The organism is Hydrogenophaga laconesensis, assembly GCF_031457235.1.
Taxonomy (GTDB): domain Bacteria; phylum Pseudomonadota; class Gammaproteobacteria; order Burkholderiales; family Burkholderiaceae_C; genus Hydrogenophaga; species Hydrogenophaga laconesensis.
Genome location: NZ_JAVDWE010000001.1, coordinates 564,300 through 676,235 on the forward strand (window position 1 = coordinate 564,300; position 111,936 = coordinate 676,235).

107 protein-coding genes and 4 pseudogenes (2 of these 111 running past the window's edge) are annotated in these 111,936 nt (G+C 69.0%); 48 read left to right on the forward strand and 63 right to left on the reverse strand.

Translation table 11 applies throughout. The features are described from left to right. Window positions 1–349, reverse strand: partial view of an FAD-dependent monooxygenase gene (locus J2X09_RS02720; RefSeq protein WP_310307297.1) — the 5' end (the start) only. It extends 2,249 nt beyond the left edge of the window; the window shows 349 of its 2,598 coding nt (coding positions 1–349); the start codon lies at window positions 347–349; its stop codon lies beyond the left edge, outside the window. A gap of 65 nt (window positions 350–414) precedes the next feature. On the opposite strand from J2X09_RS02720, the gene J2X09_RS02725 reads away from it, so the two are divergent. Continuing rightward, window positions 415–1,206: an IclR family transcriptional regulator gene (locus tag J2X09_RS02725; RefSeq protein ID WP_204731806.1), complete on the forward strand. Its 792-nt coding sequence runs from the start codon at window positions 415–417 to the stop codon at window positions 1,204–1,206. A 5-nt stretch (window positions 1,207–1,211) separates the two neighbouring features. On the opposite strand, the gene J2X09_RS02730 is transcribed toward J2X09_RS02725, so the two are convergent. From J2X09_RS02730 to J2X09_RS02740, 3 genes are read right to left on the reverse strand one after another with little or no spacing between them, the layout of a single operon-like run. Beyond that, window positions 1,212–2,198: a Bug family tripartite tricarboxylate transporter substrate binding protein gene (locus tag J2X09_RS02730; RefSeq protein WP_204731807.1), complete on the reverse strand. Its 987-nt coding sequence runs from the start codon at window positions 2,196–2,198 to the stop codon at window positions 1,212–1,214. A gap of 36 nt (window positions 2,199–2,234) precedes the next feature. Next, window positions 2,235–3,056, reverse strand: a complete 822-nt coding sequence (locus tag J2X09_RS02735; RefSeq protein ID WP_204731808.1) for an SDR family NAD(P)-dependent oxidoreductase — start codon at window positions 3,054–3,056, stop codon at window positions 2,235–2,237. Next, the gene (locus tag J2X09_RS02740) at window positions 3,056–4,027 is read right to left on the reverse strand and encodes a Bug family tripartite tricarboxylate transporter substrate binding protein (RefSeq protein ID WP_204731809.1); all 972 of its coding nucleotides are present in this window, start codon (window positions 4,025–4,027) and stop codon (window positions 3,056–3,058) included. The genes J2X09_RS02735 and J2X09_RS02740 overlap by 1 nt, the downstream gene beginning before the upstream one ends. Window positions 4,028–4,274: 247 nt before the next feature. On the opposite strand from J2X09_RS02740, the pseudogene J2X09_RS02745 reads away from it, so the two are divergent. Next, a pseudogene (locus J2X09_RS02745) lies at window positions 4,275–4,770 on the forward strand (NAD(P)-dependent oxidoreductase); the annotation flags it as partial. A 12-nt stretch (window positions 4,771–4,782) separates the two neighbouring features. Here the strand turns inward: J2X09_RS02745 and J2X09_RS02750 are convergent. Then, on the reverse strand, window positions 4,783–5,442 hold the full coding sequence (locus J2X09_RS02750; RefSeq protein ID WP_204731810.1) for a DsbA family oxidoreductase: 660 nt from the start codon (window positions 5,440–5,442) through the stop codon (window positions 4,783–4,785). Between the two features lie 87 nt (window positions 5,443–5,529). Between J2X09_RS02750 and aroE the strand changes: the two genes are divergently transcribed. Genes aroE through J2X09_RS02765 form a run of 3 tightly spaced genes read left to right on the forward strand, consistent with a single transcriptional unit; the run spans window position 5,530 to window position 7,758 of the window. Continuing rightward, window positions 5,530–6,354 carry a shikimate dehydrogenase gene (aroE, locus tag J2X09_RS02755; protein WP_204731811.1) on the forward strand — a complete coding sequence of 275 codons (825 nt, stop codon included), beginning with the start codon at window positions 5,530–5,532 and terminating at the stop codon, window positions 6,352–6,354. Between the two features lie 45 nt (window positions 6,355–6,399). Further along, complete coding sequence (gene aroQ / locus J2X09_RS02760) at window positions 6,400–6,861, forward strand: type II 3-dehydroquinate dehydratase (protein WP_204731812.1); 462 nt, start codon at window positions 6,400–6,402, stop codon at window positions 6,859–6,861. Between the two features lie 6 nt (window positions 6,862–6,867). Further along, entirely contained in the window at window positions 6,868–7,758 is an 891-nt protein-coding gene (locus J2X09_RS02765) for a DMT family transporter (protein ID WP_204731813.1), read from the forward strand. Here J2X09_RS02765 and J2X09_RS02770 read toward each other — a convergent pair. Together J2X09_RS02770 and aroC are read right to left on the reverse strand one after the other, a co-directional pair. Further along, a complete protein-coding gene (locus J2X09_RS02770; RefSeq protein WP_204731814.1) occupies window positions 7,715–8,935 on the reverse strand; it encodes an MFS transporter in 1,221 nt (406 codons plus the stop codon). The genes J2X09_RS02765 and J2X09_RS02770 overlap by 44 nt on opposite strands. 7 nt (window positions 8,936–8,942) lie before the next feature. Then, window positions 8,943–10,046 (reverse strand): chorismate synthase, encoded by a 1,104-nt coding sequence (gene aroC, locus J2X09_RS02775; RefSeq protein ID WP_204731815.1) that lies wholly within the window; start codon window positions 10,044–10,046, stop codon window positions 8,943–8,945. A gap of 166 nt (window positions 10,047–10,212) precedes the next feature. On the opposite strand from aroC, the gene J2X09_RS02780 reads away from it, so the two are divergent. Continuing rightward, window positions 10,213–10,635: a cupin domain-containing protein gene (locus tag J2X09_RS02780; protein ID WP_204731816.1), complete on the forward strand. Its 423-nt coding sequence runs from the start codon at window positions 10,213–10,215 to the stop codon at window positions 10,633–10,635. A 304-nt stretch (window positions 10,636–10,939) separates the two neighbouring features. Here J2X09_RS02780 and J2X09_RS02785 read toward each other — a convergent pair whose 3' ends face one another. Next, window positions 10,940–11,596 (reverse strand): glutathione S-transferase, encoded by a 657-nt coding sequence (locus tag J2X09_RS02785; protein WP_204731817.1) that lies wholly within the window; start codon window positions 11,594–11,596, stop codon window positions 10,940–10,942. 137 nt (window positions 11,597–11,733) lie between these two features. On the opposite strand from J2X09_RS02785, the gene J2X09_RS02790 reads away from it, so the two are divergent. Next, on the forward strand, window positions 11,734–12,945 hold the full coding sequence (locus J2X09_RS02790) for a polyhydroxyalkanoate depolymerase (protein WP_204731818.1): 1,212 nt from the start codon (window positions 11,734–11,736) through the stop codon (window positions 12,943–12,945). A 52-nt stretch (window positions 12,946–12,997) separates the two neighbouring features. Here the strand turns inward: J2X09_RS02790 and J2X09_RS02795 are convergent, their stop codons facing one another. Next, window positions 12,998–13,465 (reverse strand): CBS domain-containing protein, encoded by a 468-nt coding sequence (locus J2X09_RS02795; protein WP_204731819.1) that lies wholly within the window; start codon window positions 13,463–13,465, stop codon window positions 12,998–13,000. A gap of 128 nt (window positions 13,466–13,593) precedes the next feature. Between J2X09_RS02795 and J2X09_RS02800 the strand changes: the two genes are divergently transcribed. The 3 genes from J2X09_RS02800 to J2X09_RS02810 are packed head-to-tail and all read left to right on the forward strand — an operon-like array spanning window position 13,594 to window position 17,019. Further along, window positions 13,594–14,904, forward strand: coding sequence for an O-acetylhomoserine aminocarboxypropyltransferase (locus tag J2X09_RS02800; protein ID WP_204731820.1), 1,311 nt, complete (start codon window positions 13,594–13,596; stop codon window positions 14,902–14,904). A 2-nt stretch (window positions 14,905–14,906) separates the two neighbouring features. Beyond that, a complete protein-coding gene (locus J2X09_RS02805) occupies window positions 14,907–15,725 on the forward strand; it encodes an alpha/beta fold hydrolase (protein WP_204731821.1) in 819 nt (272 codons plus the stop codon). 34 nt (window positions 15,726–15,759) lie between these two features. Next, complete coding sequence (locus J2X09_RS02810) at window positions 15,760–17,019, forward strand: cytochrome P450 (protein ID WP_204731949.1); 1,260 nt, start codon at window positions 15,760–15,762, stop codon at window positions 17,017–17,019. Between the two features lie 9 nt (window positions 17,020–17,028). On the opposite strand, the gene J2X09_RS02815 is transcribed toward J2X09_RS02810, so the two are convergent. Continuing rightward, entirely contained in the window at window positions 17,029–18,318 is a 1,290-nt protein-coding gene (locus tag J2X09_RS02815; protein ID WP_204731822.1) for a YihY family inner membrane protein, read from the reverse strand. Window positions 18,319–18,366: 48 nt separating this feature from the next. Here J2X09_RS02815 and J2X09_RS02820 point away from each other — a divergent pair, with 48 nt between their 5' ends. The 7 genes from J2X09_RS02820 to J2X09_RS02850 all read left to right on the forward strand — a co-directional run bounded on the left by J2X09_RS02820 (window position 18,367) and on the right by J2X09_RS02850 (window position 24,911). Next, window positions 18,367–18,822, forward strand: coding sequence for a DUF2069 domain-containing protein (locus tag J2X09_RS02820; RefSeq protein ID WP_204731823.1), 456 nt, complete (start codon window positions 18,367–18,369; stop codon window positions 18,820–18,822). Beyond that, window positions 18,819–20,249 (forward strand): FAD-binding oxidoreductase, encoded by a 1,431-nt coding sequence (locus tag J2X09_RS02825; protein ID WP_204731824.1) that lies wholly within the window; start codon window positions 18,819–18,821, stop codon window positions 20,247–20,249. The genes J2X09_RS02820 and J2X09_RS02825 overlap by 4 nt, the downstream gene beginning before the upstream one ends. Beyond that, window positions 20,246–21,154 carry a lytic transglycosylase domain-containing protein gene (locus J2X09_RS02830; RefSeq protein WP_204731825.1) on the forward strand — a complete coding sequence of 303 codons (909 nt, stop codon included), beginning with the start codon at window positions 20,246–20,248 and terminating at the stop codon, window positions 21,152–21,154. Before J2X09_RS02825 ends, J2X09_RS02830 begins: the two co-directional genes overlap by 4 nt. Continuing rightward, window positions 21,151–21,963, forward strand: a complete 813-nt coding sequence (locus J2X09_RS02835) for a thymidylate synthase (RefSeq protein ID WP_204731826.1) — start codon at window positions 21,151–21,153, stop codon at window positions 21,961–21,963. The genes J2X09_RS02830 and J2X09_RS02835 overlap by 4 nt, the downstream gene beginning before the upstream one ends. 19 nt (window positions 21,964–21,982) lie before the next feature. Then, window positions 21,983–22,885, forward strand: coding sequence for a DMT family transporter (locus J2X09_RS02840; protein ID WP_204731827.1), 903 nt, complete (start codon window positions 21,983–21,985; stop codon window positions 22,883–22,885). A gap of 5 nt (window positions 22,886–22,890) precedes the next feature. Next, on the forward strand, window positions 22,891–23,394 hold the full coding sequence (locus J2X09_RS02845) for a dihydrofolate reductase (RefSeq protein WP_204731828.1): 504 nt from the start codon (window positions 22,891–22,893) through the stop codon (window positions 23,392–23,394). Between the two features lie 260 nt (window positions 23,395–23,654). Beyond that, window positions 23,655–24,911, forward strand: coding sequence for a tyrosine-type recombinase/integrase (locus J2X09_RS02850; protein WP_059400437.1), 1,257 nt, complete (start codon window positions 23,655–23,657; stop codon window positions 24,909–24,911). A gap of 137 nt (window positions 24,912–25,048) precedes the next feature. Here J2X09_RS02850 and J2X09_RS02855 read toward each other — a convergent pair whose 3' ends face one another. The 7 genes from J2X09_RS02855 to J2X09_RS02885 form a co-directional block, all read right to left on the reverse strand. After that, the gene (locus J2X09_RS02855; protein WP_059400436.1) at window positions 25,049–25,576 is read right to left on the reverse strand and encodes a PD-(D/E)XK nuclease family protein; all 528 of its coding nucleotides are present in this window, start codon (window positions 25,574–25,576) and stop codon (window positions 25,049–25,051) included. Further along, window positions 25,566–26,018, reverse strand: a complete 453-nt coding sequence (locus J2X09_RS02860; protein WP_059400435.1) for a CFI-box extended C-terminal domain-containing protein — start codon at window positions 26,016–26,018, stop codon at window positions 25,566–25,568. Before J2X09_RS02860 ends, J2X09_RS02855 begins: the two co-directional genes overlap by 11 nt. Before the next feature lie 23 nt (window positions 26,019–26,041). After that, a complete protein-coding gene (locus J2X09_RS02865; RefSeq protein WP_059400434.1) occupies window positions 26,042–26,338 on the reverse strand; it encodes a hypothetical protein in 297 nt (98 codons plus the stop codon). Then, window positions 26,335–27,354: a PRTRC system protein D gene (locus J2X09_RS02870; protein ID WP_059400433.1), complete on the reverse strand. Its 1,020-nt coding sequence runs from the start codon at window positions 27,352–27,354 to the stop codon at window positions 26,335–26,337. Before J2X09_RS02870 ends, J2X09_RS02865 begins: the two co-directional genes overlap by 4 nt. 230 nt (window positions 27,355–27,584) lie before the next feature. Further along, on the reverse strand, window positions 27,585–27,899 hold the full coding sequence (locus tag J2X09_RS02875; RefSeq protein WP_059400432.1) for a hypothetical protein: 315 nt from the start codon (window positions 27,897–27,899) through the stop codon (window positions 27,585–27,587). Next, window positions 27,886–28,911: a PRTRC system protein D gene (locus J2X09_RS02880; protein WP_059400431.1), complete on the reverse strand. Its 1,026-nt coding sequence runs from the start codon at window positions 28,909–28,911 to the stop codon at window positions 27,886–27,888. Before J2X09_RS02880 ends, J2X09_RS02875 begins: the two co-directional genes overlap by 14 nt. A 727-nt stretch (window positions 28,912–29,638) precedes the next feature. After that, window positions 29,639–32,053: a copper-transporting P-type ATPase gene (locus tag J2X09_RS02885; RefSeq protein WP_092939584.1), complete on the reverse strand. Its 2,415-nt coding sequence runs from the start codon at window positions 32,051–32,053 to the stop codon at window positions 29,639–29,641. Between the two features lie 1,538 nt (window positions 32,054–33,591). Between J2X09_RS02885 and J2X09_RS02890 the strand changes: the two genes are divergently transcribed. Next, the gene (locus tag J2X09_RS02890; RefSeq protein WP_059400429.1) at window positions 33,592–34,812 is read left to right on the forward strand and encodes an integrase domain-containing protein; all 1,221 of its coding nucleotides are present in this window, start codon (window positions 33,592–33,594) and stop codon (window positions 34,810–34,812) included. A 149-nt stretch (window positions 34,813–34,961) separates the two neighbouring features. Here J2X09_RS02890 and J2X09_RS02895 read toward each other — a convergent pair whose 3' ends face one another. Continuing rightward, window positions 34,962–35,171 carry a hypothetical protein gene (locus tag J2X09_RS02895; protein ID WP_059400428.1) on the reverse strand — a complete coding sequence of 70 codons (210 nt, stop codon included), beginning with the start codon at window positions 35,169–35,171 and terminating at the stop codon, window positions 34,962–34,964. Window positions 35,172–35,270: 99 nt separating this feature from the next. Beyond that, window positions 35,271–37,427 carry a ParB/RepB/Spo0J family partition protein gene (locus J2X09_RS02900; protein WP_059400427.1) on the reverse strand — a complete coding sequence of 719 codons (2,157 nt, stop codon included), beginning with the start codon at window positions 37,425–37,427 and terminating at the stop codon, window positions 35,271–35,273. A gap of 240 nt (window positions 37,428–37,667) precedes the next feature. Here J2X09_RS02900 and J2X09_RS02905 point away from each other — a divergent pair, with 240 nt between their 5' ends. After that, window positions 37,668–38,105 carry an HU family DNA-binding protein gene (locus tag J2X09_RS02905; RefSeq protein WP_059400426.1) on the forward strand — a complete coding sequence of 146 codons (438 nt, stop codon included), beginning with the start codon at window positions 37,668–37,670 and terminating at the stop codon, window positions 38,103–38,105. Between the two features lie 424 nt (window positions 38,106–38,529). Continuing rightward, on the forward strand, window positions 38,530–38,853 hold the full coding sequence (locus J2X09_RS02910; protein ID WP_059400453.1) for a hypothetical protein: 324 nt from the start codon (window positions 38,530–38,532) through the stop codon (window positions 38,851–38,853). On the opposite strand, the gene J2X09_RS02915 is transcribed toward J2X09_RS02910, so the two are convergent. Next, a complete protein-coding gene (locus J2X09_RS02915; RefSeq protein WP_242455315.1) occupies window positions 38,838–39,551 on the reverse strand; it encodes a phosphoadenosine phosphosulfate reductase family protein in 714 nt (237 codons plus the stop codon). The genes J2X09_RS02910 and J2X09_RS02915 overlap by 16 nt on opposite strands. A gap of 249 nt (window positions 39,552–39,800) precedes the next feature. Between J2X09_RS02915 and J2X09_RS02920 the strand changes: the two genes are divergently transcribed. The 7 genes from J2X09_RS02920 to J2X09_RS02950 all read left to right on the forward strand — a co-directional run bounded on the left by J2X09_RS02920 (window position 39,801) and on the right by J2X09_RS02950 (window position 49,251). Then, a complete protein-coding gene (locus J2X09_RS02920; RefSeq protein ID WP_059400425.1) occupies window positions 39,801–40,979 on the forward strand; it encodes a tyrosine-type recombinase/integrase in 1,179 nt (392 codons plus the stop codon). Then, window positions 40,972–42,498, forward strand: a complete 1,527-nt coding sequence (locus tag J2X09_RS02925) for a site-specific integrase (RefSeq protein WP_139222813.1) — start codon at window positions 40,972–40,974, stop codon at window positions 42,496–42,498. Before J2X09_RS02920 ends, J2X09_RS02925 begins: the two co-directional genes overlap by 8 nt. Next, the gene (locus tag J2X09_RS02930; protein ID WP_047783153.1) at window positions 42,495–44,570 is read left to right on the forward strand and encodes a hypothetical protein; all 2,076 of its coding nucleotides are present in this window, start codon (window positions 42,495–42,497) and stop codon (window positions 44,568–44,570) included. Before J2X09_RS02925 ends, J2X09_RS02930 begins: the two co-directional genes overlap by 4 nt. Next, entirely contained in the window at window positions 44,567–45,025 is a 459-nt protein-coding gene (locus J2X09_RS02935; RefSeq protein WP_047783154.1) for a hypothetical protein, read from the forward strand. The genes J2X09_RS02930 and J2X09_RS02935 overlap by 4 nt, the downstream gene beginning before the upstream one ends. Window positions 45,026–45,152: 127 nt before the next feature. Continuing rightward, entirely contained in the window at window positions 45,153–45,683 is a 531-nt protein-coding gene (locus J2X09_RS02940) for a hypothetical protein (RefSeq protein ID WP_103738758.1), read from the forward strand. Between the two features lie 115 nt (window positions 45,684–45,798). After that, entirely contained in the window at window positions 45,799–48,525 is a 2,727-nt protein-coding gene (locus J2X09_RS02945; RefSeq protein ID WP_053063198.1) for an HsdM family class I SAM-dependent methyltransferase, read from the forward strand. A gap of 165 nt (window positions 48,526–48,690) precedes the next feature. Continuing rightward, on the forward strand, window positions 48,691–49,251 hold the full coding sequence (locus J2X09_RS02950) for a hypothetical protein (protein WP_139222812.1): 561 nt from the start codon (window positions 48,691–48,693) through the stop codon (window positions 49,249–49,251). A gap of 94 nt (window positions 49,252–49,345) precedes the next feature. Here J2X09_RS02950 and J2X09_RS02955 read toward each other — a convergent pair whose 3' ends face one another. The 11 genes and pseudogenes from J2X09_RS02955 to J2X09_RS03005 form a co-directional block, all read right to left on the reverse strand. Further along, window positions 49,346–49,879 (reverse strand): adenine nucleotide alpha hydrolase family protein, encoded by a 534-nt coding sequence (locus tag J2X09_RS02955; RefSeq protein ID WP_175518477.1) that lies wholly within the window; start codon window positions 49,877–49,879, stop codon window positions 49,346–49,348. Window positions 49,880–50,016: 137 nt separating this feature from the next. Beyond that, a pseudogene (locus J2X09_RS02960) lies at window positions 50,017–50,226 on the reverse strand (diflavin oxidoreductase); the annotation flags it as partial. Window positions 50,227–50,277: 51 nt separating this feature from the next. After that, window positions 50,278–50,361 (reverse strand): annotated as a pseudogene (locus J2X09_RS02965) (hypothetical protein); the annotation flags it as partial. A gap of 457 nt (window positions 50,362–50,818) precedes the next feature. Further along, the gene (locus J2X09_RS02970) at window positions 50,819–51,343 is read right to left on the reverse strand and encodes a hypothetical protein (protein WP_059400423.1); all 525 of its coding nucleotides are present in this window, start codon (window positions 51,341–51,343) and stop codon (window positions 50,819–50,821) included. A 41-nt stretch (window positions 51,344–51,384) separates the two neighbouring features. Next, entirely contained in the window at window positions 51,385–51,888 is a 504-nt protein-coding gene (locus J2X09_RS02975) for a DUF7694 domain-containing protein (protein WP_059400422.1), read from the reverse strand. 249 nt (window positions 51,889–52,137) lie between these two features. Next, the gene (locus J2X09_RS02980) at window positions 52,138–53,178 is read right to left on the reverse strand and encodes an N-6 DNA methylase (protein ID WP_059400421.1); all 1,041 of its coding nucleotides are present in this window, start codon (window positions 53,176–53,178) and stop codon (window positions 52,138–52,140) included. Between the two features lie 159 nt (window positions 53,179–53,337). Continuing rightward, window positions 53,338–55,140, reverse strand: coding sequence for a helix-turn-helix domain-containing protein (locus J2X09_RS02985; protein WP_059400420.1), 1,803 nt, complete (start codon window positions 55,138–55,140; stop codon window positions 53,338–53,340). Between the two features lie 144 nt (window positions 55,141–55,284). Beyond that, on the reverse strand, window positions 55,285–56,241 hold the full coding sequence (locus J2X09_RS02990; RefSeq protein WP_139222811.1) for a hypothetical protein: 957 nt from the start codon (window positions 56,239–56,241) through the stop codon (window positions 55,285–55,287). Further along, the gene (locus J2X09_RS02995) at window positions 56,238–56,972 is read right to left on the reverse strand and encodes a hypothetical protein (protein ID WP_139222810.1); all 735 of its coding nucleotides are present in this window, start codon (window positions 56,970–56,972) and stop codon (window positions 56,238–56,240) included. Before J2X09_RS02995 ends, J2X09_RS02990 begins: the two co-directional genes overlap by 4 nt. A gap of 117 nt (window positions 56,973–57,089) precedes the next feature. Continuing rightward, window positions 57,090–57,368, reverse strand: coding sequence for a hypothetical protein (locus J2X09_RS03000; protein ID WP_059400417.1), 279 nt, complete (start codon window positions 57,366–57,368; stop codon window positions 57,090–57,092). A 41-nt stretch (window positions 57,369–57,409) separates the two neighbouring features. Next, a complete protein-coding gene (locus J2X09_RS03005) occupies window positions 57,410–57,745 on the reverse strand; it encodes a hypothetical protein (RefSeq protein WP_059400416.1) in 336 nt (111 codons plus the stop codon). Window positions 57,746–57,877: 132 nt separating this feature from the next. On the opposite strand from J2X09_RS03005, the gene J2X09_RS03010 reads away from it, so the two are divergent. Together J2X09_RS03010 and J2X09_RS03015 are read left to right on the forward strand one after the other, a co-directional pair. After that, complete coding sequence (locus tag J2X09_RS03010) at window positions 57,878–58,147, forward strand: hypothetical protein (RefSeq protein WP_059400415.1); 270 nt, start codon at window positions 57,878–57,880, stop codon at window positions 58,145–58,147. Further along, window positions 58,144–58,569: a type II toxin-antitoxin system PemK/MazF family toxin gene (locus J2X09_RS03015; protein ID WP_059400414.1), complete on the forward strand. Its 426-nt coding sequence runs from the start codon at window positions 58,144–58,146 to the stop codon at window positions 58,567–58,569. Before J2X09_RS03010 ends, J2X09_RS03015 begins: the two co-directional genes overlap by 4 nt. A 51-nt stretch (window positions 58,570–58,620) precedes the next feature. Here the strand turns inward: J2X09_RS03015 and J2X09_RS03020 are convergent, their stop codons facing one another. From J2X09_RS03020 to J2X09_RS03045, 6 genes are all read right to left on the reverse strand, one after another. Next, the gene (locus J2X09_RS03020; protein ID WP_242455314.1) at window positions 58,621–59,130 is read right to left on the reverse strand and encodes a hypothetical protein; all 510 of its coding nucleotides are present in this window, start codon (window positions 59,128–59,130) and stop codon (window positions 58,621–58,623) included. 443 nt (window positions 59,131–59,573) lie between these two features. Next, window positions 59,574–60,473 (reverse strand): hypothetical protein, encoded by a 900-nt coding sequence (locus J2X09_RS03025; RefSeq protein ID WP_059400413.1) that lies wholly within the window; start codon window positions 60,471–60,473, stop codon window positions 59,574–59,576. 140 nt (window positions 60,474–60,613) lie between these two features. Beyond that, complete coding sequence (locus J2X09_RS03030; protein WP_242455313.1) at window positions 60,614–61,438, reverse strand: hypothetical protein; 825 nt, start codon at window positions 61,436–61,438, stop codon at window positions 60,614–60,616. 9 nt (window positions 61,439–61,447) lie between these two features. Continuing rightward, the gene (locus J2X09_RS03035; protein ID WP_059400412.1) at window positions 61,448–62,239 is read right to left on the reverse strand and encodes a hypothetical protein; all 792 of its coding nucleotides are present in this window, start codon (window positions 62,237–62,239) and stop codon (window positions 61,448–61,450) included. A 202-nt stretch (window positions 62,240–62,441) separates the two neighbouring features. Beyond that, the gene (locus J2X09_RS03040; protein WP_146052260.1) at window positions 62,442–63,698 is read right to left on the reverse strand and encodes a hypothetical protein; all 1,257 of its coding nucleotides are present in this window, start codon (window positions 63,696–63,698) and stop codon (window positions 62,442–62,444) included. A 334-nt stretch (window positions 63,699–64,032) separates the two neighbouring features. Continuing rightward, on the reverse strand, window positions 64,033–64,743 hold the full coding sequence (locus J2X09_RS03045) for a hypothetical protein (RefSeq protein WP_059400410.1): 711 nt from the start codon (window positions 64,741–64,743) through the stop codon (window positions 64,033–64,035). 481 nt (window positions 64,744–65,224) lie between these two features. On the opposite strand from J2X09_RS03045, the pseudogene J2X09_RS27155 reads away from it, so the two are divergent. From J2X09_RS27155 to J2X09_RS03115, 14 genes and pseudogenes are all read left to right on the forward strand, one after another. Then, window positions 65,225–65,641, forward strand: a pseudogene (locus tag J2X09_RS27155) (error-prone DNA polymerase); the annotation flags it as partial. A 260-nt stretch (window positions 65,642–65,901) separates the two neighbouring features. Next, window positions 65,902–66,183, forward strand: a complete 282-nt coding sequence (locus J2X09_RS03055; RefSeq protein WP_059400408.1) for a hypothetical protein — start codon at window positions 65,902–65,904, stop codon at window positions 66,181–66,183. 1 nt (window position 66,184) lies between these two features. Further along, window positions 66,185–66,646 (forward strand): hypothetical protein, encoded by a 462-nt coding sequence (locus J2X09_RS03060; protein ID WP_059400407.1) that lies wholly within the window; start codon window positions 66,185–66,187, stop codon window positions 66,644–66,646. A gap of 59 nt (window positions 66,647–66,705) precedes the next feature. After that, on the forward strand, window positions 66,706–67,050 hold the full coding sequence (locus tag J2X09_RS03065; protein ID WP_059400406.1) for a hypothetical protein: 345 nt from the start codon (window positions 66,706–66,708) through the stop codon (window positions 67,048–67,050). Window positions 67,051–67,598: 548 nt separating this feature from the next. After that, window positions 67,599–67,904: a DUF5983 family protein gene (locus J2X09_RS03070; RefSeq protein WP_059400405.1), complete on the forward strand. Its 306-nt coding sequence runs from the start codon at window positions 67,599–67,601 to the stop codon at window positions 67,902–67,904. Beyond that, window positions 67,901–68,230 (forward strand): hypothetical protein, encoded by a 330-nt coding sequence (locus J2X09_RS03075; RefSeq protein ID WP_059400404.1) that lies wholly within the window; start codon window positions 67,901–67,903, stop codon window positions 68,228–68,230. The genes J2X09_RS03070 and J2X09_RS03075 overlap by 4 nt, the downstream gene beginning before the upstream one ends. Window positions 68,231–68,666: 436 nt before the next feature. Continuing rightward, window positions 68,667–69,281: a hypothetical protein gene (locus J2X09_RS03080; protein WP_059400403.1), complete on the forward strand. Its 615-nt coding sequence runs from the start codon at window positions 68,667–68,669 to the stop codon at window positions 69,279–69,281. Between the two features lie 87 nt (window positions 69,282–69,368). Next, window positions 69,369–70,040, forward strand: a complete 672-nt coding sequence (locus tag J2X09_RS03085; protein ID WP_059400402.1) for a hypothetical protein — start codon at window positions 69,369–69,371, stop codon at window positions 70,038–70,040. A gap of 88 nt (window positions 70,041–70,128) precedes the next feature. Beyond that, window positions 70,129–70,587 (forward strand): hypothetical protein, encoded by a 459-nt coding sequence (locus J2X09_RS03090; RefSeq protein ID WP_059400401.1) that lies wholly within the window; start codon window positions 70,129–70,131, stop codon window positions 70,585–70,587. Continuing rightward, window positions 70,584–70,880 (forward strand): hypothetical protein, encoded by a 297-nt coding sequence (locus J2X09_RS03095; protein WP_059400400.1) that lies wholly within the window; start codon window positions 70,584–70,586, stop codon window positions 70,878–70,880. Before J2X09_RS03090 ends, J2X09_RS03095 begins: the two co-directional genes overlap by 4 nt. Window positions 70,881–71,080: 200 nt before the next feature. Further along, a complete protein-coding gene (locus J2X09_RS03100; RefSeq protein WP_059400399.1) occupies window positions 71,081–71,533 on the forward strand; it encodes a DUF6878 family protein in 453 nt (150 codons plus the stop codon). After that, entirely contained in the window at window positions 71,530–72,288 is a 759-nt protein-coding gene (locus J2X09_RS03105) for an apurinic/apyrimidinic endonuclease family protein (protein ID WP_059400398.1), read from the forward strand. The genes J2X09_RS03100 and J2X09_RS03105 overlap by 4 nt, the downstream gene beginning before the upstream one ends. Then, window positions 72,278–72,802, forward strand: coding sequence for a hypothetical protein (locus J2X09_RS03110; protein WP_059400397.1), 525 nt, complete (start codon window positions 72,278–72,280; stop codon window positions 72,800–72,802). The genes J2X09_RS03105 and J2X09_RS03110 overlap by 11 nt, the downstream gene beginning before the upstream one ends. A 154-nt stretch (window positions 72,803–72,956) precedes the next feature. Next, entirely contained in the window at window positions 72,957–73,418 is a 462-nt protein-coding gene (locus tag J2X09_RS03115) for a hypothetical protein (RefSeq protein WP_059400396.1), read from the forward strand. Between the two features lie 278 nt (window positions 73,419–73,696). Here J2X09_RS03115 and J2X09_RS03120 read toward each other — a convergent pair whose 3' ends face one another. The 8 genes from J2X09_RS03120 to dinG all read right to left on the reverse strand — a co-directional run bounded on the left by J2X09_RS03120 (window position 73,697) and on the right by dinG (window position 83,564). Beyond that, window positions 73,697–74,467, reverse strand: coding sequence for a citryl-CoA lyase (locus tag J2X09_RS03120; protein ID WP_059400395.1), 771 nt, complete (start codon window positions 74,465–74,467; stop codon window positions 73,697–73,699). Window positions 74,468–74,500: 33 nt separating this feature from the next. Next, window positions 74,501–75,475, reverse strand: coding sequence for a zinc-binding dehydrogenase (locus J2X09_RS03125; RefSeq protein WP_059400394.1), 975 nt, complete (start codon window positions 75,473–75,475; stop codon window positions 74,501–74,503). 33 nt (window positions 75,476–75,508) lie between these two features. Next, the gene (locus tag J2X09_RS03130) at window positions 75,509–76,636 is read right to left on the reverse strand and encodes a porin (protein ID WP_059400393.1); all 1,128 of its coding nucleotides are present in this window, start codon (window positions 76,634–76,636) and stop codon (window positions 75,509–75,511) included. Window positions 76,637–76,673: 37 nt separating this feature from the next. Beyond that, window positions 76,674–77,621: a tripartite tricarboxylate transporter substrate-binding protein gene (locus J2X09_RS03135; protein ID WP_063840196.1), complete on the reverse strand. Its 948-nt coding sequence runs from the start codon at window positions 77,619–77,621 to the stop codon at window positions 76,674–76,676. A gap of 125 nt (window positions 77,622–77,746) precedes the next feature. After that, entirely contained in the window at window positions 77,747–79,297 is a 1,551-nt protein-coding gene (locus J2X09_RS03140) for an AMP-binding protein (protein WP_059400391.1), read from the reverse strand. A gap of 107 nt (window positions 79,298–79,404) precedes the next feature. Further along, entirely contained in the window at window positions 79,405–80,232 is an 828-nt protein-coding gene (locus J2X09_RS03145; RefSeq protein WP_172739422.1) for an IclR family transcriptional regulator, read from the reverse strand. A gap of 236 nt (window positions 80,233–80,468) precedes the next feature. Continuing rightward, window positions 80,469–81,176: a hypothetical protein gene (locus tag J2X09_RS03150; protein ID WP_059400389.1), complete on the reverse strand. Its 708-nt coding sequence runs from the start codon at window positions 81,174–81,176 to the stop codon at window positions 80,469–80,471. Between the two features lie 162 nt (window positions 81,177–81,338). After that, a complete protein-coding gene (dinG, locus tag J2X09_RS03155; protein WP_082136774.1) occupies window positions 81,339–83,564 on the reverse strand; it encodes an ATP-dependent DNA helicase DinG in 2,226 nt (741 codons plus the stop codon). A 520-nt stretch (window positions 83,565–84,084) separates the two neighbouring features. On the opposite strand from dinG, the gene J2X09_RS03160 reads away from it, so the two are divergent. Next, window positions 84,085–84,759 carry a TetR/AcrR family transcriptional regulator gene (locus J2X09_RS03160; RefSeq protein ID WP_059400451.1) on the forward strand — a complete coding sequence of 225 codons (675 nt, stop codon included), beginning with the start codon at window positions 84,085–84,087 and terminating at the stop codon, window positions 84,757–84,759. 89 nt (window positions 84,760–84,848) lie between these two features. Here J2X09_RS03160 and J2X09_RS03165 read toward each other — a convergent pair whose 3' ends face one another. From J2X09_RS03165 to J2X09_RS03190, 6 genes are all read right to left on the reverse strand, one after another. Continuing rightward, entirely contained in the window at window positions 84,849–85,493 is a 645-nt protein-coding gene (locus J2X09_RS03165; protein WP_139222806.1) for a hypothetical protein, read from the reverse strand. A gap of 86 nt (window positions 85,494–85,579) precedes the next feature. Further along, complete coding sequence (locus J2X09_RS03170; protein WP_092939581.1) at window positions 85,580–86,182, reverse strand: acyl-homoserine-lactone synthase; 603 nt, start codon at window positions 86,180–86,182, stop codon at window positions 85,580–85,582. A 48-nt stretch (window positions 86,183–86,230) separates the two neighbouring features. Further along, the gene (locus J2X09_RS03175) at window positions 86,231–86,650 is read right to left on the reverse strand and encodes a DUF4902 domain-containing protein (protein ID WP_059400386.1); all 420 of its coding nucleotides are present in this window, start codon (window positions 86,648–86,650) and stop codon (window positions 86,231–86,233) included. A 99-nt stretch (window positions 86,651–86,749) separates the two neighbouring features. Further along, entirely contained in the window at window positions 86,750–87,463 is a 714-nt protein-coding gene (locus J2X09_RS03180; RefSeq protein WP_059400385.1) for an autoinducer binding domain-containing protein, read from the reverse strand. A gap of 303 nt (window positions 87,464–87,766) precedes the next feature. After that, window positions 87,767–88,714, reverse strand: coding sequence for a hypothetical protein (locus tag J2X09_RS03185; protein WP_139222805.1), 948 nt, complete (start codon window positions 88,712–88,714; stop codon window positions 87,767–87,769). A 309-nt stretch (window positions 88,715–89,023) separates the two neighbouring features. Further along, entirely contained in the window at window positions 89,024–90,001 is a 978-nt protein-coding gene (locus J2X09_RS03190; RefSeq protein WP_063840195.1) for a tripartite tricarboxylate transporter substrate-binding protein, read from the reverse strand. 229 nt (window positions 90,002–90,230) lie between these two features. On the opposite strand from J2X09_RS03190, the gene J2X09_RS03195 reads away from it, so the two are divergent. Both J2X09_RS03195 and J2X09_RS03200 read left to right on the forward strand, forming a co-directional pair. Then, window positions 90,231–92,453 (forward strand): endonuclease, encoded by a 2,223-nt coding sequence (locus J2X09_RS03195; RefSeq protein WP_139222804.1) that lies wholly within the window; start codon window positions 90,231–90,233, stop codon window positions 92,451–92,453. Window positions 92,454–92,565: 112 nt separating this feature from the next. After that, a complete protein-coding gene (locus J2X09_RS03200) occupies window positions 92,566–93,567 on the forward strand; it encodes a LysR family transcriptional regulator (protein ID WP_059400381.1) in 1,002 nt (333 codons plus the stop codon). A 120-nt stretch (window positions 93,568–93,687) separates the two neighbouring features. Here J2X09_RS03200 and J2X09_RS03205 read toward each other — a convergent pair whose 3' ends face one another. From J2X09_RS03205 to J2X09_RS03215, 3 genes are all read right to left on the reverse strand, one after another. After that, window positions 93,688–93,900 (reverse strand): hypothetical protein, encoded by a 213-nt coding sequence (locus tag J2X09_RS03205; protein ID WP_059400380.1) that lies wholly within the window; start codon window positions 93,898–93,900, stop codon window positions 93,688–93,690. Window positions 93,901–93,974: 74 nt separating this feature from the next. After that, a complete protein-coding gene (locus J2X09_RS03210) occupies window positions 93,975–94,949 on the reverse strand; it encodes an alpha/beta fold hydrolase (protein WP_082136771.1) in 975 nt (324 codons plus the stop codon). A gap of 7 nt (window positions 94,950–94,956) precedes the next feature. After that, window positions 94,957–95,928, reverse strand: a complete 972-nt coding sequence (locus tag J2X09_RS03215) for a Bug family tripartite tricarboxylate transporter substrate binding protein (RefSeq protein ID WP_059400378.1) — start codon at window positions 95,926–95,928, stop codon at window positions 94,957–94,959. Between the two features lie 115 nt (window positions 95,929–96,043). On the opposite strand from J2X09_RS03215, the gene J2X09_RS03220 reads away from it, so the two are divergent. Further along, the gene (locus J2X09_RS03220) at window positions 96,044–96,955 is read left to right on the forward strand and encodes a LysR family transcriptional regulator (RefSeq protein ID WP_059400377.1); all 912 of its coding nucleotides are present in this window, start codon (window positions 96,044–96,046) and stop codon (window positions 96,953–96,955) included. A 107-nt stretch (window positions 96,956–97,062) separates the two neighbouring features. Here J2X09_RS03220 and J2X09_RS03225 read toward each other — a convergent pair whose 3' ends face one another. The 8 genes from J2X09_RS03225 to J2X09_RS03260 form a co-directional block, all read right to left on the reverse strand. Further along, window positions 97,063–98,256 carry an ABC transporter substrate-binding protein gene (locus tag J2X09_RS03225; RefSeq protein ID WP_059400376.1) on the reverse strand — a complete coding sequence of 398 codons (1,194 nt, stop codon included), beginning with the start codon at window positions 98,254–98,256 and terminating at the stop codon, window positions 97,063–97,065. A 10-nt stretch (window positions 98,257–98,266) separates the two neighbouring features. Beyond that, on the reverse strand, window positions 98,267–99,994 hold the full coding sequence (locus tag J2X09_RS03230) for a putative bifunctional diguanylate cyclase/phosphodiesterase (RefSeq protein WP_063840194.1): 1,728 nt from the start codon (window positions 99,992–99,994) through the stop codon (window positions 98,267–98,269). A gap of 106 nt (window positions 99,995–100,100) precedes the next feature. After that, window positions 100,101–101,114: a tripartite tricarboxylate transporter substrate-binding protein gene (locus J2X09_RS03235; protein WP_059400375.1), complete on the reverse strand. Its 1,014-nt coding sequence runs from the start codon at window positions 101,112–101,114 to the stop codon at window positions 100,101–100,103. A gap of 94 nt (window positions 101,115–101,208) precedes the next feature. Continuing rightward, entirely contained in the window at window positions 101,209–104,667 is a 3,459-nt protein-coding gene (locus tag J2X09_RS03240; RefSeq protein WP_059400374.1) for an indolepyruvate ferredoxin oxidoreductase family protein, read from the reverse strand. Continuing rightward, window positions 104,664–106,766: a 3-hydroxyacyl-CoA dehydrogenase NAD-binding domain-containing protein gene (locus J2X09_RS03245; RefSeq protein WP_059400373.1), complete on the reverse strand. Its 2,103-nt coding sequence runs from the start codon at window positions 106,764–106,766 to the stop codon at window positions 104,664–104,666. Before J2X09_RS03245 ends, J2X09_RS03240 begins: the two co-directional genes overlap by 4 nt. Before the next feature lie 269 nt (window positions 106,767–107,035). Then, window positions 107,036–107,917 (reverse strand): SDR family oxidoreductase, encoded by an 882-nt coding sequence (locus tag J2X09_RS03250; RefSeq protein WP_059400372.1) that lies wholly within the window; start codon window positions 107,915–107,917, stop codon window positions 107,036–107,038. Next, on the reverse strand, window positions 107,914–109,101 hold the full coding sequence (locus J2X09_RS03255) for an acetyl-CoA C-acyltransferase (protein WP_059400371.1): 1,188 nt from the start codon (window positions 109,099–109,101) through the stop codon (window positions 107,914–107,916). Before J2X09_RS03255 ends, J2X09_RS03250 begins: the two co-directional genes overlap by 4 nt. 41 nt (window positions 109,102–109,142) lie before the next feature. Beyond that, window positions 109,143–110,942, reverse strand: a complete 1,800-nt coding sequence (locus J2X09_RS03260; protein ID WP_017404939.1) for an acyl-CoA dehydrogenase — start codon at window positions 110,940–110,942, stop codon at window positions 109,143–109,145. Between the two features lie 134 nt (window positions 110,943–111,076). Here J2X09_RS03260 and J2X09_RS03265 point away from each other — a divergent pair, with 134 nt between their 5' ends. Then, window positions 111,077–111,781 carry a TetR/AcrR family transcriptional regulator gene (locus J2X09_RS03265; protein ID WP_017404938.1) on the forward strand — a complete coding sequence of 235 codons (705 nt, stop codon included), beginning with the start codon at window positions 111,077–111,079 and terminating at the stop codon, window positions 111,779–111,781. A 93-nt stretch (window positions 111,782–111,874) separates the two neighbouring features. Here J2X09_RS03265 and J2X09_RS03270 read toward each other — a convergent pair whose 3' ends face one another. Continuing rightward, window positions 111,875–111,936: the final stretch of an NAD(P)/FAD-dependent oxidoreductase gene (locus J2X09_RS03270; protein ID WP_017404937.1), read on the reverse strand. Its footprint extends 1,141 nt past the window's final position; 62 of the gene's 1,203 nt are visible here — the last part of the coding sequence; its start codon lies beyond the right edge, outside the window; the stop codon is at window positions 111,875–111,877.

Genomic DNA, 111,936 nt, shown 5'->3' on the forward strand with positions numbered 1-111,936 from the left:
GCGGGCTCTCGGGTGGATACGGGTTCTCGCGCATGGACGGCATGGGCTGGCGACCCAGCTCGTAGCCGTTGAGCGAGGTGAGGTAGACGTTGTCCTGCGGGTAGTCGCGGTTGTAGGGCGCGGCTTCCACATCGCCCACGAGCCCCCAGCGGCGGCAGAATTCCATGGTGCGAATGCCCACCAGGTCCATCCGGGGCTGACCGATGACGCCATCGCCGCTGTCGATGAGCATGCAGCGGTGGCCACGCCAGCCCAGGTCGCCGGCCAGTGCCAGGCCCACGGGGCCTGCCCCCACCACCAGCACGTCGGTGTCCGGGCGGGGCGATGCAATCGTTTTGGGTGTTGACATGGGAAAAGAATCCTTTGATTCGCTATGCAATTTATTATTTCGCCTTGCAGATTTAAGGAGAAAAGATGAAAGAGGAAGACGCCGACACCGGCAAGGACCGGCAGTACGTGACGGCACTGGCACGGGGTCTGCAGATCCTGCGGTGCTTCGGTGCCGAGCACCCCAGCCTGGGCACCGCGGAAATCGCCCGCATGACCGGGCTCGCACAGGCCACGGTCTGGCGGTTGTGCCACACCCTGATCGCCGAGGGGTACCTGGTGCAGCTGGAGCGCAAGGACAAGCTGCGCCCCGGCATTCCGGTGCTCAGTCTGGGATATTCCGCCATTGCCTCGACGCCTCTGGCCGAACTCGCCCGCAACGACATGCAGGCCATTGCGGACCGGCACCGGGGTGCGGTCTCGCTCGGTTCGCGGGATGGCTTGAGCATGGTGTACCTGCAGCGCTGCCAGGGCTCTGAAATCATTCTTCGCGACATGGGTGTGGGCTCGCGCGTGCCGGTGCTCACGTCCGTCACCGGCTGGGCCTGGCTGGCCGGCCTGGACGCCGGGGAGCGAAAGGCGGCCCTGGCCGATCTCAAGCGGCTGGACGCCACGCGCTTCAAGGAGATGCAGCCCAGGATCATGAAAGCCCTGCAGGACTACGAACTGACGGGCTATCTGGTGAACAAGGCATCGCTGCATCCTCAGATCAATGCGGTGGGTGTTCCGGTGGTAGCGGCCGACGGCAGGACCGTGCTCGCGCTCAGCTCGGGCGGGATCAGCCAGGTGTTCAACGACGCCAGGCTGAAAGTGGTGGGTGCCGAGTTGAAGAAGCTGGCGGTCGATCTGTCGGCGGCGCTGACGGCGCAGCGCCGCTGACCGCTTCACTCCGGTTTGATATTGGCGGCCTTCACCATCTCGCCGATCGCGGCGCTGTCTTCACGCATGGCATTGGCGAGGTCCCGCGGGCTGCCGGCCAGGGGCGTCATGCCCTTGGACAGGATCTGCCGTTCCGCGAAGCTGGCGTCCTTGAGGATGGCGGCGATCTCCGCATTGAGCTTGTTCACGATGCCAGCCGGCGTGCCGGCCGGCGCGAACACGCCGTACCAGATGGACGACTGCAGATAAGGAAAGCCCAGCTCTGCCGTGGTGGGCACGTTGGGGAACTGGGGCATGCGCCTGGCACCGGTGATGGCCAGAGGCCGCACGCGCTCGCTGCGGATCATCTCGCCCATCACACCGGCGCTGGCCAGGCTCACGTCCACTTCCTTGGCGAGCACGGCGGTCACCACGGGCGTGATGCCTTTGTAGGGCACATGCAGGATCTCGATGCCTTCGCGCTTGTTCAAGGTGCCGAACGCCAGGTGGGGCTGGGTGCCGTTGCCGTAGGAGCCGAAGCTGAAGTTGCTCTCCTTCTTGCGGGCGGCGGCCACCAGGCCCTTGAGGTCCGTCACCGGCACCGAAGGGTGCGCCACGATGATGTTGTCGCCCTTGACCATCTGGATGACGGGCTCGAAGTCCTTGTCCGGGTCATAGGGCAGCTTGCTGAACAGATGGCGGTTGGCGGTGAAGGTGGGGTCGGTGGTGGCCAGCAGGGTGTAGCCATCGGGCGCGGCACGGGCCACCGCTTCCGCCCCGATGAAGGTGGCCGCGCCACCCCGGTTGTCGATCACGACCGGCTGCTTCCATTTGTCGGACAGTTCCTTGCCCACGGCGCGGATCAGGATGTCGATGCCGCCGCCCGGCGGGAAGGGAACGATGATGCGCACCGGCTTGTTCGGGTAGACATCGGCCTGTGCCGCAGCAGCGGTGGCGAGCGCCAGTGCGGCGGCGGCCACAACGGCCTTGAGGGAGAGGTTCACAAATGGCATGGTTGCTCCTGGGATGGGTTTGTTGGGAAGGATTTCTCAGCGCCTGGGTCGCGTACCCGGCGTGATGCCCGTGCGACCACCGTCGACGGGAATCACCACACCGTTCAGATAGGACGCTTCTTCGCTGCACAGGAAGCGCACCACGTTGGCGACCTCGGCAGGAAAGGCGGGACGCGGAATCGGCGTGTGCTCGATGAGGGCGAGGGACATGGGTGGCATCGTGCCGCCGGGCTCGGTCATCATTCCGCGCGCCACGCAGTTGGTTCGGATGCCGAAGCGGGCGAACTCTTCGGCCATGACATGGGTGAGCGGCACCAGACCGCCGCGCGCGGCGGAATACGACGGCATCTGCGGGTTGCCCAGCGTGCCGTCGATCGACCCGATGTGCACCACCGCCGCGCCTTGCGCCCCCTTGAGAAGGGGCAGGAAAGCCTTGGTGGCAAACACCGGGCCGAGCAGGTCGAAGCGCACCACGCGCTCCCACGACGCATACGACGAGTCTTCGATGGATGCCAGTTCGGTGTCGAAGTGGCCATTGACCAACGCGCGCAAGGGGAGGTTCAGTTCTGCGCAGCTGCGGGCGGCCGCTTCCAGCGCCTCGGGGTCGGCCGGGTCGGCCTTGCACACGGTGATGGCGCCGCCTTCGGACTCGACTTCCGCCTTGAGCCTGGCCAGCGCATCGGCGCTGCTGTCCACGGCGAACACGTGGGCGCCATGCCGGGCGAAGTCTTTTGCACAGGTGCGGCCGATGTGAGGCGTGTAGCTCACGTGCTCGCGCGTCACGGGGTTGTCGGTCTGGACGGCGATGCTGACGATGGCCACCACCGAGCCCTGGAAAACCGGTTGCATGAGGCTCATCAGTCCACCTTGATCGGGGTGGTCGACAGCACCTTGGTGAAGGCCGAAACCTCCTGCGCAATCTGCTGGCGGAACGCTTCGGGCGAGGTGTCCGCGTCCTTCTCATCCACCGCCATGGCGTCCAGCCGGGCCTTGACGCCCGGCTCGCCCAGGATCGCGACGATCTTGCGGTTGAGCTGTTGCACCACGTCGGCGGGCGTGCCCGGCGGCGCGAACACACCATTCCACATGCGCAGGTTCAAACCCTTCAAGCCCAGCTCCTCCGTGGTGGGTGCTTCCGGCCAGGGTTGTGCGCGGCGTGCGGAAAGGGCGATGAGCGGCTTGAGCTTGCCCGCATCCACCAGGTTCCTGGCATCCGCGGCCTGCAACAGACCCCACTGCGCTTCGTCGACCGTCAACGATTGCAGCAGCGGAGCACCACCCTTGTAAGGCACGTGCTGGAACGACGTGCCCGCGGCCTGGTTCAGAGCCTCGCCCAGCACATGGGACAGCGCACCGTTGCCCGACGACCCGTACATGGGGGCACGGTCGGACTTGCCGGCGCTCAGCAACGCCTGCGCCGACTTGAAAGTCGAGGTGGTGGGCACCATCAGGAAAAAGGGTGCGCGAAACAGCACGGCCACGGGCACCAGGTCGCTGGCCTTGTAGCCCACATCCTTGTAAAGCAGCGGCGCGATGGACACCGCGCCCATGGGGGTGAACAGCAGCGTATGGCCATCTGCCGGGGCACGCAGCACCTCTTTCACGCCAATGGTGCCGCCGGCGCCTGCACGGTTGTCGACGATCACCGGTTGGCCCCAGTCCTCCGACAGCCGTTTGGCCACCACGCGGGTGACCACGTCGGTGGAGCCCCCCGCAGGAAATGGCACCACCAGACGAACCGGCTTGCCAGGGAAGCCCTGCGCATGGGCCGGGGACCACGTGGCCGCGACGACGGCGGCGAGCATGCAGAAACGGTGCAATCCAGACATCTCTTGTCTCCTGTTCCGGGCTGAGTATGGAAAATCTTTTAATTCGCTATGCGAATTTGCATTCTGATTAGCGAATTGAAGTCTAACCTCGAAGCGGGCGCTCAACAAGCGTGCAGTTGCGAAAGCCCCTGTTGGCAATGCCGCCAGGCCTGCTGATGTGCGTGTGGAATGCGTCTGCGCAAGCGTGCGGCCGAGGACGACATTGCCGCGCTGTGCAAGGAGCACGACCCGGTGGCCATCACAGGCGCGCAACGTGGAAGTGCGCGCTGCCGTGGACGCCAACGCCGCGGCGGTGGCCGAACAGGCGCTGGCCCTGCTGCGGGCCTGCGCGAAGTCGGTGCCGAAGATGTACGCGCGCATGCACGCCGGCTTCTGGGACAAGGCCACGCACAAGAGCGTGGAGCTGGCGGGCCGCACCATCGTGCCTGATCGGTCTGGGTGCGATCGGTCTGCGTTTCGCGCGCATGGCGCGCGCGCTGGACATGCGCGTGATCGGGTACGGCCCCTATGCGAAGCAGGTGCCCGCCGATGTAGAGCTGGTGGACCTGGGGACGCTCTGGCGCGAATCGGACGCCATCTCGCTGCATGGCCCGCTCAAGGAAGAAAACCGCCACCTGCTGAACGCGGACACGCTGGCGCTGTGCAAGCGCGGCGTGATGGTGGTGAACACCGCGCGCGGTGGCCTGATCGACGAGGATGCGCTGATGGACGCGGTGCGCTCGGGCCAGGTGGCCTGCGCCGGGTGAGGCGCGCGGTCAGCCCGCGGCGATCTGCCGCAGCGCCTGCTCGAACACCTCGGCCGGCTGGCCGCCGGAGATGAGGTGGCGGTCGTTGATGATGACCGCGGGCACCGAGCGGATGCCGTGGCCCTGGTAGAACGCCTCGCGTTCGCGCACGTCCTGCGCGAACTCGTCGCTGGCGAGGATGCTGCTCGCGCGGGCTTCGTTCAACCCGACCTCGCGCACGCAGGCGAGCAGCACGTCGTGGTGGCCCATGGCTTCGCTGCGGGTGTGGCAGGCGGCCATGAGCGCTTTCTTGAGCGCGTGTTGCTGGCCGGGTGCGCCCTCTTCGTCGGCCCAGTGCAGCAGGCGGTGAGCATCGAAGGTGTTCCAGATGCGGCCCCGGCCTTCGGGGTTGAAGGCGAAGCCGACTTCCGCGCCGCGCGCACGGATGGTGTTGCGGATTTGCGCCTGTTGTTCGGGCGTGGAGCCGTATTTTTCTGTGAGATGTTCACCAATGTCCTGACCTTCGGGGCCCATCTTCGGGTTGAGTTCGAAGGGCTGGAAATGCAGTTCGGCGGACACGCTGCCCTGCAGTTTCTGCAGGGCTTCCTCCAGCGCGCCCAGGCCCACGGCGCACCACGGGCAGGAGACGTCGGACACGAAATCGATCTTGAGGGGGGTGGGTGTGTTCATGGCTGGCATGGTAGGCCCTGGCCCCAAGCCCACAGGCGCGCCAGGGGCTTGCGCGACAATGTCGCCTTCCCCCCAGCAGCCTTGCCCATGACCGACCGCTACGCCGTTCTTGGCCATCCCATTGGCCACAGCAAATCGCCCCTGATCCACAGCCTGTTCGCCCAGGCCACGGGGCAGGACATCGGCTACACCGCCATCGAAACCCCGCTGGACGGCTTTGACGACACGGTGCTGGGTTTCCGGGCGAGCGGCGGGCGCGGGCTGAACGTGAGCCTGCCCTTCAAGCTGCAGGCGTTCCAGATCGCCACCGAACCGAGCGAACGCGCCCGGCTGGCGGGGGCGGCGAACTGCCTCAAGTTCGACGGGCCGGACCGCATCCTTGCGGACAACTTCGACGGCGTGGGTCTGGTGAACGACATCCAGCGCAACCTGGGTTTCCCGCTGGCGGGCAAGCGGGTGCTGCTGCTGGGCGCGGGCGGCGCCACGCGTGGCGCGCTGCTGCCGATCGCGGGTGAACGCCCCGCGCTGCTGGCGGTGGCGAACCGCACACCCGAGAAGGCGCACGCGCTGCGGCACGATTTCGCAGCCCACGTGCCGCTGCAGACCGGCGGCTACGACACGCTCGTGGGCCTGTCGTTCGACATGATCATCAACGCCACCTCCACCGGCCTCTCGCAAGAGGCGCTGCCGCTGCCGGACGGTCTGTTCGCCCCGGGCGCGCTGGCCTACGACATGGTCTACGGCAAAGGCCTCACGCCCTTCCTGAAGCAGGCGCAGGCTGCGGGCGTGTCGCGCGTGGCCGATGGCGTGGGCATGCTGGTGGAACAGGCCGCCGAGGCGTTCGAATGGTGGCGCGGCGTGCGGCCCGACACCAGGCCGGTGGTGAAGCAGCTCACCGTGCCGCTGGTTTAAGCTGTCGCCCACCCCCGTTCATCCATTCCAAAGAGACAGATTTCCATGCCCACCTTGCTGCTGCTCAACGGCCCCAACCTCAACCTGCTGGGCACACGCGAGCCCGGCGTGTACGGCGCCACCACCCTGGCCGACGTGGAAGCCCAGGCCCTTGCCACGGCGCAGCGCCTGGGTTTCGGGCTGGAGGCTTTCCAGAGCAACCACGAAGGCGCGCTGATCGACAAGATTCACGAAGCCGGCCGCCGCCACAAGACGGGCGAGATCGCCGGCGTGGTGTTCAACCCCGGCGCATTCACCCACACCTCGGTGGCGCTGTTCGATGCCATCAGTGGTGTGAAGCCGCTGCCGGTGATCGAGATCCACATCTCCAACGTGCACGCGCGCGAAGCCTTCCGCCACCACTCGTACATCTCGCCGGCGGCGGCGGGCATCGTGGTGGGTTTCGGTACCGACGGCTACACGCTGGCCATCGAAGGTCTGGTGCGCAAGATCGCGGCAACGGGCTGAGGCCCGGTGCAGGCCCGCCAGTTCGCGCAGATCGTGGGCCTGTCGGCCCTGTGGGGCGCTTCCTTCCTGTTCATACGGCTCGCGGCACCTGCCATGGGCCCCTGGGTGGTGGCCGGCCTGCGCGCGGCACTGGCGAGCATCACGCTGATCTTCATCATGAAGGCGCTGCGCGAGCGCTGGCCCTGGAAGCAATGGCAGGAGATGCTGCTGCTCGGCGCCACCTCGGTGGCGGCGCCTTTCATGCTGTTCGCGTGGGCCGGGCTGCACCTGCCTTCGGGCTACAGCGCGCTGCTCAACACCACGGCGGTGCTCTTCGGCACGCTGTCTGCCGCGTGGATGAAGGAAGACACCCTCACCCGCCGCAAGCTGCTGGGCTGCCTGCTCGGCCTGGTGGGCGTGGGCCTCATCGTGCGGCTGGGCCCGGTGCAGCCCACCGCGACCACGATACTGGCCGCGCTGGCCTGCGTGGCGGGCGCGGCCTGCTTCGGCCTGGCCACGCCGCTGATGAAGCGGGCCACCACGCGCACCTCGCCACTGGCGATCGCGGCGGCGATCCACCTCGCGGCCATGGTGCTGCTGCTGCCCACCACGCTGTGGAGCCTGCCGCAGGCGAGCTTCACGCCGGTGGCGCTGGGAGCGGTGGCGGTGATGGGTGTGATCACCTCGGGCCTGGCGTACTGGGTGCACCTGCGCATCGTGCGCCACGTGACGCCGGTGGCCGCGCTCAGCCCGATCTTTCTCATTCCGATCTTCGGTGTGACCTGGGGCCACCTGTTCCTGGGCGAGGCGCTGTCGCCCAGCATCTTCGTCGGCGGTGCGCTGGTGCTGGTGGCCACCGCGCTGGTGACCGGCTTCAACCCGCTGCGGCGCTGGCTGTCTGATACGCCCGCGCCCTGAGCGCGCACAGGCAGGCCACGGCGGCGCAAGCCGACGAGAGCCAGAACACGCTGGCCAGGCCGAAGGCCGAACTCAACAGGCCCCCCACCAGGCCACCGGCCACGCCGGGCAGGCCGTAACCCACCACGGTGTAGAGCGCCTGGCCGCGCCCGCGCAGGCGGCCCGGGAAGTGGTGCGAGAGCATGGCGATGCACACGGTGTGGTGCGCCGCGAAGGTGATGGCGTGCAAGGCCTGCGCGAGCAGCAGAACCGGCAGCACCAGCGGCAGCCCGGCGGTGAGCCCCATGCGAAGACTCATCAGCGCAGCCGCCAGCACCAGCCACCCTGAGAGCGAGAACAGCGGCAGCCATCGGCCCTGGGTGAAGAACCAGCCGATCTCGATCACCACCGACAGCGCCCACAGCAGGCCGATGACGGTCTTGCTGTAGCCGAGCGAATCCAGATAGAGCGAGAAGAAGATGTAGATGAAGATGTGCGCGAGCACGTGGAAGAACACGGCGGCGAAGAACCAGCGCACCGGCGGCTGGCGCAGCACGGGCCACACGCCGGGCTGGTTCGCTTCAGCGGCATGGGCGGGTTCGCGAAAGTCCGGCAACAGCCAGGCGCTGACGGCCACCGCCGCCAGTGTGCCGAGCGTCCAGGCCGGGAAGTGCACGAGCCCGTAGCGCTCGAACCAGAAACCGGCCGCCATCACGGTGACGAGAAAACCCAGCGAGCCCCACAGGCGGACGCGGCCATAACGCTTCGCATCGAAACTGCCGCCCTGGCTGACCAGGTGCGCCAGCGCGGCTTCGCTCATGGGCATCATGCCGCTGGTGTGGCTGAACATCAGCAGCAGCACGATGAAGAGCATCACCCCACCCGCATCGAACCAGAGGCCGAGCGAGAGCAGCAACGCAGCGCTGGAGCCGTAACGCAGCAGCCGCACGCGCTCGCCGGTGCGGTCGCTCAGCGAACCCCAGACGTAGGGCGTGAACAACCGCGTGGCCGACTGCACCGAGGTGAGCACGGCGATGGCGATCAACCCGAAGCCGAGCTCCTTGAGCCAGAGCGGCAGGTAGGGATTGAAGAAGCCGATGTGCGCGAAGTAACTCGCGGAGAGCGCGGCAAAAGGCAAGAGCTGGCGGGCCGATCCCCCCGGCTTGCCTGTCTGATCCGGCGGCGGATCGGTCGCCAAGTAAGACTCAGCCGTCGCGCGACTGGGCGGCGATATCGGGCGTGGGCAGTTGCACGTCGCCGCACTGGGCGCGGTGCAGCAGGGCGTGGTCCATCACCACCAGCGCGAGCAGGGCTTCGGCGATGGGCGTGGCGCGGATGCCGACGCAGGGGTCGTGGCGGCCCTTGGTGATGACTTCGGTGGGCTGGCCCGCCGTGTCGATGGTTTCGCGCGGAATCAGGATGGAGCTGGTCGGCTTGATGGCGATCTGCACCTCCAGGTCTTGCCCGGTGCTGATGCCACCGAGCACACCGCCCGCGTTGTTGCCCTTGAAGCCTTCGGGTGTGAGGCTGTCGCCATGGGTGCTGCCCCGGTGCGCCACGCTGGCAAAGCCGGCACCGATCTCCACGCCCTTGACGGCGTTGAGGCCCAGCATGGCGTAGGCGATGTCGGCGTCGAGCCGGTCGTACAGCGGCTGGCCGAGACCGACCGGCATGCCCTGCGCGGTGACACGCAGGCGCGCGCCGCACGAATCGCCGCTCTTGCGCAGCTCGTTCATGTAGGCCTCGATGGCGCTGGTGTCGGCCACAGGCGCGAAGAAGGGGTTGTGGGGCACGTGTTCCCAGCTCTCGAACGGAATGGCGAGTTCACCCACCTGCGTCATGTGGCCGCGGAAGGTGGTGCCGTAGCGCTCCTTGAGCCATTTCCTGGCAACGGCACCGGCGGCGACGGTGGGCGCGGTGAGGCGCGCGGAGCTGCGGCCGCCACCGCGCGGGTCGCGGATGCCGTATTTCTGCCAGTAGGTGTAGTCGGCGTGGCCAGGGCGGAAGGTCTGCAGGATGTTGCCGTAGTCCTTGCTGCGCTGGTCGGTGTTGCGGATGAGCAGGGCGATGGGGGTGCCGGTGGTCTTGCCTTCGTAGACACCGCTGAGGATCTCCACCGTGTCGGGTTCGTTGCGCTGCGTGACGAACTTGCTGGTGCCGGGGCGGCGGCGGTCCAGATCGGCCTGGATGTCAGCCTCGCTGAGTGCCATGCCCGGGGGGCAGCCGTCGATGACGCAGCCGATGGCCGGGCCGTGGGATTCACCGAAGTTGGTGACGCAAAACAGGGTGCCGAAGGTGTTGCCGCTCATAAGGGCGTGATTATCCCTGAGGCGTGGTGGTGCGCCGGCGAGCCAGTCTGGTGCATGGATCGGGACGGCCAGGCGCCGGGGCGGGCGTGGGGCGATGGGAACACTTCATGCTTGATGTTGCAGCGCAGCAGATTGATGGCTGCGATTCCCCAGAAAGGAGCGTCCCATGCTTGATCGAACCTCCACGCTGTTCTCCCATGTCAAGGCAGGTGAGGGTGACTATGTGAGTGGTGGCCTGCGCGATTTCTTCCTGTACCGCGACCTGGGGATTGCCCAGGCGACGCACGGCAAGGTGATCGCGCACCTGGTGAAGGCGAACATGCCGCCCGAGGAGGGCACGGGCTGGCACCGGCACGAGGCTGACTTCCAGATCGTGATCATGCTCAAGGGCTGGGCGCGGTTCATGTACGAGGACAAGGAGACCCTGGTGGAAGCCGGCGACTGTGTGCACCAGCGCCCAGGCATCAGCCACTATCTGTTCGACTACTCGCCCGACATGGAATACCTGGAGATCGTTTCGCCTGCCGATTTCAAGTCGATTGATGTGGAGCCGGTCTGCGAGATTCCGAAGCCTACGCCCTGGGTTTGAGTTTTTCTCGCGTCGGATTCTTCCGGGGCTGAGCCACCGGGTGGCCGGCTCCGCGGATGTCCTCCGGCGGCGGGAGGCCGCCTCCCCCTTTTATTCCGCTGCGCCGGCCACCCGGTGTCTCAGCCCTGCCCGCACACAGGTACGCCAACACTGGAGTGCCAACGTCCGCTCGGATCGGGCATCCGGGCGCTCTGCGCAGCGGCATAAAAGGAGGAGCCGGCACCAGCCGGCGGGGGACAGCCGCGGAGCAGAGCGCCCGGGTGCCCGATCCCGCGAGGTACAACGAGCGAAACGCAGCCAGCGCCTAAAACTCCGCGTCCAGCTCGTCGATGTCGTCAGGTTCGGCCTCCGCAGCCGCCACCCACTCTTTCATCGCCGGCAGCGCCATGATCGTGTCGCAATACGCCACACAGGCGGGGCTGATCGCCACCTCATAGGTGATGAACCGCGTCACCACCGGCGCGAACATCGCATCCGCCATGCACGGCTTCTCGCCGAACAGATAGGGCCCGCCATACGTCTCCAGACACTCGTTCCAGATCGCCTCGATGCGGTCGATGTCCGTCTGCGCACGCGACCACAGCTTGAAGCCCGGGAACGACGCCTTGATGTTCATCGGCAGCGACGACCGCATGGCCGAAAAGCCCGAATGCATCTCGCCGCAGATGGCACGGCAGTGCGCCCTCGCCGCCCGATCCGCCGGCAACAGGCCCGCCTTGGGCTTGATTTCATTCAGGTATTCGCCAATCGCCAGCGTGTCCCACACATAGATCCCGTCGTGATCCAGCGCCGGCACGCGCATGGAGGCGGACAGCAGCAGCATCTCGGCCTTCATCGCGGGGTCGTCTGGCGAGATCACGTTTTCCGTGAACTCCAGCTTCGCCATGCGCGCCATCAACCAGCCACGCAGGGCCCAGGCACCGTAGTTCTTGCTGCTGATCGTGAGTACCGCTTTGGACATGGAAGTGCTCCTCTTGGAGCACGCTCAGAGCAAGGGCTGTGCCATCTCTGTGCACCAGCCTCGCACCGGGCCGGTGCGGGACACCGCTGGCCCGCAACTTGCCTGCACCACGACACGTTGTCCCAGGAAAGAAAAACATGCTGTATCAGGCTTACCAACTCCAGTCCGACCTGATCTCGCCCTTGCGCCTGGCCGCCCAGCACCTGAGCGCCGCGCTCTGGGTGCGGGAAACGGAAGGCAGCGTGATGCGCAAGGTGGCTGCGGCCTGCGATGTCATCTCTCGCATGCGGCTGACCCATACGCGGCCTCCCTACCAGATCCACAGCGTGACAGTGGGCGAACGCGAATACCCGGTGGTGGAGGAAGCGGCGCTCACCCTGCCCTTTGGCACCCTGCTGCACTTCCGCAAGGAAGGCGCCGAACCCCAGCCCAAGGTGCTGCTGGTGGCACCGCTCTCAGGCCATTTCGCCACGCTGCTGCGCGAAACGGCGCGCACCCTGCTGCAGGACCACGACGTCTACATCACCGACTGGCACAACGCGCGCGATGTCTCGCTGCGCCACGGTGCGTTCGGGCTGGACGACTACATCACCTACATGATCCGCTTCACCGAGGCCGTGGGGCCCGGCACCCACATGGTGGCGGTGTGCCAGCCCTGCGTGGCCGCGCTGGCGGCCACGGCCATCATGGCCGAGGACGACAACCCCGCCCAGCCACGCAGCCTCACACTGATGGCCGGACCGGTGGATTGCCGCGTCAACCCGACCGAGGTGAACAAGCTGGCCACCAGCAAGCCGATTGACTGGTTCGAGAAGAACCTGATCAGCCACGTGCCCTTCCCGCACGCCGGCATGATGCGCCGCGTGTACCCCGGCTTCGTGCAGCTCACCGCGTTCATGAGCATGAACCCGGACCGACACAAGCAGTCCTTCCGCAACATCTACGACCACCTGGCGGCCGGACGCACGGAAGAGGCTGGCGTGATCCAGGCGTTCTACGAGGAATACCTGGCCGTGAACGACCTGCCGGCCGAGTTCTACCTGGAGACGGTGGAAAAGGTGTTCCAGACCTACGACCTGCCGCGCGGCGTACTGACCTGGAACGGCCGCACGGTGAACCCCGCCGCCATCCGCCGCACCGCGCTCATGACGGTGGAGGGCGAACGCGACGACATCTGCTCGGTGGGCCAGACCGTGGCCGCGCAGGACCTCTGCCGCAGCGTGCGCCCCTACATGAAGACCCACCACGTGCAGACCGGCGTCGGCCACTACGGTGTGTTCAGCGGGCGCAAGTGGAACCAGCAGATCTACCCGCGCCTGCGGGAGGTCATCCACGCGAGCGAAGGATGAAACGAAAACGCCCCGGCTTGCGGGGCGTTTTCTATTGGAAAGCTGGGGTCGATCAGGGAAAGTTCGGCTCGTTCTTGGTCGACTCTTCCTCGGGCCAGTCGCGGATGTAGGCCTTGAGCATCTTGTTCTCGAAGTTCTGGCTGTCCACCACCGCCTTGGCCACGTCGTAGAAGCTGATCACGCCCATGAGCATCTTGTTGTCCATGACGGGCATGTAGCGGGTGTGGCGCTCCAGCATCATGGGGCGCACCTGGTCCAGCTCGGTCTGGGGCGTGCAGGTCATGGGGTGATCGTCCATCACGCTGCGCACCGTCCTGCCACCCAAAGAACCGCCGTTGGCGGCCAGCGTGTGGATGACCTCGCGGAAGGTCAGCATGCCGACGAGATCGCCATGTTCGATCACGGCCAGTGAGCCGATGTCGAACTGAGACATGGTTGCGATGGCGCTCTCCAGGGATTCCTGGGGCTGGACGGTGTAGAGCGTGCCTCCCTTGACGCGCAGGATGTCGCTGACTTTCATGGCTGTGCTCCTCGATTCTGATGTGTCACCCATGGGGCTGGGGTGCTGACAATATAGCCCACAATAACCGGCAAGACCACCCTGCGCGCCACTGCAGCGGGGAACGACCGACACCCACTGGAGACATCATGTCCGGCTATTCCGACCCCGGCTTTGACACCCTCGCGCTGCACGCGGGGGCCGCGCCCGATCCCGCCACCGGCGCACGCGCCGTGCCCATCCACCTCACCACCTCGTTCGTCTTCGAATCCAGCGACCACGCGGCGGCGCTGTTCAACCTGGAGCGTGCTGGCCATGTGTACAGCCGCATCAGCAACCCGACCAACGCCGTCTTCGAACAGCGCATGGCGGCACTGGAGGGTGGCATCGGCGCCATCGCCACCGCCAGCGGGCAGGCCGCGCTGCACCTGGCGGTGGCCACGCTCATGGGCGCGGGCTCGCACATCGTGGCCAGCACGGCACTCTATGGGGGCAGCCAGAACCTGCTGCACTACACGATGCGGCGCTTCGGCATCGAGACCACGTTCGTCAAGCCCGGCGACATCGATGGCTGGCGCGCCGCGGTGCGGCCCAACACCAGGCTGTTCTTCGGCGAGACCGTGGGCAACCCCGGGCTGGACGTGCTGGACATTCCCACCGTCTCGCAGATCGCCCACGAGGCGGGTGCCCCCCTGCTGGTGGACTCGACCCTGACGACCCCCTACCTCATCAAACCTTTCGAACTGGGCGCGGACATCGTCTACCACTCGGCCACCAAATTCCTGAGCGGCCACGGCACCGTGATCGGCGGCGTGGTGGTGGACGCGGGCAGTTTCGACTGGGAGAAGTCCGGCAAATTCCCCGAGCTCACCGAAGCCTACGAAGGCTTCCACAACATGGTGTTCAGCGAGGAAAGCACGGTGGGCGCGTTCCTGCTGCGCGCGCGCCGCGAGGGCCTGCGCGACTTTGGCGCCTGCATGAGCCCGCACAGCGCCTGGCTGATCCTGCAGGGCATCGAGACGCTGTCGCTGCGCATGGAGCGCCACATGGGCAACACCGAGAAGGTGGTGCAGTTCCTCGCCAGCCACCCGCTGGTGGGCCGTGTGGGCCACCCGCTGCTGGAGACCCACCCCAGCCACGCACTGGCCGGCAAGCTGCTGCGCTTTGGTGCGAGGGGCGCGGGCTCGGTGTTCAGCTTCGACATCAAGGGCAGCCGCGCCCAGGGCAAGGCCTTCATCGAGGCGCTGAAGATCTTCAGCCACCTGGCCAACGTGGGCGACTGCCGCTCGCTGGTGATCCATCCCGCCAGCACCACGCACTTCCGCATGACGGATGAAGCGCTCGCCGCCGGTGGCATCGGCCCGGGCACGATCCGGCTGTCGATCGGCCTGGAAGACCCGGACGACCTGATCGACGACCTCAAGCGCGCGCTCAAGGCGGCAGAGAAGACAGGAGTCTGACCATGTACCTCCACGTCAACGGCGCCAACACCTACTGCTACACCGGCGGCAAGCCTTTCGACGCCGCCAAGCCCACAGTGGTCTTCATCCACGGCGTGGTCAACGACCACAGCGTGTGGATATTGCAGAGCCGCTACCTGGCCCACCACGGCTGGAACGTGCTGGCGGTGGACCTGCCGGGCCATTGCAAGAGCGAGGGAGAGGCGCCCTCCAGTGTCGAAGCAGCGGCCGATTTCGTGGCTGCCTTGCTCGACGCGGTGGGGGTGCAGCGCGCCGCATTGGTCGGCCACAGCTGGGGATCGCTCATCGCGCTGGAAGCCGCTTCTCGCCTGAAGGACCGCGTGAGCCACCTGGTGCTGGTGGGCACGGCTTACCCGATGAAGGTGTCACCGGCGTTGATCGAGGCCTCGCTCAACGACCCCGAGAAGGCGCTCGCGATGGTGAACGTGTTCAGCCGCAGCACGCTGGCCGCGCCACCGTCTGCCCTGGGCCCGGGCACCTGGGTGTATGGCTCGAGCCTGGCGCTGGGCCGGCGGGTGCTTCGGAGCAACGCCAAGGTCAATGTGTTCCACCGCGGCTTCGTGGCCTGCGACAGCTACGCCGGCGGCGAGGCGGCCATCGGCAAGATCACCTGCCCGGTGCTCTTTCTGCTGGGCGGCCAGGACCAGATGACGCATCCGAAGTCCGCGCAGGCCTTGATGCAGGCCGCCCGGTCGGCCGGCAAGGCGGTGAGCACGACCACGCTGCCGGTAGGCCACCACCAGATGACGGAAACGCCCGATGGCACGCTGTTCGCCATCCGCGACTTCCTGAACCGCTGACCGCGCCGTGGCCACGCCCCCGATCACGCCGCCCATGAGCGCGGCCCGCGCACAGGACATCGCCGCCAGCTTCGACCTGCGCGCCCTGCCCGCCGACTTCCTGGCCAACCCCTACCCCGTGTATGCCGCGCTGCGCGAGAGCCAGCCCGTGCGCCGCATGCCCGACGGTTCGGTGTTCCTCACCCGCTGCGCGGACCTGATGGCGGTGTACCGCGACGCTCAGGCCTTCAGCTCCGACAAGCACGTGGAGTTCACGCCCAAATACGGCGCGGGTTCGCCGCTGTTCGAGCACCACACCACCAGCCTCGTCTTCAACGACCCACCGCTGCACACCCGCGTGCGCCGCCTGATCATGGGCGCGCTCACGCGCCGCGCCATCGCGGGCATGGAGCCCGGCCTCGTGTTGCTGGTGGACGAGCTGCTTGATGAGATGGACGCGCGCGGCGGCGGCGATCTGATCGAGGACTTCGCTTCCGCGATTCCGGTGGAAATCATCGGCAACCTGCTGGACGTGCCACACGGCGACCGGGGCCCGCTGCGCGCCTGGTCGCTCGCCATCCTCGGCGCGCTGGAACCCACCCTCACGCCGCAGCAGCAGGCGGGCGGCAACCAGGCCGTGACGGAGATGACCGACTACCTGCGCACGCTGGTGGCGGCGCGCCGCCAGCGCCCTGGTGACCCCGAGCGCGATGTGCTCACGCGGCTGATCCAGGGCGAGGAACAGGGCGAACAGCTGAGCGAGGTGGAGCTGCTGCAGAACTGCATCTTCCTGCTCAACGCCGGCCACGAAACCACCACGAACCTGATCGGCAACGGGCTGATCGCACTGCAGGAATTTCCCGAGGCCCGGGCCAGTCTGCAGAAAGCGCTGAAGGACACGGCGGGCGACGAGGCCGCTGAGGAAGCGGTGCTTGGCCGTGCGGTGGACGAGTTCCTGCGCTTCGAGTCGTCCAACCAGCTCGGCAACCGCCGTGCGGTGCAGGACACGCACGTTGGCGGCGTCGAACTGCCGGCCGGCACGCTGGTGACCCTGTGCATTGGCGCGGCCAACCGAGACCCGGCCCAGTTCGCCGACCCCGAGGTGCTGAACCTCGCGCGCGAAGGCAACAAGCACCTGGCGTTCGGCTTCGGCATCCACCAGTGCGCGGGCCTGAGCCTGGCGCGTCTGGAGGGGCGCATCGCCATCGGCCGTTTCCTGCGGCGCTTTCCGGGTTACCAACTCACCGAAGCGCCGGTGCGCGGTGGTCGGGCGCGGTTCCGGGGCTTTTTGCGCGCGCCGTTCAGCACGAGCTGATCGGCGCGCTCAGCCGGATGCGATCGAGGGGCCGGCCTGGGCGTCTGGCGCGTCGGCGGACTGTTGGGCCGTGCCCGCCACGGCTTGCGCGACCGACATGTCCATCCAGCGGCTTTCCGACCAGAAGCGCGCGGTGTGCGGCTGGTGCGCCAGCAGCAGCCGTTCCACCAGCGGCGCCACGGGCGTGCGGGTCAGGTCGATCAGCAGCACGTAGCGCTCGCCCTCCTCGTCCAGCCGGCCCAGCCAGTCCAGACGCACCATCACGGCCACGGGCTCTTCCAGCTGGAGCGCGTCCACGCGCAGCACCTGCGCCAGCGCTTCCAGGCTCAGCCCCTTCGGCGAGGTCTCCCGCGCGGCCTGCAACTGGATGAGCAACTCCAGTGCGAGCTGGAAAGTCCAGCCCGGCGTGTCGCCACGGCGCGCGATACCGGCCCGCAGGCTGGGCAGGTAGGCGGCCACCACCGCCCCCAGCAGCACGATCACCCAGGCCACATAGATCCAGATCAGCAGGATGGGCACCGTGGCAAAGGTGCCGTAGACCACCGAGTACGTAGGCACCTGCGTCAGGTACCAGGCCAGCACCTTCTTGGCCAGCTCCAGGCCGATCCACACGAACAGGCCGCCGATCACCGCATCGGCCCAGCGCACCCGGGTGTTGGGGACATAGCGATAGAGCGCCGCGATGCCGCCGGTGAGCAGGGCGAACTGCACGGCATCCAGCAGGAACCGCACGCCGCCCGGCATGCTGGGCACCATGCCGCGCGAGGCCGTCACCGCGTAGGAAGTGGCCGTCAGGCTGCCGGCCAGCAGCAAGGGCCCGAGCGTGAGCACCGCCCAGTAGACCAGCACCCTCTGGGTGAGCGAGCGCGCCTGGCGCACGCGCCAGATGTCGTTGAGCTTGCGGTCGATGGTCAGGATGAGGGCGAGCGCCGTCACCAGCAGCACGAGCGCGCCGGCCCAGCCGATCTGCCCGGCCTTGCCCGCGAACTGGTTGAGGTAGCTGAAGACCTGCTTGGCAATGTCCGGCGGCACCAGGCTCTGCACCAGCCATCGCTGCAAGGTGACCTGCATGCGGTCGAACATGGGGAAGGCGCTGAAGATGGCCAGGGCGACGGTGAACAGCGGCACCAGCGAAATGGTCGTGGTGAAGGTGAGCGAACTGGCGGTGATGCCCAGTCGGTCTTCGCGGAAGCGCTCGCGCAGCGTGAGCGCCGTATTGCGCCACGGAAAGTTCAGCGCGTCACGCCACAGCGCACGCGCCGGGGTTTCAAGGGCCTTCAGCCGCTGTTTCAGGGTCATCCCGGTATCATGCCACCTGCCCTCCGCCCGCCTCCCCGCCTGTCCCCCATGCCTCTGACCGATTCGCCTGACGGCGCCCTAGATACGCCTTTCGCCGTGCGCGGCACACGCTGGCTCGCCGTCGGCAGCCTGATCGGGCTGATCGTGCTCGGCCTGGCCTGGGAACTCTGGCTGGCGCCACTGCGCGAAGGTGGATCGTGGTGGGCCATCAAGGTGCTGCCGCTGACCGTGCCGCTGGCCGGTCTCCTGAAGAACCGCATGTACACCTACCGCTGGGTCAGCCTGCTGGTGTGGCTGTATTTCACCGAGGGCGCGGTGCGTGCCACCAGCGAATCCGGCACGTCGATGTGGCTGGCCATCGTCCAGGTGCTGCTGTGCATCGCCCTCTTCCTGGCCTGCGCCCTGCATGTGCGCATGCGCCTGCGCGCAGCCGGCAAGGAAGCCGTGGCCGCCGACGTGGCCCAGGCGACGGCCCTGGCCGAGTCCCGGGTGGCCAAGCCATGAGCGCGGCACTCTTGCAGGCGTTGCGCGAGACAGTGGGCGCCGCCCAGGTGTTCACGCACGACGACCCCGGCGCAGACCTCTCCGCCTGGGAGCAGGACTGGCGCAAACGCGCGCGGGGCCGGGCGCTGGCCGTGGTGCGCCCTGGCAGCACGGCCGAAGTGGCGGCCGTGGTGCGTGCCTGCGCCGCGGCCGGGGCGTCCATCGTGCCGCAGGGCGGCAACACCGGGCTCGTGGTGGGCTCGGTGCCGGACGAATCGGGCACGCAGGTGGTGCTCAGCCTCACGCGGCTGAACGCGGTGCGGGCCATCGATCCCGCCAACCTCACCATGACGGTGGAGGCGGGCTGCGTGTTGCAGAACCTGCAGGAAGCGGCGGAGAAAGCGGGTTTTCTGCTTCCCTTGAGCCTGGCGGCCGAAGGCAGTTGCACGATCGGCGGCAACCTCGCCACCAACGCCGGCGGCACACAGGTGGTGCGCTATGGCAATGCGCGCGAACTGTGCCTGGGCCTCGAGGTGGTGACGGCGCAGGGCGAGGTGTGGCATGGGCTCACCGGCCTGCGCAAGGACAACACCGGCTACGACCTGCGCGACCTGTTCATCGGCAGTGAAGGCACGCTGGGTGTCATCACCGCCGCCACGCTCAAGCTCTATCCGCTGCCCGCCGCACGGCTCACGGCCTGGGCGGCGGTTCCCACACTGGACGCCGCCGTGAGTCTGCTGGGCCTGGCCCACCAGAACCTGGGTGCCGGGTTGACCGGCTTCGAGGTGATGGGCCAGTTCGCGCTGAGCCTGGTGGACAGGCACTGCCCCACACTGCGTGTGCCGCTGTGGACCGACAGCCCCTACTGCGTGCTGCTGGAAAACAGCGACAACGAGTCCGAGGCCCACGCACGCGGGCAGTTTGAACGCCTGCTGGAGACGGCCTTCGAACAAGGCCTGGTGAGCGATGCGGTGGTGGCCGAGAGCCTCGCGCAGGCGCACGGGCTGTGGCACATCCGCGAGAGCATTCCCCTGGCGCAGGCCGAGGAAGGCCTCAATATCAAGCATGACATCAGCATTCCGGTGTCGCGCATTCCGGCCTTCTGTGCGGAAACCGACGCTTTGCTGCAGCGCGAGATCCCGGGTGTGCGATTGGTGAATTTTGGCCACCTGGGTGATGGCAATCTGCACTACAACGTGCAGGCACCGGTCGGCGAAGATGCGAAAAAATTCCTCAAAGAGGAGGAGAGCCGCATCAACGGTCTGGTGTTCGACGCGGTGGCTCGATACGATGGATCGATCAGCGCCGAGCACGGCGTCGGCAGCCTGAAAGCCGACCACCTGCCCCATTACAAGGACCCGGTTGCGCTGGGCCTGATGCGCGCCATCAAACAGGCGCTGGACCCCCAACAGATCATGAACCCTGGCCGCGTTCTCGTCCGTCCATGAAAGTCCGCCTCCTTTTCTGCTGCCTGCTGGCGTGGACGCTCTGCGCCACGGCAACGGCACACGCCGCCGAGACCGCAGACCGCGACGCCTTGCGCGAGCAGGCCCGTGCGCTGGAACAGGGCCATGGCGCGACAAGTGACACCGGTGCCATCATCACGCTCTATTGCCGTGCTGCCATGGCCGGCGATCTCTTTTCCGCCTACAAGCTGGGCTGGATGTACGCCAACGGCAGCGGAATACCCCGCAACGACGGCTATGCCGCGCACTGGTTCGCCCGCGCGGCTCTGCTGGGCGACGCGCACGCGGAAAACATGGTCAAGCGCCTGGGGGTGCCGGCCGACAAGCCCGACTGCGTGCTCCAGGCCGAGCGCAACGAGCTGCAGCGTGTGGCACAGGCCGCCGAGCAGCAATCGCTGACCACCCGCTATCGGGAGCTGGTGAACACGCCGGAACAGCAGCGCATCATGAAGATCGTCTACAAGCTCGCGCCGCAGTTCGGCATCGAGCCCGGCCTGGCGTTCGCGGTGATCAAGGCCGAGTCCAACTTCAACGTGCACGCCCTGTCCGACAAGAACGCGCAAGGCCTGATGCAACTGATTCCAGACACCGCCACGCGCTTTCGGGTGAGCAAGCCGTTCGACCCCGAGCAGAACATCCGCGGCGGCCTCTCTTACCTGCAGTGGCTGCTGGCCTACTTCAAGGGCAATGTGCCGCTGGTGCTCGCGGCCTACAACGCCGGCGAAGGCACGGTCGACCGCTACCGGGGCGTGCCACCCTTTCCTGAAACACAGGGCTACATCAAGCGCATCCAGCAGATCTTCGCCCTGCAGCACCATCCTTTCGACGAGCGCATCACCGCGCCCTCGCCCGCTTTGCCCGGCATCCTCTCTGCCGCCACGCCATGACCGACCGTCCCATCCGCTCGCAATACGAAGACTTCATGCGCCACGTGTACACCACGGGCGTGCAGAAAACCGACCGCACCGGCACCGGCACCACCAGCGTGTTCGGCCACCAGATGCGTTTCGACCTCAAGGAAGGTTTTCCCCTGGTGACCACCAAGAAGGTGTTCACCAAGGCCATCATCGTCGAGCTGCTGTGGTTCCTGCGCGGGGACAGCAACGTGAAGTGGCTGCAGGAACGCGGCTGCACGATCTGGGACGAGTGGGCGCGCGAGGACGGCGACCTCGGCCCGGTGTACGGCGTGCAGTGGCGCAACTGGCCCGCACCCGATGGGCGGCACATCGACCAGATCAGCGAGGTCGTCAAGCAGCTCAAGTCCAACCCCGACTCGCGCCGCATCATCGTGAGCGCATGGAACGTGGCCGACCTGGACAAGATGGCGCTCATGCCCTGCCACGCCTTCTTCCAGTTCTATGTGGCAGACGGCAAGCTCAGTTGCCAGCTGTACCAGCGCAGCGCCGACATCTTTCTCGGTGTGCCGTTCAACATTGCCAGTTACGCCCTGCTCACGCACATGCTGGCGCAGCAGTGCGACCTCGACGTGGGTGAGTTCATCTGGACCGGCGGCGATTGCCACATCTACAGCAACCACCACGAACAGGTGGAGACGCAGCTCTCACGCGCACCGCACCCCTACCCCACTCTGCGCATCAAGCGGCGACCGGCATCGATCTTCGACTACGAGCTCGACGACTTCGAAATCCTCGACTACCAGCATCACCCCGCCATCAAGGCCCCGGTGGCGGTCTGAGCCAGCGCCGCACCGCCGCGTGATCACCCGACGCCAGCTCTGGGCGCTGCTCGCCCTCACGCTCATGTGGGGCGTGAACTGGCCCATGATGAAGCTCTCTCTGCAGGAGCTCACCCCCCTGTACTTCCGCGCCAGCACCATGCTGCTGGGCGCACTCTGGCTGTTCGCCTATGTCGCCCGTGGCGGCGAACGCATGCGCCCCAGCCGCACCGAGTGGATCACCATCGCCTGGCTGGGCCTGCCCAACGTGCTGGGCTGGCACACGCTCTCGATCTTCGGCGTGCAGGAGCTCGCTTCCGGCCGCGCGGCCATCCTGGGCTTCACCATGCCGATCTTCACCGTGTTGCTCGGCGCGGCTTTCTTCAACGAACGCATCACGCCGCGCGTGCGGGTGGCGGTGCTGTGCGCGGGCATCGCCATCGGGTTGCTGCTCTGGCACGAGCTGCAACGCCTGAGCGGACGTCCGGCCGGTATTGCCTGGATGCTGGGCGCAGCCTTCTGCTGGAGCGTGGGCACACTGCAATTCCGCCGCGCCCACCTCACCCTGTCGCCCATGGTGGTCACCGTCTGGATGCTGCTGCTGGGCAGCCTGGTGCTGTGGGTGCTGGCCCTCGCACTCGAACCCGTGCCCAGCCCCGGCTCGTTTTCCCTGCCGCTGTGGCTCAGCCTGGCCTACGGTGTGCTGATCAACTATGGCATGGCACAACTCATCTGGTTTGGCATGGCGCGCGACCTGCCGCCGGCCACCAGCGCGATGAGCGTGATGGCGATCCCTCTGGTCGGTACCCTGAGTGCGACCTTCATCGTGGGTGAAGTGCCGCACTGGCAGGACTGGGTGGCGATCGCCTTCGTGATGATGGCCATCGGCAGCGTGCTCTGGCCCTCCCGGGCCGCGACGCCCGCACCGACGGCGTCACAATAGGCCACATGCCACAGCCATCGACCCGCCTGCACCTCATCTTCGCGCGCGCCGCCAACGGCGTGATCGGCAAGGACAACGCCCTGCCCTGGCACCTGCCAGAGGACATGGCGCATTTCAAACGCACCACGCTCGGCCACCCGGTGATCATGGGTCGCAAGACCTGGGACTCGCTGCCGCCAAAGTTCCGCCCTCTGCCCGGCAGACTCAACATCGTCGTCTCGCGCGATGGGCAGTGGCACGCCGATGGCGCCTCGCGTGCCGGCTCGCTGCAGGAAGCGGTCGCCCTTTGCCCCGCAGGCTCGGACGTCTGGGTCATCGGCGGCGCCCAGATCTACGCAGCGGCCCTGCCGCTGGCTGACACCGCCGTGGTCACCGAGATCGCGCAGGACTTCGACGGCGATGCCTTCGCCCCGTCCTTCGGTCCCGAATGGAAAGTCACCGCGCGCGAAAGCCATGTCGCAGCGAGCGGCCTGCCCTTCGCCTTCGTCACCTACACCCGGGAGCACTGAACCATGCAACTCGCCACCTGGAATATCAACAGTGGCCCCACATCCTCCAACGACGTGTCAGCAAAGTATTAAATCTCCTTTGCTGACAATGAGTTATTGGATCATAGCGTCTCACGAGAGCGCATCCAAGCGCGTGATCTGCCGGTAGCTACGCTGGTAGCTAGGCGGATTCTCTAGGTCTAGCTACCAGTCCTGGAACGGCGTAGAGTGTCTCCAATATAGCCGCAGGTGAGGCCTTGCCTGGGGTGGGAGACGCAAACATGGGCAAGCAAGTTCATTTACTCGACGACATCCAGATCAAGCACTGGATGAAGCAGGGAGCGCCGGTCGCCAAGTCCGATGGCGACGGACTGACGTTCACGCTGTCCGCCTCGGGAACCGCGGCCTGGGTGCTCCGGTACAGCCTGCCAGGTAGTCGTCGGCGAGAGCTGACGATAGGCAACTACCCGGACGTTTCCCTTGCTAAGGCCAGGCAGATAGCGCGCGAGGAACGCGCAGCCATCGACCGAGGCGAAGACCCCGCGAACCGTAAGAAGGTCGTGAAGATGGAGTCCAAGATGTCTTGGACGGTCCGCGCGCTGATTGCAGACTTCAAGGAGAAGAAGCTCGGTCCGGACGATCTCGCCGTGGGCACCATCTACTACCGCAAGTGGGATCTGGAAAACGTGATCCTACCCAAGCTCGGCTCGATGCGCGTGGACAAGGTTTCGCCAGCCCACGTCGTGCATGTCATCGAATCCGCGGAACGCAGTTGGACCGTATCGAAGCGGATCCTGACCTCCTGCAAGCAGTTGTTCGCACACGCTTGTGGCAAGAAGCTGATCTATTCGAATCCGGCCCTGGGGATCGACATCACCTCCTTGATGGGACCGCGTCCACCCGTGCGCAAGCGGGTCATGCTCTCGGAAGACGAACTCTGCATCCTGCTGAAGGACATCGAGGACATCGGCTTCGAGAACGCCCTGGCCTTCCGGATCTTGCTGGCGACCTGCGTCCGCTCCGTCGAACTGTCGAAGGCCCGCTGGGAGCACGTGGATCTCGACAAGGGAGACTGGTGGGTGCCGGATACCGTGGTCAAGACACGGGCAGGCTTTCTCGTGCCCCTCACGCCCACGGTGGTCGGTTGGTTCAAGGAGCTCAAGGAACTGGCGGGCGACTCCGATTGGGTGCTGCCCTGCCGCGTGGAGCGCCGCAGGCGGCGCTTCGGCGGCGACATCCATGTGGGCGGCACGACCTTGTGGGCCGCCATCACGCGCGCTTTCGAGCGGGGCGACATCGAGATCCGGCGCTTCACGCCGCACGACACGCGCAGCACGGCCAAGGGCCACATGCGCAACATGGGCATCAGCCGGGAGATCTCAGAGATCGCGCTCAACCACGTGCTCAAGGGTGTGGAAGGCATCTACGACGTTCGCGAGGAAATACCCGAACGCCGCGTGGCGCTCGAACGCTGGGCCGAGTTCATCGCCAGATGCGAAGCTGCTGCGAACCGTCCCCAATGCGTGCTGGCCGCTTGACGGCCGCCCAAAGGAGACCGCAAAGCGCTCGCCGATTCCTCAATGGCGTAGAGCCATGCGGTCCGTCCGGCCCTGGCCCAACCGTCGACGTCCTCGCAGATACCTCGGAGCGGCAAGCGCTGCGTTCGATGGCCCGGCTATCGGCCACAGCGCTGGCTGTGAGCGCAGTCCCCGCACAGATGCGGAGCCCCGTTCGCACGTGGCTGAAGGGCTCCCCTCAGCAGTTGCCTGCGACGCCTGGCCAGCGCCACCACCTCTCGCGCGGGCAAGAGGCGCACGCGTCGGCAGCCTAGAAACCGCCCGTCCGGGGCCTGAATGAGCACGTACGCATGCGACGCGACGGGTTGCCCCGACTCGCTGCCCAGCGCCATCCGCTGCGCAGACAGCTCGATCACGTCCGAGGGATAGGCCCGCGCATGCGCGCGCGTCTTGAGCTCCAGCAGCACGAACACCCCATCCCGGCGCCGGTACGCACGGTCGACCTTCGCTGAAATCGCCTCTGGCTCCCCGACGCGGAAAGGCCGCTCGCTGTAGATGAGCTCGGCGCGCCGCAGCTCTCCGGGAAGGCGGGCCCAGCCGTTGGGGCGGCCCATGAGCCAACGCCGTGCGCTCCACAGCAGCAGGCCGACAGCAAGCCCGCATGCGACGACCACTTCAGCGGACATGATGCACCTCCATGCGCCGGCAGCGCCACCCTGCGTACCAGACCATCAGCGACAGGGCGTGGCGAAGCGGGATGCAGGCCCACGGATGGCGGCAAAGCCAGGCACAGACGAGCGGCGCTGCGCGGTAGTACCACACGATCAGGCGGCATCCCGGGCCGCTGGTGCGCAGCACGCCGTCCCGATAGCGTCGCAGGACCTCGGTTTGCGGGGCGGCACTTCCGAAGATGTGGGTCGCGATGAAGCACCGGCCCCGCCGGCCGGGCCGCTCCGCCGCGGCCTGCGCGTCGAATGCGGCGTGCAGGCGCAGGCCCCGCTGGAGCGCTTCGTGCTGCGCGGCGGAGACCTTCCGTCCGTGGCGGTGATCCAGAGCCACCCTGCGCTCGCACATGCCCATGGCGGCCAACTCGGATGCACTGACACCGCTGCTCTCGCCGCGATCCATCGTTCCATGTCCCATACCGCCCCCTATTCGCCCAGCGGCTCGGCGAACACCAGGTCGGTCACGGCACCGGACCCGAAGCCCGCGGGGGCAACTGCTTGCGGCGCCTCTGTGGCGGGACGGCCCGCGATCGCCTCCCCTGCGGGCGCCGGCGCCGGCAAGGTGACGGCGCGCAAGCCCTCATGTGCCAGCAGACGCAGCCGGTTCACCCGCTTCACGCCCTTGCCGAACCGGATCAGGTCGTCGTAGAGCGGCGGGTTGTCGTCCCGCGACATCTCGAACAGGAGCCGGATCGTGCCATCGTTGCGGCTTTCCTCGCTCATCGCACACCTCCGGCATCGGCGCCGCTGCGGCCGGCAAGGTAGTTCATCCCCGCGATCTGAAACCCGCGCACGTTGGCGAACATGCCGTCCCGGAGCACCAGCACCCGCTGGCGCGGAAACGCCGCCCGGACGGCGCCCTTGAACAGATGGACGCCGCCACCGGCCATCACGATGTTGTGGAAGCCCGTCGCATCTCCGATCCAGTGCAGCATCGACGAGATCGCCTGGCCGGTGATCTTCTCGACCATCGGCCGCATCCGTTGCAGGTCGTACGGCCGCTGGTAGATCGTGGGCGCCCTGCCCGCTCGCAGCGCCGCATCGACCGCATCGAGGTCTCTGTACTGAACGCCGATGTCCAAGGTGATCTCCGAGGCCAGTGCCTGAAGCACGTCCGCAACGCCTCGGGGCACGGAATGGCTGCGCTTCTGCACGAAGCGCACGCCCCGCGCGACCACCCAATCGAAGGTCCGGTATCCGGGGTCGAGCACGAGACTGTTCTCCCCCGCGATCCGGTCCATCTTGCCGGCGACGGACGCGAAGTAGACCAGGGCACCCTGCGGCTGCGCGACCGCCATGGTCTTGTGCACGACCACCCGACGGCCTCCGCCGACATCGTGCGTCCCCGTCATGGCCCGCTCGAGCTTTGCCTTGCGCGCCGCCAGCAGTGCCACGGGCAGACCGACGACGAGCAGGTGTATCTCCGACACCTTCATCATGCGAAGGGCACCCCTGAGCAGCGCCAGGTACTCCGGCGTCTCCGTGTAGCGGTCGTGCATCTGGGAAGGCCGGAAGGCATCGCCGGCGAGCACGACATCCGGCCCCACCTCGTAGAACAGGCCGCCAATGGGGATGCACATCGTCGCGCGGCTCTCGATCGCGGCGGCCTTGGAGGAATCCCTCGCCGCCGGATAGCACAGCGAAGGAAAGCTCGTGCACCGGATCTCGGTGCCGGCCACCCCCGTGACGAACTTGGTATGGCCGAACCCGACGTCTACGGCCCTGACCACTGGATTCATATGGTTCTCCTGAACTGTGTTGCGAAACGGGCGGCCATCGACGGCGCCCACGCGGACCGCGCCTGGGCATCCCATGATTCCGTTCGGGCGCGACTCCACCCCGACCACGGTCTCAGTTCGTCCCGCGCCGTCCCATACAGGCCGGGCGCTGCGCATTCCGTCTCACCACGGTCTCACGGGAGTCCCACGCGTCAAGGGGGCGTCTGGGATCGGAGGGCTCGGCCCGAGGCTCATTCCCTCAGGGGCGCTTCAAAGAGCCCGGAGGTCACGCTGGGGTCCAAGGCCGCGAGGTCTGCATGCTCGCCCCCGTCCTCGCTGCCGAGGGCGGGACCGGCTTGCGCCGGCGCTGGCGCGGCGGGACCCGACAGCTTCAGCTGGCTCGCCAGCAGACCGTCATGGGCCAGGGTGCGCAGCCGCGCGACGCGCCTGCGCCCCTTCTTCAACTGCACGAGTGCGTCGAACAGGAGAGGATCGTCGCTGCGGCTCAGCTCCAGGGTGACGCGGATGCGCAAGGCCTGCGACCGGCGTGTCTCATCGCTGTCCATCTCGGTCCTCGCCGGCAGTGCCCTGGGCCTTGAGGAGGTTGTCCCCCGCGATCTGGAAGCCCTTCACGTTGGCGAACATCGGCTCCTTCACCACGTAGATCTTGTGGTTCGGAAACGCCGCCTTGACCGCGTCCTTGAACATGAACGCGCCGCCACCGACGAGGATCACGTTCTGGATGCTGTAGTCCTCCGTGATCCACTCCATCATCGACGAGACGGCGCGGCGCGCGACCGCGCGCGCGGTCGGCAGGATCGGAGCGAGGTCGTAGGGCTTCTGGTAGATCATCAGCGGCTTGCCGGTGCGCAAGGCCGCATCGATGGCAGGCAGGTCGCTGTAGGGCCGGCCGATGTCGCTGCTGATCTCCTGGGCGATCGTCTTGAGGACATCGGACATGCCGCGGTTGACGGAGTTGCTGACCTTCAGGACCAGCCGCATGCCCCGCGACAGCAGCCAGTCGAAGGTGCGCGAGCCCGGATCGATGATGAGGCTCTGCTCGTGCTCGATGCTCTTTTGCTTGTGGTACGCTGCCGTGTAGTAGACGAGTGCGCCCTGCGGCTGGGCCACGGCGACGGCCTTCCTCACCTCCACCGTCTTGCCGCCGCCGAGATCGTGCACGCCCACCATCGCCTTCTCCAGATAGGCCTTGCGTGCCTGGAAGGACGACACCGGCAGCCCCACCACGAGCAGGTCGATCGCGCTGAGCTTCATGTAGGCCATCGCACCGCGCGCCAGCGCCATGTACTCGGGCGTCTCGACGTACTGGTCGTGCAACTGCGTCGCCCGGAAGGTGTCCGCCGCCAGGTGGACTTCCGGCCCGACCTCGTAGAAGGTTCCGTCGATCGGGATGGCCACCGTCCTGCGGCGCTCGGCTGCCGGCCTCGTCGCCGGGTCCTTGGCGCTGGTATAGGCCAGCGACGGGAAGGACGCGCACTTGATCTCCTGCTCCGTGTGCCCGACGACGAACTTCGTGTTGCCGAAGCCGACGTCGATGGCCCTGACGATCTTGCTCATTGCAGGCTCCTTGCCGTGGACACAAACATCCGAAAGGGTCGTCTACCGCGCTCCGGATGCGCAACGAGAAAGTCGAGCGTTTGTGAGCGGATTTCGCCGACAGCTCCACCGGACGGCCCGCGAGGCATGCCTTGGTGCCGGTGCGCGCCACGGCGGCGCCTGTGCGCAAGCCTGCGGCGGCGCAAGCCGAGGTCTGGCCGAAAGGCGTCTGCCCCGGTAGCGGGCTCCGCCGCCGACCGCCCGCGGCTTCGCCCGCTGGCCCGGCGCAGTGGCACCAGGTGCTTCAGGGCAGGTGCCGTCAGGCCGCTCTCGTCGACCGGTGCATGATGGGTCTGCACCGCGTCGAATTCCCGCGCGAGCCGGAAGGACGTCGCCGCTGCGCCAGCGCAGCCGATGCGACCGGCCTACCCAAGCGAGTTCCTGTCAACGGCCGAAGAGCGTGGGCTCTGGGCATCGTCGCCAGCCTGCCTTCGAAGTGGCGCGCGCCGGTGCGTGGCCTGAACTACCCCGGCAATCCGACATCAGCCATCCCACCGATCGGATGGAACCCTGCAGGCGGTACGCCACCCCGGGCTGGGCCCTTCCGCTTGAGCTCGATGCTCTCGCGGCTGGCGTGGCGGGTGTGGTCCTGCGCGATCGGTTCCAGCGCCTGGCGCCGCTTCGGCTGAAGTTGCGGCTACGGGTGCCGGGCTCAATGCCTGCAGCTTGCATTCGTCGCTGGCTGATCTCAATCCACCTTTGCAGTCCGCAGCCGTAGCGCATTGACAATGACACTGACGGACGACAGCGCCATGGCGGCGGCGGCCACCACGGGCGAGAGGAGCATCCCAAGGAAGGGATAGAGCGCGCCCGCGGCGAGCGGAATGCCCGCCACGTTGTAGACGAAGGTGAAGAAAAGGTTCTGCCGGATGTTCCGCATGGTGGCGTGCGACAGCTTCCGCGCACGGACGATTCCCGTCAGGTCGCCCTTGAGGAGGGTTACCCCGGCGCTTTCCATCGCCACATCCGTCCCGGTGCCCATCGCGATGCCGACCTCGGCCGCGGCAAGCGCCGGCGCGTCGTTGACACCGTCACCGGCCATGGCCACCACGCGGCCCTCGCCCCGAAGGCGCTGTACGATCTTTGCCTTGTCCTCGGGGAACACCTCCGCGACCACTTCGTCAATGTCAAGCTCTCTGGCAACGGCGTCCGCCGTGGTCCTGCCGTCGCCCGTGAGCATGACGATGCGCACGCCGGCTTCGCGCAGTCCTCGCAGGGCCTCCGGCGTGGTCTCCTTGATGGGGTCCGCGATCGCCACGAAGCCCGCCAGGCTGCCGCCCAGCGCAACAAAGATGACCGTCGCCGACCTGGCACGCTGCTTCTCCGCCGCCGCCTCCAAGGGCGAAACGTCGATGCCGCGCTCCTTCAGGAACTTGGCTGCCCCGCTGATCAGGTCCACACCGTCGACCCGTCCGACGACGCCCTTGCCCACGGGCGAGTCGAAGTTGCTCACTTCGGAAAACGGGAGCTTTCGTGCCTGGGCAGCCTGGACGACTGCCATCGCCAGCGGATGCTCGCTCGCCCGCTCCACGCTGGCCAGCTTCTGGAGCAGGTCGTCGCGTCCAAAGCCTTCGGCCGCCTCGATGTGCACGACCTTCGGCCGCCCCTCGGTCAAGGTCCCGGTCTTGTCCACGACCAGGGTGTCGACCTTCTCCATTCGTTCGAGGACCTGGGCATCACGGATCAGCACGCCCTGTTGGGCCCCTCGGCCGACGCCCACCATAATGGACATGGGCGTGGCCAGCCCCAGGGCGCAGGGGCAGGCGATGATGAGTACGGCAACCGAAGTGATGAGCGCGTAGGAGAGCGAGGGGTCGGGCCCCCACACCAGCCAGACGACGAAGGTCAGCAAGGCCACGGCGATGACGATCGGCACGAACCAGGCCGCCACTTCGTCGGCCATGCGCTGGATCGGCGCGCGGCTGCGCTGTGCGGCCGCCACCATGTGGACGATCTGGGAGAGCAGTGTGTCGGCACCGACCTTGTCCGCCCGCATCACGAAGCCGCCCGTCTGGTTAAGGGTGCCGGCGGTGACCTTGGAACCGGCAGCCTTGGGCACCGGCATGGGTTCACCCGTGACCATGGACTCATCGACCGTTCCCTTGCCCTCGATCAGTTCCCCGTCCACGGGCACCTTCTCGCCCGGCCGCACCCGCAGGCGCTCGCCGACCTGGATGGTGTCGATCTGGACCGTCTCGTCGCTGCCATCCGCCCGCACGCGCAGGGCCGTCTTCGGCGCCAGGTCGAGCAAGGCCTTGATGGCGCCCGACGTCTTCTCGCGCGCGCGCAGTTCCAGGACCTGACCGAGCAGCACCAGCACCGTGATGACAGCCGCTGCCTCGAAGTAGATTGGCACCGCGCCTTCATGGCCCCGCAGTTCGGCGGGAAACAGGTCGGGCGCAAGCGTGCCGACGATGCTGTAGAGCCAGGCGGCACCCGTTCCCAGCGCGACGAGCGTGAACATGTTGAGGCTGCGGTTCCGGATCGACGCCCAGCCGCGCGCAAAAAACGGCCAGCCTGCCCAGAGGACCACCGGCGTGGCAAGGAGCAACTGCAACCAGTTCGAGGTTTGCGCCGGAAGGAGATGCCAGCCCACGAGGTGACCGCCCATTTCCAGGACGAACACGGGCAGCGCCAGCGCCAGCCCGATCCAGAACCGGCGCGTCATGTCGCGCAGTTCGGCGCTTTCGCCCGTGGTGCCCGTCGCGATCACCGGCTCCAGCGCCATTCCGCAGATCGGGCAGTTCCCTGGTCCCCTCTGGCGGATCTGCGGGTGCATCGGGCACGTGTATTCCGCATCCTTGTCACCTTTGCCCGCCGCTGCAGGTGCAGCCAGCGGTGCCGCCGCGTGATGCCGATGATGGTCATGCCCGTGCTGCGCAGGTCCGGGTCCGCCGTGGCCGGGCGGGAGGCCGACCGGCTCCAGGAACATTCCGCACTTCGGACACTTCCCGGGCTCCGCCTGTCTCACCTCCGGATGCATCGGGCAGGCGTAGCCCGCGCGCGGCGCCGGAGCCATTGGCTCGGCGGCGCGAGATGGCCCCTCGTGCTCGTGATGGCTGTGAACATGTTTGGCGGAGGAGGAGGTCGCGTTCTTGTCCATGGCTTGTATGTCGCTCCCACCAGGTGCAGGCCAAAATTCACCCATGCGCCCGGCACAAAACTCTCGGAGATAAGCCGCAGCGGCAGCGGCGCTCTTGGCCCTGCCGTTCCGACCGCGGACCGCACCTGCGGACAACCCTGGATGCAGACCCTCTGTGCGATCGCCACCATCCCAGCCACGGCTACCGGGATCGACACCTGTTTCCCAGGGATGTCGGCCTTCGATCGCGGCAGGTCTTTCCCTGCCGGCTAAGGACCTTGCGATCGTACTGCCGCAGTGCCTGTGGCTCATGTCGAGGACTTTGAGACGACCCATCAGGAGTTCACGTCGAGGTTGATGGGGAGACTATCGACCTTGACACTGTGAGAGGGTCAAGCGTCTTCCGTAGCCGTCCAGGGTGGGGCTGTGGCTGGGCGAGGAGCTGCAAAGGGGCGTGCCGAGAGCCGTCTGGACAAAACTTCCGCTCGCCATGCGGTCAGACCGCCCTTCGCCGCTGCTTCAAGGACAGTTCAGGCGCCCGCACTTCGAAGCGCTCGCTCCGCGCCGTTGTTCGAGCATCCTTCAACTGCGGCCTTCGCCTCATCGCGTCTCACGCCGTATCGCCGGCGCCGCCTTCCAGGTCGGATTCACAACCAGAGTCATACCCCCTCTTTGTCAACCCCCTCTCGCGCGAGCGCCCCCCAGGGGGAATCCAGACATAGAGCGGCCTCGCAGGAAGCTGTGATCGCCACCCCGAAGCCCCGCGCATGGCCTTGACGACGCCGCAGCGCCGGTGTCCACTGAGGGCTCCCGAAGGCTCCTTGCCCTCGCTCCCATCGGTGGAGCGCAAAAAGGCGTAGCGGTCGTTACCCGCCCCTCATGTCCCGGCCCCGAGCCCGGACCGAGTCCTGCCACAGAGCAGCACTCCGAGGAATCCATTCGTAGTGAAAGCCCGCGACCTGCCAGCCCTTGCGGCTGGGCGTCCTCCAAGGACGCGTCGCGGTGCAGGTCAAACCGTTCGCCGGGCACCCGATGCCCAGGCACTGTTCCCGCCACCTTCCGAGCACGCGCATCGCGCGGCACACGGTCGTGCTTGCCCTGATGGGCTCCACGTGTGTCCCCGCTCGGACATCTGACGCTCTCCGGCCACGGTCAGGAGAGCGACCCAGCAGATGGGTGGCGCTACGAATCCAGCACTGATCCCGCAGACGTGCACCGGCCAGACCGGTGCGCGGCGCTCACGGACCTCCAAGGCCGTGAACCTCCAAGGTCATTGGCGCACCCCACCCTGTGTTTGCCGCGGAAACGCGCGCGCAGGACCGGATCAACCCGTGTTCATTTTTAAGAACGACCGCGCCGCCGCGCTGCCCCTGGCAGCCGTGCAGCGAAACCCTGGGTAGGTGCCGTGCGGCGTGGCCGCGCACGGCGCTCGACGCATCGGCCACCGTCCGCCGCTGGCACCGGAATTCCCCAGCGACGGCACGCAACACCCCCCGGATTTCCTTTCACACCCGATGGCACGCGCTCGGGACGCGGGCCGCACGACAGGAGAGAGACCGATGAATGCCCATGCCCCTTCGCCCACCCGGAACCGCAGGCGGCCCGCGCGGCCGAAGAACACATCCCGCCGCCACCCCGGGCGGCGCCACCGGGACTGGTCGGGCCTGAGCGCCGCCGACGTGCTGGCCCGCCATCCGCCGGGATCGACGCCGCCCGAGGAAGTACTGGAGATCCTGCTGAAGCTGTTCAACGAACAGCACACGGCCATGCTCAAGAGCGTGTCGCACAAGACGCGCCACGACCGGGCGGTGTTCCTGCGGCGCTTCCTGCGCGACCTCCAGGCCAAGGCGGGGTTCCCCACGATGCCCGACCCGCGCAACATCGGGGGGCGCCACATCCAGGCGATGGTGAGCCTGTGGCGCCAGGATAGGCTCGCGGCCGCGACCATCCAGACCTACCTCAGCTTCCTGCGGGGGCTGGCGCAATGGATCGGGAAGCCAGGGCTCGTGCGCAAGCCGGACGCCTATGGCCTGGACGTCACGGAATACCAGCGGCACGAAGTCGCGCAGCGCGACAGGACTTGGAGCGGTGCCGGGATCGACATCGAAGCCCTGATCGCGCAGGTGTGCGCCTACGACCGCCACGTGGGAGCGGCCCTGCGGCTGATTCGTGCCTTCGGGCTGCGCCGCAAGGAAGCCGTCATGATGCGGCCCCATGCCTGCGTGGTGCCCTTCTCGGCCACCAGGCTGCCGCCGGAGCGCCAGAAGGCCGAGAGCTACCTCTGGGTGTGCCAGGGCAGCAAGGGGGGCCGACCCCGTTTCGTGGCCATCGCCACGGCGCAGCAGCGGCAGGCCCTCGCGTATGCGAAGTCCGTGGCCGGTGCTGCCGACGCCCACTTGAGCAACCCGTCGCGCGACCTCAAACAGAACCTCAACCACTTCAGCTACGTGATGCGGCGCTTTGGCCTGTCCCTCAAGGAACGCGGCGCGACCGGCCACGGGCTTCGGCACGAGGTCTTCGTGGAGGTCTGGGTGAATGGCACCGGCACCCAGCCCCCGGTGCGGGGAGGCACGCTCCCGCCGAAGGATGTGCGGGAGGCCGCGCAGCAGGATATCGCCGAGATGGCGGGCCATGCCCGCAATCGCGCGGCCGGGGCGTACATCGGATCGGTCCGCGCGCTGCGTCCTACGGCACGGGCCACGGTGGACGGCCCGTCCCGCGGCCAGGGCACGGCCGGCGACGAAGGCGCTGCGAATCCCTCTGCCGTCAGGCAGCCATGAAGGGGAAGCCCGAGGGGTATTCGGCGGTCCATGCTGCTGCAGCGCCTGTGCTTCGCCGCAGCAACGGCCAGACTGCCCCGGCAACAAAAACGCCCCCGGCGTCCGCAATGGACCAACCGGGGGCGCAAGCTACATGGGCTTCGCGAGGCTCATGGCATCGGCAACACCTCGAAGTCCTCGTCGGGATAGATCCGGGCGCCGCGCCGCCGCGCCTCGCCCACGGTGATTTCCTCTTCGCTGACCCCGTACCGCCAGAGGGCAGCGCAGCGGGCAAGGGGTTCGTCCGTCTCGCTGACCTTACCGATGTCCACGGCAACGCCGTCGCGGACCACGAGAACCCGCCAGTCCTTCATGTTCATGCCTTGTACTCCTGTCGTCGATGTGCCCCGGACGGGGCGGTTGTGCTTGAGTAGGCCGCCCTCTCGGCCCTGCGCGGGCTGGGGGGGCTGGCCCGGGGATCAGGCACCCTCGGCCACGGCCTCTTTGGGCTGCGGATCAGCGGCGTCGGCGTCTGCATCGCCCTCGCCGGTCCCGGCCGCGCCCGGGGCGTCGTCTGCTGCGCCGGCCTGCGGCCCCGGCACGTCGTCGCTCTCGCCTTCGTCCTCGTCGGCGGGTGCCGCATCCGGCTGCGCCGCATCGTCCGGGGACGGCAGGCGCAGCATGGCGGGAAGCCATCCGGTCGCGGCGACCGCCTGCTCGGCACCGCTGGCCGCTGCGTCCTTCTTGAGCGCCTGCAGCGGGGCGGCGGCCTGGGCGCTGACCGCCTCGGTCACGACTTCGGCGATGCGGGCCTTGGACACGTGGTTGAAGTAGGACCCCGCCGTGGCCTTCCACCACTTGCTCATGTCCAGGCCCAGCGCCAGGGCAAGGCCATCGGTGCGCTGCTTTTTCGGCTCGGAGGGATAGACGCCGCTGACGGTGAGCGCGACCAGGAAGGTGAACAGGCGCGAGATGGCCGCCGCATCCAGGGTGAGCATCCAGGGCAGCACGGCATCCACCTTCTGCGGCAGCAGCGCCTGCCAGTGCTTGCGCTCGGCCTCCAGCGCCTGCCACGCCGCGCATGCCTTGATGTCGTCGGCGTCCTGGTGCAGGATCGCGTGGGTGTCGGAGACGCCCAGCGTGAGGGGATCGCCGCTGCTGTACAGGTGCTGGTAGCCGTCGATCAGCAGCTTGGTCGCCATCTGCGCAGTGGCCACCGCGACCGCCACGTCGGGACGGCCCAGCAGTTCCGCCTGGATCGCCGCGACACGGTGCGCGGTGAGGTTGCGCGTCAGGCGGTCGGAATGGACGGGCCGGGTCTTCGCGGCGGGCAGGGACACCAGCGCGGGATCGCCCTCGCCGGCCAGCGCGCTGCCGTTGCGCGTGGCCTGGGCCAGTTGCGCCATGTCGGCGCGGTCGTCCGGGCGGATCAGGCCGTAGCGCACGGCGGGCGCGGCATCGGTGCCCACGTAGACCACGCAGCCCGCCTGCGACATGAGTTCGGGCGGCCAGACCGACAGCGCCTCGGTGATCGCCTCCATCTTGGCGTTCAGGTCGTCGCACTCGGCTTCCAGGCGGCGGTACTCTTCCTCGGCGGCGCTGTCGTCTTCCTCCTGGTCGCAGATGTCGTCCATGCGCTGGGTGCGCTCGGCGACCTGCGCCTCCAGGTTGTCCAGTTCGGCGGCTTGCTCGGCGCTGGGCTCGCGCGCGGCCTTGCGCAACTCGCCATGCTTGGCGTATTCGTCGCTGACGTAGCGGGCGCGGACGTCCACCCACTTCCAGCCCTCGGCGCCGACCTGCTTGGCCTTGCGCTGCAGCTTGGCCACGGCCAACTGGTCGAGCAGCACCGGGTCGAGCAGGTAGACCTTCTTCTCGTCTTCGCTGAACAGGTCGCGCCGCGTGGGACCGCCCGCCTTCTCGTAGGCCTTGACCGTGACGTAGCGTGCCACGGGGTTGCGGTCGGACTCGATTTCTCCCTGCGTGAGGATGCGGCGCAGGTGGTCGGGGTGGCGGTTCCACGCATCGAGCCCGGCCCAGGCCTGTTCCTGGCGTTCGTGGTCGTCCACCGAGGCCAGCACCATGAGGCATTCGAGGTCGATCTTCTTCTCGCGGTACTGCGCCATGAGCTTGGGGGACACCGAGGCGAGCTTCATGCGGCGCTTGACCACCAGCGGCGTGACGCCGAACGCCGCCGCCACGTCCTCGACGGACCTGCCCATGCCGATGAGCTTGGCGAAGGCGAGGAACTCGTCGGCCGGGTGCATCGGCACGTGGTACGTGTTCTCCGTGAGGCTGGACAGCAGCCCCCGGTCGGCGGGCACGACCAGCACGGGCACGGGGTAGTTCTCCGGCAGGTCGCCTGCGGCCACCAGCAGCCCGATGGCCTGCAGGCGGCGGCCGCCCGCGCAGACCTCGTGCAGGTTGCGCGGGCCCTTGACCGCGATGAGGTTCTGCAGCACGCCGCATTCCTTGATGGAGGCGGCCAGCTCGGTGAGGCTCATCTGCGGCTTGCCGCCCGGCGCAGGGCTGGGCGTGCGTGCCTGGTAGTCGACGGAAAGGACCAGCTGGTTGAAGGGGATGTAGGTGCGCGGCGAGGCCTCGATGATGGCCTCGACTTCCGCTTTGGAAATCTTCATGGGTGCTCCTGATGGATGGACGCCGGACGCGGCGGGATGCCTCGTCCGTGAGTCCAGGTTCTCACCCGCCGGCGCTTCATCAAGGGCACGCGCGGCTGCCCCCCCGCAGCGGCGCGCGGGACCGGCTGGCGCGGCAACGGGAGCGCCCGACGAGCCCCCTCTAGAATTCCCGCTGTGCAGCTTCGATGCACGCGGGGGCATGCGCCCCCAGCCGCAAACGCAAAAGAAGGGAAACATTCCATGGCAACTGCGAAGACAACCGCCAAGGCCGCTGCGCCTGCGAAGAAGACCGCGAGGGCCTTTGCTCCCGCAAAGAAGACCGCCCGGGCCGATGCGCCTGCGGCGAAGGCCGCCGCGCCCATCAAGCCCATCAAGGACGCGCTCAACAAGACCGCGCTGGTCAATCACATCGCCGCGCAGGCCGACGTGGACGCCAAGTCGGTCAAGGCGGTCCTGGCCGCGCTCGAAACGGCCGTCCTCGGCTCGGTCGACAAGAAGGGCGTGGGCACCTTCACGCTGCCCGGCCTGCTCAAGCTGGACGTGGTGAAGGTGCCGGCCAAGAAGAAGCGCTTCGGCAAGGATCCGTTCACCGGCGAGGAGCGCTGGTTCCCGCCCAAGCCGGCATCGGTGAAGATCAAGGCCCGCGCGCTCAAGAAGCTCAAGGACGCCGCCCTCTGACCCCGTCCGGGTCCGGGCGCGCGTCCGGATCCGGAACCGGTTGCGGGTCCGCGCGGCTGCGCAACCGGGTCGCCGCGGTTGCGCAATCGCGCGAACCCTCGCGGCGACATCGGGCAGGGAGCCGGCGCCTGTTCGCATCGCCAGCAGCCTGTCTCCCGCTCCATCCATTGCCGGGGCACCCGGCAGTCCTTCCGCAACCACGCGGAAATTCGAGGTCTCATCCGAGCGCTGCCGCGTCGGAGGCGATGCCGCTGCAGGCGGATCGCACCGCAACGAGGCCCGTGACGTAGTCCATGGGTGGGAGCCTCGCCCGGCCCCGCACACCACTGGCACTTGCGTGCCCGGCGCACCTGCCGGCCCGTCCACATGCTGCCGCCACGAACCCGGGTCGGGGACAATACGCGCTTTGTCCGTCTTGCTTTCCGTGTCTGCTCCCGTCTCCTTCTCCGTTCTGTTGCTGCTAGATGCCCCCCATGGCAGCCTGGCCGAGATCGAGCTGACGCGCGCGGACCTGCCGGTCGGCACGCGCAGCCACTGGCTCTGGATCGAGGAGAGAACCGTCACGGAGCTGCAGGCCATCGGCACGGGAACGCCGTCAAGGAAGGCATTCGACCGTGCGGTCCTGGCCCTGGACGGCGAGCGGGCCGAACTAATCTGGCCGAGCGGCCTGTGCGACGCGCTCAAGGTCGACCCCGGGCGCATGCTGCGTCCCGAGTTCCTGCGGCTCGTGCATCAGCACGTGAACTGAGAAGCCCGCGCGCCCCGCTGCGCGCGCTGGCGCATCAGTTCGGCATAGCGAGCGCTGACGGCCGCGCCGTCGAGACAATCCACCGCGATACCGACCGCCCGCGCCACACGTCGGCGCACCGAGGCGAGGTGGCGGGCCTCGGCGGGCGTCGGCATGCACACCGGCCAGCCCGCTTCATAGAGCAGGTGCGGGGGAATCTCGGCTTCCGCGGCCTGCCGCGCCGCGGCCCGCTCCTTGGCCTCGGCGACCCCGGCCCACAGCGGCGCGTCGAGCAGGTCGGGGGCCACGTCGCCCAGCCAGCCGCCCGGCTGGAACGAGAACGTGCTGCGCGCCTCCAGCGCCACCAGTTCCCGGTAGACGGCGGCGTTGTCCCCGCAGCGCGATGCGGCGCCCAGGTCGCTGCGCGAGGCCAGCACGCAGAAGGCGCAGGACACGCGGCTGCTGCCGTAGATGCGGTAGGCCTCGTGCAGCACGCCGCCGTGCAGGCTGATGTAGTCGAGCACGTCGCGGCGCGGCCAATGGATGATGGCGTTCCAGGTCAGGCCCAGGCCGCGCGCGCGGGTCAGCGCCGCATCGCGCTTGGCGACCGGCTGGCGCGACCGCGCGGCGCTCTCCTCCCAGCGCAGCCCGAGCGCGGAGACTACGGGGCCGACAGGGTGCCGTGCGCGGATTGCCCTGGCGATGATCTGCGTCTTCATCTCCGAGGTATTAGGGCGACCGAATCTGCTTTGTGTGAACAACCTCCCTGAACCCCCTTGATCCAAGAGGGGCGCGGGGCTGTTGACACTCACAGAGCAGGACATGGTTGCCTGGCGTTATGGGGTACTTTGACCCATCTGTTAACTCCGAAAGCGATCACCTTGATTCCCAGATTCCGAGCATCCCCTTCAAGACAACTCCAATCCCACCATCGCATCCGCACCATCCTGTTCAGCACCGGCGAGCGCATGCCCGCGCTGGTGTCGGCGAACACCGGCATGCCGGTGTTCGCCGCCTGCGTCTATGCCATGACGGAGGTTCGCCCGCGCAGTGGCTCTCCCGCGACCATCGAACAGGCCCTGCGAGGGGTCCAGTTCCTCCTCGCGTTTGAAGACCTCCGCGGCATTGACCTGCAGAATCGTTTCGCCAACGCTCGGTTCCTCGACTTGCACGAGTTGGATGACCTCGCCGCGCTGGCGTATCTGCCACTTCGCAGTGGCGGAACCGATCGCAAAGAAGAGGCCCCTCTGGCGCGAGCAACGCCAGCCACGGTCGCCGTCAGCACGGCCGCCATCCGGCTGCAATACTGCCGCGCCTATCTGTCGTGGCTGGGTCAGGCCGCTGCCTCACAAACGTGCGCCACCCTCGAACAGCGGGCGAACTACATGGTGATGCTGCGCGAGTTCCTTGCGCGGCTGACCGCCCGCGCACCTTCGGCGCGCTCCAGCAGGCATCGGGTCGGCCTGGACGCGCAGGCCAGAGCACTTCTGCTCCATGCCATCGACCCCGCATCGGCGGAGAACCCTTGGTCGACCGCGTTCCTGCGCGACCGCAACCGGCTGCTGGCTCTCTGGGGTCTTGGCACCGGCCTGCGGCGTGGGGAACTGCTGGGCCTGCGGATACGCAGCATCGACTTTCGCCGCAACCTGGCCGACGTCGTGCGTCGGCCCGATGACAAGACCGATCCCCGGATGGCCCAGCCGAACACCAAGACGCGCGAGCGCAGCATCGGCATCAGCGAGGAACTGGCTTACCTGACGCACCAGCACATCGTGCAGCACCGCGCCAGGATCGCTGGCGCGCTCCGGCACGACTTCCTGTTCGTCACCGCCACAGGCGATCCGTTGTCGCTGTCTGCCGTGACAAAGATCTTCCAGGGGTTGCGACGGCACCATCCCCAGCTTGGTGATGCGTTCTCCTCCCATGTACTGCGGCACACCTGGAACGAGGATTTCTCTGAGATCGCCGACCGCGCCGGGATGACGCCGGGCGACGAGCGCCGGGCACGCAACCACGCCATGGGATGGTCCGAATCCTCGCGCAGCGCAGAAACCTACCTGCACCGCCGCACCCGCCGCCTGGCAGTGCAGGCCTCGGTGGAGATCCAGCGCAAGGTATTGGGCGAGGAGGTGTCTCGCGATGCCTGAACAACCCATCCGCACCTCGACCAGGTCCTGCAACCGCACGATGTCGCGGACGCTCGACGGCTACCTGTTCGATCCCGCCGACGACATCTGGAAGATTCCGACGGCCGGAGGAATCGCTTCCTTCAACTTCGACAACCTGCCCGGGGCGTCAACCCGGCTGCGGCAGTGCATCAAGGACGTGTGCGCCGCCTTGCTGGTCTCGATCTCACCATCGCGTGCCGCCCAGGCGCTGTCGGCATACCGGAGGCTGCTTCGCCACGCAGCGCCGCCACACCCCCTCGACGCCATCGCCTTGAACGACGTGGTTCGGTACGGTGAATCCCTCGAAGTACGACAGCGCTACCGGCTGCGCCGGCTCAAGGAACACCTGCTGCTGTGGGTGGAACTGGGAACCCCGGGGCTGGACGTCGACCTCCATCGTGCCTTGCCCCGGCTGGTCACGCAGACGCATGAGGTCGGCAATGCCGTGCGCATGATGGACGTGGACGCCGGCCCGCTGACCGACATCGAGTACGAGGGTGTCACCACGGCCATGCGGCGCGAGTTCGCTGCCGGCCACCTTGGCCTGGCCGACTACACCCTCCTGACCTTGGCCGTGACCCTGGGCACCCGGCCGTTGCAACTCGCAGCGATGAAGTGCAAGGATTTCAGCGCGACACAGCGGCAGGACGGCAGCAGCATCTTCATCCTGCAGGTCACCCGCCTCAAGCAAGGCAAGGGCATCCGTCCCCGAACGCTGTTCAGGCCGCGCGAGCTGTCCAGCGGCCTCGGCGCCCTGGTGCAGGCGCAATGCAAGGCAGCGGCGGACTGGGCACAGCGACACGGGCTGCCTGTGGGCGAGGCGCCCATCTTCCCCTCGGCGCAGTTCACCAGAACCCCGCATATGGCCGAGATCGGGCTGCTCGGCCACTTCACCGGCCGGGGCGTCAGCGACAAGCTCTGTCGGCTGTTCCAGAAACTGGAAGTGGTCTCCCATCGCACGGGGAAACCTCTGGTGATGTCGCCCATCCGCCTGAGACGCACGCTCGGCACCCGGGCGGCGGCCGAAGGATGCTCGGCGCCCGTCATCGCGGACCTGCTGGATCACAGTTGGTTCGATTCCAGCCTGGTCTATGTCGAAACGCGGTCGGCCATGATCGAGCGCATCGACAAGGCACTTGCGTTGCAGATCGCTCCGCTTGCCCAGGCCTTCGCCGGCACCCTGGCAGTGCGCGACGACAGTAGCGAGGGACGGCTCGTTCACCACGTGTCGGCCGAAGCGTTCGACGCGATCGGCCGGTGCGGCAAGCACGACTTCTGCCGTCTCGCTGCGCCACTGGCCTGCTACACCTGCTCGTACTTCCACCCCTGGATCGACGCCCCTCATGAGGCGCTGCTCGATGGCCTGCTCAGCGAGCGGTCGGCGCTGGCGACATCGACCGACCTTCGCGTCGCCTCCGTGAACGACCTGACGATCCTTGCGGTGGCCGAGGTGGTCCAGCGTTGCCGGGACTCTCAGCATGAACGGGAGGCCGCATGACCACCGTGACCCGACTGAAACCCAGGGCATTGCGCGATGCGCAGGCCAAGCTGGACGCCTTCATCGCCAACGCTCGGAACGAACTCACGGCCTTCGGGAAGGACCTGGAGTTCGATTCGGATTGCTGGGACGTGACCGAGCACTACCTGGCCCAGGGGGACCGGCGGGCCAAGCAGGCCCGCGTGCGCTTCTTCTTCATCAAGGTGCCCGGCGCCGGCGGGCAAACACTGTCGCCCAAGGTTCGCGCGCTGGCCAAGGCCTACGTGCGAAGCGAGCTGGCCCAGCGCTCGGCAAGCGCGGCGCTGCGGGCGGTGCAGGCGTTCCACGTACTCGGCATTGCCATGAGGAAGCAGCGGCTCGCCTCCGCAGCAGAGATCGACCGGACCACCTTCGACGCCGCCGTGACTGCCATGGACGACGGCCGCGGCGATGCATCCCTCGACGGGATCGGCTTCCGCCTCGGGCAGATCGCCCGGTTTCTGGAAGACCGGATGCTGTGCGCCCACACGACCGGCACCTGGCGCTACGCGATGCGCCGGGGCAGTACCTACGGTCGCATCGGCGAAGCCTTCGAGGCCCGCAAGCGCAGGCTGATGCCTGCCCCCGCAGCCCTGGACGCCCTGGCGCGCGCATTCCATCTGGCATCCGACCCGAGGGACGTGCTCATCACGTCCGTGGCGGCCATCCTGTGCGCCGCGCCGGAGCGCTTCAACGAGGTGCTGGCCTTGCCTGCGGACTGCGAGGTGGACGTTCCGGGCGATGGCGAGGTACGACATCTTGGCCTGCGCTGGGCGGGCTCCAAAGGCTACGACGGCCACGTCAAGCTGATCCTGCCCGGGATGGCGGACGTGGTGCGCGAGGCGTTGCGCAGGATTCGCGGCCTCACGGAACACGCCCGCCACCTCGCCCGATGGTACGAGGCGAACCCGACGCGGATCTACCTGCCGCCGGAATGGGAGCACCTGCGCACGCAGGAGTTCATCGACTTCGAGGACATCGCCGATCTCCTGGGACTCGGGGGTGTGAGCAAGCGGAACCACGCGCGCACCTGGGTGCAGAGCGCGGGGCTTCCCGTCACGATGGTGGTGCGCGTGGCGGGCCACATCCCAGCGATGGTGGTTCGATTCGCTGACTTCGAGCGCCACGTCGTCCACCAGTTGCCGCCGCACTTTCCCTATGCAGACGCCAGGACCGGACTGAAGTACGGTGAGGCGCTGCTGGTCATCCCCGCGAGGTTGTTCCGAACCGGTGTCGGCAGCTCGTGCATGCTGGAGCCGCTGAAGTACCACCATGTGGGCAATGGGCTCGGCCAGAACGCCAAGGCCGGCAGTGTCACCGTGTTCCAGCGCGTCGGGCTCGACCCGAATCGCACGCTGTCCATCAAGAGCCACCAGTTCCGGCACTGGCTCAATACCCTGGCCCAGGGCGCGAATCTGTCCCAGGTGGACATCGCCAAGTGGAGCGGCCGCAGGGACATCCGTCAGAACGCGGCCTACGACCACGTCTCCAGCCAGGAGATCGTGGCACACATCCGTTCTGTGGTGGGCGATCACGCGAAAGTCATCGGCCCGCTGGCGGAGATTCCGAAGCATCTACCGGTGTCGCGCGACGAATACGCGGCGATGGCCGTGCCGACAGCGCATACAACGTTGTACGGCTTCTGCATCCATGACTTCGCCTCGGCTCCGTGCGAGATGTTCCGCAACTGCCTGGACTGCCGGGAGCACGTCTGCATCAAGGGGATCGATGGCAAGACCGAACGCGTGGCCGCCGCGTTGGAGCAGGCGTCGGCGCAACTCAGGACCGCGCAGGCCGCCGCTGCCGAGGGGGTGTACGGCGCGGCGGACTGGGTTGCCACCCACCTAGCCACCGTGGAGCGGCTGGACCAGTTGCTGACCATCTTGCGGGACCCGGCGATCGAGGACGGCGCTGTGATCCAGCTCAGCACCGGCGGAGCCGATTCCCTCTCCGAGAGCGCCGCCCGTGATCGGCTGGCCGGCGTCGACGCTCTGCGGCTCGCAGCGCCGACCGGCGCAACTTCCACCCCCTCATCCAGGAAATCCCATTCATGACACGACGTTCCCCTAACCTCACGCCAGAGCGGGTAGAGGCCATCCTGACGATGGTCCGCGCCTGGGAGGGCCGGCTGACGTGGCCGGCGCTCATCCAGGCCGCCGAAAAACGGTTTGGCTGCGCCTACACACGGCAGGCCCTGTTCAAGCACGCTCCGATCCGCATCGCGTACGACGTCTGCCGCAACGCGACTCCAGCGTCGGTGAGAGTCAAGCCGGGCCGGCCTGTATCCGCTGCCTTGCAGGCCGCGATGGATCGGGTTCATCGCCTGCAACAGGAGAACGCGGAACTCCGCAGGCGCGAGATGCTGCTGCTCGAGCAGTTCCATCGGTGGGCCTACCACGCCAGCTCGCGCGGGCTGACCCAGCACTTCCTGGATCAGCCGCTGCCACCACTGAACCGCAGGGGCAATCGCACACCTCCCCACCAACCACATCACACTGGCTCGACGTAGCTCAAGAATGATTGGCACGCCTCGTGCTCTGAACGGAGATATCACTCCTCGCAGAACCGGACCGTTCTGCGCTGCAAATGCATAGAGCTGCGTTGATCATACGCATGTCTGCGTGTAAAATACGCAGATGCGATCCATAACCATCAGCGACCTGTGCGAACTCACGGGCTACTCGCGCGACCAGATGCGCGGGCTGCTGGCTGAATTGCCACGTTTCGCGCGTAGGCATGCTGAGGCGCGGGTGGCTCGCGTGTACTCAAACCATGATGTGATGTTGGTGGTGGTGCTCTGTCGGCTGGAGACGGTGTATGGTCTTAGGAGAAGCATCGTCTCTGCTCTCTGCGAATCGATCGCTGCGAGCTTGACGGCACCGCGCAAAGTCAGCAAGCAGGCCTGCTTGATCTTGCGGGCCCACGATGCAACATGCGAATACGTCGATACAGCACCTCTGATCGACGATGGCTTGGTTGTCGCGCTGGGACCTATTTTCCTGGCCATCGACTCCTATCTACTACCGACGCCGCTGGTACAGCGAGACGTGGGACTCTCCGCCACTGGCACGCAACACAACCCCGCCACCGCAAAGGCTGTCGGACGTCAAGGACGTGTCGCGCGTGAGATGGTGCCTCGACATCGAGAGCGGTCGAACCATGGGTAATCGTCCGCCTTGGTGGGATGCTTGGCTGCGACCAGACACCGGCGCACAAGTAAAGGGGCTTGTGCGGGTACTCGGCTACCTGCCCGATGGCCGTCCACCCGAAGAAGTCGCCACCATGGAGAAGGCAGCCGAGTACGGGGCTGACGCCGTGTTCTTCGAGATTGAACAGCACGGTAGACGTGCCTCGGCGCAAGCCTTCATCTATGGCGTCAACACGTTGGCTGATGATCGGGAGTTTGCCGAGCGTCACCGCATGCTCTGGAGTTGGGGTGGCGTGCCCTTGGTGTATCGGCGTACGCCAGGATTGCTGCAGTTGTTCCGTTGTGCGCATCGTCCCGACTTTCTCACTGATGACGGGCGCATCCAGTGCAACCCAATCAAGTATCTGGATCTGGCTACGGCAATAGAGCTCGATCCCTGGTGGGATGAGGACAGTATCCGTAGCGGAACACTGTGGACGGATCCTGCAACCTGTGACCTGCTTCTGTCGAACAGCAAGGCAGCACACAAAAGCCTGTTCGATGCGTTCAAGCGGCTGAGCAGCTATCTCGACGAGAAGAACATTCTTCCGAAGCGTTTGCGTCGCCGGTTGTTGATCCTGTCGTTGCTGATTGCCTACCTAGAACAACGAGGCGTTTTCGGCGAAGGTTTTTTTGCAGCTTTTCAGCCCGATGCACAACGCTTTTTCGAGGTTTTGGGTAACGGACCGGCTCTGGTCAAGTTGCTTGCAGCCTTGGAAGACCGGTTCAACGGCAACGTGTTCACACTGGAACCGTCGGAAGTGGACAAGCTTCTGAGCACCCAGCAGTTGGAGCGCTTCGCTCGAATGATCGAAGCACGTGAGAATCAGACGGGCCAGCTGTCGCTGTGGGATCTGTATTCGTTCCGGGACTTGCCGGTCGAGTTGATCAGCCAGATCTACCAGTTGTTTGTGGAGAACGAGGACAGCTCGGTCTACACCCCTCCATTCCTAGTGCGGTTCCTGGTGGAGGAAGCCCTGAACTGGGATGCACTTGACCACATCACTTCGCACAACCAAGTGGTGCTGGATCCGTCTTGCGGCTCCGGCGTGTTCCTGGTGGAGGCCTACAAGCGCCTAGTGTTGCACTGGCGCCTGCGTCATCAGTGGCGGCGCCCGGACAAGCATGTGCTGCAGAGCTTGCTGGCTTTCGTCCATGGGGTCGATCTTGAGGAGGACGCCGTCGAACTCGCCGGTTTCAGCCTGTGCTTGGCCATGTGCGACGCCTTGCAGCCGGCACAGATCCGGCGCAGCATCAAGCTGTTCCCGAACCTGCGTCAACAGACATTGCATCATGGCTGTTTCTTTGCAGCCAAAGAGGCCGGGCAGTTGCCGGCCCGAATTGGGGCCGTCCTGGGCAATCCACCGTTCGCGTCCACACTGCAGACACCGGCCACCCAACGGGCCTATGCACGGTATCAAACCGAGCATCACAAGAAACTCCCCGACAAGCAGGCGGGCTACCTCTTTCTGCACGAGGCCAGCGAGATCATGGAGGACGGTGCAACGATCTCCATGCTGCAGCAGTACAACTTTTTGTACAACCAGAATGCGCTCGCGTTTCGGCAGCAGTACCTGGAGCGCTACTGGGTGCGCGAGATCCTGGACTTCGTTTCGGTGCGTGGCCTTTTCCAGAAGGGCGATGCCGATACCAAAGTCATTGTTGTCGTGGCGCAAAAGCGAGTCCGTCCCGACACCGCCACTTTGCTCCATGCAACGTTCCGCCGAACCGGCCGCATTGACGCCGAGCAGGGACTGGATCTGGACTACTACGACCTGCACGTCGTGCCATATCGCGTTGCACAGACGAACGACCGCCTCTGGCGTGCAAACCTCCTGGGAGGCGGTCGAACCTTGTCGCTTGTGAACCGGTTAGCACAGATGCGCACGCTGCGCCAATATGCGGAACAGCGGGATTGGGACGTTGGCGAAGGCTTCATTGTTGGCAAAAAAGTCCAGCGTAAGCGCGCGCCCCATCTAACAGGACATCCCTATCTGCCCTCCAAGGCGTTGACGACAAGCGGCATCGACGAGTCCCAGATTCAGCCCCTGAAAGACGAGTTTTTCCGCTCGGCGTATACCGAGCGACGCTTCACCCCGCCAATGTTGCTGGTGCGTGAACAGATGCACCTCGCCCACGCAGTATGGCAAGGGCACTACCTAACGTATAGCCAGCGGATGGTTGGCTTCTGCGCGCCGCAGAAGGACTTGCCAAAGCTCAACGCCATTGATCGTTGGATGAGCGCCGAAAAGCGCACTCTGCGGGCCTATTTGGCTCTGACCAGCCCCGGGCTGTTCGCTCAAAAGGCGACTGCGCTGCAGGCCGACGATATCTACTCGATTCCATACCCTGCTGACGGATCGTTCGATCTGAGCGACAACGAGCGCATCGTGGTCGACGACATCGTGGACTACCAGTCGGATCTGATACGGCTGGGGGAATCGTCGATAGCGATGCGCCAGGTCGCCGATGAAGACCTCCAGGTGTACGCGGAGGTTCTGGCGAATCAGGTCAACGCACTATACGGGTCACCCAGCTTCGGGCTGCGTGGCCAGTTCAGTTGGTCGGGTGCGGTGTGCCAAGCCTACGCGTTTGGCGACGCTCAGATCGATTGGTCAGGGGCGGAAGAACTGCGAGACCGCATCTCGGCTTTGCTGCACGCACCATCGCACCAGCACCTGGCTCTCACGCGCATCTGCCGACTGTATGACCACCGTTTCCTGTTCATACTGAAACCTGACCGTTTGCGCTACTGGATGCGCTCCGTCGGACTGCGCGATGCCGATGACATCTTGGCAGATCTGCGGGCCCAGGGCTACTAGCGAGGCGCGATGCTGGCGGACGGATCTACCTCTCACGCATTGGGCCAATTGGCCTCGGGGTTTCTTGCCGAAGGCCAATCTCGTGCCGCCATCCTGGACTTTATTCTCGGACAGCTCCCCCGCTGGCGAGACCGGCCTGATCGACCTCTACGCACCAGCGAGACGATGCTTACGTCGCAACTGTGCGCCCACCTCAACAGTGCAGCACGCAAGACTCCAGGCTGGGATTGCCTGCAATTTCGTGTGGAGGAAGCTGATGAGACACATGTCTCGCGCAAGATCGATCTCGTGGCTGCGGCTGCAGGCGATGCGCTGATCGTGCAAGGTCGGAGCTACAGTGATTTCGAGACGATTTTGCCAATTGAATGCAAGCGACTGCCCATTCCCGTCGGCTCGGGACGAGACGAGCGCGAATACGTCGTGACACGCGTTGGAGTGGGTGGAGGTATCCAACGCTACAAGGAGGGCAAGCATGGTGCTGCGCATGTTCGTGCAGCCTTGATCGCGTACGTGCAGGAACAAAGCTTCGATCATTGGCTTGCTTTGATCAGTGGCTGGATTCATGACTTACACACCAGTGGTACTCCCGGCTGGTCGGTCGCCGATGCGCTGGTAACTCATGGTCAAGACCCCACGGCCGGCATTGCGGTACATGAGTCAGTGCATAGCCGGAACAGTCTGCCTTCAATCCACTTGCGCCACCTGTGGGTGAAGATGACGCTCTAGTGCGATGACCGGGCTGAAAGTTTGCAAAGCCGTGAACACCTGCTCCCACTGCTGAATCCAACAGATTCACGAGGTTCCAACACACACTCTCGTGTCAATTCACACTTCCTCTTCGCCTCCGACCGTAAGGTCGCAATCCAATTGCGTTTGCTGCTGCTCGAGGATGGCAGTTCGACATGGGGCATGCGCTATTTACAATGTCTCGTTCCCCATAACTGGTACAGAACCTGGAGGACGCCGAACTCCACGGCATGATGAGCTTGACGCACGACAGCGCTCGGTAACGCCGCACGTTGGTCTCCCAGCGCACCCCCCAGCGGTCCACCATGTCGCCGGCCGGCCTGCGGACGGTCACCAGTTCCCAGCCCAGCCTTTGCGCGAGGCGCTCGCACACCGGCGCCGAATCCTTCCACTCAATCCGGCCCAGGTCGCTGTGGATCAGGACCCGCTGCCCCATATGCCCGATGGCGTCGAGATGGCTGCACACGCGGTACGCGAGCGCCTGGCTGTCCTTGCCACCGCTCACCCCCACATAGGCCGGCGCGTGCTCCGCCAGTGCCGCGTCGATCATGGGATCGCGGGCGATGTCGAAGCGCGGTGCGGGAACGGAGCCAGGGCGGGTTGTCATGCTCCCAGCATCCCTGCGAACAGCGCGCATTCAAGGGCGGCCCCGCACGCGCGCCCTCCTCATTCGCCTCCAGCTTGCCGCCGGGGCTGCAGGGAGGCTGTCGTCCCGCGCGCTCTGAACAGCAGCGCACGTTCTCCTCAATAGACGTCGCGGGCATAGCGCCGGTCTCTCGACATACAGGCCAGGTAGTCCGTGGCGGCATCCGCCGTCATGGCGCCATGCTCCTGCACGATCTGCCGGAGCGCTGCATCCACGTCCCTGGCCATGCGGCCGGCATCGCCGCAAACATAGAAGTGCGCGCCCTCCTGCAACCAGGCCCACAGCAGCGCGCCCTGCTCCCGCAACCGTCCGAAGTTCGTGGGGTGGGTCTTGATGCCGGAGACTTTGACCACCTTGCCACCCTGCACGTCCAGGGCCATGCCGCAGCCCACCCCGCAATAGGGGCACACGGTCTTCACCGAGGTCGTGGTCGCCGAGTTCATCCCGTCCTCCCGGAGAGCCGCTGCGCGCGGCGCAGGGGGTCCTGCGGCGGTCGGCAACAGCAGCCTGTCGAATGCGCAAAAAAAACGCGTCCGCACCTTCCTGACCACCGCGCTGAAGCGATGAAGGAACGTGCGGACGCCGTTGTCCTGCCTGAATCACGCCCAACATCGGGCGAGGTCCATGGATCTGCCTAGATCATGGATCCGGTGTCGCAAGACTTGTGCCAGCGATATACCTCCACGGATATAGCGCCGGTACACCGACAAGCCTGCGCTTGCTGCACCAGAACGCAGCAGCCGACATGCGGCAGTGCCCGGCTTGGTGCGCTGCACCGGAATGCTGGCGGCGGCTACAGGCCGTCGGTGCGACCCTCCACGACCTGCAGCAGCATCAGCATCACCCGCCGCGAAAGCTGCTGCGGCGAGTGCACGCACAGGCTGAGGACCGGGGTCGGGGTCAGCCCGGCAACTCCAACGCCGCCACCAGCGCCTCGGTCATCGCTTCATTGAGCGCGCGCGGCACGTCGAAGGTCTCGTGCAACGTGTTCATCGCATGGAACAGGCGGTGCATCACGCGGCCCAGCTGTTCGGGCGCGCGCATCCGGTAGCTGACCGCGGCGCCCTGCCCGGGCTGCGGCTCCGCGTCCACCAGCATCAGCACGATCAGCTTCAACTGGTCGGGCAGGGGCAGCAGGAAGTGCAGCCAATAGCCCCACTGCGCATCGACCGCGCGGAAGAAGCGCACGCATTCGGGGATCAGCGGCAGCGGCCGGGGATCGTCGTCGTAGCCTTCGACCTGGATCACCATGCGGCCGGCGAAGCGCATCACCTGGTTCGCGTCATCGCTGAACAGCAGGAGCCGCTCGACCGTGCTGCCGACGCGGAAGGCCTCGATGTCGGCGCGGGTGATGACGACGATGGCCAGGTCCGCCTTCGGCGACAGGCGACCGAATCCGTCGGCATCCGTGATTCTGATTTCCATGGCAAATGCTCCTATGTGTGGTGGTGCGGCCTCGCGGCCGCTCAGTCCTCATCCTTGGCAGCGTGCGCGGGAGGGGCCGCGCCATCGAGCGGCCGCTGCCGGGCCCCCTGCGCCGCTGCGGCGCGCGCATCCATCACCTCGCGGGTGCGAAACCCGACCGGCAGCCGCACCTGGGGGTCGGCGAAGACCCACAGATGGAACTGGTTCGCCGTGTCCACGAGCCGCGACTCGGCCGGATAGACCTCGAAGCCCTCGTGCTCCTCGCCGACGATGGCGTTCTTGATCCGCTGCAGATCGCGCCAGTCGTGGATGGGCGCGCGGTCGCGGCGCTTGATCGACAGCCAGAGCATGTCGCTGGTGTCCGGCCCGAAGGGCGCCGCGATCCGCTGGACGTTGACCTGGTAGCGCTCGTTCACGTAGACGCGCTGGCGCCTAAGCGCCGCAGCCTGCGCGCGCGCCGCTTCCACGTCGATCCCGAAGCGCGCGGCCAGCACACGCGGATTGAACGCGCCATCGGGCAGGCGCGCGGCTTCGAAGGGGCCCATCGGCGGCAGGGGCGTCTCGAGCCGCTGCAGCGCGATGGCGCTGTTGTCCAGGCGGTGCGAGCGCCGCTGCCCACGCCTCCCGCTCGCCTGCGACCGTGGGGCCGACCTCGGCGCTAGCCATGCCCGGCCGCATCCAGGTGAACCAGCACGCGCCGGCCAGATCGGCGCCGTCCTCCGGCCGGCCACGGTGGACCTCGTAGCCATCGGCCTGCAGCAGGCGCCGCACTTCTTCGCAGAATCGGGTCGTGTTCATGATGAAGGGGGTGTTTCGTCGTCGGGGCGGCCGCTGTCGCCGCGTTGCCCAAGCTTCCCGCGCTTGCGCGCGGGTTCAACCCCGCCGGGCGGCGGCCGCGCCGTATCCTGGGTGCCGTCAGGCCCGAACAGCAGCCTCTGCACGTGCGCGCGTGGCAGGTGCGGCGCGGAGCCCGGCTCGCGGGCGGCGGCATGCGTGCGCGTCGCCGACGCCGAAGCCCCGTGGCCTCCATCGCCCCCATGCCGCGGCACCTCGCCGGTGCCGGCTCCGGCGGCCGGTTGCCCCTCGGGCGCGGATGCCTCCTCGCTGGCGAACCGGCGCTGCAGGCGGTATCGCCAGCCGCCGAGCACATGGGCCGGGGTATGCCACCGGCTCCAGACCTCTCCGCTCAGCGAGTTGCCATGCACCACGACGGCCGGGATGTGCAGCAGCGCGAGCTGCAGGAAACTCATGTGGACGCACCGCACGTCGATGTCGACGCACGTGGCGTGCAGGACCTGCTGGTAGTTCAGCCCCGCCGCATGCAGCGCGTCGGCCATCGCGATCACCATCCCCCCTGCCCCGCAGGCGGGCTCCATGACGTCGACGAAGCCATTGGCTTCGACCTCGCCCCTGGCGGCGGCCGCGTCCCCCACGAGGACCCGCGCCATGAGCTGCGAGACGTGGAACGGCGTGAACACCTGGCCCGCCCTGTCGTTGCCCAGGTCCAGCGTCATGTACAGGCTGCCGAGCAGGTCCTCGAACTCGCCTTGCGCGCAGCACTGTTCCATCGCGAGGGAGAGGTACCCCAGCATGCGCGGAAAGCGCTCAAAGTCCTCGCGCGGGTACTTCTTCACGATGTCGTGGTAGCGGGCCTCCCGCTGGTCGAACTGGGCCTTGTCCACCGCGTTGCTGATCGACAGGCACGACAGCTCGATGAAGTCGGCGAACACGTCGCGAACGCTCCAGCGCGGCGCCATGCCCTGCAGCAGCGCGACAAGCTCGCGCCGTGGATCCTCGATTCCCCGGCCTTCCCGGCCGGAAGGGTGTTGCTTCATCACGTTCTCCTTCGTCCTCGCGATGGCGAGGCGTCGGAGACAGGTTCGAAGGCAAAGCAGGCGGATCAACCCCGCGTCCGGCGGGGCCCGGCCAGGGCCGTGGCCTGGACGCCGGCGCATCGGACAGCGCCGATGGCGGCTCCAGGCCGGCGCTGCCGCTCAGGGGGTCGGGGACGGGTCCTGCGCGCACTCGAGCCACGCCGGCCGCCGGGCGCGGTGGAACCGGCAGGTGGCCCAGTGGCGCCGGGCCCGTGCGCGCAAGGCCTCCTGGTGGTAGCGCCGCTGGCCCGGCGTGCCCCGGTACGCCAGCTCCCCTGCGTTCACCCAGTGCTGGATGGTTGTGGCGCTCACCCCGGCCTCGCGCGCGGCGGCGCCCAGGCTCAGCCATTCGGGGGCCTGCGGCTCGCGCACTGCCTGGGGATGCCGCAGCGCTTCACGCAGCCGCTCCACCATCGGCCCGGTGAGGTACTGGCGGCGCCGGTCCCAGCGCGCCTGCGCCACGCGGACGGTGCCGTCGCGCTTGCGCGCCTTCACCCAGGCCAGCGGCACGTCCAGCAGTGCCGCCGCCTCTTCCAGCGTGTGGCCCTCCTGGGATTCCCGCCGCTTGATGGCCGCCTGCACCGTCACCAGCGGGATGCCCCGGGCCGTCCGCCACGTGAGCCCGTCGAGCAGCACGCGCAGGCGCTCGATGGAGACGCCCACGCGGCGCGCGGCCTCCGCTTCGCTGAACCCCAGCCGCTCGCGCAACTGCGCGCACTGCTGGCGCAGCACGTAGTCCCTGCCGCGCATCGCGCCCTCCGTGCCGTGTTTGGAGCCCAGGGTGCCCGCCGCGATGTGCTGGCGCAGTTCGCGCGGCGTGAACAGGTACTGGCGACAGGCCGTCTCCAGCGCGATCCAGGACCGTTCTCCCTCGCCGCTGGGGCAGCGGCGAGCGATCCACCGCGTGGCGTCGGTGCGGGTCACGTAGAGCGTGCCGTTGCAGGACGCGGCCGCCAGGACGCCGCTGGCGATGGCGCGGCGCACGTGGCTCTGCGGGCAGCAGGCCGCCGCGGCCACCTCCGCCACCGTGCTTCCGGGCGTCCAGGGCCGCGTCAGGTGGCGCTTGGCGCCCTGGGCCAGGCCCGGGTAGCGCGCCGCGAAGTCGTCGAAGTCCTTCGGCGCCCCCTGCACGCCCCAGATGTCCCGGCAGGTCGCGCAGTCCTCGGGGTGGCGCCGCTGCTGCCACCGGCGCCAGGTGGCCCGCAGGTTGTCGGCCAGGGGCTTGCCATGCCAGGGCATGGGCCGGCCCGCGCGCCGGTCCGCGATGAGCTGGCGCGCCATGTCGGCCGCGATGTGCCAGGTGCCGAACTGCGTGGACGGCCCGGGCACCCCGAAGGGGTTGCAGCGCAGGGCCGTCGGCACATGGCCCATGCGCGCGAACTCGGACAGTTTGTCGCTGCGGATGCCCAGGGGTTCGCGCAGGGATGCAAGGCGCACGAAGCCCTCGGGTGGCGCGGCGCGCTGCGCCTTCCAGGCGGCCCAGGCCGCGTGCGGTATCACGAGCCGGCGGCCGACCTTGTGCGCGGCGAGCGCGCCGCTGCGGATGGCCTGGTGGATCAGCGCCGTCGAGCCAACCTCGCGCCCGGCCTCGGTGGTCGTGATGCCGCCGAGCACGTCGCCCGACTGCAGGCCGATCAGATGGACGCGCCCCTGCACGGCCACGGCGGTGCGCTCGGCGGCCGCATCGCCCGTGCGTTCGCGCAGGCGCGCCGTGAGCACCTGCGCGATTTCTTCCGTCCCGAGCTGGCCCACCAGCCCAGCCAGCAGAGCGACCTCCGGCGCCTGCCACTCGTAGCCGCCCCGCCCCGTCCTGCGCGGCGCGGGCCATTCCTCCTCGGCCGGAGCGCGGCCGTGCCGCAGGGCGAACAGTTCGGCGAAGTCGAGCGGCCTGTCCCGCCTCTCGCAGGCGCCCGTCCGCCGCACCGACGCGACCGCCTCGGGCGACCCCGAGCACGGTGGCCAGATGGTGCACGGCCGCGCGCCAGCCGTGCGCGAGCACGAAGTCCACCCAGCGCGGTTCCTCGTCCGCGCCGCCCGGAACAAGCGCGGCAGCATCGTGCCGTTCCATCATCGCGTCTCCAGTTCGTCCTGCAGCGCGGCAGCGCCGGCCAGCATCTGCTGGGTGGACAGCCCCGCGATGGCGCCCAGCAGGCCCACCACCGGATCGGTCAAGGCCTGCAGGCGCCCGGTCGGGATGCCCCGCATGGCGCGGTCCCATTGGCTGAAGGTGGCCGGCAGGGTCCGGCGCACGGGCCGGGCCTTGGGCGCCACCCTGGCCAACGCCTGCGCCATCGGCATGCGCACCTTCTCGACGCCGCGGCGCGAGAGACAGAAGAATTCGCCCGGCGCCAGCGCATTGAGGTCCGTGAACTCGATGCGCGATGCCCGGAACTGCGGCGCCAGTGCCGCCCAGGCAGTCGCGTCCTCCTGGCAGCCGATCAAGGTCAGGTTCTTGTTCGCGAAGAGCGTGCGGTGCAGCGTGCCGGTGTACCGCAAGGCAGTGATGAACAGGTCGAGGGCGCGCTTGCGGCCCCGGCCGGCGAACTCGTTGATGATGCCGGCGGCCTCGCCCGCATCTTCGGCGCATTTCTTGGCGGTGCTGAACAACTGTCCCTCGTCCACCACGACGAACAGCGGCTTTCGGATGCGCTCGGCCGCGTCGAGGATGGCGCGGCCATAGGGCAGGAACGCGGTGGCATCGCGCGCGCTGACCACGACGATGGACTGCGCGCGGCTTTGCAGCAGCGCGGCCAGATGCTCCGCGTCGCGCACCGCCGCGCCGTAGAGCGACTCCATCTCGCTTTCAGGGTCGATCAGCACGCTGACCCAGCCCTGGGCCGACAGCTGCTCGGCCATCAGCAGGCCGGCATTGGTCTTGCCCATGCCGCGCGGGCCAACCGCGACCGCCAGCAGGCCCGTGGTGGCGTACTCGGCCAGGTCGATCGGCGCGCCGCCGAGGTCCAGGTGCGCGGTCAGCATCTCTTCGCGCCGGATGACGGCGTGGGGGACCATAGGGTGGTTCATTGCCCGTCCTCCGGCTGCAGCAGCGTGTCGCGCAGGCAGAGCACCTGCTTGGGGTTCAGCGAGAACACCACGGCGAAGTCGTCGATGACCTGCTCCGTGATGGCGGCCAGCAGCCCCGAGCGGCGCGCCTGGGCGATCAGCTTGCGCTGGGCCGCCCAGCCGTGGCCGCCCGCAGGGGCTGCCGCCGTGAAGGTGCCGATCTGCGCATGCAGCTGGTCCATGCCGTACGGCGTGGCATCGGGGCCGAGGTCGCAGGCGAGCCGCTCGTTGAGCAGCGCGAGCAACTGCTGGGCCGGCATGAAGCCGTGCACCTTGCGGATCAGCGCGCGCTCGGCTTCGGTGAACTCGCGCGCAGGCGCCGACGGCGCGCGCGCGGCCAGGGCCGCGGGCGCCGTGGGCGGCGAGGCGCCGGGCTGGCCCAGCCCCAGGCGGCGCGCCTCGGGCCGGCGCTTGCAGGCGCCGCACAGCGCCAGCGAGGGGTCGTCGTCCTCCTCCGCACCGAGGATGCAGGTGCACAGGCGGCAGCGCAGGGACGCTTGCGCGGCGGCCGGCGGGACGACCCCGTCCTCACGCGGGTGCGGGTGCGCCTGCTTGGCCGACAACGCCCCGGGGTGCGCGCAGGGTGCGGACGGCGCCGATGAGGGCGTCTGTCTGCGCGTCGTGCAGTCGGGCCAGGGCGGGCGCTTGGCCGGCGCGTCGCGCGATGGAAGATCGAGAAGGGAAGATGGCATGGCGAGGCTCCTGTGTGTTTCCAGGCTATCGCCTCGCCTTGCGCCTTCAAGGGCGCATGCGGCCGGTTCCCGCGCGCCGGCCTCTTTCCCGATGCGGTGGGCGCTCCGCAGCCGCCCTCAGACCTGCAGGGCCGGGTTGAGCAGGTCGATGCCGGCGCCCTTGCACTTGATCCATGGACCGCAAGGATGGTCCTCGCCGTCCCACGCGCCCAGCGCCGCGAGCGCGTCCTGTCCGTGCCCGTAGCAATAGCGGCGCTCGTAGCCTTCCCAGGTGAGGCCGACCACAAGGCCGAAGGTGAAGTTGAAGCGACGGACGCCGCAGACCACGCCGCCGATCCGCCGCAACTGGCGGTAGCCCTGGTTCTGCAGCCAGGCGTCGAGCGCGCCAGCGTTCACGGCCCCGGCCTCGGCCGACCACCCCGCTCGGCACCTCTCACCTAGTCACGTTCGAACGAGAACGCCCCCGGCCGCGCCGCCCAGCGCGCTTTGGGATGGGCATCGAAGTCGGGATCGATCTGGCGGGCGAGCGCATCGACCTCGCGCTGCAGGCCACCGGTGTCAAGGCCGAGGACATGGGCGGCCGCACAGATGCCGCCGCCGAACTTGTCGAACAGGGCGGCGGCGACGGCCGGCGATTCGGCGCCCCGCTGCACGTCGGACGTGCGCCCCTCGGCCGCGCTGCGCACCTCGCGCCGGAGCTCGTCCAGCCATCGTTGCGCCTGCGCCTCTTCCTGCGTCGAGGCGTCCGGCCCACTGGTATCCGCCATCTTCATACCCCTTGTTTCACTGGAAAGATCATAGCCCTGGCCCCTGTCCGCGCTCGACGTCCCCCGGTGGCGGGCGGTTTGCAGGATGCCCTAAAAATATATATCCTATGCATATACCGAAATGACAAGGATCGTGCGATGCCCACCACCACCGGCCAGCAGCCGCTGAAGCTGAACTTCAAGGACGACACCCTCACGACGGTGTCGCGCGACGCGTTGAAGGCCATTGCCAGGAAACTGGGTTTCAACGAGACCCAGACGGTTCTCTACGCGCTCGCCAGGCTCAGGGACGAGGTGCTTGTCGAGCAGGACACGGAGAAGCTCCTGCCGCTCACCCGGACCCAGCACCAGGCGATCGCGAAGGCCGAGCCCAAGGGCAAAGGCAGGGTCATCGGTTCGCTGCTGTGAGCGCGACCTACTGGACACCCCGCCCGAAGCCCGGCGACATCGTCGAATGCCGCTTTCCCCAGCAAGTGGGCGTGCCGGGCCCCAAGGACCGGCCGGCCCTGGTGCTTCAGGTCGAGGAAGCGGCCGACGATCCCGCGGGTTCCGTCGTCGTGGTGGCGTACGCCACTTCGCAGAACACGACGGCGGTGTATCCGGGCGAGTTCGTGATCGATGCCAGCGCCAAGACAGGCCTGACCAAGGCCACCAAGTTCGACCTGGTCAACCACCACCGGCTGCCCTTCGATGATGCCTGGTTCGCGCCTGCGCCTGGCAAGACGCCGAAACATCCCCGGCGGGGCCGGCTCGACCTCCAGGACGCCGTGGTGAAGCGCAAACTGCAGTCGGCCATCCTGGAGGCCAGGAGTCAGCCCAAGGCCTTCTGAGGCCCGTCGCGACTCTCCGGACTTCGCCCGCCTGGGCGGGGCTCCAGCCGTTCACCGGATCGACGGGAACGACCCGGCCGCCATCCGGTGCTGCAGCGCGGCTTCGTAGATCGCGCCGCCCACGGCGGCGAGCGCCGTGAAGTCCTCGTCCGTCAGGCGCGTGCGCCGTTGCGACATCCAGCGCGCGAGCCCCACGACGGCCTCGTCGAGCGGCGGGTTGCGGTTGCGGACCGACAGGTCCTCGAAGACGGCGACGATGTCCTGCGCGGTCATGGCGGCCGCGTGGATCTTGGGCAGCGCCATCGTGGCATCCGCACCGTGGCTGCGGCGCGGGCGCCGGGGCATGCGCAGCACGTGGGCGATGTGACGGGCATACGTCGCGACCGCGCGCCAATAGCAGGCCATGGGGCCTTTGCGGCGGCGCCACGCGTTCTCGGCCTCGTCGTTGGCCTGGGCGCGCAGATCCATCAGGAGCCGCGCCAGCGCTGCACGCTCCGGGGCACCCAGCGCCTGCAGGCCCTGCGCGGCCGGCAAGCGCAGCAAGGGATTGAGATAGCCCATGGCGGTCACCTCCCCGGCGCGTCGGCGGCGCACGGCCCCGGTGGCCGGCGCACCGCGGTGCGCGGCGCTGCCGCCGTCGGCGGGCGGCGGTTCCCTGCAGGGGCTTTGGTGGAGCGAGACGGTATGGTCATGCGGCCAGTCTGGCCCCGGCATCGGCGCCATCAAGGGCGCACCCGCGCCCGCCCGAATGGCCCGCTGGCCCACCGCCTTCGGGGCTCCAACGGTCCGAAGGGTGCTGGTCCGGCCATGCCGCTGCTACGATCGGCACCGGGCCGAGCCCCCTGCTTTCCTCCCCGAGCAGGCCGCGCTCCGCCGCCACTGCGGAGCGTCTTGCCACCCCGGGCCGCATGCATTGCGCCCGGGGTGTTTCTTCCACGGCCCGGCCACCGCGCGGGCGCCGCGGACAAGATCACCTCCGCCGCGCGCGGCTGCCTCGCGAAGCCTCAGGCGTCCTTGAGCCGCCAGACGCCCCGCCCGGGCGACTCGAACCAATGCTCCGAGCGATTGAGCACCTGGCGCACCTTGGCCTGCCAATGCGGGTTCGCCTCGCAGCGGTTCGCCGCCGCGCCGCGCACGGCCTCGTAAAGCGTGGCCAGTTCCGCCTGCCCGCCCAACTGCATGAGGCACAGGTGGACGATGGCGCGCCACGTCGAGCGCAGCCGCTGGTGCGCCCCCGCCGCGAGTCCGCGCAGCACGCCGAACACCGTCGTCTCGCGGCGCCGCCACAGCAGGATGTATTCGTGCGTGATGCGCGGCAGCGCCATGCCGCGATAGGCGCGCGCATCGCTGCGCACGTTGTGCTGCGCCTTCAGCAGCACAGCCGCGAGCTCGTCCGAGGGCATGCGCGCGATGGCCTCGGCCTGGTAGGAGACATAGCGCCCGCCCTGCCGACGGTCCCCGATGATGGTGCCGTAGTGCCCCCCGGGACGCGCGGCGGCGCGCTGGTTGAGCAGCACGACCTGCAGCTTCTCGTGGAAGTCCTCGTCGTCGGCGCAGCGGCTCAGGTCGTCCGGATGCGCCTGCGTGCCCCAGACCTCGCCCGAATAGACGATCATGGGCCCATAGGGCACGTGCGAGATGCAGGCGTCCACGGGCTCGCCGCCGATGGTGGCCAGGATCGAGTGCCGCAGCGCGTTGAAGCCCATGCGCAGGTCCAGGCCGTGGGCGAGGATGCCTAGCTCGCGCGCCACCTCCACCGAGGTGCCGCTGCCCGCCATGGGATCGCAGAAGCTGCGGGGCCGCAGCATCTCGAACAAGGCGCGGTAGACATGGCCGGAGCAATTGCCCCGGTAGCGCGCGTTGCCCCATGGGCCGCGCTCTGGAAAGCTGAGGATGGATGACATGGCCGGATGGCTCCTTTGCGCGTCCAGTCTCCCGCGCGCCGCCTTCATTTCAAGCGCGGCGGCGCCTGCGGACGCGACGATCCCCCGGCAGCCGAGCTGCGCGGGGGATCCACGGTTCGTCGATGTCCTGCCAGGGACGGCTATCCGCCCTTCTCCGACGCCATGCGCTCCCGCATCTCCTCGACGAAGGCGAGCGGCTGCATCAGCCCGTACCGTGCGAGGCGCACGGGAATGTCCTCGGCGGCCAGCTCACCGTTCTCGATTCGCCGGCACAGGAAGTCAGCGATCTCGTCCTCGGACAAGGCGGCGGCGTCCGGGTCCCCGGGCTGCTCCGCGCCGAGGATCTCCGCGTCGGTGACCGAGACGCCGACGGTCCGCGAATGGAATCCCCAGTCGAGGCGCCCGACGAACTCGGCGAGACTCGCTCCCGCCGCGACGCGGACCTGCAGCGCCACCGTCAGATGGACGCAGGCCTTCACCGGCGCTTCCTCGTACCAGCGCCAGCGCGCGAACGCGAGGGCCTCGTCGGTGATGTCCGCCACGTCGTCCACGCCGAAGAACTCGCACACCGATTCCACGAGGGTGACCCGGAAAGGACCGTTCCACGCCACGTGCGCCTGCCCCACCGCGTCGCTGCTATCCCGGTTGTCGCGCAGCGCGCGCAGCTCTCCGCCCGCCATGCGTAGCACGTGGCCGGTCGCGTCGAACTCGAGCGCTTCGCACTCCACCGCCTCCTCCCTTGCGCTCCAGTATTCCTTGTGGAAGGTCCCGGTGATGCGGCGGTTCGTCACGCTCGCCAGCAGTCGGCCGTCGCGCTCCACGGTGAAGGTCGAGCACTCGCCGACCGGGATGCCTCCCATCAACTCTTCTGCGAGGCCGATCGCCTCGCAGAGTGTGCCCAGGTCGTCATAGCGACCGCCATCTTGAAAAACGCCATATCGAGGCATGTCCATCTCCTTGTTCATTGCGCCGCGTCAGCGCAGCGGGACGGAAGCTAGCAACGCATCCAGCGCGCGGCCGTGCAGCGAACAGAAGCGCTCGCAGTGCTCCGCCACATGGCGCTCGAGCCCCGCCCGGCGCGCCAGCGCCAGCAGTTGCAGCACGGCCTCCGAGGGCACGAACCGCAGTTCGCGCCGCCGCTCATCGACCCACACGATGGGGCCGCATCCGGCGCCGGGCCGGGCGGCCTCGACGCCGTCGATCTCCCGGGAGAACCTGGCGCACACGGCGTCGAGCCAGAGCACCTGGTTGTTCCTCAGCCACGCCGTACCGTCATCGAGCCCGTGCGCGCCCGTGAGCAGGTCGCCCGCACGCCGCCACACTTCCTCCAGCATCTGGCTGTGCGAAAGCACCCCGGCTTGGCGGTCGCTGATCCAAAGCCAGGACAGCACCCACGCGCCGCCCTCTCCGCGCGCCGTGGCCGTGTGGACGTCGATCCGGATGTCCGCGTTCGACGCCGTGGCTTCGCGGGCCGCCGAGACATACGGGTCGTCTTCGGGCGCGGCGAGCACTTGGAGGCACTCGCCGATGGTCAGGCCGTCGCGGCGCAGCGCGTTCAGCGCTCGCGCGCGCGCCGTCCCGCGGTTCGCCTCGGCATCCTCTGCGTCCTCGCCCGGCCTACGCTGGTGCTCGGTCTCGCGCAGGCAGCGCCGCGCCTGGGCGACCAGGTCCCAGCAACTGGCGCTGGCGGCCTTGCCGTCGTCGGCGGCGTACCTCAGCGCGTACGCCAGGAGGCTGTCGACAAGATCTCTCATGTCGTTGCTCATGTGATTTCTCCTTCAGGAAGTGAAGGGGCGGCCTGCCCCCGAGGGGCACGGCGCCCCGGGGGGTGATCGATGACGCCGCGGCGGCGCCTTGCCGCCTACGGCCTTTTGTGCCCAGCCCGTACGCCGGGACTGAACGGATGTGAAGTGCCACGGCGCCACGCCCCGGATGGGACAGTGGCCGGCCGCGGCAGCCGTTGCGCGGCTAGTGCGCCGCGGCGCCCAGGCGCACCACCGTGGACAGCACCGTGTCCTCCAGGGTCTCCTCGGCATACGCATGGCCGATGAAGCCCCAGCATTCCTCGTCGCGGTCCTCGATGCGCCGTCCGGTGGCGCGGTCTAGCACGTAGACGACGACGCCGTAGACCTCGCCGTTGACCCAGGCGTTGTATTCCTCCAGCACGGCCTGGCAGTAGCGCGTGGCCTCCTCGGCGAGCGTGGCCGCGAGCTCGGCCGGCGCGAGGCTCAGGCCGCGCGCGTCGGCCCACGCGGCCAGAGGGCCGGCCTCGGTCGCATGGTCACCGTCCCAGGTGTGCCCGCCGTCGTTGGAATGGCGAACGACCGGCGGTTCGTTCCCGCCGCCGGTGGCGCCGAACCAGCGCACCTCGCCGCCGCCCAGCGCCCGCAGCACGTTGCAACGGATGTTGTCCTCGGCCTGCTGGTCCGGCACCCAGATGGCGCCGCCGCGCGTCGTGTCCCAGGGGCATTGCATGCCCTGACCCGCGACGCTGTAGACCACGCCACCATGCTCGTAGATGTCGAGCAGGACGGCGAGCGGGCTGCCGATGCGGCCCGCGGCGCGGGCGCGCTTCCACGCGGCCTCGGCCTCGCGCTCGTCGAGCAGGCTGGACAGGTCCTTGAGCTTGTCGCGCCAGGCCTGCGGCAGCTCGGCCCACCACGGCACGTCGAGGAACCACTGCGCCACGTAGTCCAGCGCGTACGCCCAGCCTTCCTGGTGGATGGCCTGCGCGACCGTCTTGAGGACCGCGTCCCAGCTGGCGGCCGCCCGGCCACGGCTGCGCAGCAGATTGCCGAGTGTCGCCATCAGCGAACGGTTCGAACGGATCGACGCGCAGACCTGTCCGGCCAGGAGGTCGGACACGCATTCCGCGGCGAGGTCCTTGTTGCCCTCGCCGTCGCGGCCCAGCGCCTCGAAAAAGGACGCCTCCTCGCCAGGGCGCGCGCGGCGCCCGCGGTGGTACAGGCTGCCGTTGCCCTGGTCTTCGGTCAGGGGGTTGCAGTGCCCGGCATCGTCGTCGTGGCACAGGCCGCCGGCCACGATGAATTGCTCCATCACGACCATGCGGGCCTCGGTGTCGGGCTCCAGGCGGCATCCGGCCTTGACGTCGATCCCTTCGTCCGCATCGGCCGCGCCGCCGGGGGCGACTTCGGACAGCGACTCGCGTGCTGCCTCGACGCCAGGCAGTGCCAGCGCGCGGCTGGTGAACGGAACTCCTTCCACGGCAACGACCGTCTCCGGCCGCAGGTTGGAAAGAGCCATGACTTGGTGCTTGTTCATTGACGGTCCCATTGAACAGGTCGCGGGGCCGCCCCCTGCGGGAGTGCGTCCCGCGGGGGTTGAAACATGTCCGGCGCCCGATCGGCGCGTCGGACGGCGATGAAGGTCTGGCGCCCGGTCCGCGCACGGCGGTCCGGTGCCCAGAGCGAAGGCCGGCAGGCGCCGGCCAGGGCGGGCCGAGCCGCCGCGTACGCAGGCAAGCCCAGCCCGGAAAAATCGAGGCCATCCGGCATTGGCCGATGCAACGCCGGCGGCGCCTGTGCCTGTCCCGACCGGATCAGCCCAGCGGGATCACGGTCAGAACCGCGTCCAGCGTCCTGCCGTACTGCGCGCAGAAGCGCTCGCAATGTTCGGCGAGCTTCGGCGCCAGGCCGGCCTTCCTGGCGAGCCCAAGCAGATGCAGCAGCGCCTCGGAAGGAACGAACCACAGGGCGCTCCCCGTCTCGTCGACCCACAGGATGGCGCCGGGTTCGGCCGTGGGCCGTACCGACGTGATCGCATCGATCTCTTCGGCATGGTGGGTGACCAGTTCCTCCAGCCAGAGGAGCTGGTTCTCGCGCAGCGCGAAGGTCTCCTTGTCGAGGCCGTGGACGGCGGCGAGGGCCTGGCCCGCGTGCTCGGCCAGTTCCTCCAGCATCTCGCTGTGCGAGAGAACGCCGGCCTGGTGGTCGCTGACCCACAGCCACGCCAGGACCCAGGCGCCGCCGTCGCCGACCGAGGTGGTCGTCTCGTCGTCGATCTCCACGTCGTCGTCCCATCGGATGGCCTCGCGGGCCGCAGTGACGTAGGGATCGTCATTGGGGACGGCCAGCGTCCTGATGCACTCGCCAATGGCCAGGCCATCGGTCCGCAGCGCCGCGAGGGCCGCGGCGCGATGGCTACCGGCGGTCTCGGGGCATGCGCATGCCGCTGACGGCGGTGCTGTGCCCGCAGGCACCTCGCGGGGCTCAGTGCCGGAAGCGCCCGGGTTCGATTCGGGATGGGTCATGGTGGCTCCTTGAAGAACGCGCGGGGCCACGCCGATCCCTTCGGGGAAGTGGCAGCTTCCCGCGGAAAGGGTAAGACGATCCCGCATGCGCAGGCACGCGGGACACAAAGAAACGGGCCATCCTGGAAAGGGATGCCGCGGGTCGGGTGTCGGGCCGTCCATCGGAAGGGCGGCGGGGTCGCACAACGGGCGGGAGTCCGTGGTCTCTGAGGGCTGCGATTCGCTGGATCGACCAGCGGGCTGGCAGCTTGCCCACGCCGGTGCATGGCACCGCAAGCGCGTTCACTCTATCACTGGCCACCACTTCCTTCAATCCTTACGCAGGGCCTCGCGGCTGGCGGACGCCCGCCACCACGCCCGGGCGATGCACGCCGGGTGGTCACGGCGGCGGCGCACTGTTTCAGCGGGACGAGCGCCGCGGCGTGCGGAAGGTGATCGACCACCGCAGCACCCTCACCGGCACTGCCCGCAGCGCTGGAGGGAGGGCGGGGAGCTGGGCCACGACTACGCCACGGTCGGCCTGACGCTGCGCAGCCACCCGCTGGCGCTGCTGCGCCCTGCCCTGGCCCGGCGCCAGTTGGCCAGGGCGGCCGACCTCGAGGACGTGCCCGACGGCCGTTTCGTGCGCTGCGCCGGCATCGGCACGGTGCGCCGGCAGCCGGAGGCGGCCAACGGCACCATCTTCGTCAGCCTCGAGGCCGAGACCGGCAACGTGCAGGTCACCGTGTGGAAGTCGCTGCGGGAAAAGCAGCGGCCCGAGGTGCTGCGCTCGCGCCTGGCCGCGGTGTACGGGAAATGGCAGCGCGAGGGCGACGTGAAGAACCTCGTCGCGCACCGGCTGGCCGACCTCACGCCGCTGCTGGGGCGGCTGGCGACGACGTCGCGGGATTTCCGTTGAAGGCCGCGCCGCATCGCCACCCGAACCGCCCGCGTACTGGGGCGGTTTCGCGGGCATGCGCGCTGCGCCGCGCCGCGTGCCGCCGGCGATGCCCACAATGACCTCGCGCGCTGTCTCCTTCAAGGAGGCGCCTCCCGGCCCTGGCCGGGCGCCGCAGACGTCACCTGCCCCGACCTGAGCGCGACCCGCGCTCGCCGACTCCCCTGGGAACACCGCTTCCCTGGGGAGGCGGGTGTTCCCCTTTTCACCTGGAGAACACCATGCCCACTCCCGACCATGCCGGTGCCGATGCGGCACCGGACCGAGACCCCTCCGACCTCGAAGAGGTCCTCGGCGACGACGACGCGCAGCTCGTCGTGGACGCCCTCTACCGCCTGCGCGCGGACAAGCTCGAAGCGCTGCAGAGCGTCCAGGCCGAAGGCCTGTGCCCCGGAGGCCGCCCCTTCGAGCCGCAGGACTTCGGCATCCCGCAGATGAACCGCCTGCTGGCCCGCCTGGGTGCGGAGCCAGTCGACGAGACCTCCCCAGCGACGGAGCACTGACATGGGCCCGACCCCCTACCGGTACCTCCCCCTCTGGGCCAAGGTGGCCATCGAGCGGCTGGACGCCTGCGCCGAGCTGCGCACCGAGGCGATGCTCGACGAATTGCTCGACGGCTACGCGAGGACCTACGGAGAAGCCGTCGATGCGCAGAACCGCGAATCGGCCCGGCACATCTGCCGCCGCCGCTTCCTGGGCTCGTACAGCGAGCCGCCCCAGAGCGAGCCCGTCCCGCCCGGCACCCTGCGACTGGTGCGACTCGCCCGGGAGGGCGCGCTGGGCATCGGAGACCTCGTCGCGACGCAACGGCTGGGCGAATGCGAGGTCGCCCGCGTCCACACGCCGAACGCGATCGAGGTGCGCGCACTGGCCACCGGCCGGCACTACCTGATCAGCGGCCTGCATTTCGGGCCGGACGCCCGCGTCGTGGACCCCGGGAAGCCTCCCGGCACGCCGCGCCCCTGAAGCCACATCCACCGGCGGGCAGGCATCGCCTGGCCGCCTTCCGTTGCAAGGAGTACCGCATGTCCATTCCCAGCGCCATCGAAGGCGCGATGAATCTCTGGAACTCGGTGGAGACGGCGCTTCGCGCCGCCAACCCCGGCGCCAGCCACGAAGCACTTTTCCAGGCCACGGCCGAGGCCATGAACCAGGCCCTCGGCCTGGGGTGGAACGGCACGCGCGTCGTGTTCGACGACGGCACCTACAGCGTGCGGGTCAGCCGCGTGCTGGCGACCATCGCGCAGGGGGGCGGCGCCCGGTTCAGCGTGCCCGCAGGCCACGCCTGGTTCGACCGGTGCGCGCAGGCACGCACCGCCCGCGCCGCCGAAGCCCTCTATGCCGAGCTGCTGGCGCTGTCGGGTCCCTGAGCGGTCTGCCGACGCCACCCCGCCCCGGCCGCTGCGCGTGCCGCGCCCCCGAGCGCTGCCGCCACGCGCAATGCCCCGTCTACGGGGGCCATTGCGCGGGCGAGCGGTGGGCGGCGGCTTCCTGCAGCGGCGGGAGCCGCCCACAATCTGCTGGTCCCTTGCTTCCGCGCCTTCCTGCGGAAGCCCTCCCGGCCGACGCCGGGCGCCGCAGGCGTTATCTGCACCAGAGACCGCGGGCGCATCGCGCCCTCTTTCCCACGGGAATGCTGCTTCCCGCTGGGGTCGCGGCGTTCCCTGCCCATCTGCAAGGAGAACTCCATGACCCATCCTGTCCACGGCCGGACTCCGGCCACGATGTCCTGAGCGGAGGCGAGCATGCCGCATGCCACCTTCCCGCCCTGCCCTGTCTGCCAGGGCGACGGCTGCCTCCTCGGATCGCTGGGGCGCAGCACCTGGTTCCGTTGCCGCCAGTGCGGCATGGTCTTCCGCCGCGCCCGCCGGGCCCGCGGCCCACGCACGCCGGCGCCCAAGGCGCAGGGAGGCGCGTCATGAGGACCGCGCTGTCCCGATCCCTGCTGCGCCACCTGGAGCCCCTGGCGGCGATCTCGATCGTCCACCTCAGCGGCCCGACACGCGAGCGGCTCGCCGAAGGCAGGCTGTCCATCGTCGCGTACCCCAACGACTACGGCGGCTTCGTCCACGTGGGCACCGAGGACACGACGCCGGAGGAGCCCGATCTGGCCGCCATCTTCCGCATCGCGCGGCCCGCCGGGGTCGTGTGGATCAAGTTCGACGCGGATGCGCCAGCCGTCGACGGCCTGCCGGCGTTCGACGGCGCGGAGGACGCGCCATGAGCCGCCACATCGCCCATCTGGAGCACCGCGGCCGCAAGGTCACCGTGGTGGCGGGCTACGACCGGCCGCTGCGCGAGCTGTTCCTGCAGGTCCTCTATGCCGACCTGCCGCCCTGGGAGGACGAGCAGTTCCTCTATGCCAGCCTCGACGATCCGGCCCACGACTGGACCGACATCAACACCGTGGCCGACAGGCTGGAAGCGCTCGGGATCGCGGTGCCGGTCGGCATGATCGAGAGCATCTTCCTCGACCAGTGCCGCAACATCGGCAACCTGGTCGTCGAGCACCACGGCGATCAGCCACCGACGGTGCTGGCGGCCGGGTGATCCGACGGCACCGGCCCGCATGCGCGGGCCGGTGCCGTTCCCATCCCCCCGCCTGCCACGGCGTCCATGCCCGGCGCCTGATCCGCCACCCTGAATCAGCGCGCGCGGGCGCCGTTTCCGGCCGCGAGCGCGGCCGCCCTCTCGCCAGCCTGCGCGGCCCCTGGCATGCTGAAGGCGCTTGTCGGGCCCGCGCCCGAGCACGCCTTGTGCGTTCCCGAGCACCTCGGGCGTTGCGGTCGTTACCCGCCTGGTGCACTGCACCGCTGCCCTCTGCATCGCCGCCCTCGGGCGGCCGATCGCCTGCCGGCCCCGCCGGCCCCAGCCACTGCGCCCGCGCCCAGCGCGGCGCCTCCCCCTTCTCAGCGGCCCTGTCCGCGCAAACGTGCCGTACCCGCTCGCGGGTCGCGGCCCATCTCGTTTTCAGAAAGGCCATCCCATGCCCAACATCACCGAAATCCTGTGCGCCATCGAGCGCCGCGCCGAGCGCGCCATCGTTCAAGAGCTGCGCGTGATGACGCAGGAGATCCTCGCGATGCGCACCCACCTGTCGCACGAGCACCGCGCGCACGCCGATGCGCTGCTGCTCAAGCTCGACCATCTGGAGCGCTGCCAGCACGTGGAGACCGCGCCCCTGGCCATGGCGGCGCCGGATGGCGCGCCCGTGGTCCGCGGCGGCCCGCCGCTGGACACGCTCACGGCGCTGCAGCCGAGCCACCACCTGGTCCATTTCTACAGCCATGACGTCGGCGAACTGGAGCGGGTCGAGCTCACCGAGACGCTCGCCCAGGCCGCGCAGCTGGTGCGTGGGCACCTGTGCGCGCAGCCCCGGCCCGTGTGGCAGGTGCTGCACCACGCCGCGGACGGCGAGCTGAGGTTCCTCGGCGGCGAGGACATGGTGCTCGCCAGCATCCTGCCGACCGAGCCCAGCACGCCCGAGGTGGAGAGCGCGGTCGAGCACGCCTGCGCGGCGCTGACCGCTGGCGATCCCACGGCGCTGCGGCGCCTGTTCGCCGACCCTGCGGCACGCCGTCCGGCGCGCCTGGTCGCCTGACACCGGCACCACGGCGCCACCATTCACCCACCCCGCGGGGCCCGTCCCGCGCAGGGCCGGGTTCCGCCTTCACCGGAGGAATCCACCATGGATGTGACGCTGAATGCCGATATGCAGCTGTACGTCATCCCGAGCGGCGACGGCTACAGCTGCCTGGGCTTCGACAATGCCCGCGGCCATGCCGACCTGATCGCCGAGCGGCTCGGCCGCCGGGATCTGGCTTTCGCGGAGGGCGAGCACGGAACGCTCGCCGGCTACGCCAGATACTGCACGGCTGTCCACGCCTGGGGGCGCTCGCCGCTGGCCGGGTGTACGTATTTCGGGCCGGGCACCGATCCTCAGGCGGCGCGCGTGCTGGAAGCCTGCCGCCGCGACGGCCGCAAGGTGCGGCTGATGCTCGGCGACACCGCCACCGGCCGGTGCTGGCTGGAGGAACACGGCGTCGTCGGCTGCATCGGCCGCTCCACCGGCACCCTCAAGGTGCCGCTGCTGGTCGAGCCGGGCGCCGGCGGCGGCGGGTCCATCCTGACCGATTGCCTGCTGCGCATCGTCGAGTGGGACACCGGCCGCGACCTCTACCGGCACCGCGCCTACCGCCTGCCGAAGCTGGCGCTGCGCCACACCCCCGAGGAGAAAGCGCGTGCCTGGCAGGTGCTGCAGGGCGGCACCGTCGCCGCCGCGTTTTCCGACGCGGGCCGGGCTGGCGCCTACCTCGCCTTCATGTGCGGCGAGACCGTGGAGCCGCGGATTTTTCAGTGAGGCGGCAACGGCGGCCCTGACGGGCCGTCCCGCCTTCCCTTCTTCCCGATGCCACCACCCCCTTGGCGGGCGGCGGCCTGGAGACACCATGTACGAGATCCCTTTCGAGACGCTCAAGGAGCGCGCCAAGTGCGCGCTGGACCAGCGGATCGCCCGTTGCGATCCCTCGCACGGCGCGGTCGGCTTCGATGGCGGCCGCGCCGTGCGCATGCTCATTCCCTACACGCTGCTGGAAGCCGAGGAACGCGCGGTGCTGAGGGCGCTCGCGGCAGAGAGCGCGCAACGCTCGCCCCTGGGGCAGCGGGCCCGATCGCAGGCGCTGGCCGGCCGGACCGACTGGTCGCAGTGGCTGCTGCACGTGCGGCGCCGTGGCCACCGCCTCATCGATCACTGGGACGTGCGCTGCGTGGCGCACCTCATCGCGCACTTTCCCGAGTGTGTGACGGAGCGCCAGCGGCGCTTCGCCATCGCCTGCCACGTGAACGACGGCGCCGAGGAATGGGTCGTCGCCTTCACGGAAGCGCCCGCGGCGCGGGACCGGCGATGAGCCGCGGTCCGAAGCCCGCGGCGGGCCCACCCGACCTCGGCTGGCGCGACGACGGGCTGTTCACGTTGTTCCTGCCGAACACGAAGGCCGGCGAGGACGCCTGGCGCGTGCTGACTGCGCACACCGAGGGCACCGGCAAGGTGTTCTCGCACCACGCGCCGGAGGTCATCCGCCAGCTTCGCGCCCAGGGATACACCGTCGCGCGGCTGCCCGCCGGCAGCGGCGGGCCTTCCAGGGACGACGCGCTGCTCGCCGGATTGCTGGGCACACCGCAGCCGCCGAGCCGGCCCTAGCCGCGCCACGGTGCGAAAAGCGGACAGCCGGGACACCCGGCCGCGTCCGCGCTCGCGCCACTGGCGCGCCCCCATCACGGCGCCTCGCCCCGAGGCGCCGCCACAGCGAGCCCGCCGTCAGGGCGGGCTCTTTCAATGACCCCCTGGGGCGCCGCCGTCCCGAGAGGAACGCGTGCGCCCCCTTCATTCGAGGAAACGACATGCAAGACAACGAGCAACGGGAGAGCGCCCCGCTCTCCGCACCGCAGCGCATCGCCGCCAACCGGGCGGCGATCTTCGACGCGCTGCGCGCCGACGGCGTCGCGCGCGCGGTGGCCAGCTACACCGGCTCCGGCGACAACGGCGGCCCGGAAGGCGTCCAATACGAGTTGCCGGACGGCAGGACGCTGGAGCCCATTCCCGAGGTCCTCCAGTACAGGGAGACCTGCGAATGGTCCGGCGGCACCTGGCAGATGACGGTGACGCTGAAGGACTGGCCCCTGGACGACGCCATCACGGACGTCGCCATGGAGCTTGTCGACGAGCACTTCGGCGGCTGGGAGAACGGCGACGGCGCCTCGGGCGAGGTCGTCTTCGACACGGCCGATGGCAGCGTGGTCATCGAGCACCGGGCGTACTTTACCGACTCCGACTACCAGGAGGTCCGGCTGTGAAGGCGCATGTCTCGCTGGCCTGCTGGCCGGGGATGCGCCACGAAGCGGCCGCGGCGCTCCTGCACGCTCCGATCGGCGAACCGCTATTCGGACCGCTGTCGGCCGAGCACGTCCAGCTGGTGCCGCAATCGACGGGCTGCCTGACCGAGGACCGGGCCGACGCGCTGCGCATGGCCCATCCGCGCACACGCTTCCGGCTGCACGCCAACGTACATGTCCTCGCGGACCGCCGCTTCGCCGACCTCAGCGGCTTCACGCTGCACGCCGATTGGTTCGTCCAGGCGGCGCGCATCAGCCGCAGGCTCGGGGCGCCCGCGTACACGGCGCACGCCGGCCGGCGCGCGCAAGCGACGCTGTCCATGGCGCTGGAGCACGCGCGCCGCTGCGCCGACCTGTTCGGCTGCCCGGTCGGCATCGAGGGCCACTACCCCACGCCGGGCGACACGTGGCTGGTCTCGAGCTGGTCCGAATACCGGGCGGTGTTCGAGTCGGGCGTGCCCTACGCGCTCGATCTGTCGCACCTGCACATCCTGGCGACTGCCACCGGACGCCATGAGCCGACGTTCGTGGCCGAGATGCTCGCCTGCGAGCGCTGCATCGAGGTCCACGTCAGCGACAACGACGGCCGCGGCGACTGGCACCAGGTCTGCACCGTGCCGTCCTGGTGGTACCCGCTGCTGATCCACATCCAACCCAGCGCGGTGGTGTTCTCAGAGGGAAACCACCGCAGAACGAGGAACACCCATGTCCACTGAATCCACAGAAGAGCAGCCCGCCTACCTCGCGGGCGCCGACGGCGCCGTGGCGCTCAATGCCGCCGGCATCGGGGCCGAAGCCCGCTACCGGGCGGCGCATGCCGATCGCGAGCGGCTCGACCGCAGCTGGGCGGGCGCCACGCTGGCGGCGCTCTTCCTCCAGCACGCCTGGCTCGACGCCGTCACGCTGTCGTTCGAGGTCACATCCGAGTACGACGACAGCGGGGGCTTCTACCGCTGCATCCGGTGCCAGGCCTCGGCGGTCCGCGCGGTTCCTGGGCTGAACGGACCAGAGGAGGCGTTCCCGGATGGTGAGTTCGACCTCGATGCCGCCAGCAGCCTCGTCGAGGAAGCGCTGGAAGACGGCGAATTCGACCTCTACACCGGTCTTGCCAAGTATCCCGAGGGGTTCGACACGCTCACCGTGTCGCTGGAGCGCGCGGCCATCGCCACGCTGCTTGAGCACTGCCCCTTCGACGGAGACCTCGCCTGCGCGGCCTGGGGATTGACGTAAGCCGGGCAAGGCGGGGGCAGCGACGGCGCCTTCAGTGCGTCCTCGCCCTCCCCTGCTGCGCGCATTCCGGCCGCCCGGCCGGAATGCGCCCTTACCTCCGGGCCGCCGTCGCCGATGCCGGCCGGCGGCCCGCCACTTCTTTCGGAGATATCCCATGACCTACCAGTTGATGACCATCGGCCCCTCGCCCTGCGAGGAGGCCTGCGCCCAGGTCGGCCGGGCCGACTACGACGAGCGCTCGCGGCGCGAGTGCCGGGTGTTCCTGCGCATGCTGGAGCGCCTGTACCCGCTGGCCGACGACGTGCCGGCCCGGTTCACAGTGCGGAGCTTTCCGCACGATTTCGGCGCCTACCGCGAGGTCTGCGTCCGCTACGACGACACCGATGCCCGCGCCTGCGACCACGCCTACGAGGTCGAGGGCAACACCCCGGCCGAATGGGACGCGATCGCGCGCTATGAACTGCTCTGGATCGAGCGGCACGACCTGCTCCAGCGCGCCGTGCAACGCGGCGAGATGCTGCCGCAGGAGGTGCCCGAGCAGTACCGCCGGGATGAGGCTCCGGCGCTGCCCACGCAACTGAGTTTCGCCGAGCTGCTCGCGGCGTTCCCGCTGTAGCCCGGAGCACGCGAGCGGCGGGGCGCTGCGCCGCCGGGCATCACCCAGGCGGCATGTTCCCATGAGCCACCAGGCAGGCTTCCTCCGGAGCGCCTGCCTCTTCGACGCGGAGGCGGCCGGTTTGTCCCTGGCGGACACCGCCGCCTGGCCCTTTCAGGCCGCCTGAAGCCTGGATGAACGCACCGGCCGCTGGGACGCGCCGACGATCTTCGGCGCAAGCATGCGGCGCCTGGCCCGGCCGGGCGCTGCCGAGGCGCCATCCCCGGGTCCCGCCGGGATCACCGGCGGATGTCCGCGGGCGGCGCGGTGAATTGCGTGTCGATCAAGCGCCAGGCGTCCTGTGCCAGCGGCGCCGCGCTTTCCTCGAGGATATGCGCGACCAGTCCGCCGCAGCGCCCGATCAGCGCAAGGCACGTCGCGAGCCGTGGCTCGAGCCCCATGCCCAGGACGCACAGCGCCGTCCCGCCGGCCGCGTTCAGCGGCAGGCGCCGGCCCTGCCGCTCGAGTTCCTGCACGATGGCGTCGGCCAGGCGCCATGCCTTGCCGTGGAAGCCGTTCTCCTGCGCGATGCGCCGCAGCGCGGGGACGCGGGGATCGCCCTCGGTGTGCACCGGATGGCCAAAGCCGACAAACCGGGTTCCCGCCGAAGGTGCGGCCAGTTCGCGCGCGAGCCGGGCGTAGGCTTCAGGGCCGTTGCCGTCGGTCAGGCCCGCCGTCCAGCCGGCGAACTGCTCGGCCGCCAGCGACGCCGGGCCCAGGAAGCGGGAGCCCGCGCCCAGCAGCCCCGCCGCGACGGCGCCAGCCAGCGACTCGGGTGCGCCGAGATAGGCCATCCGGGCGGCGATGGCCGGCGGGGTCAGGCCATGGTCCAGGGCCACCACGAGGATGGCGTCGATCATCCGCTTCTCCTCGGCGCGCGGCCTGCGGCCCAGCACGCACAGGACCAGCGCCTCCACGAAGTCCATCTTGCCGAGGACCTCGTGCGCCAGGTCATGGCCGCGCAGCGTGACCGTGTGGGTGCTCGCGTGGCCGATGGCTGTCACGTTCATGGCGGATACCTTCCTTTTTGTCTTTCGCGTCGCTCACGGCAGCAGGACGATCTTGCCCAGGTGCAGGTTGCCGCGCATGAACTCCTGGGCCTGCAGCGCCTCGTCCAGGGGGAACGTCCTGGAGATCACGGGGCGCAGCGTGCCGTCCGCGAGGCGCGGCCCAAGCTCCGCCTCGAACCGCCGGCACACCTGCGCCCGCTCCGCGAGGCTGCGGCTGCGGAAGGACACGCCGATCAGCTGCAGCCGGCGCAAAGCGAGCAGGTTCAGGTCGAGCGTGTCCTCGGTGCCGCCCAGCATGCCGAGCACCACGATGCGCCCGCGAACCGCCGCCGCGGCCAGATTCTGGGCGAGCACGCCGCCGCCGATCGCATCCAGGATCAGCGCCGTCCCCTGCCCGCCGGTCTTCTCCAGGACGGCGCGCGAGAAGTCGGGCGCCCGCGCCAGGTCCACGATCTCCTGCAGGCCGTGCGCGCGCAGCGGCTCGGCCCTGTCGGCACGGCGCGTCGAGCCCATGACGAGGCCCGCGCCGAGCACCCGCGCGATCTGCACCGCGGCGATTCCCACGCCGGAGGTCACGGAGTGGATGAGGACCGATTCGCCGCCGGCCAGGTGGCCGGCGCTGCGCAGCGCGTCGTGCGCCGTCAGGTAGCTCACCGGCACGGCTGCGGCGTCGAGCAGCGGCAGCGCGTCCGGCACCCTCAGGGCCACGTCTTCGTCTACGCACACCTGTTCGGCGTAGCTGCCGTCGGCCAAGGCCATGACGCGGTCGCCGGGCGCGAAGCGCGTCACCCCCGGGCCCAGCGCGATGACTTCGCCGCTCATCTCGTTGCCCGCGATGTGGACTGGACGCGGCGCATAGTGCTTCTGCGTACGGCTCAGGTCCGAGCGGTTCAGGGCCGCGGCATGGACGTGCACCAGCACCTGGCCCGGCCCGGGCACCGGCGCGGCCACCTCCCGCACCTGCAGCGTCTTGCCTTGCGGCGAATCGACCACCACGACGGCTTTCATCGGCGCGCCTCCCGGCCGCCGGCGGCGAAGGAACTAGAACGCATGGGTGATCCCGATGCCGATGTTCTTGGCGGTGGGGTTGCCCGCGGGAACCGCGTTCGCCGGACGCGGCGCGGGCCCGGTCGACAGCACGTACTGGGAGCCGTTGCGGTTGCGCACCGCCCCGACGGATCCCCACAGCGTGGTGCGCTTGGACAGTGCGTACTCCGCGCCGAGCGCCAGCCACGGCACATCCCTGTTGCCCACCGGCGCCGCGTAGTCGCTGCGGTCGCGCAGGTAGAACACCTCGCCGATCAGCGTCCAGGCACCCACCGGCGCGCGCACCCCCAGGTTCAGCAGCGTGAAGTCGCCCGCGCCGCGGGCGGTCAGCCCCTCCATGCGCTCCAGCACGCCGGTGCAGGTGAGGCAGTCGTTCTTCTCGCGCGTGTACCCGGCGAAGACCTTTGCGAAGCCCGCGTCGTAGCTGCCGCCCACCATCAGGCCGCGCGCCGCGCCCACCCGGTCCGTGCTGCCGGCGCCGCGCTGCTTGGCCACCGAGACGAGGACGTTCCAGGGGCGTGCGTTGTACTGCAGCGTGGCCCCGACCATGCTGCCCTGCGTGGTGCTCTTCTCGCCGGCGGATCCGTGCAGTTGGAGCTGCACGCCGCCCCAGGACGGCGAGGTGTAGTGCACTGCGTTGTCGGAGCGGGCCGCGGCGATCAGGTGCAGCGGGTACTTGTCGCTCGTCGCGGTGCTCCTCGTGATCGCCGACACCGAGCCCGACTGGCCGGCCTGGAATGCATTGACCGAAAGCGATGCCACATAGAAGGTGCTGCCCATGCGGCCGAGGCGGATCGTGCCCCAGTCCTTGGAGGAAAGCCCCACCGTGGCCTCCCGCCCGAACGCGCGGCCGCCCTGGGCGAACGTGCCGGTGTCGGCGTTGATGCCGCTTTCGAGGCGGAACACCGCCGACAGGCCGCCGCCGAGGTCCTCGGTTCCGCGGAATCCCAGCCGCGAGCCGACCAGCCCGCCGGACAGCTGACGCACCTGGCTGAACGATCCGGCCTTGCCGTAGTCCATGCCGACGTCGAGCACGCCGTAGACCACCACGTTGGTCTGCGCGTGGGAGTGGGAGGCGGCCAGGGCAAAGCAAGCCCCCGCCGCCGCGATGGCGTGTTTCATGGTTGTCTCCTCTTGTTCTGGTGGTGCCGGTCGGGGGCTACTTGTTCGCGCCCCGTTTGAGCAGCCGGCTCTGGAGTTCGGAATCGGCGCGCGCGCGCTCGAGGAACTGGGCACTGGTGGACCCTTGCACCACGAAGCCCTCCGCCACCAGCTTGTGCCGCAGCGGCTCGCTGAGCACCACAGCGCGGATCGCATCGCTCAGCTGGTCGACCCTGGCCTTGGGCAGCCCTGCGGGAGCGACCACGCCGACCCAGGACGCAGCCTCCATGCCCGGGAAGGTCTCACTGAGCGTCGGGACCTCCGGCAGCAAGGTGGACCGGGTGGGCCCGCCGTACGCGAGCGCGCGCAGCTGACCGCTCTCAATATGGGCCAGGGCCGCCGGCAAGGCGCCCATGATGTAGTCGAAGCGCCCGGCCAGCAGATCCGCCAGGTAGGCGCCACCGCCGCCGTTGTACGGCACGCGCAGCGCCTGGAAGCCGGCCTTCTCGGCGAACAGCGCCGCATTCAAGGTCGTCGACGTGCCCTCGCCGATCGCGCCGTACGTCACCTTGTTCGGGCCCGCCTTGCCGGCGGCGATGAGGTCGTCCAGGGTCCTGTAGGGCGTGCGGGCGGAGGTGACCAGCACGTGCGGCGCGGTCACCACGAGGCTGACGAACTCGAAGGACCTGAACGGATGGTAGGCAAGGCTCGGGTAGACGAGGTGGTCCACGGCGTGCGAGTCGTAGACGATCCCGAGCATCGATCCGTCGGCCGGCGCACGCGCGACCTCGCTGATGCCGATGGTCCCGCCGGCGCCGGGCTTGTTGAGCACGAGGAAATTCTGGCCCAGCTTCTCCGTCAACCCATTCGCCACGTAGCGGCCCACCTTGTCGGTGGTGCCTCCAGCAGGGTACGGAACGACCACCGTGACCGGCCTGGGGCTGGCGAAGATGGCGGGGGCGATGGCGCCCAGCGGCACGCCCAGCAAAATCGATCTGCGTTTCATCGTTGTCTCCTTGATGTCTTCCGTTCTTCCCTTGGACAGCAGCCCTGCCCCACCCGGTGCGCGGCCGCACCGGCTGGCGGCTCTCCGATACACGGTGCTGCGTGGCCGGCCGCAGCGCGGCAGGCTCAGTTCACTCCGCGGGCCTTGCCCTCCCAGTACGGCGCGCGCAACGCCTTCTTGTCGATCTTCCCGACCTTCGTCACCGGCAGGCTGCCCGTGATCTCGATCGTCTTGGGCGCCTTGATCGAGCCGATGTTCGCCTTGGCGAAGGCAATGAGATCCGCCTCGGCGGGGCAACACTGGGGCTGCGGCACGACGAAGGCCTTCACGGCCTCGCCCCAGCGTTCGTCGGGCACGCCGATCACCGCCGAGGCCTTGACGTCCGGGTGCGCCTCCAGGACGCTTTCCACCTCCGACGCATAGACGTTGAACCCGCCGGAGATGATCATGTCCTTGGCGCGGTCGACGATATGGAAGAAGCCGTACGGGTCCACGCGGGCCAGGTCACCGGTATGCAGCCAGCCGTCCCTGATCGTCGCCTCGGTCAGCTCGGGGTTGTTCAGGTAGCCCAGCATCACGTGCGGCGCCCGCACGCAGATCTCGCCCACCTCCCCGGAGCCGGTGCGCGCCTGGCCGTCCTGGCCGACCAGCTTGATGCTCACGCCCGGATAGGGCTTGCCGGCCGCCATGAGCCGCTGCGGATCCTCGTGCACATGCTCCTGCGCCGACAGGTACAGGATGGCGCCGGGCGCCTCCGACTGACCGTAGCTCTGGACCAGCACCGGCCCGAACAGCTCCAGCGCCTGCCGCAGGCGGGCGGGCGACGCCGGAGCGGCGCCGTAGGTGACCCTGCGCAGTTGCCCGCGCTGGATCCGGGCCACGTCCGGGTGGTCGAGCAAGGCGTACAGCATCGTCGGCACCAGGAACAGCGAGTTGACCCGGCCGCTGGCGATCTCCGCGGTCACGCGCGCCGCATCGAACCCGTTGTGGATGACGACGCGCCCGCCCATCCACAGCACCGGGGGGATGAACGAGCCGCCGCCGTGCGAGATCGGCGAGGCCACGAGCAGCCGGGTATCGCCGTCGTAGCCGTTGGCGATGACGTGCAGCATCGTGGCGTAGGTCAGCGCGGCCGAGGCGATCATCACGCCCTTGGGCTTGCCCGTCGTGCCGCCGGTGTAGTTGAGGCGGGCGCAGCCCTGCGGGTCCGCGGCCCCGGCGAACGAGCGCAGCGGGCGCTGCGGCTGCCCGGCGGCCGCGGTGGCCAGCTCGTCGTGGGTCGCGCGCAGGAATGCGTGCCCGCAGGACGCCGCCAATTGCTGCGCGCGGCCGGCACGCCCTGCATCGACGATCACCAGGGCGGGCCGGCTGTCCTCGATGGCGAAGCGATGGTCCTCCAGATCGCCGTTGTATTGCAGCGGCACCAGGGTGAAGCCTCCGACGTAGGCCGCCGCGACCACCAGGAAGGCCTCATAGCCGTTCGCCGCGATCTGCGCGATCCGGTCGCCCGGCTTCAAGCCCAGGGCCCGCAGCGCGCCGATCGTCCTGGCGACGTCCGACGCCAGCTGCGCATACGTCACCTCGGCGCCGTCGCACTCGATCGCCACCCTGGCGCCGGAGCGCTCGAACGCATGGACCAGCGCCTCTCCCATCGACGCCATCGCGTTTGCCTGCATTGCTTTCCCTTCCATCCACATCGGTTGCACCGAAGTCTAGGAAGGGCGGCGCGCCCGTGGTGCCGCGAAGTTCCACATACAGGGAACTTCGCGCGAATGGCCGCGCGCTAGGGCGTGACGGGGACGGCGAAAGCGTCGGCCGGGAAGCGGGAGCGTTGCAGCAGGCTCTCTTGCAGGACCAGCGCTTCCGCATAGAGCGCGTCCAGCACCGACTGCTCATGGCTGCGGCTCATGCGGCCCAGGGTCGTGGCCACGCTGATGGCCAGCAGGGGCCGTCCCGACCCGTCGTTGATGCTCACGCCGAGCGACACCACCCCGTGCGCCACATGGTTCGCCATCCGGGCGAAACCCAGCGCGCGCGTGCGCTCCACCATCTCCTGGACGTAGGCCGAGGAGACGCCGGCGAAGGCCTCCAGCCGCTTGCGGTTCGCCGCGTTGATCACGGTCACCTGCTCGTCGCTCAGCTGGCTGAGCACCGCCATCCCCATCGAGCCCACCCCCAGGGGATGGACGCGGCCTTTCGGCGGCACGATGGGCGGGCGCACTTCGGCGCCGATGCGGTGGTCGATGCACACGGACGAGGCGCCACACCGCTTGCCCAGGAACACGGTGTCGCCCGTACTGCAGGCGATGCGGTCCAGCGAAGTCTCGCACAGCGGGCGCACGTCGTAGCGGTAGGACGAGACCAATCCCATCTCGTAGGCCAGGGGCCCGAGCCGGTACCTGCGCTGCTCGTCACGGGACAGCAGTCCGGCGCCGACGAGCTCCAACAGCAGCCGATGGGTCGTGGACTTGTTCAGGCCCGTGGCCTCCACCACGTCCGAGAGACCCAGTCCGCCCTGGCCCGCCTGCATGATCAGCGAGGCGATCCGCAGGCCCCGCCCCAGCGTCTGTGCGCCGTCACGCCTGGCGCCGTGATCAAACGGTACAACCATGATGTCTCCCAAGATGGTTTCGGATGCCATGCCTGTGCCCGGACCGAGACCAGAGCGCCGGACGATTCTTGTCATATTTTGCAGCCTTACCCCGCCGCCCCTTCCCAGGGGCGTGCGAGCGGCAGCGGGCCGACGCCCCATCCGGCGGACTGTCCGGCAAGGGTGCGCAGCGCCGTCAGGGGCGCTCCGCGCGGGCGCGGCCGCTCACCGCGGCGCGAGGGACTGCGGATCCAGCGTCACGACCGTGGCGTCTCGCCGCCGCGGTCGTCCGCGCCGGGAGGGTCCTCGGCCAGCAGCCGATGGCGCTCCTCGGGCCGGGTCAGCCCGGGCAGCACCCGGCTGGCCACCAGCCAGCACACCCCGAAGGCCGACAGCGCCACCGCCTCGCCGTAGAACACGATGCGCGGCAGCCGCGCCTCGATGCCCAGATCGTCACCCCAGATGCCATTGACCAGCAGCACGGCCATGGCCGCGACCATGGCCCAGAAGCATGCGAGGTACAGCCTCGCGCGCCAGTGCGCCTGCCGGTGGGGCTTGCTGCGCGCATGCCGGTAGAACGCGATGCAGAAATACGCCAGCACCGAGAACATGACGGCGGCGCAGGCATAGTGGACATAGGGGATGATCTCCTCGCGGCCGCCGCACTTGCAGGGAAACATGGCCACGCCGAGGCCCGCCAGCGCCGCCACCCGGGACAGGACCATGTGCGCCCGGGTCTGCCCGTTGTACGAGAGCAGGAAGGCCGAGATCGCAAACAGGAAGCCGACGAAGATGTTGCGCGACCAGTCGCCCGCGAAATACGACTCGCTGATGGATGCGAGCGGGCGCTCGAGTGTGGACACCCAGCCGGTGACGGAAGCGATCGCAATGGCGATGACGCCCACGATCAGCTTCGTGGTGAGCTGGTTGATCTCGGGATACCGGGGTTTCCTGATGACGCGCATGATCTCTCTCCTCCTGCGAATGCGTTGTACCGGAACCGAGGGCATGCCGCCACAGCTGAGCAGCGCCGCGCCGTCCGGTTCGCCGCTTGGCCAGGGGGCGGCCGCGGGCGGACACCGCTCCATGCTGCCGCCGTGCGGGTCGCCTGAGCCGCCCGCGCCACGTCAGGCCGCCTCGGCCAAGCCGGGCGCATCGAGCGGCCGGTCGCCGATGACGATGCGAAACGGCGGCAGGCCGCGCAGCAGCATGCGGCCCCAATGCGTTCTCCCGAGCCGCGGATCCAGCACCGTCACCGTGCCGTGGTCGTCGTCCGTGCGCAGCAGCCGCCCCGTGGCCTGCGCCAGCCGGATGCCGACCTCCGGCACGCTGCGTTCCAGGAATGCGGAGCGCCCCTGTGCCTCTATCCACTCGCGGCGCGTCTCTTCCAGCGGGTTGTCCGGCACGGAGAACGGCAGCTTGGCGCAGATGACATGGGTGCAGTACTCGCCCGGCAGATCGACGCCCTCGGCCAGGCTGGCCAGACCGAACAGCACCGAGCGCTCGCCCGCATCGATCCGGGCACGGTGGCGCTCGAGCAGCTCGCGCCGGGAGCATTCACCCTGCATGAGCACGCAGGCCTTCAGTTCGTCGGGTAAGGCTGCCTGGACCTCGCGCATCTGCCGGGCCGAGGCGAACAGCACCAGCGAGCCGCGCTGGCGCGCCAGCAAGGCAGGAAGACGCCGCACGATCTCCTGCCCATGGGCGGCCGCATCGCGGGGATCGGCGCGCACTCCCGGGATATGCAGGACCGCCCGGCGCCCATAGTCGAACGGCGATGCCAGCGCCAAAGGTTCCAGTGCCGCATAGCCTTGCAGTCCCGCCTCCTCCAGGAACATGGCGAAGCGCCCGCAGGCGCGCAAGGTCGCCGACGTCAACACCGCAGCGCCGACCTTGTTCCACAGCAGTTCCCGCAGCCGCGGCCCGCCGCTGATCGGCGCCGCGCAGACCAGGAAGTCGTCGCCACCGCCCGAACCCGCATGGCGCTCCACCCAGCGCGCCACGGGCAGCGGATGCTGCGTCTCGTCGCACAGCATCCAGTCCCAGGTCGCGACCAGCTCCTCCAGTTTCGGGAAGTACCCCCCGAGCGTGGCCAGGTGCGGCTGCACGGCCTCGGCACGATCGCCTGCGCGGTCCACGAGCGCCGTGCGGAGCGTCAGAAGGTCCTGGCCCATCGCGCGCGCTGCGTCCAGCACGGCAGCGCCCGCTTTCCGCACCTCCACAGGCAGCACGCCGCCTGCGAAGCGGCTGATGCGTTGCTGGCCAGCGAACTCGCAGTGCCGCCCCACGGCCTCCAGCAGGCGCTCCAGCGCCGCGCACAGCCGCGCGGCAGGGAGGGCAGGATCCGGGAGATCCGGGCCGAACCGGCCGAGCCGCAGCGCCGTGACGGCGGCGCGGGCATCGCGGGCCGCATGGGACACCCAGGAGGCCGCACTGCACACGGAGTGGCGCGAGGCGCAGTGGTCCACCACCTTGGAGGGCAGGCTGTGCGCCTCGTCGAAGACTACCAGCGCCTCGCGCAGATCGGGCAGCGTGCTGCCGGGCTCCATGTCCGCTGCCGCCAGCACGAGGTCGTGGTTGGCGATGGTGAGGTCGGCCTCCTTGGCACGCTGGCGGGCCTGGTAGAAGGGGCAGCGCGCATAGCTCGGACAGCGGCTGCCCAGGCAGCCCGGGCGGTCCGTCGTGACGCTGGCCCAGACGGACTCCGGGATCACCTGCGGCCAGGCGTCGCGGTCTCCGCACCAGCGGCCGGCATCGAAGGCCTCGGCCAGGCGCGAGAACCAGCGCAGCGGCCGCACGCCGGCACCGTCCGCCGCCGCGTCGTCTTGCTGCCCGGGCGCGTCGCGCGGCTCGACCGCGGCCTGCTGGTCCAGACGCTGCGCGAGCCGCGCCGGGCACAGGAAGCGCCGCCGGCCCTTGGCCACGACGTAGGAGACCGGGAACGGCAGAAAGCGCAGCAGGTCCGGCACGTCCTTGTGCAGCAGTTGCTCCTGCAGCGTGACGGTGGACGAGGACACGACCAGCTTGCGGCCGCGCAAGTGCGCCAGCACCAGTGCGGGCAGCAGATAGGCGACCGTCTTGCCGGTGCCCGTTCCGGCCTCGATCACGGCGAGGTGCGCTCCGTCGCTTCGCTCTGCGTCGCTGGCATCGACGCGGGCAAGCGCGTGCGCCACCGCCGCGATCATCTGCAGCTGCGGGCGGCGCGCGCGGAACCCCGGCGATCGTTCGCGGATCGCGTCGAGACACCGTTGCATCAGCTGCTTCTCGTCGGGGGTGAGCATGGCCCAGCATCGCCCCCGTTTCGGCCCGGTCAACCCCGGCGGCGACCGCGAGGCGCAGGCAGCGCATGGCATCGCAGGCTGCGGCGCAGCGCCCTGGACCCGAGCAAGTGCCGCCGCGGGACCGGCAACGATTCCAGGCTTCCGGCGCTGGCTCCTTATCCCGGCGGATACGCTGCAGCACGCCCTGTGGCCGCGTCAAGGTCGCAACTGCGGCACTTCCTTCCCCGGGGGCACGTGCCCTCTAGCGCCGCGCCCGGCGAGCCGCTACCGGCGCCCCGTCCGTGCTGTGGGATCCACAGGCCGAAAGCGCCGTGCTGGAGACGCTGCGGCTTGGCAGATCCAGCAGCATCTGCTGCCGGACCCGCAGGGCGAGCACGCGCGGCGCATGCGCATGCACCTGCGGGCGCGGCATCGCGAGGCGTCACGGACCGCGCCCTGAGGCCGGTGCCGCGGCCCTGCCCGTCCCGATGCCGGGCGGCGCGGGGCCGCAGCCGACTCCGCCGCGCCCGAACTGCCCCAGGTACCTCCGGATTGACGCCGCATGCAGGTGTGGCCCAATCAACCACCGCACGATCACAAGAAGAACCGCACGTTGGACTCCACCACTTCCATTTCCGCGACAGGCTCCAGGTTCGAGCGGCGCAAGCAGGCGCGCCCGGGCGAATTGCTGGAGGCGGCGCTCGCGCTGTTCGTCGAGAAGGGGTTCGCCGCCACCCGCGTCGACGAAGTGGCAGCCCGGGCGGGCGTCTCCAAGGGCACGCTGTTCCTGTACTTCTCCACCAAGGAAGACTTGCTCAAGGCCGTGGTGCGCGAGGTCATCGCAGGACGCTTCGCCGAATGGGGCCGCGAGCTGGACAGCTTCGAGGGCAGCACGGAAGAACTGCTGCGTTACTGCATGCAGGTGTGGTGGCGGCGCGTGGGGGACACGCCGGCCGCGGGCATCTCCAAGCTGATGCTGTGCGAGGCACAGAACTTCCCCGAGCTGTCGGACTTCTACCGGCGCGAGGTCATCGAGCCCGGCAACGAACTGGTCGGCCGCATCCTGCGGCGGGGTGTCGAACGCGGCGAGCTGCGCATTCCCGAAATGCAATACGCCGTCAAGCTCGTGCTCGCACCCATGCTCTTCCTCTCGCTGTGGGAGCATGCGGGAGGACTGCGCACCCCGCAGCCCAACGACTTCGACCAGCAGCGCTTTCTCAGCCTGCACGTCGAGGCACTGCTGCACGGTTGGCGCGCCACGCCATCGGTACCGTCGCCCGCGGCGTGAGTTCCTCCTGCTTCGGCCTTTGCCTCTCTCCAACCGGCCCGCCGACGAAGCACCTCGCGTCCCGGGCCGGCAGGGGTCGGCCCAGGGGATCAGCCACGTGCGCCGGTGGGCTCGGAAGACGAGCGCGCGATGTCTGCAAGGTCGCTCACATAAGCCTGCAGCAACTGGCGGGCGGACGGTTCGGTCGTCGCAGCGGTCCGGTAGAAGCATTCCAGCAGCAGTTCGTCATCGAACTCGCTGATCGCGAGCAGCAGATCGAACCCGCCATCACCGCCCCGATCACCTGACGCGTCGGACTCGAGCAGCCGCGCGATGGTCGCCTCTCCCAGCCAGCACCGCGTGTACCGGAAAGCCACGCCGCCCCGCGCGTCGGCGTATGCCATGCCGGGGCCAGCACCGCCCGCGATCGCCCGGCGCATGTCCTTCGGCATGGCCGTCTCGTCGCGCGGCTGCACGGCGCCACCGGCGACGCCGCGCTGCATCGCCCCACCCTGGCCCGGTTCCGGCCAAAGAACGGTGATCGATGCCTCCCCATGCAGTCCTTGCCGGTCGAGCGCCAGGCCGAACATCGCCAGCAGCATTTCGGCGAGACGGCATCCGCTGCGCCGGGCGGCGCGCCGAAGGTCCCATACCGCCCCATCGGTGATCAGGAGCGAAAGCTGGCCATGGGTCTGTGGCGGCTGCACCGCGGCGCCTGCGCGCCGCGGACCCGGTTCACGGGCATCCGGCGCCATGTCGGCTGCCGCAGACGGCGGCGGTGGGGCGCCAGGCGGACCGAGATCTGCCGGCAACCTGCATGTGGGATCGCACATGGGGTCCATCAGCTCGACAGCCGTCCCTGCACTTCGACCCAGCACGCGAAGAGCGGTTGCCCGCCGATCACCACCGGCGGCGCCGCGCGGTGGGCGGCACAGCCGGCTCGCCGCAGCAGCCGTTCCACGCCGAGCGGAGACACCGTGATCAGGCGCTGGACGCCGTTGTCGGCCGCCAGACGCAGCACCTCGCGCAGCAGCTGCAGGGTGACCGGCGACGAGAACTGGCCCAGGGGATGGGCCCCCGCCTGCGCGAAATCCACGGCCGCGAAACGCGACAGTTCCCAGACGTCGGCGCGCCGCGGCGGCTCGACGCCCCCCATCAGCTGCGGGAACACCTCGCCGAGCAGATAGGGCTTGTCGGTCGGCATCAGGCGGGCGGTGCCGACCAGGCGGCCGTCGTACTCGCGGGCGGCCAGATAGATGGTGTCGGGGCGGTCGAACTGGTCCAGCTCCAGCCCCTCGCGGGCCGGAAGCTCCCATCCGAGCGTCTCGATGAACACCTTGTGCCGGTAACGCGCAATGCCCTCGAACAATTCCGGCGACAGGGACCTCGGGGTGCCTTCAATAATCTCCACATCGGCCTCCAGCAACGACTGACGAGCCGCCATTGCATCGTCAGCCCGCGCTTTGCGGTACTACCAACTGCTGGAGGACACTTATAGCGTGCAGCGCAACAGGACCTGCCGCGGGTTGTCGCGCCACGGCAGCGCGTCCACCACGGTGCCCAGGACTTCGAGATTGCGCCGCCAGGCGTAGTCGGCGCCATGCCGGTCGATCAACATGACGTTGCTGCGGGGCCAGCCCACGCGCGCCAGCCCGAGCACGCCCGGCGCGCACACCAGCCGCCAGTCCCAGCCGATGCTCAGGCACGGCGCGGCGCGGCTGAACCACTCGCTGTAGCCGCAGATCGCGGTCTGTGCGCCGCACCGCGCAATGTCCTGGGGGTCCTGTTCCAGCCGCGAAAGCATGTGCTCCAGCCGAAGGTCGAGCATGGCGTCCAGCGACAGCCGCACAAAGCCATCCGTGCTGGACAGCCAGGGACCTTCACCGTACGCGGGACCGTATTGCCATGTCATGTCGTCATCGTGCGCCTATGCCGCGGGCCGGGCGCTCCGCCGCGCGCACCCGACAGTTTCGGAGAGCGGCGGCGGCCCGTCAAACCGTCGCTGCGCTTCTCACGACAGCAGGCCCATCGCGAGCGCGCGAACGGCGGCGGTTGCCTTGTTGGGCGAATTCATCTTGAGGGTCGCGTTCTTGACGTGGTAGTTCACCGTATCGATGCTGATCGAGAGGATGAGCGCGATCTCCCCGGCGGTCTTGCCGTCGATGGTCCATTTGAGCACTTCCGTCTCCCGGGCCGTCAGGTCGGCGCCCGGCGGTCCGTACAGCCTGGGCTTGAAGTGGCGGCCCAGTGCCATGTGCGCGATGTTCACCAGCCAGGACATCTGCATCCGCTTGTCCGCCATCTCCGTGCCGGTGATCGGCTCGGACGAGCGCGACAGGCTGAGCATGCTCGTCACCCCGTACGCGTCCAGGCTCGACTGGCACCAGCCGTAGCGCAGGCCTGCGGACTGCGCCTCGGACCACAGCCCCGGGGTCGATGCGAAGACCTGTTCGCTCCAGACGAGCGGCACCTGGCTGCTGCGCCCGTGCAGCACCGTGGGGTCGACGCGCACGTAGCCCGCCTCGAGATACCGGTGCTGCCACACCGCGGGGTAGTCGTTGACCAGCATGACCTTCGGATCGGTCACCGGCAGGGGCACGCGCAGCCCGAACGCGCACCACTCGAAGCCCAGGCCCCTGGCGGCGAACGCGATATGGGCGAACACCTCGTCCTCGGCGCCGTCGGGGTCGATGGCCTGCATCAGGGATCCCGCCCAGTTCTCCATGGCTCTTCTCCCGCCCACCCTCCTTCCAGAGAATCCCCACGGCGGCGGGCGCACCGTGCATGGACATGGAACACACTGGTCTACCTTGTGGGCGGCCAACGACTCCCCGCCGCCAGCGGATATTGCTGTCGGCAGGCCGCCCGACACGCAGTGCCGGGCAACGCAACTACCGATTTTGCTGCGATTGCACGGAAATCGGGCAGGTTATTCCGGCGGACCGTCCCCTGGAGCGGGCAGACGCAGGCCACCGGACGGCAGCCGCTGGCGCTGTTCGGTCGTCCGGTGGGTTGCATGCGACGCTCCTCAGCGGCTGGCGCGCCCGGGCTCGCGCTGCAGCAGGGCCAATGCGCGGGCCACACCCAGCCGCGCGTCGCCTCTGCCGAGGCGCACGAGCGCCCGCTGCAACTCGGCGACGAGCGGGGCGTTCTGCGGCACGAGCGCGTTCCAGGACAGGTCGGCGGACTCCGCGCCGGCGAGCGCGCGCCGAGTGGGCGCCCGGGCCCCGAACACATCGATCGCGCCGTCGCCAAGCCGCACGTCGCGCTTCAGCTCGCGCAGCGCCTGTGTGGCGGCCAGGGCGTAGGGCTTGAGCGGATCCGCATCGGACCAGTCCTTCAATGCGGCGGGCCGCTGCAGCGGCCGTGGCGCAGGCTCGACGCGCGCGTAGAGCTCATGGCAGCGCTGCAGGTACCGGCGCTTGCGCAGCGCCACGGAGGGAGGATCGCCGGGCCGGGGCCGCAGCGCCTCGCGCAGCCGGCGTGCCGGGCCGTCCGCGGGGTTCCCTGGCGGGTCGGTGCTTGCTCTGGAGGCGGCAGAGGCGGGCCCCAGCCACCCCGGCCAGTCCCTCGGGGCGCCGTGCGCGATCGCCCTGCCCTCCCAGGCCTCGACGGGCGCGCTGCAGAAGGACCGGGCCGCCTGTCCAAGTCCCGCGGGGCCGAGGAAGACCAGGCTGAGATCGGCGCGGCCGTCGAGCCGGGGCGCCACGCCGAGGAACAAGTCGGCGCGGCGCGTCGAGAGCAGATAGCGCGCCAGCTCGTTGCGCCGGTCCCAGGGCTCGTTGGGATAGCCGAACCGGCGGAACAGATAGGCAAAAAGGTTGCCGTACTCCAGCTGCGTGCCCACGGTGGCCGCGAGCACGGGGTCGAAGGGGCGCGCGGCGCCATGCGCCGGGCGACGCACCGTCGCGAAGCTCAACACCTCAAAGGACCCCGCGCCGTCCGGGAGCGAGGCCAACTGCATTCGAAAGGACATGTCTGACACCTCCGCCTGCATCTTCCACGCCTCGCACCGGGCTTCAACCCCCGGCCGTGGCCAGCCGCAGGGCCCCGGGCTGGTCTGCCAGCCGGGGCGGTCGCGCAGTGTCGCGGGCGAAGGCGGCCGGCCGACCCCGGGGTAAGGCAGTGGGATGCGTGCAGGCGGATGCGTGCGGGCGGATGCGTGCGGGCGAAGCGATGGATGCAGCGGCGGCACCCAGGGGCCGCTGCGGTTGCCGGTGCCGCGCGCAGCGCCGGCGCGGCTGCGGCGGGTCGCGGCCGGATGGCAGGGCCGGGAGCGTGCGCTTCAGCTGTCGGCGCTGAAGCCGATGCTCTTGACGATCGGCTCCCACTTCTTCTGGGCATCGCGCAGCGCCTCCGTCAGTTGCGCAGGCGTGGACGGCGACACCTCCATCCCGAAGGACGCGAAGCTCTCCTCCACCTCCTTGGACGCCAGCGCGCGGTGCACGGCCGCATGGAGCTTCTGCACCGCGAACGCGGGTGCCCCGGCGGGCAGGTAGACGCCGTACCACTCCTGGAACACCATGTTCTTGAAGCCCTGCTCCACCAGCGTGGGCACCTTGGGCGTGAACCGGCTCCGTTCGGACCCGGTCGTCGCGAGGAGCCGCAGCCTGGGCTGGTTCAGGAAAGTGCCCAGCGGGCTGCAGAGCGCCGGAAGGTTGCCGCCGATCATGTCCGTGATCGCCGCGCCGGAGCCCTTGTAGCCGATGTGGGTGATCTCCACGCCCGCCGCCCTGCCGAGCGAGATGGCCGCGAAATGCAGCGTCGACCCCGTGGCGGGCGAGCCCATGCTGGCGCGGTCCGGGTGCGCCTTGTACCAGGCCATCAGGTCGTTCACCGTCCGCACCTGCTCCGGGACCGCGGGGCCGACCGCGATGCCGCAATCGAGGGTTGCGGCCATGGACACCGGCGCGAGATCCGCCGCCGGGTCATAGGGAAGCTTGCGGTAGGTGAACGGATAGACGCCGAGCATCGACATGGGGGTGACGAGAATGCTGGCGCCGTCGGGCGCCGCGGCCTTGACCGCGACCACGGCGAGCTGACCGCCCGCCCCGAGGCGGCTTTCCACCACGACGGCCGGCGCATAGTCGTTGACGAGCCGGTCCCCGATCTTGCGGGCAACGACATCCGTGGTCGTGCCCGGCGGAAAGCCCACGAGGATGCGCGCCAGTTCGGGCCCCGGCGCCGCGCGCAGCGGACCGGACGCGGCCAGCGCCATCGCAGCCGACCCGGCCTGCAGGATCCTTCTCCTCGAATACGCCATCGCTGTCTCCTTTGTCTCTTTTGTTGCGGGCCGGTGCGCGCGGGGCCGCCCAGTACCGTGTTCGCCAGGAGAGTAGCCAAGGCGGCAGCTTGCGTCCAATGCAATTTAAGCCGCCTAGCGTTGCAATCCTTGCAATAAGATGGAGGTGCCGCGCGCCAACGGCGCGGCAGCCGGCGACGAAGGCGGCCGGTCGGGCCAGGCCCGCGCTGAATACACGAAGGAGCCCCTCTTGGACCTGGCCGCATGCATCGCCGAACTCTTGAAGGCACCGACCCTGTCCGCCATGGCGGCGGCGGCCCAGGCACTGCCGGCGCCCACCGCCACGCGTGAAGAGGCCAAGGCTCTCTACGAGCGCCTGGCCGGGTGCATCGCAGCGAACGACCGCCGCGACGCCGTGGCGTCCACGTTGGCCCTGCTGCGCCTCGACGGCAGCACGTGGCTCGCGCGCATGCGCAAGGACGGCCTGTTGCGCGCTTCGCGCTATGGATACGACGGCGGCTGCCTGAAGAAGATCGTGGCGGCGGCGCTCGAACTGTCCGCGACCTCGCCGCTGCCGTCCGAGCAGGTCCAGTACCTGCAGTCCGTGCAGGCGCTGCTGGCGCTCGCCGGGCCCGCGAGGCAGATCCACCGGAGCATCGTCGACCGCCTGAAGGCGCGCCGAGGCGCGGCCCTCAAGACCCTGCTGGCGCTCGTCAACTCCTCGTTCTCCATCAACTGGCTGGGCAGCGAGCAGGCCGACGAGAGCCAGCCGCTGCGCTGGAGCGCCACCGAGCTCGCATCGGCGTTCTCCCGGCTCTACATGATCTCGCGGGACGGTCCCGGCATCGGCGCCCGGACGTGGACCTGGACCGACGACCACGCCGCATCGGCGCATGAGGGCGTCTATTCCAGCCTGCTGGTGGACGCCCTGAGGCTCAACGAGCTGATCGACGCGGAGGTCCTGCTCGATGGCCTTCCGTACAAGGCGCAAGCCACCCCCGCCGGGGTGCTGGTCTCGGCCATCGATCCCGAATTCGAACGATCCGTCCGGCTGGGCTACATCCAGGCCGACCAGCAGTTGCTGATACGCGCGGCCTCGTCCGAGCGGCACCTGGGCGGTGAGCAGCCGAAGCTGCCCTCGTTCCAGGACGCGCTGTCCGCGTTCTTCCAGGCCGGCCTGCTGGAGTTCGTTTCGCTCCGGACAGAGCCCGTAGAGCGGTTCGTGATCACGCTGCCAAGTCTTGCGCCGCTGATCGAGATCCTGAATGTCGACGGCCCGTTCCTGGAGGAGTTCCCTCTCCTCCAAGGCGCCCTGATCGACACCTTCCAGCCGCCCGGCAGCACCGACCTGCGGGTCAGCGGGCAGCTCTCCATCATGGACCTGCTCAAGGCGCAACGGCTGTTCAACCTCATCGACACCATGTTCCGCAAGAAGCTGGAAACGGTGGACGACCCAGTGAAGCGCAGGGTCCTGGGGCTTCGGTCCACCGTGATGGTCGCGCCACGCGCGGATCTGCTGCGGATGCTGCAGGTCGTGATGTCGCCAGAGAAGGCGCAGGAGCTGATCTCGCTGCTGTCGCTGCCGACGACGAACTCCGCGGCGGGCGCCAACGTGTACATCGACCTCCAGTACCGGCCGTTCGTGCACTCGCTGGACCCCAAGGGCGACTATATCGCCATTCCACCGGCGATCGTGGCCAAGTCCAACCTCGCGCGCAGCATCATGCACGCCAGCGGGATCAAGGGCGTGACCGCGGCGGCCGACGATCCGATGCAGGTGGCCGTGGCGACGGCGCTGCGGCAAGCGGGCTTTCTCGTGCGGGAGAGCTTCGACTTCAACATCAGCGGCAGGCGCGAGACCGACATCTTCTGCTACCGCGATGGCGTGCTCTTCGTCATCGAATGCAAGAACGCCTACCACCCGTGCTCGCCGCACGAGCTGCGCAACAGCTACGACCTGGTCCTGAAGGCAGAGGAGCAACTGGACCTCCGCGCCCTATGGCTCGCGGAACCCGGCAACCAGGCGCGGCTCTTCAAGGCGCTTGGCTGGGACGCCACCGCCCCGGCGCGCGTGCGCACCTGCGTGGTCACGGCCAACCGCGCCTTCAGCGGCTACCGCTGCGGCGCCCACCCGGTGCGACAGGCGCACGAGCTGATCAACTTGCTGGTGCGCGGCTACGTGGGAAGAGGTCCCGGAGAGCCGCCGCGCCGCTTCTGGCGCGCCGAGGCCTTCGAGGTCGACGACCTGCTCGACTACCTGGATGGGAAGTCCGTACTCCAGACGCAGCATGCCGCCATGGCCCCCGCAAGGCGCGGCATCGCCCTCAAGGACCGCCGGCTGGAGTTCGCGCAGTTCGTGATGAACCTGGAGGACATGGCCCGGCTCCTCGAGGAATCCTTCGACGCGGCCCAGGACCCCCAGGCACCGCAGGACGGCACCGAGGCGCCGGCCTCGGCGACCGCCGCGCCCTGAAGCGCCATGGCGGCCCACCGGATCTGGCGGACCCCGTGTCCCGCGAGTGAACCGCGCGGATGCCGGGAGCGCGCGGGCCTGGCGGCCATGCGCAACACAGGAGGCGACAGCGATGCCCATCAACCTGAAACAGCTCCACCACATGGTGCTGCTGTCCGAGGAACAGCACTTCGGGCGCGCGGCGGAGCGGGCCTTCCTGTCGGCCTCCGCGTTCAGCCGCAGCGTCGCCGCCCTCGAGGAGTCCGTGTCGATGCCCCTCTTCGACCGGCGGGCGAACGGGGTCCGGCTCACGATGGCAGGCGAGCGGGTGCTCGCCAGGGCCAAAAGGCTCCTGCTGAGCAGCGAGGAGCTGTCCGAGGAGCTGCGGCTCCTGCGCACGGGCGAGCTCGGCGACCTGGTCGTGGGCGCGGGCCCGCTGTCCGCGCCGGCGGTGGTGCTCCCCGCCATCGCCGCGTTCCAGCAAGCCCACCCGCGCGTCGGCGTGCGGCTGGACGTCGCGCACACCCGGGAGCTGCAAAGAAGGCTGATGGAGGAGCAACTCGACTTCTTCGTCGCCGATGTGCGCGAGCTCATCGACCATGAACGCTGCGCGGTCGAGCCGATCGGGCGCATGCGGCTCAGCCTGATGTGCCGCGAAGGCCATCCCCTGGCCGGCCGCGCGACCGTGACCCTCGGGGAGCTGCGGGCGCAGCGGCTCGCCTCCGTCCATATCCCCGCGATCCTGAGCGCCCGGCTGGCGAAGCTGATCGCCCGCGACGAGAAGGGAATGCTGCCGCTGGCCTTGGAATGCGAGAGCGTCATCGTCCTGCGCGAGTACGCGCTTCGGACCGATGCCGTCATCCTCGCCGCGCCGCAGGCCATGGGCGCGGAGCGCCCGGGCTGTGGGCTGTGCAGCCTCCAGGTGCGCGAGTTGTCGCAGCTGGAAGACCAGAACCCGCTTGCCGTGGCCATGGGGCTCGTCACGCTGAAGGACCGCACCCGGACCGCGTCCATGGACATGCTGATCGATGTCCTCCGTACCGGGGCTTCGGCGCGAGGCGGTCAAGCGACCCCCGGCCGCTCAGGGACCGCCAGCGCATCGCCGGCGGCCCGGCGGCCCTCGCGCCGCGACTAGGGCCGGTTCGCACGGACACGGCCCATCGGCGATCGGTGCGATGCACTGGAGAACTGCTGGCGCAGCGGTCGCACGCGCACTTGCTCGCGGGCGTAGGCGGGAAACGAACGGCGGCCCGTGCTATTTCAGCAGGTGCCCGCTGCGCGCCCGCACGACGACGTCGACCCGGTCGGAGGCGGCGGAGGGCGAGGCCGAGAAATTCGCGGTGAAGCCCCCGAGATCGACGCTGCCCATGTTGTTCATGGCGGCGAGTACGCCGCACGCGTCGACCATGCCCGCCGCGGAGGCGCGCTGCAGCGTGTCCACGCAGATGCGCGTCTTGATGGAGCCCACCAGCCCGAGAGCGAACTACGGGCTCGCGGAACCCGGGACGCGGATGACTGGAGGCCACAGTCCGACCGCGCAGTTCACACCCTGTCGCCCGCGAGGAATCCCGCCAGTTCGTCCACCAGCCGCCACCGCGCATGCTCCAGATGCAGAAGGTGCGTACCCCGGTCTATGGTCACGAGCCGCTTGTGCGGCGACCCGAGAGACTCAAAGAGGGCCGCGGCATCACCCTCGCTCGAGAGCTTGTCCTGCGCGCCTCGCACCAGAAGGAGGTCGTGGCGCAGCCGGGGTGCATCGAAGAGCTGTCCTCCCCGGAGCACCTGAAGCGCATCCACCTTTGGGCCCATGGGTGCGCGGAAGCCTTCGGCAGAGCTGCCACGCCCTTGGTCGGAATCCATCAGCGAGCTTTCCGCACACGCCAGCGCAGCGGGGTCTCGATACTCCGCCGCGTCGGCAGCGCCAATCTCCCAGTCCCATCCACGCCTCAGCGCACCACGCAACACGACGGTGTAGCCGCCAAGGCGGGGGTCGAGGTTTGGGGGGACCTTGCCGTCACCGACGTTCGCCGCGGCGCCAGCGGCGGGGCGCCAGACCGGCGCGTAGAGGGCCAGGCGGCGCACGCACCCCGGGGCCGCCAGCGTGAAGTTGGCGCTGCGAGCCGTGCCCCACGAATAGCCGATCAGGTCCACGCAGGCGACGTCCTCTTGCTTTCGCACGAACGCCACGACGTCGGCGAGGTCTGCGACCGCATCGGCCATGCAGCCCAGCGCAGGGCGGCTGTGCTGGGGCGGGACTTCCATGAAGGCCGGGCGGCTCGAACGGCCATAGCCACGAAGATCGAACAGATAGACACGCAGCCCCGCGTCCGCAAGCGCCTGCTGGAGCGAATAGCCGGGAACGTCCAGGATGGCCGACCCCGGCTGAAAGAAGCCGTGAACCAACACCGCGGGCACCGATCCGGGCTTGCCGCGCCTTCGGACAAACAGACACGCATCAGGATCCGAGGTGCTGGGGATGCGCCACTCCTCGGCATGGGTACAACCCTTCGACGGCATCGCTCGGCTACTCCGGCTGTACGCCCGCGAGCCTCATGGCTTCCGCGATCACAGGCCCCTCGCGCTCCACCGCCGCGCGGAACTCGGACGGCGAGTTGCCCAGCGCGCGCCATCCGAAGCCTTGGAGGAACTTCTGCGTCTCCGGCAGCTTCAGCGCCGCGACCGCGGCATCCCGAAGCCGGCTCACCACGGACACGGGAGTTCCGGCGGGTGCGGCCAGGCCCAGCCAGATCGGGACCGCGAAAGTCGGATCGGTGAAGCCCAGCTCGACGAAGGTGGGGACGTCGGGGATCAGCGGTGAACGCTGCGTGCCGGCGATGGCGGAAATGGTGGCAAGGCCCTTCTGCTGGATGTCCAAAGCCTGCGGAATGCTGGCGATCGTCATCTGGATATGTCCGCCCATGAGATCCTGCGCGGCGGGCGCACCTCCTTTGTAGGCGACGATGGTCAGGTTGCCGCGCGTCTGCCGGGCTAGCGCCGAGCCGATCAGGTGCGGGTAGCTCCCTGGGCCCCACGTGCCGTAGTTGAGCGCAGCACCGCCCGGGCCAATTTGCTTCAGCCCTGAGACACCCGCGTCGGTCCGCAAGATCAGCACAGGCGGTGTCAGCGCCAACTGGGTGACGAATGCGAAGTCCTTAAAGGGGTCGTAGGGCAGCTTCTTGAAGAGGTGAGGAACGTAGGTAAAGCTATCGGCCAGCGTCAGAAGCACCGTATGGCCGTCCGCTGGGGCCCGTGCAACCTCGGCGCTGCCAATGGTGCTGCTGGCTCCCGGCTTGTTGTCGACGATCACGGGCTGCTTGAGCATCTCCTGCATGCCCTTGGCAATCTGGCGGCCCGCAGCATCGACTGGTCCTCCCGCCGGGTAGGGAATCACGATGCGAACGGGCTTGACCGGAAAACCCGTCTGCGGCTGAGCTTGAACGCCGCACGCGCCAAACGCGAGCGCGGCGGCAATGAATCGAACGAACTGACGAAGCATGCGTGTCTCCTTGTTGTGGGCGAATCCACAGCCATCTTAGGAACGGCTCGGCGCGACGCCCAACGACGTGGGCCATAGAATCCATCGACGGCATCGATAACCCTGAAATTGACGCATGGCCCTCGACATTGACCTGCTGCGGGTGGTGCAAGCGCTGGCCCGGCATGGCAGCGTGACTGCCGCAGCAGCGAGCCTCAACCTGAGCCAATCGACGGTCAGCCATGCGCTGTCCCGGTTGCGCGCGCACTATGGCGACCCGCTGTTCGAGCGATCGGGAAACCAGTTGACGCGCACGCCGCTGGCAATCAAGCTTGCCACCGAGGCCGAGCGTCTGCTGCTCGACTTCGAGCGCGTCCAGAGACTGAGCGAGTCTTTCGATCCGCAGCGCTCCAGCCGGGTCTTCCGCATCCACATGATCGACGTGGCGGAACTTGTGTTCCTGCCCGGCCTGTTGCGGCGCATCGCCAACGAAGACTGGCGCATCGGACTGGAGATCGTGCGTGCAGGCGGCGAGGAGGTGTGGGCCGAGCTCGAGGCGGGCCGGATCGACCTCGTGATCGGCACGCCCAGCAAGGCCCATCCGAACCTCTATCGCCAACGGCTGCTGGAGCAGCAGTACGTCGGCATTGCGCGCAAATCCCATCCATTGCGCGCAGAGCTGCAGACGGTCAGCGGCTACCTGCGCAGCGCGCATTGTGTGGTCACGCCGCGCGGCCCGGCCATCGGACGCATCGAGGCCGCGCTGGCCGCTCTCTCGCCTTCCCGCCGAGTGCAGCTACAGGTTCCGGATTTTCTGTCCGTGCCCTCGCTCGTTGCGCAGTCCGACCTGGTGGCGGCCGTACCCGAGAGCCTTGTCGCCCTCCATCCGGATAGGCCGCGTCTGCACGTTTTCGCGCTGCCCATTGCCCAGCCCCGCTTCACCGTGGTTCAGCATTGGCATCGTCGGGTCCATGGCGACGGCGCGAACAAGTGGCTTCGCACGCTGCTGCGTCAGGTGGCGCCACAACTATTGGCATCCGGTCACTGAAGTCCGGGGACTTTCTACCTCGGTGATCGGCCGTCTCTGCAGTCGGACCCTTGCACGAGATTCACGCAGGGCTAGGCAGTCAGCGCCGAGGCGGCGGGATGCCGGCGTCACTTCAACAGGTGCCCGCTGCGCGACCGCACGACGATATCGACCCGGTCGGAGGCGGCGGAGGGCGAGGCCGAGAAATTCGCGGTGAAGCCCCCGAGATCGACGCTGCCCATGGTGTTCATGGCGGCGAGTACGCCGCGCGCGTCGACCATGCCCGCCGCGGAGGCGCGCCGCAGCGCGTCCACGCAGATGCGCGCGTTGATGTAGCCCTCCATCCCGGCGAAGGTCACCGCCTGTCCGCCGCCCGCGAAACGCTCCGCGTGCTCCTGCAGGTCCCGGGTCAACTGGATCGACGCGACCTCGGGGTTGGGAACGACCGAGGTGAAACCCACCACCCTGCCCGAGAACCCGGTCAGCAGCGAGTTCACGTTGCCCGCGGCGAAGGTCGTGACGAACAACGGCCACCGGTCGCTGGCTTCCTGGCTCAGCCTGGATACGAGTGCGAAGCCCTCCACGCCCATGTCCACGAACATCGCGTGGTACCTGCCCGAAGTGGCCTCGGAGCGGAAACGCGCCACCGATGCCGACGCGGAAGGGTCCACGTCGAGCACGGTCGATGCGATGCGCTGCCGCGCGAAGGCCTCCTGCAGCGCGGCCGCGCCCTCGGAGACGGGAAGCCGGTCGGTGACGATCACGACCTTGCTCGTGCCGAGCGCCAGCATCTGCTTGGTCAGCGCCTCCGCCTCCATCGCATAGGTCGCGCGCGTGCGGAACACATAAGGGTTGGCGTCCCGGCCGAGGGCTGCCGCCCCCGACATCGGGCCGATCAGCGCCACCTTCTCGGTGCGCGCCACCTGCGCGCCCGCCGCGCAGGCGGCATCGCCCACGCAGTTGAGCAACGCGACCGCCTTGTGCTGGGTGACCAGCTGGCGCAGGTTGTCGACGTGGCGGCGCGGGTCGCCTCCATCGTCCAAGGTGAGCAGCTTGAGCTGCCGCCCGCGGATGCCTCCCGAGGCGTTGACGAACTCGATGTAGGCCCGGGCGCCCGCACTGGCGCGCGCGGCACTGCCGTCGTCGGCGCTGCCCAGGGGCAGGGACTGGCCAATGACCAGCGGCTCGGCGGCGAAGGCCCAGCCGGCTGGTGCCAGCGCGAGCCAGGCCGCGGCGCGCAGCAGACGGCGCCGCGCCCATCCGGGGCGGGGCTTCGATCCAGGCTGCGCTGCGTCTCCCGAATGCACCAATGCATTTCCCATGGCGGTTCTCCTACTTGGACAGTTGGACTTCAGAAGGGATGCGGCGGGCCCACGTCTCGTTCGCCGCATCGATATGGGTGGGCGGGAGCGCGTCGTCCGGCGGCGCCGACCGCAGCAGCCCGGCAATCTGGTGCGCCGCCACGGCCTTGGAAAACAGCCAGCCCTGGTACGCATCGCAGCCGTAGCGCACGAGCAGCGAAAGCTGCTCGGTGCTCTCCACGCCCTCGGCCACCACCCGCAGGCCCAGGGTCTGCGCCAGCACGACGATGGCCCGCACGAGGGCGGCATCTTCGGGGCTGCGCAACAAAGGGCGCAGGAAATCGCGGTCGATCTTGATGCGCGACACCGGCAGATGCTTCAGATAGGCCAGCGAGGAATAACCGGTCCCGAAATCGTCCAGCGTGATGGAGATGCCCAGCCGTTGCAGGCGCCACAGCACCTGCCTGGCCTGCTCCGGATCCGCCATGGCTTCCGATTCGGTCACTTCGATCTCCAGGAGATCGGGACGCGCGCCATGCCGAGCCAGGCTGCGCTCGATCTGCTCGACGAGGTCCACCTGGCGCAGTTGCTGCGTCGACAGGTTGACCGCGACACGCAGCGGCAGGCCGGCCTCCGTCCACGCGGCGATCTGCCGGCACGCGCGGTCGATCACCCAGGCACCCAGTGCGAGGATCATGCCCGTGGCCTCCGCCACGGGGATGAAACGGCTGGGCGGGATCTCCCCGAGTTGGGGATGGGTCCATCGCAGCAGTGCTTCCACTGATTCGACCTCGGCCGTGGCCACATTGACCTGCGGCTGGTAGTGCAGTTCCAGCCCGTCGGAGTCCAGCGCGATCTTGAGCTGCTCGCGCAGCTGGAGCTTCTCCTCCATGCGCCAGCCCATGTGGTGCGCGTAGAAGGCGTAGCTGGCGCGGCCGGAATTCTTGGCGTGGTACATGGCCATGTCCGCGTAGCGCAGCAGCGTGGTGGCGTCCCGCGCATCCCTGGGATACACGGCGATTCCCAGGCTGGCGCTGAACGCCAGATCGAAGCCGTGCATCCGGTAGGGCTGGCACAGGACACCGAGCAGCTTGGCGGCCACTTGCTCCACGTCCTGGGGCTGCGCGATCGCGGGCAGGACCACGGTGAACTCGTCGCCACCGAGCCGCGCCACGGTATCGCCGGCACGCAGCGCGCTTTGGAGCCGCCGCGACGCCTCCAGCAGCAGCCGTTCGCCCGCGGCATGCCCATAGCCGTCGTTGATGGCCTTGAAGTCGTCCAGGTCCAGCAGCAACAACGCGAAGGACTGGCCCGTTCGCTCCGAAACGGCGATGGCCTGTTCGAGTTCCAGGCCAAACTGCCAGCGGTTGGCCAGGCCCGTCAGCGTATCGTGGGTGGCCTGGAAGCGGATCCTGGCCTCCAGCCCGCGCACGTCCGAGATATCGCGCACGAATGCCACGGCGGTTCCGCCGGAGACATCCGTGTGGCCCAGCGCGATAGCCACGGCCGTCAGGCTGCCGTCCTTGCGCATGATCCGGAAATCCTGTCCCCTGCCCATGGGCCTGCCCGACGGCGACCGGAAATACGCCTCCAGCTGGCGGGCGTGCGCGTCGCGGGCGGCCGGCGGAAGGAAGATGCCTACCGACTGTCCGCACAGTTCCTCGGACGCATAGCCGGAGATGGCCTCCATGGCCGCATTGACCATGACGATGTGCCCTGCCCGGTCCACCATCAGGATCCCGTCGGGAGATGCCTCCATGGCCGCAAGCGCCAGGGTTTCCCGGTGCGGCAGATGCCGCGCCGGGACCGGGGATGCATCCTCGAGGAGCCCGGGCCCCTTTTGTCCATCCGTGCCTGTCATCGCGTCAGCTGTCCAGCTTGAAGCCGGACTTCTCGATGATGGGCTTCCAGGTAGCGTAGTCCGCGCGGGCGAGCCTGGCCAACCGCTGCGCGCTGCCGCTCTCGGTCTGCATGCCAAAGCCGGCGATGCGCTCGCGCACCTCCTGTTGCGCCAGCACCGCCTGGAGCGCCTCGTTCAGGCGCGACACCACCTCCGCCGCCGCGTCGTGCGGCAGGTAGAGGGCCGACCAGCCGCGGGGCACGGACGGATAGCCGAGTTCACCGAAGGTGGGAACGTCGGGAAGCAGCGCGCTGCGCTGGTCGCCGGTGACGGCCTGGATGCGCGTCCTGCCGGACCGGTGGAACTCCAGCATGTCCGAGGCCAGCGCGTTGACGCCAAAGGTGATCTGCCCGCCGGACGCCAGCGCCGTCAGCAGGGGGGCGCCGCCCTGGTAGGGCACGGCCGTCAGCGGCACGCCAAACTTCTCGCCCAGCACCAGTCCGAAGAAATGCGGCGCGCTGCCCGCGCCGGGGTGGCCGAACGCCGCGCGATCAGGGCTTCTGCGGAGCCATTCGGCCAGCGCCCCCAGCGAGTCGGCCCTGGGGTCCGGACCCGTGGCCAGCACATAGGAAAAGCTCGAGACCGCCGCCACCGGCGTGAAGTCCTGGAACACGTCGAAGCCGAGCCTCGTGAACACATGCGGCGCATGCACCATGAGGGAGTCCGTGGCCAGCATCAGGTTCGTTCCGTCCGCTGGCTGGCGCTTGAAGAGGCTTGCGGCCAGCCGCGCGCCCGCCCCGGGGCGGTTCTCCACGATCACGGTTCGCCGAAGTTCCCGTTCCAATCCCTGCGCCAGCAAGCGCGCGATGGCGTCCATCAGCCCCCCGGGCGGGTAGCCCACCGTAAACTTCACGACGGCGCCCGGCTGTGCGAGGGCCGGGGCGGCGAGGCAGGCCGCCGCCGCGCCCGCGGCGCGCAGGAGCGTGCGGCGGGACGCGCGCGGGGGCGGCGGCGGGTGCCGCAGCGAAGCTGTGCTCATGACATGTCTCCTGGTCTCGTTTTGTTCTACTTACTCAGTGCGCCCTCTCCGGGGCGCCTGGGTGGGCCGGAGACACGCTCCGGCCCGGTGCGCGTCAGGCCGCCAGCTGCTCCGCCCCTTGGCGAGCCAGGCGCTCGCGCAGCTCCGCCCGCACTCCTTCGACCTTGTCCGCGTGCGCCTGGCGCACATGGCCGTAGCCGCGAATCCGTTCGGGCAGCGCCGCGAGTTCGACCGCCGCATCAGCCGTCTCCGGCGCCGCCTGCCCGAGGATCAGATCGAGATCCGCCTCGTAGCGCGCGAGCAGGCCCAGGGCCAGCTTGCGCTCCGGCGTGCGGCGGAAGGGATCGAGCCAGGTGTTGCGCAAGCCACGCAGCCGCTGCAGCACGCCCATGGCCGACAGCATCCAGGGTCCCACCTCGCGCTTGTGCCAGTGGCCCTCGGCGTCACGCCGGCCGAACGGCCAGGCCCCCAGGTGGAAGTGCAGCTTGTAGTCGCCCTCGAACTGCGCCTCGATCGAGCGCCGGAACTCCGGCGCGCTGTACAGGCGGGCGACCTCGAACTCGTCCTTCTCGGCCAGCAGCTTGTAGTAGTAGCGCGCGGCCGCGCGCGCCAGGCGGCCGTTGGCGCCGATGGCCGCGTCCTTGCGCTGCACCTTGGCCACCCGATCGCGGTAGCGTTGCGCGTAGGCGCTGTTCTGGTAGTCGGTCAGGCGGCGGCTGCGGTCCTCCACAATGTCTTCCACGCGCTGCAGCGGCCGCGGCGCGAACTGGATGACCTGGCCATCCGAGGCCTTGGCCGCGGCGCGCTCGACCGCCTTGAGGTCCACGGCGGCGCGCCGGCCCCACTCGAAGCTCTGGCGGTTGAAATCGACCTCGACGCCGTTGAGCTCGATCGCCCGCTGCAGCGCCGCCAGCGTCACCGGGATGCGGCCGTGCTGCCACGCGAAGCCGACCAGGAACATGTTGATGGCGATCGCATCGCCCATGAGGGTGGTGGCCAGGCGGCTCGCGTCGAGCGCGTGCAGATGGCCCTGGGTGCGCTCGCCGAGGCGGTTGAGCAACTGCTCGGCGTGCGGATCCCAGTCGGGGGACTTGGTGAACTCGCCGGTGGGGTTCACCGCCGTGTTCACGACGACGAAGCTGCGCTCGGCGGCGACCTTGGACAAGGCCTCCTGGCTCGCCGTCACGATCAGGTCGCAGCCGATCACCGCGTCGGCCTCGCCGACCGTGAGGCGCGAACTCGGGATCGCGGCCGCATCGGTCGCGAAGCGCAGGTGCGTCATCACGGCGCCGTACTTCTGCGCCAGGCCGGTCAGGTCCAGGAGGCTGGTGGCCAGGCCGTCGAGCTGGGCCGCCTGCCCCAGGACCGTGCCCACGGTCACGATGCCCGTGCCGCCGATGCCGGCCAGCAGGACGTTGTAGCCGCCCTCCACGCCGCGCAGCGTCGGCTCCGGCAGCGCCGGCCAGTCGCCACCGGCGGCCCCGCCGCGCGCCGGGCGCCTGAGTTGCCCGCCGTGGACGGTGACGAAGCTCGGGCAGAAGCCTTCCACGCAGGAGAAGTCCTTGTTGCAGCTGGACTGGTTGATCCGCCGCTTGCGGCCGAGCTCGGTCTCCAGCGGTTCGACCGACATGCAGTTGGATTTGACGCCGCAGTCGCCGCAGCCTTCGCAGACCTCGGCGTTGATGAAGGTGCGCTTGTCGGGGTCGGGCGCCTTCTTGCGCTTGCGCAGCCGGCGCAGCTCCGTGGCGCAGGCCTGGTCATAGACCAGCACCGACACGCCGTCGAACTCGCGCAGCTCGCGCTGCACCGCATCGAGCTCGACGCGCGGGCGCAGCGTCACGCCATCGGGCAGCGTCACCCCGTCGTAGCGTCCGGTGTCGTCGGTGACCACGACGATGCGGCCCACGCCTTCGGCGCGCGCGATGTCGATGATCCGGGCCACGGTGACGTCGCCATCGTGGTGCTGTCCGCCGGTCATCGAGACGTAGCCGTTGTACAGGACCTTGTAGGTCACGCGCACGCGCGCCGCCACCGCCTGGCGCAGCGCCAGGCTGCCCGAGTGGTAGAAGGTGCCGTCGCCGATGTTCACGAAGACATGCCGCTCGTCGGTGAAGGACGACTGGCCGACCCAGAACATCCCCTCGCCGCCCATGTGCGTGACCGTGCCCGTGGTCTCCGGGCGGATCCACATCGCCATGCCGTGGCAGCCGATGCCGGGCATCGCCCGGCTGCCCTCGGGCACCACGGTGGACGTGTTGTGCGGACAGCCCGAGCAGAAGTTGGGCATGCGCACCGGGCCCGGTGAGGCCGGCGCCATCTGCACGGCGTCGGTGGACGGAATGCCCGCGAGCAGCGCGATCGAGCGCGCGACGATCTGGGGCGAGAGCTCGCCGGAGATCGGCAGCTGCCCGGGCTCGGGCCGTCCCATGCCGGGCGGCATCGCCTTGCCGACCACGCGCACCTGCGCGCCGCCCCCCAGCTCCTGCAGGATGGCGCGCAGCTGCTCTTCGATGAAGGGACGCTTTTCCTCGATGACCAGCACGGCCTCCAGGCCCTGGACGAACTCGGCGGTGATCTGCGGATCGACCGGCCAGATCAGCCCGAGCTTGAGCAGGCGCAGGCCGGCCGCTTCCGCCCCGGCATCGTCCAGCCCGAGGAGCGCCAGCGCCGCGCGGACGTCGCTCCAGCTCTTGCCGGCCGAGACGATGCCCAGGCGCGGCTGCTTCGGTTGAAGCCGGATCTGGTTCAGGCCATTGGCCCGCGCATAGGTGAGCGCCGCGGGAATGCGGTGCTCGTACAGGCGCGCCTCCATCTCGAGGGGCGGCTCGTTGCGCTTGATGTGCAGGCCTGCAGGCGGGTCGGTGGGCAGCGGCGGCAGGGCGACCTGCAGGCGCGCGGGGCGCACGTCGACGACACTGGTCGTCTCAACGACGTCGGTGACGAGCTTCAGCGATGCCCAGCAGCCGGCGTAGCGGCTCATCGCGATGGCGTGCAGGCCGTAGTCCAGGATCTCCTGCGTGTTGCAGGGATACAGGATAGGCAGCCCGAGGGCCTTGAGCTGCAGGTCGGACTGCGCGGAGCGCGACGAGGACTTGGCGGCGTGGTCGTCGCCGACCAGCGCGATGGCGCCGCCGAGCGGCGCCGTGCCCGCGGTGTTGGCATGCATCAGGGCGTCGCCGCTGCGGTCCACGCCCGGGCTCTTGCCGTACCAGATGCCGAACACGCCGTCGACCTTGGCGCCGGGATACAGCTGGACGAACTGCGTGCCCCACACGGCCGTCGCCGCGAGGTCCTCGTTGACGCCCGGCTGGAACTTGATGTTCTCCGCCTCGAGCCGGTCCTTCAGGCGCAGCAGCTCCATGTCGTAGGTGGCCAGCGGCGAGCCGCGGTAGCCTGAGATGAAGCCCCCGGTGTTGAGGCCGGCGGCCCGGTCGCGCCAGCGCTGCTCCAGCGGCAGCCGCGCCAGGGCCTCCGTGCCCGACAGGAGGGCGCTGTCCGCCTCCTGTCCATAGCGGTCCGGCTGGACCTCCTGCAAGGTCGATGAAATCTTCATGGTGTCTCCTGTGTCTCGTGGGCTACGCCGGCGATGGCGGCCGCCAGCCGCCGGGCCGGCGTCCAATAGCCGTAGGGGTTGCCGCGCTGCGCGGCGTAGTGCGCCAGGCGGCCGGCGATGACGTCCAGCCCGATCTCCCCGGCCATCCACATCGGCCCGCCGCGGTGGTCGGGGAAGCCATAGCCCGCCACCCACACCACGTCGATGTCGCCGGGCCGGTAGGCGATGCCCTCGTCGAGGATCTTCAGGCCCTCGTTGATCAGCGGGTACATCAGGCGCTCGACGATTTCCTCGGGCCCGATGCGCTCGCGCCGCGCGATACCGTGTTCCGCGGCCAGCGCCGCGGCGATCGCGGTCACCTGCGGGTCGGGCAGCGGACTGCGCCCCTCGTAGCGGTAGTAGCCGGCGCCGGTCTTCTGGCCGAAGCGGCCGAGTTCGAACAGCTTGCGCACCAGCGCCCGGTAGCTCGGATCCGGCGGTAGCCCGCCAGCCTTGCCGTACTCGATGACGGTGCGGGCGCCGACATCCACGCCGGCCATGTCGAGCATGCGGCACGGCCCCATGGCCATGCCCAGGGCCTCCACGGCCGCGTCCACCTGCGCCGGCTCGGCGCCCTCCAGGATCAGGAACTCCGCCTCGCGCATGTACACCTCGGCCATGCGGTTGCCAATGAAGCCGTAGCAGACGCCCGAGACCACCGGCACCTTCCCGATCGTGGAGGCCAGCTTCATCACGGTGGCCAGCACGTCCGGCGCGGTGGCCGCGCCGCGCACCACCTCCAGCAGCCGCATCACGTTGGCCGGGCTGAAGAAGTGCATTCCCACCACGTCGGCCGGGCGGCCGGTGGCGCGCGCGAGCGCGTCCACGTCCAGCGTGGAGGTGTTGGTGGCGATGATGGCGCCCGGCTTGACGGCCGCGCCCAGCCTGGCGCAGACCTCGGTCTTGAGGGCGAGGTCCTCGAACACCGCCTCGATGACCAGGTCGCAGTCGCCCAGAGCGGCGTAGTCGAGGGCGCCCTGCAGCAGCGCCATGCGCTGGTCGACCTGCTCGCGCGTGAGCCGCCCCTTGGCGGCGCTGGCCTCGTAGTTCCTGCGCACCAGCCCCAGGCCGCGCTGCAGGGCCTCGTCGGAGACTTCCACGACGACCGTGGGGATACCGGCGTTGGCGAAGTTCATCGCGATACCGCCGCCCATCGTGCCGGCGCCGACGATGCCGACCTTGCGGACGGGGCGCAACGCCGTGTCGCGCGGCAGGCCGGGGATCTTCATCGCCTCGCGCTCGGCGAAGAACAGGTGGCGCAGCGCGCGCGCAGAGGGCGAGGGCACCAGTTGCTCGAACTCGGCCGCCTCGACCGCCGCGCCCTGCGCGAACGGCAGTTCCTGGGCCGCGCGCACGCAGCGCACGGCGGCGGCGAGCTGCGGCCAGCCGGGCTTCTTCGCGGCGGCCGCCTCCGCCCGGTCCAGCGCCTCGGCGGAGGCCGGCGCGGCGGTCAGCGTGCTGGCGCGGCGCAGCGGCGCGCCCGCCGCGAGCACGGCCCGGGCCGCGGCCAGCCCGATGGCGCGCGGCTCGCCCTCGGCGATCGCGTCCACCAGTCCGGCCGAGGCCGCCTGCGCCGCGCCGATCATGCGCCCGCTCGAGATCAGCTCCAGCGCAAGCTCGGCCCCGGCGAGCCGGGGCAGGCGCTGGGTGCCCAGGGAGCCCGGAATGATGCCGATCTTCACCTCGGGAAGGCCCAGGCGCGTCTGGGGCTGCGCCACGCGGTGGTGGCAGGCCATGGCCAGCTCCAGGCCGCCGCCGAGCACCGTGCCGTGCAACGCCACGACCACGGGGCGCGCCTGCGCCTCGAGGCGGGCCAGGAAGGTGTTGAAGCGCGCCGTCGGGAAACCGGGCTGCTCGAGGGCCGTGATGTCGGCGCCGGCCACCCAGGTGCGCCCGCGGCCGTACAGCACGAGCGCGTCCAGGTCGGGGGTCGCCTCGAACTGCTCCAGTGCGGATGCCAGCCCGTCGACGACGGGGATGGACAGGGCGTTGACCGGAGGATTGTGGATCTCGACCAGGCCGATGCGGCCGTCGCGGGAGAAGGTGATGGGAGAGGTCATGGCGGAAGACGTGGAGCGGTCCGGGCGTGGGTGTTGTTCGAGAATCTCGCGTTCGGTACGGAGACGCCACCGGCCCGGGCGGACGGCCCGGTCACCACGCTCCTGCGGGGGCGAACGCCCGGCCCGTTGGCCGCCGGCGTCGCCCGCGGAAGCTGTTTCGTCTCCCCATGTAAATTGAGCACGACTATTTATAATCGTGCTCATTATCCTGCATCTGCGCGCGGACCGGAATAGGCACTAACGCGCAGTCGCCGGTCGCCCGGCGCGCGTCAGGACGCCGGGGCGTAGCTCGATCCCGGCGGCAGCGGCGCCTCGGGGTCCACGAAGATGTCGGGCAGCAGCGCGCTGGCCGGATCGTTGCGGTAGCGATCGAAATCGGTCACGCCCTCCTCGGCCAGCACGTCGTCGTCCAGCACGAAATTCCCGGTGTAGGCGCGCGCGGGCCGGCATAGGATGGCGTGGGCGGCGTCGGCCATGATCTGCGGGTTGCGCGACTGCCGCAGCATCGCGTCGCCGCCGAGCGCGAACTCCACCGCCGACGTGGCCACGGTCGTGCGCGGCCACAGCGCGTTGCAGGCGATGCAGGCCTCGCGCAGTTCCTCGGCCAGCCCGAACATCACCATCGACATGCCGTACTTGGACATCGTGTAGGGCAGGTGCTGCGCGAACCAGTCGGCGCGCAGGGTCAAGGGCGGCGACAGCGCGAGGATGTGGGGGTTGCTGCTCTGGCGCAGGTAGGGGATGCAGGCCCGCGAGGTCACGAAGGTGCCGCGCATGTTGATCTGCTGGATCAGGTCGAAGCGCTTGAGGTCGATGTCCTCGGACTTGGCCAGGTTGATCGCCGACGCGTTGTTGATGCAGGCGTCGATGCCGCCGAAGTGCTCGGCCGCCTGCGCCACGGCCGCCTTGACCCGCTCCTCGTCGCGCACGTCCAGCACGAGCGCCAGGGCCTTGCCCCCGGCCTGCTCGACCGCTTCGGCGGCCGTGTAGATGGTGCCCGGCAGCTTGGGGTGCGGCTCGGTGGTCTTGGCCGCGATGACCACGTTGGCGCCGTCGCGCGCGGCCCGCAGCGCGATCTCCAGGCCGATGCCCCGGCTCGCGCCGGTGATGAAGAGGGTCTTGCCCGCCAGGGAGTTCTTGATTCCGTTCATGCCACCACCTCGAAAAGTCCGGCCGCGCCCATGCCGCCGCCCACACACATCGTCACCACCACATAGCGCGCGCCGCGCCTGCGCCCCTCGATCAGCGCGTGGCCCACGAGCCGCGCGCCGCTCATCCCGTAGGGATGCCCCACGGAGATACCGCCCCCGTTGACGTTGAAGCGCTCCGGGTCGATGCCCAGCCGGTCGCGGCAGTACAGCGCCTGGCAGGCGAAGGCCTCGTTCAGCTCCCACAGGCCGATGTCGTCGACGGTGAGGCCGTGCTGGCGCAGCAGCTTGGGCACCGCCAGCACGGGCCCGATGCCCATCTCCTCCGGCGCCACGCCGGCCACCGCGATGCCCCGGTAGATGCCCAGGGGCTTCAGGCCGCGCTGCGCCGCGAGCGCATCGTCCATCAGCACGCAGGCGGCGGCGCCATCGGAGAGCTGGCTGGCATTGCCCGCCGTGACGCTGCCGCCCTCGATCACGGGCTTGAGCGCGGCCAGGCTCTCGAGCGTGGTCTCCGGGCGGTTGCCCTCGTCCTGGGCCAGGGTCACGTCGCGGTGGCTGACGGCCTGGGTCTCCTTGTCGACCACGGCCATGCGCGACGGCAGGGGCACGATCTCGGCGTCGAAGCGTCCAGCCTGCTGGGCCGCCGCCGTGCGCTGCTGCGATTGCAGCGCGTACAGGTCCTGCGCCTCGCGGCCGATCCCGTACTTCCTGGCGACGAACTCCGCCGTCTGCAGCATGGGCATGTAGGCGTGCGGCACCTTGGCCTGGACGGCGGGGTCCGCCTCCGCCGAGGCCCAGTCGAAGTAGCCCTTCTGCACCGCGGAGATGTTTTCCTGGCCGCCCGCGACCACGACCCGCATGCCGTCCACGATGATCTGCTTGGCGGCCGTCGCCACCGCCATGAGCCCGGAAGCGCACTGGCGGTCCAGGGTCTGGCCGCTCACCGCCACGCCCAGCCCGGCCGCGAGCGCGGCGTTGCGCGCCAGGTTCATGCCGGCCGTGCCGGCGCCCAGCACCGTGCCCACGACGACGTCGTCGACCTCGTCCGGGCCGGCGCCGGCGCGCGCGACGGCGTGCCCGATGGCATGGCCCAGCAGCGTGGGCGACTTGATGGCATTGAATGCCCCTTTGTAGGCGCGCCCGATGGGGGTGCGCGCGACGGAAACGATGACGGCCTGGCTCATAAGGTCCTGCGGTGGAGATGGAAAGGGAATGCGTCGCGGCTTCAGATGAACCACGCGTCGCGCATGTCGTAGGCGCAGCGGTCGGCACGCGCGAGCAACGCCCACTGGGCGTGCGTCTGCGGCAGCTCCCACTGGAAGAAGTAGCGCATGGCCTGCAGCTTGCCGCGGTAGTGGTCGGCGGCCTCCCCGCTGGCGGCCGGCAGCGCGCGCGCCGCCGCCCGCCCCTGCAGCAGCCAGATCCAGGCCAGCGTCACGCGCCCGAACGCGTCGAGGTACAGCGTGGCGTTGGCCAGGCCGAGGTCGGGCTCGCTGCGCTGCAGCGCGGCGAGCCCCGCGCTGACCTCCACCAGGCGGTCCAGCGCCGCGCACAGGGCCGCCGCCTCGTCGCCCAGGCCCGCCTCGGAGGCGCGCCCGGCGTCCTGGCGCACGGTGTCGACGAACAGGCGCAGCCCCGCGCCCTGCTCCGCCAGCACCTTGCGGCCGAGCAGATCGATGCCGTGGATGGCCTCGGTCCCCTCGTGGATCATGTTCAGGCGCTGGTCGCGGTACAGCTGCTCCAGCGGGTAGTCGCGCGTGTAGCCCGCGCCGCCGAGCACCTGAATGGCCAGGTCGTTGGCCGCCGCGCCGTAGCGCGCAGGCCAGGACTTCACGACCGGCGTGAGGACGTCGAGCAGCCGGCCGGCCGCTGCGCGCGCCGGCGGCTCCGGATGGGTGTGCTGGTCCTCGAACAGGCTGCAGGCGTACAGGCACAGGGCCAGGCTGCCCTCGGCGTAGGCCTTCTGCACCAGCAGCATCCGGCGCACGTCGGAGTGCTCGACCAGCTTGACCTGCGGCGACAGCGGATCCTTGTTCGACGGCAGGCGGCCCTGCGGCCGCTCGCGCGCGTAGGCCAGCGACTCGCTGAAGCCGCGCCAGGCGATGCTGGCGGACATGACGCCGACGCCGATGCGCGCCTCGTTCATCAGCTGGAACATGTGGGCCAGGCCCTGGTGCTCGCGGCCGACCAGCCAGCCCACCGCGCCGCCCTTCTCCCCGAAGGACAGCACGGTGGAGGTGGTGTTGCGCCAGCCCATCTTGTGCAGCAGCCCGGCCAGCGCCACGTCGTTCGGCGTGTCCGCCGCCCCGTGCTCGCCGGGCAGGATCTTGGGCACCAGGAACAGCGAGATGCCCTTGACGCCGGGCGGCGCGCCCTGGATGCGCGCGAGCACCATGTGCACGATGTTCTCGGTGAGGTCCTGCTCGCCGCCGGAGATGAACATCTTCTGGCCGAAAACGCGGTAGCTCCCATCGGCCTGGGGCACGGCGTAGGTCTTGATGTCGCCCAGGGCGGAACCCTGCGACGGCTCGGTCAATGCCATCGTGCCGGCGAAGCGGCCGTCGCCCAGCGGCGCGAGGTAGCGGGCCCGGAGCTGTGGGCTGCCGAAGGTGCGCAGCAGATTGGCCGCGCCGATCGTCAGCATCGCATAGGCCGCCGTGCCGACGTTGGCCGCGTAGAAGGCGCTCATCGCCGCGCGCAGCACGACCTCCGGCAGCTGCAGCCCGCCCTCGGCCTGCTCCCAGTGCGCACTGAGGAACCCGGCATCCGCGATGGCCTGCCACGCCGCGCGGGTCGGCGCGACGAGGCGGGCCCGGCCATTCTCGAACTGTGGCTCGTTCTCGTCGCCCTCGCGCAGATGCGGCGCCAGCAAATCCTCGGCCAGCTGGCGCGCCGTCTCCAGCGTGGCGTCGAAGACCTCGCGCGAGTGCTCGGCATAGCGCTCGCGCCGCAGCAGGCCCGCGGTGTCCAGGACTTCGTAAAGCAGGAAGGCGAGCTCGCGCTCGCTGATGGTGGCAGTGGCCATGTGGGGTTGTCTCGCTCGAAATAAACACCGAGCGCTCGCTCGGTTTTTGAGGGAGTTTACAATCATTCCCGACCGGCGGTCAATTCGGGCAACCTGCCCCGCCCCCCACCCGACCGCGTCCACGCCTTCCCGCCATGCCCCTGTCCCTCGGTCTCGAGCCCCGATTCACCTTCGCACAGTTCAAGCGGATCAACCCCATCCCGCCCGACACGCTGTGGGAGCTGGTGTACGCGCGCAACGCGCACGCCATCACGGTCAAGCGCGTGCCGGTGGCGCTGGCCAATCTGCGGGCCATCTTCGAGGCCTCCTTCCAGCTGGCCAACCAGGTGGGCTTCGGCGCGATGACGCTGCGGGACCTGTCCAAGGCCACCGGCCTGTCCATGGGCGGGCTCTACGGCTACCTGCAGAGCAAGGACGCCCTGGCCGCCATGGTCGAGGACCTGATCCGGCACATCGGCGGCGAGATCCCTCGCTGGTTCGACGAGGCGTCTCTGGCGCCGCTGGTGCGTCTGGACAGCAGCCTGCGGGCGCACGTCTTCATGTCCGAGCTGCTGCAGCCGTGGTTCTATTTCGTGTACATGGAGTCGCGCGTGCTCGAGGCTGATCAGCGCAAGGTGGCCAGGGCCGCCGAGGTGGATTTCCAGGCCGCCATGGCGCGGCAGATCCGGCAGGTGCGCGAGATGGGCGACCGGGAAGCCTTCCTGCTGGCGGCGCACCTGCAGAGCGTCATCCAGGACTGGTACGTCAAGCGCTGGAAGTACCGGGCCGAGAAGATCAGCGTGGATGAGTTCGCGAACAGCCTGAGCGCGATGGTCGCCGCGCAGCTGCGGGTCGAATAGCGTCGGCGCTCCCGCGCCGATCCCTCCTGCGCACGCGCCCAGTGGCCGGGCTGCAGGCGGCAGCGGCACCGGGCCGCCCCGCGAGCAGCCCGCTCAGAGCTTGTCCAGGCGGACCGTGCGGTCGGCGAGGACCTCCGGCGGCGGGCAGGTCCCCT

Coding starts and splice junctions, on each gene's coding strand:
- J2X09_RS03245 (WP_059400373.1), bottom strand. CDS start 106,766: ATGACCTCTCCCATCACCTTCTCCCGCGACGGCCGCATCGGCCTGGTC.
- J2X09_RS02900 (WP_059400427.1), bottom strand. CDS start 37,427: ATGAAGATTTCCAAAGCGGAAGTCGAGGCCATCATCGAGGCCTCGCCG.
- J2X09_RS02870 (WP_059400433.1), bottom strand. CDS start 27,354: ATGAATCCAGTGGTCAGGGCCGTAGACGTCGGGTTCGGCCATACCAAG.
- J2X09_RS03230 (WP_063840194.1), bottom strand. CDS start 99,994: ATGGAGGCATCTCCCGACGGGATCCTGATGGTGGACCGGGCAGGGCAC.
- J2X09_RS03220 (WP_059400377.1), top strand. CDS start 96,044: ATGGCCCTCGACATTGACCTGCTGCGGGTGGTGCAAGCGCTGGCCCGG.
- J2X09_RS03090 (WP_059400401.1), top strand. CDS start 70,129: ATGTACGAGATCCCTTTCGAGACGCTCAAGGAGCGCGCCAAGTGCGCG.
- J2X09_RS02820 (WP_204731823.1), top strand. CDS start 18,367: ATGCCTCTGACCGATTCGCCTGACGGCGCCCTAGATACGCCTTTCGCC.
- dinG (WP_082136774.1), bottom strand. CDS start 83,564: ATGCCATGCGCTGCCTGCGCCTCGCGGTCGCCGCCGGGGTTGACCGGG.
- J2X09_RS03100 (WP_059400399.1), top strand. CDS start 71,081: ATGCAAGACAACGAGCAACGGGAGAGCGCCCCGCTCTCCGCACCGCAG.
- J2X09_RS03135 (WP_063840196.1), bottom strand. CDS start 77,621: ATGAAACGCAGATCGATTTTGCTGGGCGTGCCGCTGGGCGCCATCGCC.
- J2X09_RS03130 (WP_059400393.1), bottom strand. CDS start 76,636: ATGAAACACGCCATCGCGGCGGCGGGGGCTTGCTTTGCCCTGGCCGCC.
- J2X09_RS02795 (WP_204731819.1), bottom strand. CDS start 13,465: ATGAAAGTCAGCGACATCCTGCGCGTCAAGGGAGGCACGCTCTACACC.
- J2X09_RS02955 (WP_175518477.1), bottom strand. CDS start 49,879: ATGACAACCCGCCCTGGCTCCGTTCCCGCACCGCGCTTCGACATCGCC.
- J2X09_RS02945 (WP_053063198.1), top strand. CDS start 45,799: ATGGAGAAGGCAGCCGAGTACGGGGCTGACGCCGTGTTCTTCGAGATT.
- J2X09_RS03110 (WP_059400397.1), top strand. CDS start 72,278: ATGTCCACTGAATCCACAGAAGAGCAGCCCGCCTACCTCGCGGGCGCC.
- J2X09_RS03210 (WP_082136771.1), bottom strand. CDS start 94,949: ATGCCGTCGAAGGGTTGTACCCATGCCGAGGAGTGGCGCATCCCCAGC.
- J2X09_RS02800 (WP_204731820.1), top strand. CDS start 13,594: ATGTCCGGCTATTCCGACCCCGGCTTTGACACCCTCGCGCTGCACGCG.
- J2X09_RS03075 (WP_059400404.1), top strand. CDS start 67,901: ATGAGCCGCCACATCGCCCATCTGGAGCACCGCGGCCGCAAGGTCACC.
- J2X09_RS03225 (WP_059400376.1), bottom strand. CDS start 98,256: ATGGGAAATGCATTGGTGCATTCGGGAGACGCAGCGCAGCCTGGATCG.
- J2X09_RS02925 (WP_139222813.1), top strand. CDS start 40,972: ATGCCTGAACAACCCATCCGCACCTCGACCAGGTCCTGCAACCGCACG.
- J2X09_RS02730 (WP_204731807.1), bottom strand. CDS start 2,198: ATGCCATTTGTGAACCTCTCCCTCAAGGCCGTTGTGGCCGCCGCCGCA.
- J2X09_RS02865 (WP_059400434.1), bottom strand. CDS start 26,338: ATGAGCGAGGAAAGCCGCAACGATGGCACGATCCGGCTCCTGTTCGAG.
- J2X09_RS02825 (WP_204731824.1), top strand. CDS start 18,819: ATGAGCGCGGCACTCTTGCAGGCGTTGCGCGAGACAGTGGGCGCCGCC.
- J2X09_RS03045 (WP_059400410.1), bottom strand. CDS start 64,743: ATGACCCATCCCGAATCGAACCCGGGCGCTTCCGGCACTGAGCCCCGC.
- J2X09_RS02750 (WP_204731810.1), bottom strand. CDS start 5,442: ATGAACACACCCACCCCCCTCAAGATCGATTTCGTGTCCGACGTCTCC.
- J2X09_RS02835 (WP_204731826.1), top strand. CDS start 21,151: ATGACCGACCGTCCCATCCGCTCGCAATACGAAGACTTCATGCGCCAC.
- J2X09_RS02890 (WP_059400429.1), top strand. CDS start 33,592: ATGAATGCCCATGCCCCTTCGCCCACCCGGAACCGCAGGCGGCCCGCG.
- J2X09_RS03165 (WP_139222806.1), bottom strand. CDS start 85,493: ATGGCGCCGGATGCCCGTGAACCGGGTCCGCGGCGCGCAGGCGCCGCG.
- J2X09_RS03255 (WP_059400371.1), bottom strand. CDS start 109,101: ATGAGCCAGGCCGTCATCGTTTCCGTCGCGCGCACCCCCATCGGGCGC.
- J2X09_RS03215 (WP_059400378.1), bottom strand. CDS start 95,928: ATGCTTCGTCAGTTCGTTCGATTCATTGCCGCCGCGCTCGCGTTTGGC.
- J2X09_RS03025 (WP_059400413.1), bottom strand. CDS start 60,473: ATGTCATCCATCCTCAGCTTTCCAGAGCGCGGCCCATGGGGCAACGCG.
- J2X09_RS03150 (WP_059400389.1), bottom strand. CDS start 81,176: ATGCGCGTCATCAGGAAACCCCGGTATCCCGAGATCAACCAGCTCACC.
- J2X09_RS03125 (WP_059400394.1), bottom strand. CDS start 75,475: ATGAAAGCCGTCGTGGTGGTCGATTCGCCGCAAGGCAAGACGCTGCAG.
- J2X09_RS02830 (WP_204731825.1), top strand. CDS start 20,246: ATGAAAGTCCGCCTCCTTTTCTGCTGCCTGCTGGCGTGGACGCTCTGC.
- J2X09_RS03085 (WP_059400402.1), top strand. CDS start 69,369: ATGGATGTGACGCTGAATGCCGATATGCAGCTGTACGTCATCCCGAGC.
- J2X09_RS02990 (WP_139222811.1), bottom strand. CDS start 56,241: ATGAACCACCCTATGGTCCCCCACGCCGTCATCCGGCGCGAAGAGATG.
- J2X09_RS02930 (WP_047783153.1), top strand. CDS start 42,495: ATGACCACCGTGACCCGACTGAAACCCAGGGCATTGCGCGATGCGCAG.
- J2X09_RS03020 (WP_242455314.1), bottom strand. CDS start 59,130: ATGGGCTATCTCAATCCCTTGCTGCGCTTGCCGGCCGCGCAGGGCCTG.
- J2X09_RS03055 (WP_059400408.1), top strand. CDS start 65,902: ATGCCCACTCCCGACCATGCCGGTGCCGATGCGGCACCGGACCGAGAC.
- J2X09_RS02815 (WP_204731822.1), bottom strand. CDS start 18,318: ATGACCCTGAAACAGCGGCTGAAGGCCCTTGAAACCCCGGCGCGTGCG.
- J2X09_RS03180 (WP_059400385.1), bottom strand. CDS start 87,463: ATGGAGAACTGGGCGGGATCCCTGATGCAGGCCATCGACCCCGACGGC.
- J2X09_RS03080 (WP_059400403.1), top strand. CDS start 68,667: ATGCCCAACATCACCGAAATCCTGTGCGCCATCGAGCGCCGCGCCGAG.
- J2X09_RS03035 (WP_059400412.1), bottom strand. CDS start 62,239: ATGAGCAACGACATGAGAGATCTTGTCGACAGCCTCCTGGCGTACGCG.
- J2X09_RS02980 (WP_059400421.1), bottom strand. CDS start 53,178: ATGAAGCAACACCCTTCCGGCCGGGAAGGCCGGGGAATCGAGGATCCA.
- J2X09_RS02725 (WP_204731806.1), top strand. CDS start 415: ATGAAAGAGGAAGACGCCGACACCGGCAAGGACCGGCAGTACGTGACG.
- J2X09_RS03235 (WP_059400375.1), bottom strand. CDS start 101,114: ATGAGCACAGCTTCGCTGCGGCACCCGCCGCCGCCCCCGCGCGCGTCC.
- aroQ (WP_204731812.1), top strand. CDS start 6,400: ATGCCCACCTTGCTGCTGCTCAACGGCCCCAACCTCAACCTGCTGGGC.
- J2X09_RS02915 (WP_242455315.1), bottom strand. CDS start 39,551: ATGAAGACGCAGATCATCGCCAGGGCAATCCGCGCACGGCACCCTGTC.
- J2X09_RS03115 (WP_059400396.1), top strand. CDS start 72,957: ATGACCTACCAGTTGATGACCATCGGCCCCTCGCCCTGCGAGGAGGCC.
- J2X09_RS02905 (WP_059400426.1), top strand. CDS start 37,668: ATGGCAACTGCGAAGACAACCGCCAAGGCCGCTGCGCCTGCGAAGAAG.
- J2X09_RS03200 (WP_059400381.1), top strand. CDS start 92,566: ATGCCCATCAACCTGAAACAGCTCCACCACATGGTGCTGCTGTCCGAG.
- J2X09_RS03240 (WP_059400374.1), bottom strand. CDS start 104,667: ATGAAGATTTCATCGACCTTGCAGGAGGTCCAGCCGGACCGCTATGGA.
- J2X09_RS02970 (WP_059400423.1), bottom strand. CDS start 51,343: ATGGAAATCAGAATCACGGATGCCGACGGATTCGGTCGCCTGTCGCCG.
- J2X09_RS02845 (WP_204731828.1), top strand. CDS start 22,891: ATGCCACAGCCATCGACCCGCCTGCACCTCATCTTCGCGCGCGCCGCC.
- J2X09_RS03145 (WP_172739422.1), bottom strand. CDS start 80,232: ATGGTTGTACCGTTTGATCACGGCGCCAGGCGTGACGGCGCACAGACG.
- J2X09_RS03140 (WP_059400391.1), bottom strand. CDS start 79,297: ATGCAGGCAAACGCGATGGCGTCGATGGGAGAGGCGCTGGTCCATGCG.
- J2X09_RS02780 (WP_204731816.1), top strand. CDS start 10,213: ATGCTTGATCGAACCTCCACGCTGTTCTCCCATGTCAAGGCAGGTGAG.
- aroE (WP_204731811.1), top strand. CDS start 5,530: ATGACCGACCGCTACGCCGTTCTTGGCCATCCCATTGGCCACAGCAAA.
- J2X09_RS02885 (WP_092939584.1), bottom strand. CDS start 32,053: ATGGACAAGAACGCGACCTCCTCCTCCGCCAAACATGTTCACAGCCAT.
- J2X09_RS02895 (WP_059400428.1), bottom strand. CDS start 35,171: ATGAACATGAAGGACTGGCGGGTTCTCGTGGTCCGCGACGGCGTTGCC.
- J2X09_RS03070 (WP_059400405.1), top strand. CDS start 67,599: ATGAGGACCGCGCTGTCCCGATCCCTGCTGCGCCACCTGGAGCCCCTG.
- J2X09_RS03060 (WP_059400407.1), top strand. CDS start 66,185: ATGGGCCCGACCCCCTACCGGTACCTCCCCCTCTGGGCCAAGGTGGCC.
- J2X09_RS02735 (WP_204731808.1), bottom strand. CDS start 3,056: ATGAGCCTCATGCAACCGGTTTTCCAGGGCTCGGTGGTGGCCATCGTC.
- J2X09_RS02995 (WP_139222810.1), bottom strand. CDS start 56,972: ATGCCATCTTCCCTTCTCGATCTTCCATCGCGCGACGCGCCGGCCAAG.
- J2X09_RS03005 (WP_059400416.1), bottom strand. CDS start 57,745: ATGAAGATGGCGGATACCAGTGGGCCGGACGCCTCGACGCAGGAAGAG.
- J2X09_RS03170 (WP_092939581.1), bottom strand. CDS start 86,182: ATGGCGGCTCGTCAGTCGTTGCTGGAGGCCGATGTGGAGATTATTGAA.
- J2X09_RS03185 (WP_139222805.1), bottom strand. CDS start 88,714: ATGTCCTTTCGAATGCAGTTGGCCTCGCTCCCGGACGGCGCGGGGTCC.
- J2X09_RS03065 (WP_059400406.1), top strand. CDS start 66,706: ATGTCCATTCCCAGCGCCATCGAAGGCGCGATGAATCTCTGGAACTCG.
- J2X09_RS03260 (WP_017404939.1), bottom strand. CDS start 110,942: ATGGCCACTGCCACCATCAGCGAGCGCGAGCTCGCCTTCCTGCTTTAC.
- J2X09_RS03095 (WP_059400400.1), top strand. CDS start 70,584: ATGAGCCGCGGTCCGAAGCCCGCGGCGGGCCCACCCGACCTCGGCTGG.
- J2X09_RS02860 (WP_059400435.1), bottom strand. CDS start 26,018: ATGGATCGCGGCGAGAGCAGCGGTGTCAGTGCATCCGAGTTGGCCGCC.
- J2X09_RS02880 (WP_059400431.1), bottom strand. CDS start 28,911: ATGAGCAAGATCGTCAGGGCCATCGACGTCGGCTTCGGCAACACGAAG.
- J2X09_RS03175 (WP_059400386.1), bottom strand. CDS start 86,650: ATGACATGGCAATACGGTCCCGCGTACGGTGAAGGTCCCTGGCTGTCC.
- J2X09_RS02740 (WP_204731809.1), bottom strand. CDS start 4,027: ATGTCTGGATTGCACCGTTTCTGCATGCTCGCCGCCGTCGTCGCGGCC.
- aroC (WP_204731815.1), bottom strand. CDS start 10,046: ATGAGCGGCAACACCTTCGGCACCCTGTTTTGCGTCACCAACTTCGGT.
- J2X09_RS02920 (WP_059400425.1), top strand. CDS start 39,801: ATGCCCGCGCTGGTGTCGGCGAACACCGGCATGCCGGTGTTCGCCGCC.
- J2X09_RS03265 (WP_017404938.1), top strand. CDS start 111,077: ATGCCCCTGTCCCTCGGTCTCGAGCCCCGATTCACCTTCGCACAGTTC.
- J2X09_RS02855 (WP_059400436.1), bottom strand. CDS start 25,576: ATGTCCGCTGAAGTGGTCGTCGCATGCGGGCTTGCTGTCGGCCTGCTG.
- J2X09_RS03120 (WP_059400395.1), bottom strand. CDS start 74,467: ATGAACGTGACAGCCATCGGCCACGCGAGCACCCACACGGTCACGCTG.
- J2X09_RS03010 (WP_059400415.1), top strand. CDS start 57,878: ATGCCCACCACCACCGGCCAGCAGCCGCTGAAGCTGAACTTCAAGGAC.
- J2X09_RS02935 (WP_047783154.1), top strand. CDS start 44,567: ATGACACGACGTTCCCCTAACCTCACGCCAGAGCGGGTAGAGGCCATC.
- J2X09_RS02950 (WP_139222812.1), top strand. CDS start 48,691: ATGCTTACGTCGCAACTGTGCGCCCACCTCAACAGTGCAGCACGCAAG.
- J2X09_RS03030 (WP_242455313.1), bottom strand. CDS start 61,438: ATGAACAAGGAGATGGACATGCCTCGATATGGCGTTTTTCAAGATGGC.
- J2X09_RS03190 (WP_063840195.1), bottom strand. CDS start 90,001: ATGGCGTATTCGAGGAGAAGGATCCTGCAGGCCGGGTCGGCTGCGATG.
- J2X09_RS02940 (WP_103738758.1), top strand. CDS start 45,153: ATGCGATCCATAACCATCAGCGACCTGTGCGAACTCACGGGCTACTCG.
- J2X09_RS02790 (WP_204731818.1), top strand. CDS start 11,734: ATGCTGTATCAGGCTTACCAACTCCAGTCCGACCTGATCTCGCCCTTG.
- J2X09_RS02850 (WP_059400437.1), top strand. CDS start 23,655: ATGGGCAAGCAAGTTCATTTACTCGACGACATCCAGATCAAGCACTGG.
- J2X09_RS02875 (WP_059400432.1), bottom strand. CDS start 27,899: ATGGACAGCGATGAGACACGCCGGTCGCAGGCCTTGCGCATCCGCGTC.
- J2X09_RS02810 (WP_204731949.1), top strand. CDS start 15,760: ATGAGCGCGGCCCGCGCACAGGACATCGCCGCCAGCTTCGACCTGCGC.
- J2X09_RS03250 (WP_059400372.1), bottom strand. CDS start 107,917: ATGAACGGAATCAAGAACTCCCTGGCGGGCAAGACCCTCTTCATCACC.
- J2X09_RS02785 (WP_204731817.1), bottom strand. CDS start 11,596: ATGTCCAAAGCGGTACTCACGATCAGCAGCAAGAACTACGGTGCCTGG.
- J2X09_RS02975 (WP_059400422.1), bottom strand. CDS start 51,888: ATGGGCCCCTTCGAAGCCGCGCGCCTGCCCGATGGCGCGTTCAATCCG.
- J2X09_RS02805 (WP_204731821.1), top strand. CDS start 14,907: ATGTACCTCCACGTCAACGGCGCCAACACCTACTGCTACACCGGCGGC.